Below are 115343 nucleotides of genomic sequence, written 5' to 3'. Positions count from 1 at the left end.
GATGTCCGTGCAGGCCGCCCCCGCACTGTTCATGAGCCTGCTGGGCGGTACGGCGGTGGACCGCTGGCCGCGCAAGCTGACCGCCGCGGTCAGCCAGGCGCTGCTCGGCGCGGTCGCCTTCACCACCGCCGTGCTGGTGGCGCTGGACCGGCTCGACATGACGTCCCTGCTGGTGCTGGCGGCCGTCACGGGCATGATCGCCACCGTCGACGGGCCCGCCTGCGCGCTGCTCGGCAATGACCTGGTCCCGGTGGAGGACGTCCCGTCCGCGATCGGGGTCGGCGCGCTCGTGCACAACGCGGGCCGGCTGGTCGGCGCGGCCCTCGCGGGTGTGACGGTCGGGTTCCTCGGCACGGCCTCCGCGTACGCGGCCAACGGGCTGTCGTTCGTGTTCGTGGCGTCGGTGATTCCGTTCCTGCGGCCGGCCCGGGGTGCCGTCCCGGCCCCGGCGCGGGGCGCGCGCGGTCGGCGCTCGTCGTCGGACCGGCGGCACGACATGACCATGCGCCAGGGGCTGGCCTTCTTCGCGCGCCGCCCCCGTCTGATCGCGCTCGCCGCCGTCACCGGGGTGAGCGCCGTCTTCGGACGCAACTACGGGCTGACCCTGGCCGTGCTCGTCACGGGTCCGCTGGCCGGCGGGGCCGGGGCCTTCGGCACGGTGTCCACGGTGCTCGCGGTCGGCGGCATCCTGGGCGCGGTGCTCGGCGCCAGGCTGCGCCGGCCGTCGGTGCGGCTGGTGGGCACCCTGGCGGCGGTGGGCGGGCTGCTCCAGGTGGCGGCCGGGCTGTCGCCGTCCCTCGCCGTGCTGCTGGTGCTGGTGCTGCCCATGGCCGTCGTGGAGTCCGTCTCGGACACCGCCGGGACCGCCGTACTGCAGACCGACCCGCCCGCTCATCTGCGGGGGCGCGTGCTGGGCGTGTGGAGCAGCATCGGCACGGTGTGGAGCCTGGGCGGCCCGCCGGCGCTGGGCCTGCTCATGGAGCTGGCCGGCGCGCGCGGAGCCCTGGTGGCCGGCGGCCTGATCGTCACCGTGACTATCGCAACCGGCCTGACCGCCCGTACCCGCCGGCTGCGCGCACCGGTCCCCCTGCCCAGGCTGGAGGGCGACGTCACCGAGCGCGAGGCACTGGGCGCGGCGGCCTGAGGCGGCGGCGACGAGAGTGCGCCGAGCGCCGTACGAGCACGGCGGGGTGGCGCGCCCAGCGGGCCGCAACCGGCCGCCGCACGGCACACGCGACAGTCGTACGGGACGCGAGGCACTGTCCCCGAACGGACCGCAGCCTGCCCCCGCACGGCACACGCGACGACCGCACGGACACGAGGCAACGCACCGGCAGGGCCCCACCTGCCGCCGACCGGCGCACGGCCGCACGAGCTCGGCACGGTTCACCCAGCGGACCACGCCACCGTCACACGGCACGGACACAAGGCGGCGCGCCCAGCAGGCGGGGTGTTGCAGCAGGCGGTGCGCGCAGCTGCCGTACCGGTGCTGGGCGGTCCCCGCAGCGGGCGGCACCGGCCACCCGACCGTGCGTGCGGCGGCCGCACGAGAGACGAGACGGCGCCGGAGCGGCCGTACGGAACCCCTCGGGCGTCAGGCGATGAGGGTCTGGCCCGGGGTGAGGCGGTCCTGCAGTTGGGCCTGGTGCAGTTGGGAGACGGGGGCGACCAGGTCGGGGTGGCGGAGCAGGGCCGCTGCCTGGCGGTCGCGGTCGTCGGGGTCCACCAGACGGCGGAACTCCACCGGCAGCCCCGGGGTGTGGCTGCTGTCACCGACCGCGAGGACGGCCCGCCGGGCGAGGCCGGAGTCGGCGAGCAGGCAGGCGGCCCAGCTGGCCACGACCTCGTCCACCCAGGTCCGCCAGGCGTGCTCGTCCTGGTCCTGGTCCGTGCCCTCGTCGCCGCCGGTGATCCAGTCCAGTCGCGCGGAGCCGCCGGGCCCGGCCATGCCGACGAGCGCGGCGTCCATCGGGGTCGGGTAGCGCAGCCAGGCCGCGACGGTCACGGCCTGCCGCGCCTGCACCTCGCACAGGGCTGACGCGAGGGCGCCGCCGCAGGGCGGGTAGGCGCGCATCAGCCACTGGGCGGTCGCCGCGATGAGCGGGGAGAGATCTGCGAGCACTGCCGGGCCGTCCGAGGTCTTGCGGGGAACAGGGACTCCCAGAAACGGTAGCCCGCCGACGGCCCGCCGGACATGGCCGTGACCACCGGACCTGGGTGGCCTCGGACACATCGAACGGCCGGTGTACGGCCGGCCAACTGATCCCGGCAAGTGATCGAAACCCCTCACGGACCGGGGTAACTGGCAGTAACTTCTGTCATGCTCGCACCACACCCCACCCCTCAGGAGACCCCCCATGCGCAGACTCATCGCCGGCTTGGCGGCGGCAGCCGCCACGCTCGGCGGGCTCACGGCCGCCGCGCCCTCGGCCGCAGCCGCCGACTCGGGCACCTTCAGCGTGCTCAGCTACAACGTGGCCGGCCTCCCCGAGGCCATCTCCAGCGCGCCCACCCCGCGCCAGTCCAGCACCACGGAGATCGGCAAGCGGATCGCGCCGTACGACGTCGTCCACGTCCAGGAGGACTTCAACTACCACGCCTACCTGTACGCCGCCGACACCGCGCACCCCCACCGCACCCCCACCAGCGGCGGGGCCGGCATCGGCAGCGGGCTCAACTCCCTGTCGAAGACGCCCTACGACGAGGACGACTTCGAGCGGGTGCGCTGGCGGACCTGCACCTTCGGCTCGGGCGACTGCCTCACCCCGAAGGGCTTCACCTTCATGCGGGAGCGCCTCGCCGAAGGCGTGTACGTGGACTTCTACAACCTGCACACCAACGCCGGGACCAACGACGACGACCTGAAGGCGCGCGCCGACAACCTCAGCCAGCTCACCGACTTCATCAGAACCCACTCCGCGGGCAACGCGGTCGTGGTCATGGGCGACACCAACACGCGCTACACCCGCTCCGGCGACACGATCGCCGAGTTCGCCGCCGCCAACGGCCTCACCGACCCGTGGGTGCAACTGGTCCGCGGCGGCACCGCGCCCGCCAAGGGCAGCCCCGCGCTGGTCTGCGACCAGACCGGGCCGACCGTGCCCAACACCTGTGAGGTCGTCGACAAGGTCCTCTACCGGGGCAGCAGGCTGGTCTCCCTCGACGCCACGTCGTACAGCAACGACCACGCCAAGTTCCTCACCGACGGCGGGCTGATGCTCTCCGACCACGACCCGATCGCCGTCGGCTTCACCTGGTCGCGCAACGCCGCGTACCAGCTCAGCGACCAGTTCGGCGGCCCGCACGGGGACTACTTCACCGACATCGACCGCGTGCCCGCCAAGGCCCGCGCCACCACCGTCGCGCTGCGCGCCGGCTCCCGCGTCGACCAGCTGGGCGTGACCCTGAGCAACGGCACCACGCTCACCCACGGCGGCACCGGCGGCACCGCCGCCTCCCTCACCCTCGGCGGCGACGAGTACCTGACGGCCGCCCAGCTGTGCCGGGGCCAGAAGGACAGCCACACGAGGATCTTCTACGCCAGGTTCACCACCAGCCTCGGCCGCACCCTGGCCGGCGGCACGACGACCACCGACTGCGTCACCCGCACCGCACCCTCCGGCTGGCAGATCGCCGGGTTCCACGGACGCGCCGGCAGCGAGGTCGACAAGATCGGCTTCATCTTCACCCAGCGCTGAGCCGGGTCGTGCTCGGGGCAGTGCCGACCGGCACTGCCCCCAGCCCCGTCGTTATCGACAGCGCGCTCAGCCTCTCAGGCCCGGGCCTGCGGACCCGCAGCCGGTCGGCCGAACCTCGTGCGCCGCATACCGCGTGGCCGATGGGGCCGCTCGGCGCGGTGGCGGCGGCGGTGGGTGGCGCTGGTCGTGATCATGGCCAGGCCCAGGCAGAAGATCAGGGCCAGGGCGAGGCCGGAGCTGAACAGCGCGAGTCCGTTCATGGTCGCGATCTCGTTGCCGAGCACGGACACGGTGTACTCCGGGCCGCCGCCGAGGTTGTCGGCGATCGCCAGGGCGACGAAGGCGCCCGAACCCAGCAGAAGGAGCAGTCCTAGGAACAGCATCCGAGTCATCTCCTCCGGAAACGTCTGCCGTCCGACCGGGTACCCGCCCCGGGGACCGGAACACGGCAGGAATGAACCACGCCGCGCTGCCTACTCGCGAGGTGTGGCTCGATCCAACGACGAGGTCTCCGCACTCTTCGCCGAGTACGCGGACCTGATCTCGATCACCGGAGGAGACGCGTACAAGGCGCGTGTCTACGAGAAGGCCGCACGCTCGATCGGCGGCTACCACGCCGATGTGTCCACCCTCGACGTCAAGGGCCTGCAGGAGATCCCCAACGTCGGCAGGTCGATCGCCGAGAAGATCACCGAGTACTTCCGCAGTGGCAGCGTCTCCGCCGTGGAGGAGCTGCGCTCGAAGATCCCCGCGGGCGTGCGGCGGCTGACCGCGATCCCCACGCTCGGCCCGAAGAAGGCGTTCGTGCTCCACGAGGAGCTCGGCATCTCCTCGATCGACGAGCTGGTCGACGCCGTCCACGCCGAGAAGCTGCGCGATCTGAAGGGCTTCGGGCCGAAGACCGAGGAGAACATCCTGCACGGCGTGGAACTCCTGCAGTCGTCCGGCGAACGCGTCCTGCTCGATGTCGCCCTCGACCTCGCCGAGGACATCGTCGACCGGCTCTCGGAGATCACCGGCTGCCGCCGCTGCACCTACGCCGGTTCGCTGCGCCGGGTCCGCGAGACCATCGGCGACATCGACGTCCTGGTGGCCGCAAAGAAGTCGGCACCGCTGATGCGGGCGTTCACCGAGCTGCCGTACGTCCAGGAGGTCATCGCCCAGGGCACGGCGAAGACGTCGATCCGCACCGGCAAGGGCCTCGCCGTCGACCTGCGCGTCGTACCGCCGGACTCCTGGGGCGCGGCCCTGCAGTACTTCACCGGCAGCAAGGCGCACAACATCCGCACCCGGGAGCGGGCCGTGCACCAGAAGCTGAAGCTTTCCGAGTACGGGCTGTTCGACGCCGAGAGCGGCGAGAAGATCGTCTCCCGCACCGAGGAGGAGGTCTACGCCCGGCTGGGCCTGCCGTGGATCCCGCCGACGCTGCGTGAGGACCGCGGGGAGATCGAGGCCGGGCTGCGCGACGAGCTGCCCGAGCTGATCGAGGAGTCCGACATCCGGGGCGATCTGCACACCCACACCGACCTCACCGACGGTCTGGCCCCGCTGGAGGAGATGGCCGCCGCGGCCGCCGAGCGCGGCTACGCCTACTACGCGGTCACCGACCACGGGCCCAACCTGTACATGCAGCGCATGACCGACGAGCGGATGCTGGCCCAGCGTGAGCGGGTACGCGAGCTCGACGGCACGTACGGCAGGAGCGGCCGGCGGTCCCGGGGCATGCGGCTGCTGCACGGCGCGGAGCTGAACATCGACCCGGACGGTGCCGTGGACTGGCCCGAGGAGTTCCTGGCCGGCTTCGACCTGTGCGTCGCCTCGGTGCACTCGCACTTCAACCAGGGGCGCGCGGCGCTCACCCGGCGGCTGGTGCGCGCCTGCGAGAACCCGTACGTCAACATCATCGGGCACCCCACCGCCCGGATCATCGGCAAGCGGCCGGGCATCGACGCCGACCTCGACGAGGTGTTCGCGGCGTGCGCGCGCACCGGCACCGCGCTGGAGATCAACGCCCACCCCGACCGGCTCGACCTGCGCGACGAGGACATCCTGCGGGCCAGGCGGCACGGGGTGAGGTTCGTGGTCGACAGTGACGCCCACTCCACCCTCCACCTGGCCAACATGCGGTACGGGGTGGGCACGGCCCAGCGTGGCTGGCTCACCAGGGACGATGTGATCAACACCTGGCCGGAGACCCGGCTGCGGCGGTTCCTGCGCAAGGGGCGGCCATGAGGGAACTGGTCGAGGAGCGGCCGTACCGCTTCCGGATCGAGCCGTACGGCGCGATGCGGGTGCCCGGGGTGGTGTTCGCCTCGTACGACCTGCTGCGCGACGCGGAGCAGTCCCTGACGCAGGTGGTGAACGTGGCCACCCTGCCGGGCATCGTCGGCGCCTCGTACGCGATGCCGGACATCCACTGGGGCTACGGCTTCCCCATCGGCGGCGTGGCGGCGACCGCCGTGGACGACGGCGGTGTGGTCTCCCCCGGCGGGGTCGGCTTCGACATCTCGTGCGGGGTGCGGCTGCTGGCCGCCGACTGTGACGGCCGGGCGTTCCGGCGCGCCGTGCCGGGGGTGATGGCCGGCCTGGACCGGGCCATTCCGCGCGGCGCGGGGCCCGGCGGGGTGTGGCGGCTGACCGGGCCCGGCCAACTGGAACAGCTACTGGCGGGCGGCTCCCGGTACGCGGTGGAGCAGGGGCGCGGCGAGGAACGCGACCTGGTGCGCTGCGAGGACGGCGGGGCGGTCGCCGACGCCGATGTGGACCAGGTGGACCAGCGGGCCCGTGAGCGCGGTCTGGGGCAGGTGGGCAGCCTCGGGTCGGGCAACCACTTCCTGGAGGTGCAGCGGGTCGCCGAGGTGTACGACAGGGCCGCCGCGGACGCCTTCGGCCTCACCGAGGACCAGGTGTGCGTGATGATCCACTGCGGCTCACGCGGGCTCGGCCACCAGGTGTGCACCGACCACGTCCGGGCCATGGACCGCGCCATGACCCGCTACGGCATCACGGTCCCCGACCGCCAGCTGGCCTGCGCCCCCGTCGACTCCCCCGAGGGCCGGCACTACCTCGGGGCGATGGCCGCGGCCGCCAACTACGGCCGCGCCAACCGGCAGTTGCTGTCCGACGCGGCCCGCGCCGTCTTCCGCCGCGTCGCGGGCATCCGGCTCTCCCTCGTGTACGACGTCTCCCACAACCTCGCCAAGCTGGAGACCCACTCCCTGGACGGTGTGCGGCGCAGCCTGTGCGTCCACCGCAAGGGCGCGACCCGCGCCTTCCCGCCCGGGCACCCGGAGCTCCCCGAGGACCTCCGCGAGGCGGGACAGCCGGTCCTGATCCCCGGCACCATGGGCACCGCCTCCTACGTCCTGGCCGGCGTGCCGGACGGCGACGCGTTCGCCTCCACCTGCCACGGCGCGGGCCGCACCATGAGCCGCCACGAGGCCGCCCGCACGGTCACCGGCAAGGAACTCCGCGCCCGCCTGGAAGGCTCCGGCATAGCGGTACGCCCCCGCTCCTGGCGCGGCCTCGCCGAGGAGACCCCGGAGGCGTACAAGGACGTGGACGCGGTGGTGGCAGCAAGCGAGGGCGCGGGCCTGTGCCGCAAGGTGGCCAAGCTGACACCGCTAGGAGTGGTCAAAGGCTGAACGAGCGCCCCGAAGGGGCAGCCTGTCCAGGGGCGCGGGGCTGTGTCGATATGCGGCTCCGCCGCGTGGGCGCGACCAGCCCCCACGCACCCGCACCCGAAAGACCGGCCGACCCAGCGGAGCGCTCACGCATCGATGGTGACCGCACACGACCACCCGTACGGATCCGGCCCAATCCGCAGCCCATGCCACGAAACCCCCTTCGGCGCCGCCCCGGTGATCTCCACATCGGCCAGTTCCGCGACAGCGAGCCGCACCTCCACATCGCCGTCCGCCGGCTCCACCTCCACATCCACGGGCACCCGGCCCCGCACCTCCAGCCCGACGATGACCTCGTCGAGCAGCGCGGCCAGCAGATCGTCGTCGTCGCTCTCCGGCAGCCGTACGCGCTCCACGGCGGACGGATGCGCCGCGGACACGTCGGCGAAGCACTCGACCATGCCCAGCACGGCCTCCCCCAGACACTGTTCGCGGCTGGCGCCCCATGCCTCGATCCGCAGGTCGGCGGTGTGCGGTACCGCCCGGTGCCCGTTCTCGCCCTGCCGCCGTGCCGCCCGCTCGTCACCCGTTTCTCCCACCATGTCCACCACCTTCCCGCGGGTCGGACGCCCACGCGAGCCGACCTGGTCGGGCGATGTGGTGCGGGGGCGTATGGCCGCGTCGGGGCGGGGTACTCCGGGCGCATGGCCGGTATCGAACTCACAAGCGCCGCATTCAGCGACCACAGCATGATCCCGCGCCGCTACGCCAAGGACGCGGAGAACGTCTCTCCCCCGCTGACCTGGTCCGGGGTGCCGGACGACGCGGTGGAGCTGGCCCTGCTGTGCGAGGACCCGGACGCCCCGTCGGGGACCTTCGTGCACTGGCTGGTCACCGGAATCGACCCGCATGCGGAGGGGCTGGACGCCGGTGCGACACCGCCGGGCGGTGAACCGCACCGCAACGGCTACGGGGAGCGTGGCTGGGGCGGCCCGCAGCCCCCGGTCGGCGATGACGCGCACCGCTACTTCTTCCGTCTCTACGCCCTCCCCGAGCACGTCGACCTCCCGGACCGGGTCAGCGCCGACGACGCCCACGCCGTGCTCGACCGGCAGCAGCTGGCCAGCGGCACCATCGTCGGCCTCTACCGGCGCTGACCGCGCCTTCTCTCATCAGGCCCAGGCAGTCACCGGGACGAACGAACTGTCCTGCCGGAACAGCGTCGTCCCGTCCGACGGGTCCACGCGGAGCTGGTAGTCGTAGTGGCGCAGGTAGTGGCCGGGGTAGTTGTACGACTCGAAGCGCACCGAGTCGCTCGTCGTGCCGGTGCGGGCGACGAAGGTGGCGTCCCTGACGAACGTGGAGGTGCCGTCGTTGGCGTCGAAGCGGGCGCGGAAGCCGTAATGGCGCAGGTAGTTGCCGGAGGCGTCGCGGAAGGAGTAGCCGTTGCCGTCGGCGAGGCCCGCGACCACCGTGAAGGTCGCCGCCTGCTTCTCGGCGCTCGTGCTGGAGGCGGTCACCACCGGCAGGTTGAGCAGGGAGGACTGCTTCTGCCAGTAGCGGGTGGTGTAGTTGGCCGACCGGAAGGAGCGGGTGGTGTTCCGGGGCAGGCTCGGGCCGCCGGAGACCGTCTCCTTGATGACCGTGAAGTGGCGGGCGGTGCCGGAGATGCCGGGCAGGGCCTTGGGCGTGCTCCAGGTGGCGAAGGTGTCGTAGCTGTCGCTGCAGTAGTAGCTGCCGTCGCCGTAGCCGTCGAAGAACATCCGCCAGCCGCCGTTGTCGAGCTGGACCAGGGCCGGTCCCTCACGGTAGCTGCCCCAGCCCGCCCAGTTGCCGGTCCGGGAGATCGTATAGGGGCCGGTGAGGCTGGAGGCGGTGGCGTACTCGATGTACTTCGTCGTCTCGTTCTTGGTGAAGGCGTGGTAGATCGAGCCCAGCTTCACGATGAACGTGTCGATGTGGTTGGGGCCGAGGCCCGACAGGGCGACCGGTGAACTCCAGGCGGTCAGGGAGGAGTTGGTGGCCCGCAGCAGATAGGGCGTGAAGATCCACTGGTCGCTGGTCCGTGAGCAGGACACGATGACGTTGACGCTGCCGTCGCTGTCCACGAACCACTCCGGCGCCCAGGCGCGGGAGAGGTCGGCGATGGGCACCGGATAGTCGTACAGGAAGGTCCAGTTGACCCGGTCGGCGCTGCGGGCGAAGCCGATGGTGGTGCTGACGTCCTGCCAGGTGTGGGTGGTGTAGGTGATGTAGTAGTAGCCGTCCGTGTGCTTGAGGATGCTGGCGTCGCGGATGCGGTTGCTGGGCGGGGTGTAGGCGGAGGAGCGCAGCAGCCGGAAGTCGGTGGCGTCGTCGGACTCGTAGACGTTGACCGTGCCGTCGGTGCTGTTGAGGAACGGCAGGATGGTGTAGCGGGTGGCCGCTCCGGGCCCCGGTGCGGCGGCGAGGGCGGTGCCGAGGAGCCCGGGTGTCTCGCCCAGCACGAGCGCCGTGGCGGGGATCGCGGCCAGGGCGCGCAGCAGGCTGCGGCGGGACGGGGCGGGGGGTCGGGTGGTCATGGGCGGCTCTCCCTACTCGCTGGTCGACATACCGAACAGGGTTCGGAAAGTCGATCAGAAGGTAGGGGGGAGGCCGGGGTGCGTCAATGCTTTGCGCAGGGGCGGAAGCGGCCTGTGGGGTCTCGGGGGTCTCCATGGGGCATAACTCCTCGTTGTGCAGGCGCCGTTCGGCCCGGGCAACTGCGGGAGGTCGACCCTGCGGGCATGCTCACGTGAGCAGCCCATAGGGTGCCCCCGTGAGCACGTTTACCGAAGAGAACGTCCCGGGCCGCCACGGCCCCACCGCCACCACCGAGGCCGCGCCCCACGAGATCGGCCGGGTGCGCACCGAGTACTCGCCGGCGCACGACGGAGACCCCGACCCCGGGGAGATCGTGTGGACCTGGGTGCCCTTCGAGGAGAACGACGGGCGCGGCAAGGACCGCCCGGTGCTCGTCGTCGCCCGCGAGGCGGCCGGCACCTTCCTGGCCGTACAGCTGTCCAGCAAGCAGCGCGACGGTCGCCGGGAGTGGGTGCCGATCGGCAGCGGGCCCTGGGACCGGTCGGGGCGGGACTCCTGGGTGGCCGTGGATCGCATCCTGCGGCTGCACGAGCAGGGGATGCGGCGGGAGGCGTGTGCGCTGGACCGGGGGCGGTTCAACCTCGTACGGCATCGGTTGCAGGAGCGGTACGGCTGGAGCTGAGGCGGGCGGGGGCGCGCAGCCCGGCGCCGCGACCGTCCGCAGCTAGGCCGGGAGAAGTGCACGCGCGAACGCCGCGCGCACTGCCGCACCCGGCGTGCGGTCCAGCACCCCGAAGACCACGTGCTCGAAGGTGCCCGCGAACCGTCCGCCCGGCGTCAGCAGGGCGCGGAACGCCTCCGCCACCTGTGCGGGGTCGTTGCGGAACACCCCGCAGCCCCAGGCGCCGAGCACCAGGCGCCGGTAGCCGTGGGCGGCGGCCGTCTCCAGGACCCGTTCGGCCCGGACGGCGAGTGCGCGGGCAGTTCTGACGTGCGCTCGGGCGCCGTCCGCAGAACCACGCCCGCGTTCTGCGCGGCGGCGGTCAGGAAGCCCGCCGTGCAGGGCTCGTCGAGGAGCCGTCCGCGGTCGTCGCGGAAGACGGGGACGGACGGCGAGTGGATCACCCGGTCCGTGTAGAACGGGTCGCGGTGGGCGCGGTGGTGGTCGTAGAACTCCCTGGCCTCCAGCAGGCAGGTGTACAGCGCGGAGGCGCGGCACAGGGCCTCTTCCTGGGCCTGGGCGCCGTTGAGATAGCCGCCCCCCGGGTTGCGGGCGGAGGCGAAGTTCAGGACCGCGACCGGCTCGTCCGCGAGTCGGCGGGCGGCCTCCGTGCTGCTTTCCCCGGTGACCTCGATGGCCGTGGTCACGGACGGCGCCCCGGGGACCCTCACCGGTCCCGGACCGACCATCCGCGTACCCTCCCGCGCGGCCCGGATCGCCGCCGCGAGGGAGACCTCGCTCCCGTCGGCGCGCCGATAACCCCCCGCCGCCACGATCCGCTCGGTCTCCTGCGCGATACCGCGCAGCCGCGCGCTCATGGCGCCACCCCCGTGGACGCCATGAGCACACGGACGGCGCTCTCCCCCGTCGTGCTCATGAACGCATCGTGAGCGATGCTGGACCTGCGGTGCAACAGAGTTTCCGGGGCCCGAGAACGCGCAGGAAACGGATGTGACGAGTCCAGAACATGCCGTTCTGCACCCTTGTGCGAATCGACACGAGGGTTTTGGGTGGGACGGGTGTGCCTTCCCGCACCGGGTGACGGCCCACCGTGACCACAGGAGGATCCCGACATGTCCGACTCAGTGCGTGACTGTACGGAACCCCGTACCGCTCTCACCGAAGCCGAGGTGGAGGCCCTGGTCCGGGGCATCTGCTTCAAGACCGGCCCGCCCCGCGTGCTCGGCGTCGAGGTGGAATGGCTGATCCACGAGCTGCGCCGGCCGCGGCTCCCCGTGACACCCGAACGACTCGAAGCGGCCTACGCCGCACTGCGGAGCGTGCCCCTGAGGTCGGCGCTCACCGTCGAACCCGGCGGCCAGCTGGAGCTGAGCTCGCCGCCCGCCGCCTCCCTGACCGACTGCGTCACCGCCGTCTCCGCCGATCTCACCGCCGTCCGCGCCCTTCTGCACGAGCACGGACTGGCCCTCGCCGGCATCGGCACGGATCCCTGGCATCCCCCCCGCCGGTTCCTGCACCAGCCCCGCTACGACGCCATGGAGGCGTGTCTCGACCGTACGGGCCCGGCCGGCCGCGCCATGATGTGCACCTCGGCGTCGGTGCAGGTGTGCCTGGACGCCGGGTACGAGGAGCCGGGCCCGCTGGGGCACGCGCGGCGCTGGTGGCTGGCGCACACCCTGGGCGCGGTCCTGGTGGCCGCCTTCGCCAACTCCCCGCTGCTGGGCGAACGGCCCACCGGGTGGCGCTCCACCCGGCAGCTGCTCTGGATGGAGATCGGCGCCGGACGCGCGGGCGCCCCCGCCCTGGACGGCGATCCGCGCGCGGCCTGGGCCCGGCATGTCCTGGACGCCCCGGTGATGTGCGTACGGCGGGAGTCCGGTCCGTGGGACGTGCCGGACGCGCTGACCTTCCGGGAGTGGGTGCGCACCGGCGCGCCGACCCGGGCCGACCTCGACTACCACATCACGACCCTGTTCCCGCCGGTCCGGCCGCGCGGCCATCTGGAGCTGCGCATGATCGACGCGCAGCCCGGTGAGGACGGCTGGATCGTGCCGCTCGCGGTGACGACGGCCCTGTTCGACGACGCGGAGGCCAGCGAGATCGCCTACCGCGCGGTGAAGCCGCTGGCCGAGCGCGCGCTGGGGCGGCCCGCCCCGCACAACCCGCTGTGGCGGGACGCCGCCCGGTACGGCCCGACCGATCCGGAACTGCGTGAGGTCGCCGTCATCTGTTTCACGGCGGCCCTCGACGCCCTGCCCCGGCTCGGCGCGGGGCGGGCGGTCACGGACGCCGTGGCGGCGTACCGCGACCGCTACGTCCTGCGCGGCCGCTGTCCCGCCGACGATCTGCTCGACCGCCAGCGCGGCACGTCCGGTCGCGCGCACGGGAAGGACATCCGCCCATGACGGAGCCGACCACCAAGCCCATGAACGAGAGCACCGAGCCCACCGAGACCGCGACCGAGCCCGTCCTCACCGCCGAGAGCCTGCGTGAGCAGGCACTCACCACCCTGACCGCCGCACGGGCGCGCACCACCCTGCTGACCACGTGCGTCGAGGACCCCGACCTGACCGCGCAGCACTCCCCGCTGATGTCGCCCCTGGTGTGGGACCTGGCGCACATCGGCAACCAGGAGGAGCTCTGGCTGCTGCGCGCGGTCGCCGGCCGGGATCCGATGCGGCCGGAGATCGACAGCCTCTACGACGCCTTCGAGCACCCGCGCGCCGAGCGGCCCTCGCTGCCGCTGCTGGCGCCGGACGAGGCCCGCGCGTACGCCGCCGAGGTGCGCGGCCGGGCCCTGGACGTGCTGGCGTCGGCCGACTTCCACGGCACCCGGCTGACCGAGGCGGGTTTCGCGTTCGGGATGATCGCCCAGCACGAACAGCAGCACGACGAGACGATGCTGATCACCCATCAGCTGCGCACGGGCCCGCAGGCCCTGACCGCGCCCGACCCCGACCCGTCCCCGCTGTTCACCGGCCCGCCCGAAGTCCTGGTGCCCGGCGGCCCGTTCACCATGGGCACGTCCGCCGAGCCGTGGGCGCTGGACAACGAGCGCCCCGCGCACCAGGTCGACGTACCGGCGTTCCACATCGACACCACACCGGTGACGAACGCCGCGTACCAGGCGTTCATCGAGGACGGCGGCTACGACGACGAGCGCTGGTGGACGCCGGAGGGCTGGGCGCACATCCGGCGCCACTCGATCACCGCCCCGCACTTCTGGCGCCGCGACGGCAAGCAGTGGCTGCGCCGCCGGTTCGGGGTCACCGAGGTGGTGCCGCCCGATGAGCCCGTGCTGCATGTGTGCTGGTACGAGGCCGACGCCTACGCCCGCTGGGCCGGGCGCCGGCTGCCCACCGAGGCCGAGTGGGAGAAGGCGGCCAGGTTCGACCCGGCGACCGGCGGCTCGATGCGCTACCCGTGGGGCGACGCCGACCCGGCGCCCGAGCACGCCAACCTCGGCCAGCGCCATCTGCGTCCGGCCCCGGCCGGCAGCTATCCGGCCGGTGAGTCGCCGCTCGGCGTACGGCAGTTGATCGGCGACGTGTGGGAGTGGACGGCGAGCGACTTCCTGCCGTACCCGGGGTTCCGGGCGTTCCCGTACAAGGAGTACTCGGAGGTGTTCTTCGGCTGCGAGTACAAGGTGCTGCGCGGTGGCTCGTTCGCGGTGGACCCGGTGGCCTGCCGGGGCACGTTCCGCAACTGGGACTATCCGATCCGGCGGCAGATCTTCTCCGGTTTCCGCACCGCCCGCTCGGGGGCCGTCTGATGTGCCGTCATATCGCTTACGTGGGCGGCCCGGAGCCGCTGGGGCGGCTGCTCGTCGATCCTCCGCACGCCCTGTACCGGCAGTCGTGGGCGCCCCGGCACCAGCGGTACGGCACGGTCAACGCCGATGGTTTCGGGGTGGGCTGGTACGCCGAGGGCGATCCGGTACCGGCGCGCTACCGCCGGGCCGGGCCGATCTGGGCCGACCTGTCCTTCGCCGACCTGGCCCGGGTCGTGCGGACCCGGGCGCTGCTGGCCGCCGTACGGGACGCCACCCTGTCCGGGGCCGACGCCGAGGCCGCGGCGGCGCCCTTCGCCGCCGGGCGGTGGCTGTTCAGCCACAACGGCGCGGTGCCCGGCTGGCCCGGCTCCCTGGCGCCGCTCGCGGCCGCGCTGACGGCCGCCGATGTGCTGTCCCTGGAGGCCAGAAACGATTCGGCATTCATCTGGGCGCTGGCCCTGGCCCGGCTGCGGGCCGGCGACGAGGCGGGCCGGGCGCTGACCGACACCGTGCGGGAGGTCGCCGCGGCGGCCCCCGCCGCCCGGCTCAACCTGCTGCTCACCGATGGCGACACGATCACCGCGACGGCCTGGGGCGACACCCTGTGGTGCCTCGCCGAGCCCGGCCGGCGCGCGGTCGTGGCCTCCGAGCCCTACGACGACGACCCCGCCTGGCAGGAGGTCCCCGACCGCACGCTGCTCACGGCGAGCCGCACGGAGGTGCTGCTCACCCCGCTCAAGGACCCCGAGGACCCGGCACCGGCACCACGCGAGGAGCCCCACACGTGAGTCCGTTCCATGTCACCCGTACCCTGCCCGAGGACGCCACGGACGCCGCCCTGCGCGCCGACGTGCTGCAGGGCCTGACCGCCACACCGAAGACGCTGCCGCCGAAGTGGTTCTACGACGCGCACGGCAGCGAACTGTTCGAGCGCATCACCGAGTTGCCCGAGTACTACCCCACCCGCGCCGAGCGGGAGATCCTGCTGGCCCGGGCGGAGGAGATAGCCGCCGCGTCCGGCGCCCGCACCCTGGTCGAGCTGGGCTCGGGCTCCTCGGAGAAGACCCGGCATGTCATCGACGCGCTGACCGGCCTGCACACCTATGTGCCGGTCGACGTCAGCGAGAGCGCCCTGGCCCAGGCCGGGCGGGCCCTGATCGCCGAGCGGCCCGGACTGGACGTGCACGCCCTGATCGCCGACTTCACCCGTCCGCTGCGGCTGCCGGGCACGCCGGGGCCGCGGCTGCTGGCGTTCCTCGGCGGCACGATCGGCAATCTGCTGCCCGCCGAGCGGGCGGAGTTCCTCGCCTCGGTGCGCGCCCTGCTGGCGCCGGGTGACGCGCTGCTGCTCGGCACCGACCTGGTCAAGGACGAGGGGGTGCTGGTCCGGGCGTACGACGACGCGGCCGGGGTGACGGCCGCGTTCAACAAGAACGTCCTGGCCGTCATCAACCGGGAGCTGGGCGCCGACTTCGATCCCGGCGCCTTCGAGCATGTCGCTCTCTGGGACGCCGGGCACGAGTGGATCGAGATGCGGCTGCGCTCCCGTACCGCGCAGACCGTGAAGGTGCCGGCGCTCGACCTCGCCGTCGACTTCGCGGCGGGCGAGGAGCTGCGCACGGAGGTGTCGGCCAAGTTCCGGAAAGCGGGGGTGCGCACCGAACTGGCCGCCGCGGGGCTTGAGTTGATCCACTGGTGGACGGACGAGGCGGGCCGCTTCGCTCTGTCGCTGAGCACCGTGCGCTGAGCACCGTGCGCTGAGCGAGTTCACCCGGCGGAGATCCGCAGCGCCTCCGTGATCTTCTGGGACGCGCGGCGGGCCTCCGTCGCCGGGTCGGCGCCGGTGAGCACCTTCGTCATGTACTCCTTGATGGGGTTGTCGGCCTCGACGGCGGCCCACTCGGGTGTGCTGGGGGTCGCCCGGCCGCGTGCGGCGCCCGCCGCCATGGCCTCGGCGCCCTCCTCGCCGGCGACGGCGTCCGCCAGCTTGGCCTTGTTCGGCACGTAGTTCATGGTGCGGGCCAGTTCGGTGTTCCACTCGGCGCCGGTCAGCGCGGCGACGACGGCGACGGCGCCCTCACGCTGGTCGGTGTCGCGCGGGACGACGAGGTCGGAGCCGCCGGTGAAGACGGCCCCCGGCTCGTCGGCCGTCGGGCCCGGGATCGGGAAGAAGCCCAGCTTGCCTGCCAGGTCCGGGTTCTGCTCCACCACGGCCTGGGCGACGCCGGGCACGGCGATGATCTGCGCGACCTCGCCGGACGCGAACACGCCTGCCTGCGGCGGGTGTTCCTCGTCGGCGTCGGCCGGGCCGTCGCCGAGCGCCTGGAGCCTCCGGTAGAAGTCCATGCCGCGCAGTGCGGCCGGGCTGTCCAGGGTGCCCTCCCAGCGGCCGGTCTCCTCCGTGGCGAGTTCACCGCCCTCGTCCCAGACGAAGCCGGCCAGCGTGTACCAGTCCTGGCCGGCCAGGTAGATGCCCTGGGTGTCGCCGGTGTCGAGCTTCTCGGTGAGGTCGAGCCACTCCGCGCGGGTGCGGGGCGGGCCGTCGACACCGGCCCGTGCGAAGAGGTCCTTGCGGTGGATGACCACCCGGTTGGCCGCGTACCAGGGGATGCCGTACTGGTGGTGGCGGCGCTGACCCGGTTCGGCGAGGCCCGGCAGCCACTCCTGGCCGTCCCAGTCGCGCGCCGACTCCAGGGTGAGGTCGAGCAGCCTGCCGCCGTCGACGTAGCGCGGGACCTGGGTGTTGCCGACCTCGATGACGTCGGGCGCCTCCGCCTCGTCACCGCCCTCCAGCACCTGCTCGACCTTCTCGCCGATGCCGGTCCATTCCTGGATGCGGATGTCGAGCGCGTAGTCGGGGTGGTCGCGTTCGAAGTCCTCGGTAAAGCGGTTCAGGAACTCCTGCGAGGCGCTGCCCTTCATCAGCCACACCGTGACGGTGTGCCGTTCGGAGCCCTGCGGCAGCAGACCGCAGGCGGCGAGGAGGGAGGCGGACACGCATACGAGGGCGAGGAGGCGACGTCTCACGGGGGTCCTTGTTCTGCCTGGCGGACAGGGGCGAGGGGCCCGACATGGGGGACGAGCGCGGCGCTCGAACGGGTGTCCAGCATCTTGGTATGGACCAATACGGAGGGTCAAGGGGGAGGCCGGGGTTACCGGGAGTCGCTCCCGACGCCTCGCGGGATGCGCCGACTTGGGGCACGGTGGAGTGACGCGTGACACAGGACAGGTGGCACGGGAAAGGAGCACGCCATGACGAACCACACCTACCGGGTCACGGAGATCGTCGGCACGTCACCCGAGGGCGTCGACAAGGCCATCCGCAACGGCATCGCCCGCGCCTCGCAGACCCTGCGCAATCTGGACTGGTTCGAAGTGACCCAGATGCGCGGCCAGCTGGACAACGGCGAGATCGCCCACTGGCAGGTGGGCCTGAAGGTCGGCTTCCGCCTGGAGGAGTCGGACTGAGGCACCCCGGCACTCGGGGATCCCGACACTCAGGTGCGCCCCTCGCCTTCCTGCGCCTGCCGCAGCGCGGCGGACGGCGTCGCCCAGTTCGCCCGTACGACGGTGAAACCGGCGCGCTCGGCGTCGTCACAGACCAGCGGGTCGTCGTCCACCAGGAAGCGCACCCTGCGGCGGTGGGCCAGGCGGCGCAGGATCTCCAGCTTGGTGTGGCGCGCGGGCCGGCGGTCGTCGTTGCGCCGCATGTAGACACGCCCCTCGGGCAGCCCGTGCGCGGCGAGCCAGTCCAGGGTGTCCCGCCGGCAGCGTTCGGGCCGACCGGTCAGATAGACCACGTCGCACTCCCCCGCGCTGTCCACCGCCAGGGAGACCCCCTCCGGGAGCGGCGGGTCGTGCGGCGCGGCCGCGAAGAAGGCGTTCCAGTCCCGTGGTCGGCGCTCCAGGAACCGCTGGCGGTGCGCGGTGTCGGCAAGGGTGTTGTCCAGATCGAACACGGCGATCGGCCGCTCGGCACTGTCGGTCACACCGCCCACCCTAAAGGTGCCCCGCACCACGGCAACCTCCTCGCCACCGGCGGCGACCGACAGTCGAGCACACGAACCGTCCGGGAGGGAAGTCGGATGAGCAACACGGCGATCTGGTCGAGCCGCAGGCACTGACGGGAAACGAGGAAATTGTTAATGGGATCCATTTTCAGGTAGCGTCCTCGGTGCTCACCCCACCGAGGAGGAACACCCATGGCCGTCCCCAAGCGCAAGATGTCCCGCAGCAACACCCGCCACCGGCGCGCCCAGTGGAAGGCCACGACCGCCCAGCTGGTGCCGGTCACGGTCGACGGCGTACAGCACCTCGTCCCGCAGCACCTGGTCCGCGCCTACGAACGCGGCCTGCTGCGGCCCGAGGGCTGACCCCGATGCCGTACGACCGACCGGACCGGCTTCCCGTCACCGTGCTGTCGGGTTTCCTCGGCGCGGGCAAGACCACGCTGCTCAACCACGTCCTCGCCAACCGCGAGGGGCTGCGGGCGGCGGTCATCGTCAACGACATGAGCGAGGTCAACATCGACGCCGCCCTGGTCCGGGGCGGCGAGGCCGCGCTGTCGCGGACGCAGGAGCGGCTGGTCGAGATGACCAACGGGTGCATCTGCTGCACCCTGCGCGACGACCTCCTGGACGAGGTCGACCGCCTGGCCCGCGAGGGCCGCTTCGACCACCTGATCATCGAGTCCTCCGGCATCAGCGAACCGATGCCCGTCGCGGCCACCTTCGCCTTCGCCCGCGACGACGGCGCCACCCTCGGCGACGTGGCCCGTCTCGACACCATGGTCACCGTCGTCGACGCGGCGAACTTCCTCACGGAGCTGGCGAGCGGCGACGAACTCGTCGAACGCGGACTGGACCAGTACGAGGACGACGAGCGCACGGTCTCCGATCTGCTCGTGGACCAGGTGGAGTTCGCGGACGTGATCGTGCTCAACAAACTGGACCTGGTCGACGCGGAGTCGGCGGACCGGCTGCGCGCGACCCTCACCCGCCTCAACCCGCTCGCCCGGGTGGTGCCCGCCGTGCACGGCCGGGTGGACCTCGGCGAGGTCCTGGGCACCGGCCGCTTCGACCTGGAACGCGCGCAGCAGGCCCCGGGCTGGGTGCGGGAGCTGAACGGCGACCATGTGCCCGAGACGGAGGAGTACGGCATCTCCTCCACCGTCTTCCGCGCCGAACTCCCCTTCCACCCCGACCGGTTGTGGACCTTCGTGACCGAGGAACTGGACAGCGGCGCCTACGGTCGCGTCCTGCGCTCCAAGGGCTTCTTCACACTGGCCAGCCGCCCGCACATCACCGGGCTGTGGTCGCAGGCCGGTTCCGTGGCCCGCTTCGAACCGTCCGCCGCGCGGGACGCCGAGGCGACCCACGCCCAGGAGCTGGTCTTCATCGGCACCCACCTCCACGCCGAGGCACTGCGGGCCGCCCTGACCGACTGCCTCGCCGCGGACGGCGAGGAGGTCCCGGCCACCGACCCGTTCCCCGCCTGGGACGCCTACGGCTTCGAGGACACCTGCGAGCACGAGCACGCGGCACCCGCCCCCACCTGACCGGCGGGAATCCCGGAGCCGCCCCGGTGTTGAACCTGTCATGAGCTCCCTGATCGCCGCGACCCGCTTCTCCGTCCTCGACCGCTCCCGCACCCGCGAGGGCCATCCGCCCGGCGAGGCGCTGCGGGACACGGTGCGGTTCGCCCAGCAGGCGGAGGCGCTCGGCCATCACCGCTTCTGGGTGTCGGAGCACCACGGCGTACCCGGGGTCGCCGGGTCCGCGCCGACCGTGCCGGCCGCCGCCGTGGCGGGGGCCACCCGCACCCTCCGGGTCGGCACCGGCGGGGTGATGCTGCCCAACCACCGGCCGCTGGTGGTGGCCGAGCAGTTCGGGGTGCTGGAATCCCTCTTCCCGCGCCGGATCGACATGGGGCTCGGCCGCTCGGTCGCCCGCCGCGGTAGCGGCTGGTGTCGCTCCACGGACCGGGTGCGCAGGGCACTCGGCCACGACAAGGGCGACGCGGAGGACTTCGCCGCGCAGATCGACGAGCTGCTCGGCTGGTTCCGGGGCACATCCCCCACGGGCGTCCGCGCGCGGCCCTCGGAGGGGCTGACCGTGCCGCCGTTCGTGCCGGCGATGGGCGAGGGCGCGGACATCGCCGCCCGCGTCGGGCTGCCCATGGTCATCGGCGACCTCCGCAACCGCGAGCGGATGCGGCGCGGCATCGACCGCTACCGGGCGGGGTTCCGGCCGTCCGTGTGGGCTGCGGAGCCGTACGTCGTCGTCTCCGGCACGATCGCGGTCGCCGAGAGCCCGCAGGCGGCCGGGCGGATCCTCGTCCCCGAGGCATGGTCGATGGCGTACTCGCGGACCCATGGCACCTTCCCACCGCTGCGGCCCGCCGAGGAGCAGGTCGCGGACGAGCTGGACACCCTGATGAAGGAGACGGGCGCCCAGGAAGTCCTGGTCACCACCAGCACATACGACCGGCGGTCACTACTGGACTCGTACCGGCGCCTGGCCGACATGCGAACGCCTGAGGGGCATGCGAGCGCCGGTGCGGTCAGGCCGGCGGCGTGCCTCTCGCGCCCCGGCGAGCCGGCGACGGGTCTGGGCCCGGTCGGTGTCGAGGTCCTGATGCGCCAGGTGCGGGGGCCCTCGTGGCCCGCTCTGCTGCCCGGGCAAGGCCCCGGCGGTCCGGGTGGGTGGCCGGGGGGATCGGAGGGCGCACGTCGACCTCGGCCACCAGGCGTGGGGCGGTGACGACCCGCCACACCGAGGTCAGCAGGCAGTCGTCGCCGATGAAGGCGGGCAGTGTGGTGAGCGAGCCGTCGGTGAGGCGGTAGCGGATGCGGACCGGCTGAACGGGTACGTCCGCGTCGAGGGCGGCCTGGAAGGCGGCCCGGCGGAAGCGGCCCTGCGCGCGGCCGCACCAGGTGCTGCCCTCGGGGAACACGGTCACGGCGCGTCCGGAGCGCAGGGCGTCGGCGAGCCGGGCGACCGTGCCGGGCAGGGCGCGCAGCCGGTCCCGGTCGATGAACAGCGCCCCGCCGCGCGCGGCGAGCGGTCCCGCCACCGGCCAGTCGCGGATCTCCTGCTTGGCGAGCATCCGGGCCGGCCGTACGGCGGCCAGCAGGGGGATGTCCAGCCAGGAGATGTGGTTGGCCACCAGCAGCAGTCCGCCGGTGGACGGGGCGGCGCCGGTGATCCGGACCCGTACGCCAGAGGCGCGGACGATGGTCCTGCTCCACCGGCGCACCCACCCGGCGGGCAGCCTCCCGCCGACCGGTGTCAGCGCGATCCCGGTGAGCAGCAGCAGGACCACGGCGGTGAGCCGGGCCACGGCCCGGGGCACGGCCGTCGCCCTCCGTGTCGCGTCCACGCAGCTCCGCGGGGTGCAGGGTGCGCCGGGCAGCCAGACGCTCATCAGGCCGCGGCGGGGACGAGGGAGAGGAAGTGGCGCAGGTAGCGCGGGTTGACCCGGCGCATCGACAGCAGCACATACAGGTCGGCGACGCCGAAGTCGGGGTCGTGGGCGGGCTCGCCGCAGACCCAGGCGCCGAGACGGAGGTAGCCGCGCAGCAGAGCGGGCAGTTCGGTGCGGGCGGCGGGGGCGGCGGCCTCCTTCGGCAGCCACGGCAGCAGCGGGCGGACCCGGAACTCCTCCGGCGCCAGGTGCTTGGCGCGGACCCGGTCCCAGGTGGCCGCCGCGAGGGCGCCGCCGTCGGCGAGCGGCAGGGAGCAGCAGCCGGCCAGCCACTCGTGGCCGCCGTCCACCATGTAGCGGGCGATGCCGGCCCAGATCAGGCCGATGACGGCGCCGTCGCGGTGGTCGGGGTGGACACAGGACCGGCCGACCTCGACCAGACCGGGGCGGATCGAGTCGAGCGGGGCGAGGTCGAACTCGCCCTCCGAGTACAGCCGTCCGGCGACCGCGGCGCGCTCCGGCGGAAGCAGCCGATAGGTGCCGACCACCTGCCCGGTCCCGGTGTCGCGGACCAGCAGGTGATCGCAGTACGCGTCGAAGGCGTCGACGTCGAGACCCGGCCGGGGGCTCGTGAGGAGGGCGCCCATCTCCCCGGCGAACACGTCGTGCCGCAGCCGCTGCGCGGCCCGCACGTCCTCCTCGTCACGGGCCAGGGTGACGGTGTAGCGGGTGGGGGCGACGCTCTGCTGGGGACGGTCTAGGGTCGAAACGCCGGTCATGGCTGTCTCCTGGTCACGGTCCGGAGGCGGCGAGCGGTGCCGCCGCTACCGTTGTGCCGACGCCGGTTGGCGGTCACATGGCCTGTGCCGGGAGCGGGGATGTGGGCTTGTTGAACGGCGCGGGCGCCGGGTCGTGCGCGGAGCCCGCGCAGGGGCCGCGGAACCAGACGGGGCCGGGGATGAGCACCACTCCCGGCCCCGCCCGCCCGCCGTTGGTGGCGAACGTCTTCTCGGTCGGCGCTAGTGTTTCGCCGCCTTGCGGGTGGCCCGCAGCCACTCCTTGTTCATGCTGGTGATGGACACGAGCGGAATGCCCTTGGGGCAGGCGGTCGCGCACTCGCCGGTGAGGGTGCAGCCGCCGAAGCCCTCCTCGTCCATCTGCGCGACCATGTCGAGGACCCGGGTCTCGCGCTCGGGCGCGCCCTGCGGCAGGACGTTGAGGTGGTTGATCTTGGCGGAGGTGAAGAGCATCGCCGCGCCGTTGGGGCAGGCGGCCACGCACGCGCCGCAGCCGATGCACTCCGCGTGCTCGAAGGCGAAGTCGGCGTCCGGCTTCGGTACGGGCGTGGCGTGGGCCTCGGGTGCGGAGCCGGTCGGGGCGGTGATGTAGCCGCCGGCCTGGATGATGCGGTCGAAGGCCGACCGGTCCACGACCAGGTCCTTGATCACCGGGAACGCGGAGGCGCGCCACGGCTCGACGTCGATGGTGTCGCCGTCCTGGAAGGACCGCATGTGCAGTTGGCAGGTGGTGGTGCGCTCGGGTCCGTGGGCGTCTCCGTTGATCACGAGGGAGCAGGCGCCGCAGATGCCCTCACGGCAGTCGTGGTCGAAGGCGACCGGGTCCTCGCCCTTGAGGATGAGTTCCTCGTTGAGCGTGTCGAGCATCTCCAGGAAGGACATGTCGGGCGAGACGCCGTCCACCTCGTACGTGGACATGGCGCCGTCGGCGTCGGCGTTCCGCTGCCGCCAGACGCGCAGGGTGAGCTTCATGCGTAGCTCCGCTGGGTGGGGTGGACGTACTCGAAGACCAGGTCTTCCTTGTGCAGGACCGGCGCCTCGCCGGTGCCGGTGAACTCCCAGGCGGCCGCGTAGGAGAACTCGTCGTCCTTGCGGGCGGCCTCGCCGTCCGGGGTCTGGGACTCCTCCCGGAAGTGGCCGCCGCAGGACTCGTCGCGGTGCAGCGCGTCGAGGCACATCAGCTCGGCGAGTTCGAGGTAGTCGACGACCCGGTTGGCCTTCTCCAGGGACTGGTTGAACTCCTCCCCCGTGCCCGGCACCTTGATCCGCCGCCAGAACTCCTCGCGGATCTGCGGGATGCGCTCCAGCGCCTTGCGCAGCCCGCTGTCGGTGCGGGCCATGCCGCAGAACTCCCACATCAGCTCGCCGACCTCGCGGTGGAAGGAGTCCGGCGTACGGTCACCGTCGACGGCCAGGAGCAGGTTGAGGCGGTCCTGTGTCTCGGCCAGCGCCTCCCGCACGACGGGGTGTTCGTCGGTCACCTCGCCCTGGTGCGGGTTGCGGGCGAGGTAGTCGTTGATGGTCGCCGGGAGGACGAAGTAGCCGTCGGCGAGGCCCTGCATCAGCGCGGACGCGCCGAGGCGGTTCGCGCCGTGGTCGGAGAAGTTCGCCTCGCCGATCGCGAACAGGCCGGGGATGGTGGTCTGCAGGTCGTAGTCGACCCAGAGGCCGCCCATCGTGTAGTGCACGGCGGGGTAGATCCGCATCGGCACCTGGTACGGATCCTCGTCGGTGATCCGCTGGTACATGTCGAAGAGGTTGCCGTACCTGGCCTCGACGGCCCCCCGTCCCATGCGCTTGATGGCGTCGGCGAAGTCCAGGTAGACGCCCTGACCGCCAGGGCCGACGCCCCGGCCTTCGTCGCAGACGTTCTTCGCGGCGCGGGAGGCGATGTCACGCGGGACCAGGTTGCCGAAGGACGGGTAGATGCGCTCCAGGTAGTAGTCGCGCTCGTCCTCGGGGATCTGGTGCGCCGGACGGGTGTCCCCCTTGGCCTTCGGCACCCAGATCCGGCCGTCGTTGCGCAGCGACTCGCTCATCAGCGTCAGCTTGGACTGGTGGTCGCCGGTGCGCGGGATGCAGGTCGGATGGATCTGGGTGAAGCAGGGGTTGGCGAACCAGGCGCCGCGCCGGTGCGCCCGCCAGACGGCGGTGGCGTTGGAGTTCATGGCGTTCGTCGACAGGTAGAAGACGTTGCCGTACCCGCCGGAGGCGAGGACGACGGCGTCGGCGAAGTAGGTGTCGACGCGACCGGTGATGAGGTCCCTGGCCACGATCCCGCGTGCCCGCCCGTCGACGACGATCAGGTCGAGCATCTCGGTGCGCGGGTGCATCTCGACGTTGCCGGCGGCGATCTGCCTGCTGAGGGCCTGGTACGCGCCGAGCAGCAGTTGCTGGCCCGTCTGGCCGCGGGCGTAGAACGTCCGGGACACCTGGACGCCGCCGAAGGACCGGGTGTCGAGCAGTCCGCCGTACTCCCGGGCGAAGGGGACGCCCTGCGCCACGCACTGGTCGATGATCTCGACGGAGATCTGTGCGAGCCGGTGCACGTTGGACTCGCGGGCCCGGAAGTCGCCGCCCTTGACGGTGTCGTAGAACAGCCGGTGGATCGAGTCGCCGTCGTTGCGGTAGTTCTTCGCCGCGTTGATGCCTCCTTGCGCGGCGATGGAGTGGGCGCGGCGCGGGGAGTCCTGGTAGCAGAACTGGACGACGTGGTAGCCCTGTTCGGCGAGGGTGGCGCCCGCGGAGCCGCCGGCGAGTCCGGTGCCGACGACGATGACGGTGTGCTTGCGCCGGTTGGCGGGGTTGACCAGCCTGGCCTCGAAGCGGCGCTTGTCCCAGCGCTCGCTGATCGGGCCGGAGGGGGCCTTGGCGTCGACGAGGGGTTCGCCGGTCGTGTATGCGGTGTACGTCATGGTCAGCTCACCACTCCGGTCATGACGCCCACGGGTACGGCGACGAAGCCGGCCGTGAGAAGGGTTGCGAGGACGTTGGCCGTGGCCTTCAGGGCGCGGTCGCGGGTGCGACTGCCGATGCCGAGGGTCTGTGCGGCGCTCCAGAAGCCGTGCCGGATGTGCAGGCCGACGGCGAGCATGGCGACGATGTAGATGGCGTTGCCGTACCAGGTGGAGAAGGTGTCCACGACGTTCTGGTAGGGCTTGCCCGACTCGAAGCCGCCGGAGTGCACCGTGCCGGTGGTCAGGTCCAGGATGTGCCAGACGATGAACAGGGCGAGGATGATCCCGCCCCAGCGCATGGTGCGCGTGGCGTAGGTCGCGCGGGGCTTCCTGTGCACGTACTTGCTGGGGCGTGCCCTGAGGTCACGGCGGCTGAGCTGGTAGGCGGCGACGGCGTGGGCGACGACCGCGACGACCAGCGCGACGCGGACGAGCCACAGCGTCCACTCGTGGTGCATGAAGGGTTCGCCGACCGTGCGCAGCCAGTGCGCGTAGTGGTCGAACTCCTCCTCGCCGAAGAAGATCTTCAGGTTTCCGATCATGTGGACGACCAGGTACAGCAGCATGATCAGACCGCTGACGGCCATCACGGACTTCTTGCCGACGGAGGAGTCCCACACGGTGCGCGCCATGGACGGCCGTCGGTCCGTCCGCGTTGCCAGAGCCATGCCACGAGACGGTAGGGCCGAACGTCCCCATCGGTCCAAGACATGGTCCGGCTTGTTTCCATAGGCAGGCCCTATGCCGCGTTACGCTGTCCGGATGCAGTTCCAGCAGCTCCAGTACTTCGTGGCCGTCGCCGAGACCCGGCACTTCACCCGGGCCGCGGAGCTCGTGCATGTGGCCCAGCCGTCGCTGTCGCAGCAGATCAGGGCGCTGGAGCGGGATCTCGGGGCCGATCTGTTCCTGCGGGCGCGGGGCAACATCACGCTGACCGACGCGGGCGAGGCGCTGCTGCCGCTGGCGCGGCGGATCCTGGCCGACGCGGAGACGGCGCGCTACGAGGTGCAGGAGCTGGTGCAGCTGCGCGGCGGGCGGGTGCGGCTGGGGGCGACACCGAGTCTGTGCACCGGTCTGCTGCCGGATGTGCTGCGGGCCTTTCACGACCGGTATCCCGGGGTGCGGCTGATGGTCGAGGAGGGCGGCTCGCACGACCTCGTGCGTGAGCTGGCCCGGGGCGCCCTGGATCTGGCGCTGGTGGTGCTGCCGCTGCCCACGCCGTCGCCGGCGCTGACCACCGTGGAGCTGCTGCGGGAGGATCTGGTCGTGGTGTCCTCACCCGAGGCGGCCAGGCCGGGGGGTGGGCGGCGAGCCGTGCAGATCGCCGATCTGGAGGGTGAGCGGCTGGTGATGTTCCGGCACGGCTACGACCTGCGGGAGCTGACCGTCGCGGCGTGTCGCTCCGCCGGGTTCGAGCCGGACTTCGCGGTGGAGGGTGGGGAGATGGACGCGGTGCTGGGCTTTGTGCGGTCGGGGCTCGGGGTGGCCGTCGTACCGCGCATGGTGGCCGCCAGGTCGGGGCGCGGGCTGCGGGTCACTCCGCTGGCCCGCCCCGGTCTGCACCGCACCATCGCGCTCGCCCATCGCACCGACGTGGCCCCGCCGCGGGCGGCGCGGGAGCTGCAGCGGATGCTGCTGGAGCGGTGACACCGTAGGGCTGAGCAACGATTCGGGCTTTCCGTGAAATGGCTAGCCCGTTGCGTCCGCCAGCGCCAGCTCGTGGAGTCTCTCCGGTGGGCCGGGGCGGGCGTAGTACCAGCCCTGGGCCGTGTCGCAGCCGAGTACGCGGAGTTGTTCGGCCTGGGCTCCCGTTTCCACGCCTTCGACGGTGACCGCGAGTTCGAGGCTGTGGGCCAGGGAGACGATCCCTTCCACGATCTTGAGGTCGACGGGGTCGGCCGGGAACTGCTGCATGCCCTGGGTGAAGGAGCGGTCCAGCTTGAGGACGCTGACCGGGAGGCGGCGGAGGTTGGCGAGGTTGGAGTAGCCGGTGCCGAAGTCGTCCAGGGCGATGTCCACGCCCATCTCCGCGAGGCGGCGCAGGGGTTTGAGGAGGTCGTCGTCGGCGCCGATCAGCGCCGACTCGGTCACTTCGAGGCACAGGGACCGCGGTTCCACGCCCGCGCGTTCGAGGATGTCGACCGTGTCCTGCACCAGACCGGAGTGGGTGAGCTGGCAGGGCGAGAGATTGACGTTGATGCGCAACGGGGCGTCCTGCGCGGTGCGTTCCTGCCACTCCTTCGCCTGGCGCACCGACTCCTCCAGGACCCAGCGGCCCAACGGGACGATCAGGCCGGTGCGTTCGGCGAGGGGGATGAAGCGGTCGGGGCCGAGGACGCCGTGCTGTGGGTGCAGCCAGCGCACCAGTGCCTCGGCGCCGCGTACGCTGCCGTCGCCGAGGTGGACGAGCGGCTGGTACTCGATGAAGAACTCGCCGCGTTCCAGGGCGGTCGGCAGGGCCGTGGTCAGGCCGTGGCGGGTGATCGCCCGGGCGTCGGCCTCCGGGTCGGCCAGCTCGAAGCGGTTGCCGCCCGCCGACTTGGCCCGGTACATGGTGATGTCGGCGCTGCGCAGCACCTCCGCCGCGCTGCGTTCGCCCGCCGCGCCCTCCACGATGCCGATGCTGCCGCGCACGGTCAGTTCACGGCCGTCGATACGGACCGGGGCGACCAGCGCGTTCATGATGCGCGCGGCCAGTTCGTCGACCTCGCGGCGGGCCTGCGGTCCGGTGGTCAGGGCCACGAACTCGTCGCCGCCGAGGCGGGCCACCATCTCGCCGGGCGCGGTCGCGCAGGACTGGAGCCGGTCGGCGACCTCGACGAGCAGCCGGTCGCCGGCCGCGTGGCCGAGGCTGTCGTTGATGGTCTTGAAGCCGTCGAGGTCGAGGTAGCACAGTCCGAAACGCTGGGCCTCCCCGGCCGCCAGGACCTTCTCCAGGCGTTCGAAGAACAGCGTGCGGTTGGGCAGTCCGGTGAGGGCGTCATGGGTGGCCTCGTAGCGCAGCCGGAGGTTGAGCAGCCGGCGCTCGGTGGTGTCCTCCATCAGCGCGAGCTGGTACTGCGGGTTGCCGTCGGCGTCCCGCAGCAGGGAGACCGTCAGATTGGTCCACAGGACCGTTCCGTCAGGGCGGTAGAACGCCTTCTCCACGTGGTAGTGCTCGCGTTCGCCGCGCACCAGCTCGTCGTAGAGCTTCCAGACCTGCGGGGCGTCCTCGGCGTGGGTCCAGTCGGTGACGTTGCGCCCGCGAAGGGTCTGCTCCGAGCCGCCGAACATGCGCAGCAGCGCGCCGTTGACCTCCAGGACATGGCCGGCGAGGTCGGCGATCGCGATGCCTATGGCCGCGCCCTCGAAGACCGCGCGGAAGCGGGCCTCGCTCGCGTGCAGCGCCTGCGCCACCACGCCCTGGGCCTGCAGCGCTGCCCGCGCGATGGCTTCCTGCTCGGCCAGGGTGCGCTCCCGCAGCGCCTGCGCGAAACCGGCGGCCATGGCGTGCTGCAACCGTGAGGAGCGGGTGCGCAGTTCCTCCTGCGCATGGCCCTGCTGGGCGTCGTCGTCGCCGCAGTACAGCACCAGATAGGCGTCGACGCAGTCGAGGGCGCGGCTGAGCGCCTCCGGGTCGGTGCAGTGCGCGGCCACGAGGGCGGCCCCCACCGCCCTGCCCGCCTCCGCGTCGAAGGCCCGCGCGCGCAGCGCCTCACGCAGCCGCCGGGCCAGCGGCAGCAGCAGCTCCTCGAACTCCGGCCGCGTCAGCGACGTCGAGGTGACCGGGAACACCGCCCGGCTCCAGATCGTCGCGAACCGGCGCAGTCTGTCCTCCGGCCCGTCCGGCTCCGCGATCACGCCGTCGTCCCTACGCCGGCGAAACCGGAGAAGGCATACGGATCCTCGTCCTCCGGTGCCGTCTCCGGCCGCCAGTGCGGCATCGGCACCAGTCCCGGTTCCACCATGTCGTACCCCTCGAAGAACCGCGCGATCTCGTCGCGCGAACGCATGACCAGCGGGTTGCGAATGTCCTTGTATACGTCCACCGCGCCCTCCGCCCGCCCGGGCGGCAGCGGGATTCCCTCGTACGAGGCATGGGTGAGGATCAGCAGGCTGCCGGGCGCGAGTGCGTCGCGCAGCTGTGCGACCGCCGTGTACGGGTCGTCCTCGTCCTCCACGAAGTGCAGTATGGCAACGAGAAGCAGGGCCACCGGACGGTTCGGGTCGATCAGCCGCTGCACCTGGGGGCTGGACAGGATGTCCTGCGGCTTGCGCAGATCGGCCGCCACGACGTCCGCGGTGTCGTTGCCGGCCAGCACGGCCTGGCTGTGCGCCACCGCCACCGGGTCGTGGTCGACGTAGACGACGTGCGCGCCGGGGTCGGCCCTCTGGGCGACCTCGTGGACGTTGCCGAAGGTGGGGATGCCCGAGCCGATGTCCAGGAACTGGGTGATGCCCTGACCGACCGCGTAGCGCACCGCCCGGCGCATGAACGCCCGGTTCGCCTGCATGATCTTGGGCAGTCCCGGCATGAACTCCATTGCCCTGCGCGCCGCTTCGCGGTCCACCTCGAAGTTGTGGGATCCGCCGAGGAAGTAGTCGTAGATGCGCGAGACGCTAGGCACCGAGATGTCGATGCTTCGTGGGGCCCAGGCGGGACGCTCCATCTATCTCTCCAGGCGTTGGCGATCCGGTGTTCGAGCTGAGGCTACTGATCGTCCGCCGAACGGGCGAGCAGAACCGGAAATTGACCGTCCGTTCCCGGTCATCGCATCCGCGAAGCGCGGCGTCTCAACCGGCGACAAAAAGGTCCGCCCCCCTCCGTGCGGCGCGGAGGGGGGCGGACCAGGGGCCGGCGTTGCCGGGCGGTGCGGGGATCAGCCCTGGGGAGGTGATCAGTTCTGCCCGGGGGCGCCGACCGGCTTGCCGTCGGGGGCGACGGCGAACCAGGTGCCGCCCACTCCCTGACCGTTGATGTCACCGGGCGCCTTGTCACTGGCGAAGGTGTACAGCGGCACGCAGTCGATGGTCTGCTGCTTGATGCCGTCGGGGCGGTTGAAGACGACGTAGCCGCGGTTGGGCGTGGAGCCCTGCAGATCGATGCCCTCGGTGTCCTTCTCGTCGACCGGCGCGACGACGGGCCACTTCTCGAGGCACGCGCCGGTGCACGCGGTCTTCATGGGCCACTGGGAGTCCTTCATGAAGCGGTAGACCGTCATGCCGTTCTTGTCGACGACGATCTCGCCCAGGTTCGGGTCGTTGCGGACCGAAAGCCCGGGCTGGTCGGCGGCCTTGGTCGCCTTCTTGCCGTCGGGGGCCAGCGCGAACCACTTGTTGTTCACGCCCTGGCCGCTGATGTCACCGGCGCTGGCGTCCTTGGCGAAGTAGTAGGCCGGCCAGCCGCCGATGGTGAGCTGCTTGCTGCCGTCGGTGCGGGTGACCTCACCGAGCAGCGACTTGTCGATCCCGTCCCCGGCCGTGACACCGTCGGCGGGCACGGGCGGCCAGGCGGTCGCGCAGTCGCCGTCGCAGTTGGACTTGGGCGGCTCCGCGGTGTCCTGGTCGAAGCGGTAGAGAGTCATGCCGTTGCTGTCGGTCAGGATCTTGCCCAGCTCGCCGTTCACGGAGACGGCCAGCTCGCCGGCCGCTCCCTGGGCGGCCGCACCGGCGCCGGCACCGGGGCTGGTGCTCGCCCCGGCTCCCGCGCCGGCGCCCACTCCGGTGATGCCACCGGTGATGCCGCCGGTCACGGCCGGGGCCGTGGCGCCCACGTTCTGGCTCACTGCCGAACTGCCGCCGCTTTCCTGACCGCACGCCGTCGTCAGCGCCAGCACGACCGCGGCACTCGCCACGAGTGAGGCGTTCCGCCAGGAGGTGTTCATCGTCAACTCCCCGATCATCGCAATGGTGTTGCAGCGCCCTTCTGCGCCGCCGCACGGCACTGGGTACGCACGGGGGCGGGCGTTGTGTTCAAACGCGGCGAGAAATTCTTTTTCGACAGCCGCCTCCCACACACCTGTACGTCGGTCCGGACGTGCGGGCGCTTCCTTGATCAAACCTTCGTGCGCGAACTTCCCCCCTTCGAGCCAATCCGGGCCAAGCGGGCACTCGGAGTGGCACGGAACGTCTCATGATCTTCGTCGTGCATGCTTGCGAACCGATCCGATTCGCCGTCGCCGCAAGGGCGTTGGTGGTGCTGAGCGCGACCTGGATCCTGGTGGGCGCGCCGGCCGGGGCGGCGGTCGCGGACGCCTGTGCGTACGCCTCGACCGGCCCGGGCGGCACCGAGGCGCGGGCGGTCGCGGGGGGCCGCACCTGGCCCTCCCCACCACCGTGCCCACCGCCCCCGCCCCCGCCGCCGTGTCCGGAGCCGAGCCCGGAGCCGAGCCCGCCGCCCCCACCGCCCCCGAAACCGACTCCGGAGCCACCGAAGCCGAGTCCCACACCGACACCCACGCCGACACCCACCCCGACTCCGTCGCCCACACCGAGGCCGCCCGAGCCGAAGCCGCCGAAACCGGCGCCCGCCCCGCCACCACCACCGGCGCCGGCACCGAAGCCCCTACCCCCTACCCCGCCTCCGCCGGCACCCGTGCCGCGCACGGCGCCCACCCCGACCCCGACGCCCACCCCCACCCCGCGCCCCAGCGCGTCACCGGTGAGCTACCCGGCGTACCACGCCCCGCCGCCCAAGCGGCGGTCGCGGAGCGCCCCGTCGCCGCTCACCTACGTCCTGCTCATCACCGTGCCCGCCATCGCGGCCGTCGCCGCACTGCGCCCGCGCTAGCGCCCGACCAGGAGGCATCCCCTTGCCTGAATGGCTTGTTCTCACCCTCGCGATGGCCGCCGCCTGCGCGGTGGTGATCGTCATCACCCTCGTACGGCACAAGAGGGCCGCCGACGACGAGGACACGTCCGAGACCCCGGACGTCATCGAGTACATGACGATGTGGATCGGTGTGGTGTACGCCATCGTCCTGGGTCTGGCCATCGCGGGAGTCTGGGAGGCCCGCAGCGCCGCCGAGGACCACGTCCACGCGGAGGCCCAGGCGTTGCACGAGATCTCGGAGCGGGTGCGGGTCTACCCGCCCGACGTACGTGACCGCATTCGGGACGATGTCAACGCCTATGTCGGACACATCGTCACCACCGAGTGGCGCGAGATGGCCGACAACGGGGAAGTGACCGAGCGCGGCAACGAGCTCTTCCGCCGGATCCGGGTGGACATCACCGACTACGAACCCGGGACGGACTTCGAGGCGCAGGCGTACCAGCCGCTGCTGGACCAGGTCGCCGCCGCCGACCAGGCGCGCACCGCGCGGGCCGACTCGGCCGATCCGACCATGCCGGGCGTGGTGTGGTTCGGGCTGATCGCCGGGGCCGTGATCACCATCGGCATGGTGTTCGCGCTGCAGATCCGGCGTACGCCGCGTGAGCTCGTCCTGGCGGGGCTGTTCTCCGCGCTCATCGCCTTCCTGCTGTTCCTGATCTGGGACTTCGACGCGCCGTACAGCCGGGGCATCACCGCGTCGCCGGAGCCGTTCGAGCTCCTGTTCCCGAACATCAAGGGCTGACGCCCCTCACCCCGCCGGTCCGCGCCGGGGGACGCGCCACGCCGCAGCAGTCCCCCGGCCGTGGGAACGGCTGGCCCGTGTGCGGCCCCCACGGGTGCCCCATTCGCGCGACTGCGATCGCGGGGGCGCACACGCGTTCCTAGCGTTTCGGTCATCGGGGTGCATGTCTGGCGCAAGCGGAAACGGTCCGCACCTGCCCTGACCCTCTGCGCACCGGCCGCCGGTGCCGTCGACGGCACCATCACGCCGTTCGGCCTCAGCGTCCTGTCGTCGACCGTCGCCGCCGGAGGGCAGGTCACCCTGAGCGTCGACCGGCACCACGGCGGCTGCAAGGGCGCGGTGACCGTGTCGTCGGGTGTCTTCGACACCGTACGGATCCCGGCGAAACGTACGTCGGCGACGGCGACCGTGGACTGGGACGCCCGTCCGGGCGCGGCGTACCAGGTGACGTTCACCTGTGACGGCGTGAGCGGATCGACCGGGCTGACCGTCGCCGGCGGTCGTCCGGTCCCGACGCCGTTGCAGCCGCCGAGCTGGGGGGGGTGAACGCCGGTGAGGGCGGCAGCGTCGCCGGGTTCGACCTGAAGGAGATCGGCCTGGGCCTGGCGCTCATCGCCGGTTCGGTGGGCGCGGCGTACCACTTCTCGCGGCGGCGTGAGGGCGAGGACGGCGTCTGACACCCCGTCTCGCCGTTTCCAGGTCTTCGGCCCGGACCCCCCTATGGGGCCGGGCCGAAGACCTTTCGACGTGCGCTCGCCGGACTCAAATGCGGCGCTCGGCGCGTCGGCGCATCCAGAACACCCCGCCGCCGATGAGCGCGGCCGCGACGAGCCCCCCGCCGATGGCGATGTCGGTCGGCGTCGCCCCGCTGGAGCTGCTGCCCCCGAGGCCGCCGCGGACACCGCCGATGACGGTGAAGGCGGCGGGGCGGGTCAGGGTCCTGCCGGAGCAGTTGACGGTGATGTCGTAGGACCCCGGGGCGGCGTTGGCATTGATCGTCGCGGTGCCCTTCGCTGTGTGGTTGCCCCCGTGGATCGGGATCAGTCTGGTCTCCGGGAAGGCGTTCGATGTCGCGGTGCCGCCCTGCGGGCAGTTGTCGACGGTGATCGTCAGCTGGCCGCCGCGGGCGATGACGCTGGGCAGCGCCACGATGTTGCTCGGTCCGGCGTGACTCGGCCCGCCGGGCACGCCGTCGCGGGCGACGGCGGCTGGGGCGGCGAGCCCGAGGGCGGCAACCACGGCGGCCGAGGCCGCCAGGGCACGAGTGGTACGCATGTGATCCTCCGCGGAAGGCGCCCCGGGACCCGTCCCCGGTCGATCGGCGAGAAAGCACCTCCAGGAACGACCCTCAGACGCCCTGCACGCGCCCGCATTTCGGGAATGGTCCGTCCTGGTGAGCCGACACGCCGTACGAAAAGCGCACTGCCGGATATCGCTGCAGGTCATGCACCGTCAGAAAATTCCTGTCCGCGGCAACTCGGATGGCGCACCGCGCCCCGCGAGGGCCACCCGTTCGCCGCCGTCCCCGTCGCCGCTCTCGCGCGCCGCGCTTAGCGTGCTCGTATGCGCGATAAGGATGCGGCGACGGCCGCGTCGAAAGGGGATGGCGAATGTCCGGATATGAGCTGTCCGAGCTGGCGGAAGAGGAGGAGCGGCCCAAGAAGCGCGCCCCCTGGGGGGTGATAGCGCTGGTGCTGCTGACCGGTCTCGCGCTCATCCGCAACGGTTCCGGCGAGTTCGACGCGGGCCCGCCGCAGCCCGCCTCGGCGGCGGCCGCGGACAGCCGTGCCGACGCGGCCACCCTCCTCGGCCGCGCCCCGGACCCGCTGCCGTACGCCCTCCCCGACCGGGTCCGTATCCCCGCGATCCGGGTCGACGCGCCGATGATGCCGGTCGGGCTGGACGCCGACGGCTGGGTCGGCGCACCGCCACCGGAGGACCCCAACCTGGCGGGCTGGTTCACCGGCGCGGTGTCGCCCGGCGAGAAGGGCACGGCGGTCGTCGTCGGCCATGTCGACAACCAGCAGGGGCCCGCCGTCTTCTACGGGCTCGGGGCGCTGAAGAAGGGAAATCGCGTCGAGGTGGCGCGCCAGGACGGAAAGACCGCGGTTTTCGAGATCTACGGCATCGAGGTCTTCGAGAAGAACAACTTCCCCGGCGACCGGGTCTACGCCTCCAAGGGAGCGCCGGAACTGCGGGTCATCACCTGCGGCGGCGGTTTCTCCCAGGCGAACGGATACGACGGGAACGTGGTCGCCTTCGCCCGCCTGACCGAGGTCCGCTGAGCGGTCCCGGCCGGGCGGGCGTCATTCCCTCAGGCGTTCCTGCCGCGCGGTACGCCGATGTGGTAGCCGGAATCCAGCAGCCGCGGCAGATAGCGGCGCAGCGCCTGCACGCTCTGGGAGCGGTCGCCCCCGGCGTCGTGCGAGAGCACCACGACGCCGGGGGCGGCGCCGTTCTGCACCCGGTCGACGATGGTGCGGGTGCCCGGGGTGGTCCAGTCGAGGGTGTCGACGGTCCAGGCCAGCGGCTCCATGCCGAGCTCGGCGCCGAGCTGGAAGGCGGCGCGGTTCCAGGCGCCGTAGGGGGCGCGGAACCACTCGGGGCGCCCGCCGTGGGTGGCCTCGATGATGTCGCAGGTGCGTTCCATCTGGGACCGGATCTGGCTCCGGGTCAGCTTGGTGAGCAGGGGGTGGGACCAGGTGTGGTTGCCGACGGCATGTCCCTCCTCGGCCATCCGGGCGAGCAGGTCCTCGTTGCCGCCGACCATCTCCCCGCACACGAAGAACATCGCGCGGACGTCGTACTCGGCGAGGGTGTCGAGGATCGCCGTGGTGTAGCGGCGGTCGGGGCCGTCGTCGAAGGTCAGCACCATGGTGCGGCCGCGGCCGGTCATCCGCAGGAGCGGTTCACGGCGGACCGGGAGGCGGCCGGGGGCGGTGCGCGGGGGGCCGTAGCCGGTGAGGGGCTCAAGGCGGTAGGCCGACGGCTTCTGGGGGGCCCTCGCGGCGGGCCTGGCCGGGCCGGGGTTGGCCGGGGGCGAGGGCTCGGCGGGGATGCGCCAGGAGAAGACGCCGACTGTGGTGGCCGTACCCAAAGCCGCGGCGCCGGCCAGCATCATCCGGCGCCTGGTGAGGAACTGATCCTTCTTCATGAGTCATGAGTCGCCCGGTGAGGGGTTGGCGCACCACTGTGACACCGGTGTGGGGGTGTGAATTAACCCGTCCGGCCGAGTGGGGGCGGGGATGGCCCGGCGGGTGGGGGGCGTGAATCGCTACTCGCCCATCGTCAGGCCGTCCTGAGCCGCGCCCCGGCTCAGGACCATGTCGCGGATGCGGTCGCGTACGCCCTGGACGTCGGCGCCCTGGGCGAGGGCGCGGTTGAGGTTGACGACACGGCCGGCGTCGACGTCGAACAGCTGGGGTACGAACTCGGCCTTGGCCACCTCCCAGCGGGCGCCGGGGCGGGCCGGTGGGGCGAAGGTGAAGCGGGCGAGGGTGGACTGGTTGCCGCGGTGGTCCCGGGTGCCCTGGTGGTTGAACATCTCGCCGGCGATCTGGTCGCCCATGCCGTAGACGACCCAGGTGCCGTTGACCTTCTCGTACGCCTGCGGGACGTGGGCGTGGGTGCCGAGGATCAGGTCGATGTCGGGGCGGCCGTCGGTACGGGAGGCGGTGAGGGTGCGGGCGAGGGTGAGCTGGAGGTCGTCGGGGGCGTCCTGCCATTCGGTGCCCCAGTGCATCGACACGACGACCACGTCGGCGCCGGCCCTTGGCGTCGGCGAGGACACGGTTCTCGTCGATGAGGTCGACCGTCCAGGGTGCCTCCGGGGGCTGGGGGTAGCCGTTGGTGTCGTAGGTGTAGGCGAGGTGGGCGACCGTCGCGGGGCCCGCGTGCAGCAGGGTGATCGCGTTGGCCTCGGCCTCGGTGCGGGCGGTGCCGGCGTGGCGGACGCCGGCGCGGTCGAGGGCGTCGAGGGTGCGGCGGACCCCGGCGGCGCCGTCGTCGAGGCTGTGGTTGGAGGCGGCGGAGCAGCCGTCGTAGCCGGTGGTGGCGAGGGCGTCGGCGATCTCGGGCGGGGACTTGAAGGCGGGGTAGCCGGTGTAGTCGCCGCCTGCGCCGTACACGGTCTCCATGTGGCACAGGGCGAGGTCGGCACGGGAGACGACCGGTTCGACGCCCTCGAACATGGGGCGGAAGTCGTGGCCGGTGCCGCCGGCGTCGAAGCGGGCGCGGTCGATGATCGAGGTGTGCGGCAGGATGTCGCCGGAGGCGACGAGGGTGAAGCCGCGGGTGGGGGCGGCGGAGGGTGCGGGCTGTCCGGTCGGCGCGGGCTCCTGGCGTTCCTGGGCCTGGCAGGCGGCGGCCGCCGCGAGCAGGGCGGTCAGGGCGAGGGCCACCTGTCGTCTGCGCGCGATCACCAAATCACCCCTTTGCGAGAGGATTGTCGTATTTACGCACGCCTCACTACTAGTCCATGCCCGGTCATGAACCGCCCCGCCGCTCCCTTCTGGTCCCGCCGATGCGCGCGATCGGCCTAAGGGCGGGTCCGGACCGGAGCGGACCGTTCGTCGAACCGTTCGTCGACGCGATCGACCGTCCGTCGCAGACCCGTGTGCGCGCACTGTCCGAAGCGGCCCGCCTGAGGTGCCATACGCGCATGCCTGCCGCTACCGCCTTTCCGCACCCCACGACGACCGCCGAGCACGAGCTCGCCGCGCTGCAGCGCGAGCACGGTCGGCCGCTGTTCGCGCTGCTGCTCAGGCTGTGCGACGGCGACCGGCAGCGCGCCGAGGACCTGGTACAGGAGACCCTGGTGCGCGCCTGGCAGCACCCCGAGGCGCTGCGCGCCGACGACTTCGACTCCGTACGGCCCTGGCTGATGACCGTCGCGCGGCGCCTCGCGATCGACGCGCGGCGCGCCCGACAGGCACGGCCCGCCGAGGTCGGTGACGCGGTGCTGGAGCACGCGCCGGTGTGCGCCGATCACGCCGAGCGCGCCGCCGCGGCCCTCGATGTGCGCCAGGCTGTGAAGACACTCACTCCGGAGCACCGTGAAGTACTGGTGCTGGTGTATTTCCAGGGGGCCAGTGTGGCGGAGGCCGCCGAGATCCTGGGGATTCCGCCCGGTACCGTGAAGTCGCGCGCGTACTACGCGCTGCGCGCCCTGCGCCGGGTGCTTCCCGGATACGCGGCCGACCTGCACTGAAACCAGCGGCCGAGTCAAACCTCCGTAAAGCGCCTTGCCGACCACCCCGGTTGAGTAATCGGCTGTCCTCATCCGTGTTCCGGACTGGGGTGCCGGCGACGGGCGACGCGCACGCACCGGAGGAAGGCAGGAAGGGATGCTGCACAGAGGTCATCAGAGCACGGACGGCGCCGACGGCGGCGAACTCACCGTCCCCATGGCCTGGTTGTACGCCGAGTACATCGCGGACGAGCTGCTGCGGACCGGCGATCTCATGCCGCCGACGTCCTTCGAGTTCCGCGCCGGACGCGACGCGCTGGCGCTGACCATCTTCCTGTCGGACACCGACGGCGAGCTGCCCGGGATCCGCGTCGTCACCCAGCTGGAGACCTGGCTGTCGCTGACCGCGTACGACCAGCCGTGGCAGGACTGGGTGGGCGAGCGGATGGCCCGACTCGCCGAGCAGGAGGCCGCCTCGGGGGACCCGTCACCGGACCTGGAGCTGGCGGCGGCGGCCTGGCGGTGGCTGGAGGAGACCGAGCTGCTCGCGCCCGATCTCAACGCGGTGCCGGGCGGCGCCCCGGTGATCGGGGAGGACGAGGGGCCGAAGGTCTGGACGCCCGCCTGGCAGCTCGGTCTGCCGCTGGGGCATCTCGCGATCCATCTTTTTTAGATTCCGACCAATCCGAGGGCCCGCCCGCTCCGAACATCTGGTCACGATTCGGTGTCCGGCCTGAGTGATTCGGCGTCCTGGTCCGTACCGGTGGGAGCAAGGAGTAACCCCACCCGCACCCTACGGCACGAGGATTCGGCATGAGGTCCCTGGAAAGGCATGCGGACGTCGGTGCGTACGCGCTCGGCGTGCTGGACGAAGCGGAGGCATTCCGCTTCGAGGACCACCTCATGGAGTGTCCTCGGTGCGCGGCCCAGGTCACCGAGTTCGGCCCCACCACGCGTCAGATGATGCTCTACCGGCGCGCCACCCCGCGCGCCGTGCACCCCTTCGCCGGGCCGGGTCCCCGGCTGCTGGACCGGCTGCTCGGCGAAGTTGCCGCCCGGCGGCGGTCCGCGCGCCGCCGGCTGCTGTACGCGGTGGCCGCGTCGGTGGTGGTCGCGCTGGCCGGGCCCGCGTTCGCCGTGCTGGCCGGCGGCGACGGCTCCGACGCCGTGCGGGTCACCGCCACGGACGAGCGTTCGGGCGTGTGGGCGGAGATCACGGCCGAGGACGCGGCCTGGGGCAGCAGGGTCGAGCTGAAGGTGAAGGACGCCGCGGGCCCCCGCGCCTGCCGGCTGGTCATCATCGGACTCGACGGGTCCGAGCAGACGGTCACCAGCTGGTCGGCCCCCGACCACGACGCCCGCGCCAACACGATGCACGGCGGCTCCGCCTGGCACACCGACCAGATCGCCCGCTACGAGGTGCGCACGTCCGAGGGCCATGTGCTGGTGCAGCTGCCCTCACGGCAGGACTAGAAGGTCACGTCCGCCGTGTCGACGGTCGCCGCCCGGCGGCCGGGGGCCCGCTGGCCGTTCCAGTAGAAGTTCGTGTGGGCGATCACCTGCTCCGGGGCCGGTGCCCCGTGGCCGCGCAGGTCCTCCGTGGTGTGGGCGTCGCCGACCAGGGTCACGTCGTAGCCGCGGGTGAAGGCTCCGTGCAGGGTGGAGCGGACGCAGAAGTCGGTCTGGGCGCCGGTGACGACGAGGCGGCCCACCTCCAGCCCGGCGAGCACCGACTCCAGTTCGGTGGCCTCGAAGGAGTCCCGGTAGGTCTTGTGGACGAGCGGCTCCGACGCCTGCCGGACCAGTTCCGGGACGTACTGCCATGCCTCGGTGTCGGGTTCGAGCGAGCGGCCGGAGTGCTGTATCCAGACCACCGGGACGTCCGCCGAACGGGCCCGGTCGATCAGGTCGCTGATGTTGCGCAGCACACCGTCGCGGTCGTGGGCCCGCGCCACGACGCCGTTCTGGACGTCGATGACCAGCAGCGCGGTGTGCGGCCGGTCGGGCAGAGTCGTCATGGGTGTCCCCCCTGTGGGTCCGGTCCGTCACCCCATGATCGCGCATCGCGCGGCTACTTCAGCAGCCGGGACAGCCTTCGGTCGGCCAGCGGCTTGCCGCCCGTCTGGCAGGTGGGGCAGTACTGCAGGGAGGAGTCGCTGAAGGAGACCTCGCGGACGGTGTCGCCGCAGACCGGGCAGGGCTCGCCGGTGCGGCCGTGGACGCGCAGGCCGGACTTCTTCTCCGCCTTCAGGCGTCCGGCGGCCAGGCCCCGGGAGCGGTCCACCGCCTCGGTGAGCGTGACACGCAGGGCCTCGTACAGCCGTTCCCTCTCCTCGGGGGTGAGCGACGAGGCCAGTTTGAACGGGGACATCTTCGCGGCGTGCAGGACCTCGTCGCTGTAGGCGTTGCCGACGCCGGCGATCAGGCTCTGGTCGCGCAGGGCGCCCTTGAGCTGCCGGCGCTCGCCGGAGAGCAGCGCCGTGAAGCGGTCGAGGTCGAAGTCGTCGGCCAGCGGGTCCGGGCCGAGGCGGGCCACGCCGGGGACCTCCTGGGGATCGTGGACGACGTACACCGCGAGGCGTTTCTGGGTGCCGGCCTCGGTCAGGTCGAAGCCCGCGCCCGTCTCCAGGGCGACACGCAGGGCCAGCGGGCCCTTGCCGGGGCGGGGGACGCCGTCCGGAAGGCGGTCCTTCCAGTGCAGCCAGCCCGCGCGGGCCAGATGGGTCACCAGGCGGGGGCCGCCGGCCGTCTGAAGGTCGAGGAACTTGCCGTGTCGGTGCACGGCGGCGACCACGTGGCCCTCCAGGGCCGTGACGGGCGGGTCGTACGTCTTGAGGACGCTGATCGCGACGTGCAGCACCCGGACGATCTCGTGGCCGACCAGGTTCTCGGTGAGGAAGTCCTTGAGCGCTTCCACCTCGGGCAGCTCCGGCATACGTCCAGGGTGCCATCCACGCTCAGCCGCGGCCCGGTACGACGAACTCGCACCACACGCACTTGCCGCCGCCCCGCGCCTCCACGCCCCACGCGTCGGTCAGCAGGTCGACCAGGAGCAGCCCGCGCCCGGACACCCCCGACTCCCCGGCCTCGCGACGGCGCGGCAGGGCGCTGGAGGAGTCCTCGACCTCCACACGCAGCCGGCGGTCCGCGGCGGTGAGGGCGCGCAGGGTGAGGATGGCCGCGCCCTCGGTGTGCATCAGGGCGTTGGTGATCAGCTCGTCGGCGACCAGTTCGATCTCGTCGGCGCGGTGGCGGGCCCCCCAGGCGCGCACGGCGGCGCGGATCATGTGGCGGGCGTGGGACAGCGCCTCCGGGTCGCCGGGGGCCACGTGCTGCTGGAGACGGCCGCCGACCCGTCGGGCCTGCTGGCCGCGCCGGCGCAGCAGGAGCAGCGCCACGTCGTCGTCGCCGCCGCGTTCCTCGGCCATGTCGATGAGCCGGTCGGCGAGGGAGCGGACGTCGTCGGGACCGGCGGCGATCATCGCGACCAGGGTGCGCATGCCGTCGTCGAGGTCGGCGCCGGGCTGCTCGACCAGGCCGTCGGTGCACAGCAGCAGCGTGTGGCCGGGGTCCAGCTCGATGGTGCCGACGGGGTACTGGAGGCTGCCGAACTCCGCCGACAGGCCCAGCGGCAGCCCGCCGGGGACGGCGATCCGGCGGCAGGTGCCGTCCGTGCCGCGCACCAGCGGGTCGATATGGCCCGCGCGGACCACCTGCACCACGCCCGTGGACAGGTCGGCCTCGGCGTACAGGCAGGTCGCGAAGCGGTCGGTGTCCAGTTCGTGCAGGAAGACGGAGGCGCGGGCCATCACGGTGGCCGGGGTGTGCCCCTCGGCGGCGTAGGCGCGCAGCACGATCCGCAGCTGGCCCATGACGGCGGCGGCGTGGGTGTCATGGCCCTGGACGTCTCCGATGACGGCTCCGACGCGGCCGCCGGGCAGCGGGATCAGGTCGTACCAGTCGCCGCCGATGTCCCGGCCGAGGGAGCCGCCGATGGTGGCCGCGCGGTAGCGGACGGCGACGTCGGCGCCGGGCACGCTGGGGATGGTGCGCGGCAGCATGGCCTGCTGCAGGCCCTGGGCGATGTCCTTCTCCTGCTCGTAGAACATCGCCCGCTGCAGGCTCTGCGCGATGCTGCTGCCGAGCGCGACGAGGATGTCGCGCTCCTCGGGCCGGAAGCCGGTGCGGTCGCTGTAGAGCAGGCCCATCGCGCCGATCGGGCGGGCCTGCACGATGAGCGGCAGATAGGCCGCCGCGGTGATCTCCAGGTCGGTGATGTGCGGCCAGAGGATCGGGTAGCCGGCCGCGAACTCCTCGGGCGACTCGATGAACCGGGGTGTGAGGGTGCGGACGACCTCGCTCATCGGGTAGGGCTCGTCGATCCCGGTGACCAGGGTGCCCGGCACGAAGCTGCCCTCGGGGCCCTCGGCGATCAGCCGGATCCGGCCGGCCTCGACCAGGCCCATGACCAGGCTGGTCGCGCCCAGATGGGTGAGTCCGTGGGTGTCCTTGAGGACGTCGATGACGTCCCGCACGGTCCGGGCGTGGGCCAGGGCCGCGGTGGTGAGCTGGACGACGTTGGGTTGGGTGCGGTCGGATTCGGCCGGGACGGCCTCGTCGCGGCGGACCGCGAGGTCGGCCAGTTCCTGGGTGGCGTCGCGGACGATACCGATGATCCGGCGGGGGCGGCCGGTGTCGTCGCGCCGGATGTAGCCCTGGGTGTGGGTCCAGCGCAGGGCGCCGTCGCGCAGCCGTATCCGGAAGTAGGCGCCGTAGTTCTCGCTGCCGTCCTTGATGGCCTGGGCGACCAGCGCGTCGAGGCGCTGGTTCTCCGCCCGGGGGACTCGGACCGCCAGGGACTCGGGGCGGCCGTCGAATTCGTCGGGGCGCAGGTCGAAGATCTCGTGGGCCCGGGCGTCCATGTGGAAGAGGCCGGTGTCCAGGTCCCAGTCGAAGCTGCCCATGCGGTTGAGCGCCAGGATCGGATCCGGGTGGGCGGGCCAGTCGTCCGGGAGAGACAGGGCGCTCGCTCCCCGATCAGCCATGGGCCCACCTTGCCAGGATTTGTCCGATTCTTCGACCGGGGCCACGGTACTGGCAGAGTGACGGGGGACAGTGGGGCGGAGAGGAGCGCAGGGGCGTGGACTGGTTCAGCGCATCCGACTACTGGCTGAGCCGGCTGGTCTTCCAGCGGGCCCTGGCCGCCGTGTACCTGGTCGCGTTCCTGACGGCCGCGCTGCAGTTCCGGGCGCTGCTCGGGGAGCGGGGCATGCTGCCCGTGCCGCGCTTCGTCGCCCGGGTGCCGTTCAGGAGGGCGCCCAGTCTGTTCCAGTGGCACTACTCCGACCGGTTCTTCGCGGGGGTCGCCTGGGCGGGTTGCGCGGTGTCGGCGGCGCTGCTCGCGGGGGTGGACTCCCACGTCCCGCTGGGGGCCGCGATGGCGCTGTGGCTGGTGCCGTGGGTGCTGTATCTGTCGATCGTCAACGTCGGTCAGACCTGGTACGGCTTCGGCTGGGAGTCGCTGCTGCTGGAGACCGGGTTCCTCGCGGTGTTCCTGGGCAACGACGAGGTGGCGCCGCCGATCGTGGTGCTGTTCCTGCTGCGCTGGATCCTGTTCCGGGTGGAGTTCGGCGCCGGGCTGATCAAGCTGCGCGGGGACCCCTGCTGGCGCAAGCTGACCTGCCTCGATCACCACCACGAGACCCAGCCGATGCCCGGCCCGCTGAGCTGGTTCTTCCACCATCTGCCCAAACCCCTGCACCGGGTCGAGGTGGCCGCCAACCATGTCACCCAACTCGCCGTGCCGTTCCTGCTGTTCACCCCGCAGCCGATCGCGTCGGCGGCCGCCGCGCTGATGATCGTGACCCAGCTGTGGCTGGTGCTCAGCGGCAACTTCTCCTGGCTGAACTGGATCACCATCGTGCTCGCCCTGTCCGCGCTGCGGCTGCCGTACGACGCTCCGTCCGTGCCCGGCACGCCGCTCTGGTACGAGGTGGTGGTCCTCGGTGTGGCCGCGCTGATCCTGTTCCTCAGCCACCGCCCGGTCGTCAACCTGATCTCCCGCAGCCAGGTCATGAACCGCACGTTCGACCCGCTGCACCTGGTCAACACCTACGGCGCGTTCGGCAGCGTCAGCCGGGTGCGCTACGAGGTGATCGTCGAGGGCACGCTCGACGACGTGCCCCGGGCGGATGCGGAGTGGCGGGAGTACGAGTTCAAGGGCAAGCCGGGCGACCCTCGGCGCTGGCCGCGCCAGTTCGCGCCCTACCATCTGCGGCTGGACTGGATGATGTGGTTCGTCGCGCTGTCCCCGGCGTACGCCGGGTCGTGGTTCGGCGCGCTGGTGGAGCGGCTGCTGGAGAACGACCGCGACACGCTGAGGCTGCTGCGCCGCTCCCCCTTCCCGCCCGACCGCCCGCCGCGCCACATCCGCGCCCGTCTCTTCCGCTACCGGTACACCACCTGGCGGGAGCTGCGGGAGACGGGCGCGTGCTGGGAGCGGACGTATGTGCGGGAGTTCCTGCCGCCGACCCGGCTGGAGGCCGCGGCTCAGAGGCCGTAGACGCGGGTGGCGGTGGTGTCGAGGAGCTGGTGCCGCTCGTCGGGGGTCAGATCCGCCGCCAAGGTCCCCGCGAGGTCCGTCACCTGCGCGTACGTCGCCGCGAGGGTGCACACCGGCCAGTCCGAGCCGTGCATCAGGCGGCCCGGGCCGAAGGCGTCCAGCACGGTGTCCCAGTAGGGGCGCAGGTCCGCCGTGCGCCATGCCGCCCAGTCGGCCTCGGTGACCATGCCGGACACCTTGCAGACGGTGTTGGGGAGCGCGGCCAGGGCCCTGACGTGTGCGGCCCAGGGTTCGAGCGTGCCGGAGGCGATGGGCGGCTTGCCGAGGTGGTCGAGGACGAAGGTCAGCCCGGGCAGGACCTCGGCCGCTCTGACGCAGGCCGGCAGCTGGTGCGGCAGGACGACCAGGTCGTAGACCAGCCCGGCGTCCGCGACGGCCCGCAGTCCACGCCGTACGTCCGCCCGCAGCAGCCACTGCGGGTCCGGCTCGCCCTGGACCTGGTGCCGGATGCCCTTGAGGTACCGCCCGCCGGGGAGTTCCCGGAGTCCGGCCAGTTCGTCGGCGACGTCAGGGCGGGTGAGGTCCGTCCAGCCCACCACGCCGGCCACCAGGTCGTGCGCGGCGGCCAGGGCGAGGAACTCGGGGGTCTCCTCGGCGACGGTGACGGTCTGGACGAGGACGGTGCGGTCGACGCCGGCCGCGCGGGCCTGTGGGGCGAGGTCGTCCAGGGTGAAGTTCCGGCGCAGCGGCCGTAGTTCCGGGCCCCGGATCCAGTCCTGGTCCCGCACCGAGAGGTCCCAGACGTGGTGGTGGGCGTCGACGGTCACGGCCACTCTCCTTCAGGCAGCAGGCCCGACGTCCGCAGCTCGGCCCAGAGGGCGGCGGGGACGGGCGTACGGAACTGGCGTACGCAGTCGTCCACTTCGGCGGCGGAGCGGGCGCCGACCAGGACGCTCACCACTGCCGGATGGGCGGCGCAGTAGGCGAGGGCGGCGGCGCGCAGGGTGGTGCCGTGGCGTTCGGCGGCCTCCTTCAGGAGCAGGGCGCGCTCCACCGACTCGGTCGGCGCCTGGGCGTAGTTGTACGTCGCGTCCGGCCTGGGGTCGGCCAGCAGGCCGGAGTTGAAGGCGCCGCCGATCACCACCTTCACCCCGTGTTCCAGCGCGGCGGGGAGCAGGTCGGTGAGGGCGCTGTGGTCGAGGAGGGTGTGGCGGCCGGCGCAGAGCACCATGTCGACGTCCGTGTCGCGGACGAAGCGGGTGAGCATCGCCGACTGGTTCATGCCGGCGCCGATCGCGCCGACGACGCCCTCCGAGCGGAGCTTCTCCAGCGCCGGGTAGCCCTCGCGGAACGCCTGCTCGGCGTGGTCGTCGGGGTCGTGGAGGTAGACGGTGTCGACCCGGTCGAGGCCGAGGCGCTGAAGGGACGCCTCCAGGGTGCGGCGGATGCCGTCGGCTGTGAAGTCCCAGACGCGGCGGTGCGTGGCGGGGACGGCGAAGCCGTGGGCGAGGTCCTCACCGGTGCCGTCGGACGGTTCGAGGCGGCGGCCGACCTTCGTGGAGATCCGGTACTCGGCGCGGGGGTGGTCGCGCAGGGCCTCGCCCAGGCGGCGCTCGGAGAGGCCGAGGCCGTAGTGGGGTGCGGTGTCGAAGGAGCGGATGCCGTGGCGCCAGGCGGCCTGCACGGCGTCGTACGCCTGCTGCTCGGTGACCTCGGTGTAGAGGCCGGCGATCCCTGCCGCGCCGAAGCCCAACTCGGCGGTGGTGGTGTTCATGACGCCGCCGGGCGCAGTCGCAGGCCCTGCATGCCGCCGTCGACGGCGAGCGCGGTGCCGGTGGTGGCGCCGGACAGCGGGCTGGCCAGGTGGGCGATGGCGCCCGCGACCTCGGCGGCGCTGACCAGGCGGCCGGTGGGCTGGCGGGCCTCCAGGGCGGCGCGTTCGGCCGCCGGGTCGTCGGCGGCGTCGAGGAGGCGGCCGATCCACGGGGTGTCGGCGGTGCCGGGGTTGACGCAGTTGACGCGGATGCCCTCGCGGATGTGGTCGGCGGCCATGGCGAGGGTGAGGGCGTGCACAGCGCCCTTGGTGGCGCTGTAGAGGGCGCGCTGCGGGAGGCCGGCGGTGGCGGCGATGGAGCAGGTGTTGACGATCGCGGCGTGCGCCGACCGGCGCAGATACGGCAGGGCGGCGCGGGCCACGCGCACCATGCCGACGACATTGACGTCGTAGACGCGGTGCCACTCGGCGTCGTCGTTGTCCTCGACGGTGCCCTGGGCGCCGATGCCCGCGTTGTTGACCAGGACGTCGATTCCGCCGAGCCCGGCGGCGGCCGCCGCGACGGCCGTACGGACCGAGGCGTCGTCGGTGACGTCGGCGCGGTGGGCGAGCAGCGGCTTGTCGACGCCGGACGGGTCCAGGTCGAGGACGGCGACCTGGGCGCCGCGCTCGGCGAGCAGTTCGGCGGTGGCCCGGCCGATGCCGGAGGCGCCGCCGGTCACCAGGGCCTTCAGTCCCTCGAAGTCGTTCATGCCGCCTGCTCCTTGTTCGGGCCGTCGGTGAGGTCGGCTGCCCAGAAGGCGCCGTCGGGGTAGGTGTAGCGGGCGATGGACTCGGGGCGCATGGCGGCCGAGAAGCCCGGCGCGGTGGGTGCGGTGTAGTGGCCCTCGCGGATCACCACCGGGTCGAGGAAGTGGTCGTGCAGATGGTCGACGTACTCGATGACGCGGTCCTCGGTGGTGCCGGAGAGGGCGACGTAGTCGAACATCGACAGATGCTGGACGAGTTCGCACAGCCCGACGCCGCCGGCGTGCGGGCAGACCGGGACGCCGTACTTGGCGGCGAGCAGCAGGATCGCGAGGTTCTCGTTGACGCCGCCGACGCGGGCGGCGTCGAGCTGGAGGACGTCGAGGGCGCCGGCCTGGAGGAGCTGTTTGAAGACGATCCTGTTCTGCACGTGCTCGCCGGTGGCCACCTTCACCGGGGCGACGGCCGCGCGGACGGCGGCGTGACCGAGGATGTCGTCGGGGCTGGTGGGCTCCTCGATCCAGTACGGGTCGAACTCGGCCAGCGCCTCGGTCCAGCGGATCGCCTCGTCGACGTCCCAGCGCTGGTTGGCGTCGACGGCCACGCGGATGTCCGGGCCGACGACCTCGCGGGCGACCCGGCAGCGCCGGATGTCGTCGTCGAGGTCGGCGCCGACCTTCAGCTTGATCTGCCGGAAGCCGTCGGCGACGGCCTGGGCGGCGAGCCGGGTGAGCTTGGCGTCGTCATAGCCGAGCCAGCCGGCGGAGGTGGTGTAGGCGGGGTAGCCGTGCTCCAGGATGCGGGCTGTCCGCTGCTCGGCGCCCTCCTTGCCGCGCCGGAGGAGGTGGAGGGCCTCGTCGGGGGTGAGGGCGTCGGTGAGGTAGCGGAAGTCGATCTGCCGGACCAGCCACTCGGGCTCGGCGTCGGCGAGCAGCCGCCACAGCGGCCTGCCCGCGCGTTTGGCGGCGAGGTCCCAGGCTGCGTTGACGACGGCGCCGATCGCCATGTGCATCACGCCCTTCTCGGGGCCGAGCCAGCGCAGCTGGCTGTCGCCGATCAGGTCGCGGCTCAACGCGCCCGGGTCGGCGCAGAGTTCGTCGACCGCGCGGCCGACGACGTGCCCGCGCAGCGCCTGGATCGCGGCGACCTGGACGTCGTTCCCCCGGCCGATGGTGAAGGTGAACCCGTGTCCCTCGTGGCCGTCGGCGGCGTCGGTGCGCAGGACGACGTACGCGGCCGAGTAGTCGGGGTCGGGGTTCATCGCGTCGGAGCCGTCGAGCTCGCGTGAGGTGGGGAAGCGGATGTCGTGGGTGTCGACGGCGACGACGCGTGCGGGGGTGGGGCTCACGGGACCTCTTCCGATCAAGGAGCAGCAGTCATCCGATATTTAACAGGCGACATCGCTGTCAGAACAGCCTCCTACACTCACTTGGTCGATTATTGCATGCATTGATCCGATGACCAGCGACCGGAGGCGGCGGCCCCTGGCGCTGAACAGCAGCGGAGGGCACCCCTCGGTCGAGGGGTGCCCTCCTGCAGTGGCCGCGCAGCGCTCCGGTTCAGTCCACGCTGGGCAGGATGTGGGGCTCGGCGAGGTCCTCCTCGTAGCCCGCGAGGCGGATGGGGGCGGACCGGGCCCACACTTCAAGGCTGCCGAGCTCGCCGGACCGCCGGCCGGCGGGCTCGGGGCGTTCCTTGGGGCGTTGCTCGCGATTCGTCTTCTCCGGTGTCACCGCGCACTCCTTATGTGTCGGGTCACCCTCGGGGCGGGCCGGCCACTTGGCGGACCGGCGTCTGACGCGCCCTCGGGTCGTACGGGTAGGCAGTTCGGACGCGGTGGCGCCGGTAACTCCAAGGAGAGCAAACCGCTGTGGACCGGCTTGTCCCATGACGGACCGTGGGTGTGGGTGTGGTGGTACCCCGTACTGCTGTCCGTCCGCCTCAGGTTAACCAGATGAGCGGTCACCTGCTCGATAGCGCCGAAAAATTGGCGTAACTACGGCAAGTCACCCGGATGTCGGCCCATGTGAATTGACCTTTCCGCCCCGGAAGTCACCCTTTGTGTCTCACCCGTTCGGCGGATCAGTTCAGGTGCCGTCGGCTCGGACGCAAGCTCGCCATGACCGGGTGGCGCACCGCAACGGCTGTCTCGCGGCCGCCCCGCCGGCAAGGAGCTCCAGCCGGCCGGCCTGGTCCACCCCATCGGCCATCTCCTGGGCCCCACCGACGCCACCGGCCGCGCCGAACGCACCGCCGACGCCGCACGCCCGCTGCCGGGCGGCCACCCATGGCGGGGCACCCCGACCGACGACGACCTGCACCGCCTGCACCAGGCCGACGAGGAGGGCCGCTTCGCGGCCCTCGGAGCCGGGGTGCTGGAGGACTGGCGGATGATGCTGGAACTGGTGGCGGAGCGGAACGCCCGCATGGGGGGCCCCGGAGTAGGCACGGCCTCGCCACCCGCCGGCTCGTGCCGAAGCGGCGCCGCCCGGCCGTGCACTACGCGGCGCCGCTCCACGCACCGGCATGCAGCCCAGCGGAACCCCGGCCGAGGGCCTTGGAGTCGGCGGCGCGGCTCGCCACCCGCCGGCTCGTGGTGAAGCGGCGCCGCCCGGCCAAGCCACGTGGCGCGGCTCACCACGTACCGGTAGGTGGCCGAGCGGAACCGCCGCATGGGGCCGTGGACCAGGCGGCGCGGCTCACCACTTGCCGGGGGCGTAGTCCTTGAGGAAGACGCCGTGGACGTCGTCGCCGGACTCGCCGCGCACGATCGGGTCGTAGACGCGGGCGGCGCCGTCGACCAGGTCGAGGGGGGCGTGGAAGCCCTCCTCGGCCAGGCGGAGCTTGTCGAAGTGCGGGCGCTCGTCCGTGATCCAGCCGGTGTCGACGGAGGTCATCAGGATGCCGTCGGTCTGGAACATCTCCTGGGCGCTGGTCCGCGTCACCATGTTGATGGCGGCCTTCGCCGCGTTGGTGTTGGGGTGGCCCGCGCCCTTGTAGCCGCGGTTGAACACACCCTCCATCGCCGAGACGTTGACGATGTACGCGCGCTTGCCGGGCGCTTTGCGCGCGGCCTCGGCCATGATCGGCCGCAACTTGCTGATCAGGATGAACGGCGCCGTGTAGTTGCACAGCTGGGTCTCCAGCAGCTCCACCGGGGAGATCTGCTCGATGGTCTGCACCCAGGTGTTGCTCTCGACGACGTCGGGGACCAGCCCGCCCGCGTCGATGGCGGTCCCGGCGCGGTGCCGCTCCACGCTGGCGTTGCCGGCCACCAGGGCGAGGTCGGCCACCTTCTGCGCGTCGAGTCCGCTGACGCCGACGGGCAGTGCGGTCAGACCGTCGACCGCGCCGGAATTGAAGGCGCCGATGACCTGATGGGCGGGGAGTTCACCGGCGGGCAGCGGCGCGCTCTCGCCCTCGACGAGCGCGGCGTACGCGGACGGCAGCCGGCGCACGGTCTGGGTCGCGTTGTTGATCAGGATGTCGAGCGGGCCCTGCTCGACCATCCGGTCGGCCAGGGCCACGGCCTGGGCCGGATCGCGCAGGTCGATGCCGACGACCTCCAGGCGGTGGATCCAGTCCGCCGAGTCGTCCATGGCCTTGAAGCGGCGGATGGCGTCCTTCGGGAAGCGCGTGGTGATCGTGGTGTGGGCGCCGTCGCGCAGCAGCCGCAGCGCGATGTACATGCCGATCTTGGCGCGGCCGCCGGTGAGCAGGGCGCGCTTGCCGGTGAGGTCGGCGCGGGCGTCGCGCTTGGCGCGGTTCGTCCGGGCGCAGTCCGGACAGAGCTGGTGGTAGAAGTAGTCGACCTCCACGTACCGCGTCTTGCAGGTGTAGCAGGAGCGCGGGCGCTGGAGTATCCCCGCGATCCTGCCCTCCTCGGTGCTCGACGACGGCAGGATGCCCTCGGTCTCGTCGTCGATGCGCTGCGCGGAGCCGGTGGCGGTGGCCTCGGTGACCTTCCGGTCGTGCTCGGTCTTGGCGGCCCGGCGCTCCTGGCGGCGGCGCTGCTTGACCGTACGGTAGATCTGCGAGGTGGCCCGGCGCACGGTGATCGCGTCGGGGTGGTCGACGTCGATCTCCTCGAGCTCCTTGAGCACGCTGAGGCAGATCGCCAGGCGCTCCGGGTCGATGCCCGGTCCGTACGACTCCGCGGACACCTCGTCCGTCGTCGCCAGGCCGTCTTCTGTCACCGTCATCGCGCTGTCGTTTCCCCTGGTCACCTCGCGGCGCTCCGGCCGCGCCCGCTGTTCGAACGCGGAATTTTACTTCAGCGCCGGGGGACACCTCCAAACCCGGGAGGTCAGACCTCGCAGGCCGTGACCAGTGTCTCCACCTCCCCGGTCAGGGCGTCGGCGAACCGCTGGAGGTCCGGTACGGCCTGGGCGTCGGCGACCAGCCCGAAGTGGACCTGGCCGCGGTAGGTGGAGATGGCGACCGCCAGGGACTGGCCGCGGGCCAGCGGGGCGTACGGGAAGACGGCGGTGACCGGGTTCCCGCCGAGTTTCAGGCCGAGGCTGGGCAGCGGCACGCTGGTGACGAGGATGTCGAACCAGAGCCGCGCGGCCTGACTCACCAGCGGTCCGCCGATGCGGTGGCCGAGGGCGGGCACATGGTCGGCGAGCAGCGCGACGGCACCCGCGCCCCGGCCCGGACCGGCGTCCTTGTTGCGGTCCATCGCCGTACGGACGGCCGCGAGCCGGCCGAGCGGGTCCGGGTCGTCCACGGGGAGCCGTATCAAGTACCCGGAGAGCCGGTTGCCCTGGGGGTGCGCGGTGCGCGGGCGGCGCTTGGAGACGGGGATGAGCGCGCGCGGGGCCACCCCCTCGCTGCCGTCGCCGCGCTCGTCGAGCCAGCGGCGCAGGGCCCCGGCGACGACCGCGATCAGTACGTCGTTGACGGTCCCGCCGACGCTCTTGCGCACCCGGTGCACGTCGTCGAGGTCGACGACCACCCCGGCGGTGCGGCGGGTGCCGGTGGGTTCGGCGGTGAGCGCGGCGATGGGGCGGGTGGCGAGGGTCGACACGGCGACGGAGGCGCCGATGTCCAGGGCGCGCCCCACGTCGGACAGCGCGTCGCGCACCAGCGAGGGCAGTCGGCGCACGTCCGGCAGACGCCCGCGGGCCGCCTCGGCGGGGCGGGGCCGGGGCTCGGGCAGGTCCATGGGGTCGAGGACGGCGGCGGCCAGGCCGAGCGCGCGCAGGCCGTCCGCGAGGGCGTGGTGGAACTTGAACAGCACCGCGAAGGACACGCCGTCCCGGCCGGGCAGCACATGCGCCTCCCAGGGCGGTCGGCCGCGCTGCAGCGGGCGCTCCATGAGCCGGCCGGCCGCCTCCTGGAAGTCGGCGGTGGGGGCGTGCAGCCGGACGTGGCGCAGCGGGTCGAAGTGGGGGTCGGGCTCGCGGACCGCGCCCCCGAAGGCGAGCGGGCGGCGCAGGTCGAGCGGCCGGTCCCGGTCGAACGGGCGCCACACGTCCCGGATGCGCATGCGCAGCCCCGGCACGGCGGCCGCCCGGGCGGCGAGCAGGTCGGCGGCGTGCGCGCCCGAGGTGGGCGAGTGCGCCGAGAACACGCCCAGGGCACCGAGGTGCATGGGGTGCGCGGCGGACTCGATGTTCCAGAACGCCAGGTCGAGGGGTGCGAGCAGATCAGCAGTCAAGGGCTTGCCTCGCGTCGACGACGGGGTGAGGCAGGCAGTCAATCGCCTCTGCCCGATTACGGTCAAGTACGATCAGGCTACACACAGTTAACAGCGTATTAAGTGTGTGCCGGTTTGACCGGTTGGGCCAGGGGTCGGCGTGCCCGGTTCAGGCGGTTCAGGACACCCGCTGCCCCTTCCCGAGGGCGATCACCCCGCCCTTCGACACGGTGTACAACTCGGCGTCCCGCTCCGGGTTCACCCCGATCGTGGCGCCCGGCGGCACCTCGACGTTCTTGTCCAGCACCGCGCCCCGCACCACCGCTCCCCGGCCGATGTGGACGTTGTCGTGCAGCACCGAACCCTGCACCACCGCGCCCGGATCGACGACCACCCCCGGCGACAGCACCGAACGGGTGACCTGCCCCCGGATGAGGCAGCCGGCGCTGATGATCGACTCACTGGCCATGCCGCCCGCGTTGAAGCGGGCCGGGGAGAGTTGGTAGGAGTGCGTGTAGATCGGCCAGCTGCGGTTGTACAGGTTGAACTTGGGCCGCTCGGCGATGAGGTCCATATGGGCCTCGTAGTACGCGTCCAGCGTGCCGACGTCCCGCCAGTAGCCCTGGTCGCGGCTGGTCTCGCCGGGCACGTGGTTCTCGCTGAAGTCGTACAGGTACGCCTCGCCGCGCTCGGTCAGCTGGGGCAGGATCGAGCCGCCCATGTCGTGCACGGAGTCCTCGTCCTCGGCGTCGCGCTGGAGCGCCTCGATGAGGGCCTTGGTGGTGAAGAGGTAGTTCCCCATGGAGGCGAACACGGAGTCCGGGTCGTCGGCGAGGCCGGGCGGGTCGGCCGGCTTCTCCAGGAAACGCTCCACCGTCCGCCCGTCGGAGCCCGGTGTGATCACGCCGAAGGACGACGACTCGGTGCGCGGCACCCGGATGCCGGCGACCGTGACGCCCGCGCCGCTGTCGATGTGCTGGGCGAGCATCTGGCGCGGGTCCATGCGGTAGACGTGGTCGGCGCCGAACACGGCCACGTACTCGGGCCGTTCGTCGTAGATCAGGTTCAGCGACTGCAGGATGGCGTCGGCGCTGCCCAGGTACCAGCGCGGGCCGAGCCGCTGCTGGGCGGGGACGGGCGTGACGTAGTTGCCGAGCAGGCTGGACATCCGCCAGGTGGTGGTGATGTGCCGGTCCAGCGAGTGCGACTTGTACTGCGTCAGCACGCAGATGCGCAGGATGTCGGCGTTGACGAGGTTGGACAGCACGAAGTCGACGAGGCGGTACGTCCCGCCGAAGGTGACCGCGGGTTTCGCACGGTCCGCCGTCAGGGGCATCAGGCGCTTGCCCTCGCCGCCCGCCAGCACGATCCCGAGCACAGAAGGTCCGCCACGACGCATGGGCCGCTCCCCTCACCCTGGTGTAGAACCATGGTTTGCCCCTGAGCAGGCCCGAGTAAGCCTGTTCGAAGGCGTAGGCCGTGATCTAGGCCGTCTGTTTGACGATCTCCTCGTAGAGCCGGACCGTGCGCCGGGCGACCGCGTCCCAGCCGAACTCGCCCACCGCGCGCTCCCGCCCGGCCTCGCCCATTCGCCGGGCGGCCGCCGGGTCGCCGATGACCGCGTCCAGCGCCCGGGCGAGACCTGTCTCGAAATCATCGTCCACCGGTACGAGTACCCCGGTCCGCCCGTCCTCGACGACCTCGGGGATACCGCCGACCCGGGAGGCCACGACGGGGGTGCCGCAGGCCATCGCCTCCAGGTTGACGATGCCGAGGGGCTCGTACACCGAGGGGCAGACGAACACGGCCGCGTGGGTCAGGAGCTGGATCACCTCCGGCCGCGGCAGCATGCGCGGGATCCAGTGCACCCCGTCGCGCACTCGGCCCAGCTCCTCGAACAGTTCCCGGAACTCCCGGTCGATCTCCGGGGTGTCGGGAGCGCCCGCGCACAGCACGACCTGCGTCGCGGGGTCGATGTCGCGCACCGCCCGCAGCAGGTGCGGCACGCCCTTCTGGCGGGTGATGCGGCCGACGAACAGCACGTACGGGCGGTCCGGGTCCAGACCGATCCGGGTCAGGGCGTCGGTGCCGTGGTCCGGGCGGTACAGGGTGGTGTCGATGCCGTTGTGCACGACGTGGACCTTCGACGGGTCCAGCGCGGGATAGCAGGCGAGGATGTCGGCGCGCATGGCGCCGGAGACGGCGATCACCGCGTCGGCGGCCTCGATCGCGGTCCGCTCCGCCCAGCTCGACAGGGCGTAGCCGCCGCCGAGCTGCTCCGCCTTCCAGGGGCGCAGGGGCTCCAGCGAGTGCGCGGTCATCACATGCGGCACGCCGTACAGGAGCTTGGCGAGATGGCCGGCCAGATTCGCGTACCAGGTGTGGGAGTGGACGAGGTCGCGGCCCGCCAGCGCATGGGCCATCGACAGGTCCGCGGAGAAGGTGCGCAGCGCGTCGTTGCCGCCGTCCAGGGCGGTCCAGGGGCGGTGGCGTACGACACCCTCGGCCCGGCCCTCGCCCCAGCAGTGCACGTCGAGGTCGACCAGCGGTCTGAGCTCCCGGGCGAGGAACTCGACATGGACACCCGCCCCGCCGTACACGTCCGGGGGGTACTCCCGGGTCAGCAGTCCCACTCGCACCCGGAACCCCCTGTTCCTCGTGGCTCGTTCCCTCATGGTCGCCCAGACGGGCCGTGCGGGGAAGAGCGTGGGGGCCGGGTGAAGCAGCAGTCTCCGCAGACACCCCCGCCCGGCACCCGGTAGTACAGGCAGCAGCTGCGGCGGCGGAAGGCATGTCCGGTGGCCGTGAAGGTGCCGGTGCCGGCGAGCGGCGGACGGGTGAACAGCCGCTCGGTGAGGGAGCGGGCGGCCGCCGCCGCGTCGGGCCGGCCGTGCGCCCGCGCCCACCGCTCCAGCTGCGCGGCGGCACCCGCCAGCGCGGAGGCGGCATTGCCCCGCAGAAGACCGGGCGCGAGCCGGTGACGGGCGCGCAGGGCGGCGTCGAGCGGCTCCAGATGACCCTCCAGGACGACCTCGGCGAGCCGGTCCACGGGCAGCGGACGTACGGTTGTCAGCCACAGGTCGTCCGGGGCGGCGGCGTCCGGATCCCAGCGCAGCAGCCGGGGATCGAGGTCGGGGACGCGGCCGTACAGCGCGGCGCAGCCCAGGGCGATCGACCACAGCCGGGCCGCCAGCCCCTGGTGCGCCACCGAGGCTCCGACGCGTTCCTCCGGCGCACGGATGATCTCCGCCACCTTGCGGACGCGGAAAATCAGGGCATTTCCGTAAGCATCCGACGGACTGTTCGCGTAGGCGTCCGCGAGGGTCGGCAGCGGTCGCGGCGGCTCTCCGGCGGCGCGTAGGAGGAAGAACCCGCCGAGCGGGCGCAGGGCGGCGAGATCGGGGTCGAGGTCCACGAGGTGCAGTAGTACCAAGGACGGCCGGGAACAGGTTCAGGGGCGTGGCCGAGACGTCGCCCGCCTTGGGGCGTAGGCTCGATCCGGGCGTACTCCACCCGTAGTAGGACGCATTGAGTGCTCAGGGACGACGACGGGAAGACTTCCGCGCGGCATCGTGTTGTCCATGGAAGCCGACCGTTCGCCGCACCGGGGCCAGCGCCCCCGCCCCACGCAGAGGAACAGCTCATGAGCGCCCTCGCGTTGTCCGTGGTTCTGTCGTTCGTGTCCGCCGTCGCCTACGCCGGTGGCGCGATCGTGCAGGAACAGGTCGCGCTCTCCTCCCCGGACGGCAGCTATGCCCCGCTGCGGCGCCTGAGCTGGTGGGCGGCGGTCGCGCTGAACGGCATCGGCGGCCTGCTGCACGTGGTGGCGCTGGCCTACGGCCCGCTCAGCCTGGTGCAGCCGCTGGGTGCCCTGACGATCGTGTTCGCGCTGCCGATGGCGGCGCTCTTCGTGGGCCGCCGGGCCGGGCGGACCGCCTGGCGGGGCGCGATCATGGCGACGGTGGGTCTGGCCGGACTGCTCTCCCTGGTCGGCACCTCCGACGCGCAGTCGCTGAGCACCGCGCAGCGCGTGTCCGTCGCCCTGGTCACCGGTGGTGCGGTGGTCGCGCTGATGATCGCGGGCCGGGCGGCCCACCGGCACCCGGTGGTGCGCAGCGTGCTGCTGGCGACCGGCTCCGGTATCGCCTTCGGTATGTCGTCGGTGTTCACCAAGGTCGTCACCGTCGACTGGACCGGCTCGGTCCGTATGGCCGACCTGCCGACCTTCGCCGCGATCGGTGTGTTCGCCGTCGCCGGTGTGCTGCTGTCCCAGGCGTCCTACCGGGGCGCGGGCCTCGCGGCCCCGCTGGCCACGCTGACCGTGGTCAACCCGGTGGTGGCGGCCGCCGTCGGCATCACGATGTTCGGCGAGACCTTCCGCTACGGCGCCACCGGCACGGCGCTCGCGCTGAGCTGCGGTGTGGTGGCGGCGGGCGGTCTGATCCTGCTGACCACCGAGCGCCTCGCCAGGACCCAGGGGGCTTCGAAGACCGGGGGTGCGCAGGGCACGGTGTCCGACGGCGAGGGCGCGCCGGAACCGGTGGTCCCGGCGGCCGAGTTGCTCGACGCGGTGCCGGAGCAGCTCTCGCCCGTGGCCTTCTCGAGCGGCCCGCATGTGCTGTCGCTCCCGGTCCTCGACCGGCCGGTGCCGGTCCTCGACCGGCACCGGGAGCGCGTCAAATCCTGACGCCGCCGGCCCGTAGATAGGCCACCGGGTCGACGTCCGTTCCGAAACCGGGCCCCGTCCGCACCTCGAAGTGCAGATGCGGGCCCGTGCTGTTGCCCGTGGAGCCGGAACGGCCGATGCGCTGACCGGCGCTGACCGACTGGCCGGTGCGGACGGAGATCGCCGACAGGTGCGCGTACTGCGAGTAGTGCCCGTCGGTGTGCCGGATCACCACCTGGTAGCCGAAGGAACCGCCCCAGCCCGCGCTGACCACCTCGCCCGGCCCGATCGCCCTGACGGACGTGCCCGTGGGCACGGGGAAGTCGACGCCGGTGTGATAGCCCTTCGACCAGGAGGAGCCGGTGGCGTGGTAGGGGGTGCCGGTGCCGGCGGCGACCGGGGAGACGAGGGTGGCGGTGTTCTTCTTCTGGGGTGCCGCCTGCGTCCTGGGCGGGGTCGGGGTCTTCGGCGCAGTCTTCTGCTCCGGCGCGGTCCGGGTCTTCGGGGTGGTCTGCTTCGGCGTCGTCTTCGGCGTCGGTGCCGTCTTCGGCTTGGGCTTCGGCGTGGTGGACGGCTGGGTCCCGGCGCCCAGGTTCAGCCGCTGGCCGGGCATGATCAGGTCGGGGTCGGCGCCGATCGTCGACCGGTTGGCCGCGTAGAGCCGCTGCCAGCCGCCCTCGACGTCGCGCCGGTCGGCGATGCCGGACAGGGTGTCGCCGCGCACCACGGTGTACATCTCGGTCCTGCCGACCCGGGACTGCGGTGTGGTCTGCGGCTGGATGTCCTTGGGCTGGATCTCGGGGGCGGCGCCGCCCCGGGTGAGCCCGGCCCGCTGGGAGCAGCTCGGCCAGGCGCCCGGCCCCTGCCCGTCCAGGACCTTCTCCGCCACGGCGATCTGCTGGTCCTTGGTGGCGAGGTCCGCGCGCCGCGCGTACCGGAGGCCGCCGAACGCCTCCCAGGTGGACTGGGTGAACTGCAGCCCGCCGTAGTAGCCGTTGCCGGTGTTGATGTTCCAGTCGTTGCTCGACTCGCACGCGGCGACCTTGTTCCAGGTGTCCACGTCGGCCGCCTGGGCGGCACCGGTACCGATGAGCGGAATGGCCATACCGGCGCCGCCCGCGGTGACGGTGAGCGAGGCGCGGTTGATCCTGTTCGGCTGATACCGGCGGTGCCGGCCGCGTACGGCCATGTCTCAAGCCCCCTCGACAGGCGTCAGGAGCGGCAAAAGTAAGCGCTGCCCACCGGCGGGGACAAGGCGGCAATCAGCCGCGTGTGCCCCCAAGTGGCGGGAAATCGGCGCCGGTTGGCCGGATCGCCCGTATCCGCCGGGCCGGGACTGAGGCGAAGGGGGGCCCGCGTGCGTACTCACCCCCGCGGGGCCGGATGTGCGGTCGACACAGGGGCACGTCAGCATGGTCTTCAGGAACCCGGACCATACTGGCGGGCGAGCACGACCGGCACGGCCTCTATGTTGTCAACACATGTTCGAGGAGCAGGCGGTATGAGCACTTCAGCCCAGATCGGCGTCACCGGACTCGCGGTCATGGGCCGCAACCTCGCCCGGAACTTCGCCCGCAACGGCTACACCGTGGCCGTGCACAACCGGACGCCGGCGCGCACGCGCGCCCTGGTGGAGGAGTTCGGGCACGAGGGCGAGTTCGTCGCGGCCGAGACCGCCAAGGAGTTCGTGGCGGCGCTGGAGCGACCCCGCCGCCTGGTGATCATGGTGAAGGCCGGGGAGCCGACCGACGCGGTGATCCAGGAGTTCGCTCCGCTCCTCGAACCGGGCGACATGATCATCGACGGCGGCAACGCGCACTTCGCCGACACCCGGCGCCGGGAGCGTGAGCTGCGGGAGCGGGGCATCCACTTCGTCGGCACGGGCATCTCCGGCGGCGAGGAGGGCGCGCTGCTCGGCCCGAGCATCATGCCGGGCGGGTCGAAGGAGTCGTACGACTCGCTGGGTCCGATGCTGGAGAAGATCTCCGCGAAGGCGGCCGACGGGGCGCCCTGTGTGACGCATGTCGGCGCGGACGGCGCCGGTCACTTCGTGAAGATGGTGCACAACGGCATCGAGTACGCCGACATGCAGCTGATCGGCGAGGCGTACCAGTTGCTGCGCGATGTCGCCGGGTACTCCCCCGCGCGGATCGCCGAGATCTTCCGTACCTGGAACACCGGGCGGCTGGACTCGTACCTGATCGAGATCACGGCCGAGGTGCTGTCCCACGTGGACGCGGCGACGGGCAGCCCCTTCGTGGACGTGGTGGTGGACCAGGCGGAGCAGAAGGGCACCGGGCGGTGGACCGTGCAGATCGCCCTGGACCTCGGGGTGCCGGTGTCCGGGATCGCCGAGGCGGTGTTCGCGCGTTCGCTGTCCGGGCACGCGGCGCTCCGCGATGCCTCGCGGGGGTTGGCCGGCCCGAAGGTCTCGCCGCTGAGCGAGTCCGAGGCGGCCGCCTTCGCCGACCGGGTCGAGCAGGCGCTGTACGCGTCGAAGATCGTGTCGTACACGCAGGGCTTCCACGAGATCGACGCGGCGCGTACGGAGTACGGCTGGGACATCGACCTGGGTGCCGTCGCGTCCATCTGGCGCGGCGGGTGCATCATCCGGGCGGCCTTCCTTGACCGGATCCGCGCGGCGTACGACGCGCGGGCCGATCTGCCCAGCCTGCTGTCGGACGAGACGTTCGCGGCGGAGATCGCCGCCGCGCAGGACGACTGGCGTGAGGTGCTCGTCGCGGCGACCCGGCAGGGGGTGCCGACGCCCGGGTTCGCGGCGGCGCTGGCGTACTACGACGCGTTGCGTGCCGAGCGGTTGCCTGCGGCGCTGACCCAGGGGCAGCGGGACTTCTTCGGGGCGCACACGTATCGGAGGGTGGACCGGGAAGGCTCGTTCCACACGCTGTGGGGCGGGGACCGGTCCGAGGTGTCCGCCTGACAGCTCGGGGAGTTCGGCCGTATCGCGGGTAAGGGCGCCGGCCTGCCGCCCCACGGACGAAGACGACGGCGGCCCGGTCAGGCGCTGCTGGTGGATCTGCCCGCTCGGGCCGCCGCAGGGCGAGGAGGCCGCGATGTCCCTGCCCCGCTCGCCCAGCGCCCGGCCCGTGGCGCTCAGGTGAGCGGCGGCCCCGGCTCCGGATTCGGGACCGGTTCCGGGCCCGGCGGGATCGGCGACGGGGTGGGCTCCGGTACGGGGCCGGGGGCCGGGGGCGGCTGGGGTACCGGTGGTGGTGGCGGGGTGGGGGTGGGCGGCGGCTCCGGGGTGGGTACCGGGCTCGGGGGCGGCTCGTGGGGCTGTGGGTCGGGGCCGGGCGTGGGGCCCGGCGGCACCGGGTCGGGGTAGGGGTCGGTCATGGCGTCCTCCAGCCAGTCGGTCGACCGTGGCCCTGGACTACTCCCCCGCCTACCCCCGAGCCGTGCGCGCAGTCACCCGGGGGCGTCGGGACGCACCGTCCGCCTGGCGCAACGGCGTCGGGCTCAGAAGCGCCCGGGGTGGGCCACCAGCCAGTCCTTCGCCGCCTCCAGCAGACCGGGCCGGGCGGCCGGGGCCTCCTCCGGGTGACGGGCGGCCCATCGCGCGACGTACGGGCACAGGGAGGCGACGGCACTGTCCTCGTCGGCCGCGATGCGGTAGAGCTCACGGGCGAGGGAGCCCGCGATGCCCTTCCCCTCGTGAGCGGGTTCCACGACGGTGTGCACCGGGACCAGCGCCCGCGCCGGGGACTCCAGCACGAAGTACTCGATGCGGCCGACGACCTCAGCGCCGTCACCGAGGGCCTCGAGACGGCCGTTCGCCCGGTCGTCGCGGATCTCGACACCACTCATGGACACGCTCCTCGTGCGGGGTCAGACCGACACGGCCTGCGGGCTGCGCTCCTGGTCGGAGCCCGGCACCGGCTCCGAGGGGTCGGCGCCGAGGGCCACGATCCGGTTGTCCCCGTCGACGTGCACGACACGCGGCTTCAGCGCCCGCGCCTCGGCGTCGGTGACCTGAGCGTAACTGATGATGATCACCAGATCGCCGGGGTGCACGAGGTGGGCGGCGGCGCCGTTGATGCCGACGACCCCGGAGCCTCGCTCCCCCTCGATGACGTACGTCTCCAGCCGGGCGCCGTTGGTGATGTCGACGATGTGAACCAACTCGCCGGGCAGCAGATCGGCCGCGTCGAGCAGGTCGGCGTCGATGGTCACCGATCCCACGTAGTGCAGATCGGCTTGGGTGACGGTGGCGCGATGGATCTTGGACTTGAACAGAGTACGCAGCACTTTGGACTCCTGGAAGACGGCTCCCTGCCAGCTTTGTGCAGGTCAAGGGCGGTATCACTCTACAACTGGCACGCGCCTGACTCGAAGATTGTGAGGAACATCGCTTCACTCCGGTGAGCCGGCTCCCTGCCTGGGCTTCCGTACGAATCAGGCTGTTGTGACGCCGCCGATCAGGCGCCTGTTCGGACAACCGTCTCGGAATGTGCGGGGACTGATGCCGACCAGATGCTGACTTACCTGACGACACATCAGGTACGTGAGGGGCACCGGACGAGTTGTCGTCCGGGAAGCAGACGGGATCTGCGCCAATTCCTTACATGGAATTGAGCCTCCACCTGCCCCGGGGCGGTTCACCAGCCACACAACGGAGATGCCGATCCACGGTCTCGTGCGACACGCTTTGAGCCCGGAGACTGGCCAGCGGCCTCGGAGCCCCTGCCTTGGTCTTCCGGCCCGTCAAACCCGAAGACCGACCGCCAGCGTCAGTTCAAGGACCCGGTGTGGCGATGCAAGATCCGGAAACAGCTCCCGCAGCTGCGACATCCGGTACCGGACTGTCTGGGGATGAACGAACAACGCCGCCGCCACCGCGTCCCGCCTGCCCTGGTGCAGCAGCCACTCCCGCAGCGTCTCCTCCAGCCGCCGTGCGGTCGCGACAGGCAAGGTCCGCAACGGTGCGAGGGCTCGGGCACGCAGGTCTGCGAACGCGTCCGCGTCGGCGCTCAGCACCAGCTCGGGCAGGTGGTCCTCGGTGTCGCGAATATCAGAGGAGAGGGAGCGCGCGCGTACGGCTCGTGCGTACGAGGCGGACGCACGAGTCCATGGCCGGGCCGGGCCGACCACGGCGGTGCGGTCGGTCAGCCGCCGCAAGAGATGTGATCGGTCGGCGTCGGGGACGAGCAGCACACCGGTGGCGTCCGGCAGATCGTCGAGGACGAGGGTGCTCGGGTCGAGCGCGCGGTAGGCGGGCCGGGCCTGGGCGGCGGGCAGCAGGACCGCGGTCAGCGAAACCGGAGGCTGCCACCCGGCCCGTTGAGCAGAGACAAGCAGCACGTCCGGGCTCGCGCCGGCGAGGAGGTCGCGGGCCAGGTGTTCCAGGTGGCGTTCGTGGGCCCTGCCCCGGGCGGCCAGTTCGTCGGCGTGGCCCGCGGCGCTGGCTGCGGACAGCTCGTCGATGTAGGCGAAGGTCAGCTCGGCGAACTTGGCGACCTCGGCGGCGGGCAGACCTGCGGGTACGGCACCCGCTGCCAGGCATCGCCAGGCCACGCGGGCGCCGACGCGGTAGGCGCTGAGCAGGGCGTCCATCGAACGGCCGTCGCGGACCTCGCCGCGGCCCAGCTCGTAGGCCGCGTCACCGCCGTCGCCGCCTGTGGCGTTCCCGCTCGCGAGGTCCAGGTAGTGCCCCAGGGCGGTGCGGACGGCTCGGCGGATGGTGGCGCCCATGTGGCCCGACAGGGCGCCTGCGTAGGGAGGGACCTCGTCGATGATCGCCTGGACGACCTCGTCGGCGGTGGTCTTCAGCGCGGCCCGAAGTGCGGTGACCGTCGTCTCATCCAGGGCCAGTTCGCTGGCCCTCCGGATTACATGGCTCACGTTTCTATTCCCTGCGAACAATTCCACCGACCAGATTCACGTCCTGCGGTCAGGACTTTACGCCCTGAGACGCAGCAAGCTGGAGCCATGACGAGTACAGCCCTCCGCAGCAGGGCGTGGAAACTGCTGGAGATGGTCACGACGCCGCTGCTGCCGTCGGACTACCTCGACCTGGTCAGCCCGCTGCGTGCGGGCGCCGACCTGCGGGGGCGCATCGAGGCCGTGCACCCCGAGACGGGTGACGCCGCGACCGTCGTGATCAGGCCGGGACGGGGCTGGCGCGGCCACACGGCCGGTCAGTACGTGCGGATCGGGGTCGACGTCGACGGGGTGCGCCTGTGGCGCGCCTACTCCATCACCTCCCCTACGAACCGCCCGGACGGCCGCGTCACGATCACCGTGAAGGCGATCCCGGACGGCAAGGTCAGCAACCACCTGGTCCGCGGGGCGAAGCCGGGCACGCTGATCCAGCTCGACCAGGCGACCGGTGACTTCGTGCTGCCGCAGGCCAAGCCCGTCAAGGTGCTCTACCTGACGGCCGGCAGCGGCATCACGCCCGTGATGGGCATGCTGCGCGACACCGAGTTCGACGACGTCGTCATGGTCCACTGCGCGCCACGGCCGCAAGACGTGATCTTCCGCAACGAACTGCACGATCTGGTCGCGGACAAGAAGCTGCAGCTCACCGAGGTGCACACCGACACGGACGGCAAGCTCGACATCGCCCGTCTCGACGAACTCGTGCCCGACTGGGCCGAGCGCGAGACCTGGGCCTGTGGGCCCACGGGCCTGCTCGACGCCGCCGAAGAGCACTGGAGAGAGTACGGCGTCCAGGAGCGCCTGCACACCGAACGCTTCCGCCCCAGCATCGTCGTCGCCGGCGACGGCGGCGAGGTCACGTTCAGCACGACCGGCAAGACCGTCGACGCGGACGGCGGCACGCCGTTGCTGGACATCGGCGAGGAGGCCGGCGTGCTCATGCCCTCCGGGTGCCGCATGGGCATCTGCTTCGGCTGCGTCACGCCGCTCAAGGCGGGCGCCGTCCGCGATCTGCGTACCGGCGAGATCACCGAGGCCGAGCCGGGCGTCCTCATCCAGACCTGCGTGTCCGCCGCGGCGGGCCCCTGCGACATCGAACGGTAGGAGCACCTTGACCGCCATCGACCCCACCGCCCACCTGACCGCGGAGCAGATCGAGGAGCTCGGCCGCGAACTGGACGCGATCCGCGACGAGGTGATCGCCAGCCGCGGCGAGAAGGACGCCGCCTACATCCGTAAGGTCATCTCGGCGCAGCGCAAGCTCGAGCTGGTCAGCAGGGGCGTGCTGCTGTTCTCGATCTTCCCGCCCGCGTGGCTGCTCGGCACCGCCGGGCTGTCCGTGGCGAAGATCATGGACAACATGGAGATCGGTCACAACGTCCTGCACGGCCAGTGGGACTGGATGCGGGACCCGAAGATCCACTCCACCACCTGGGAGTGGGATCACGTCTCGCCGTCCGACCAGTGGAAGCACTCGCACAACGAGCTGCACCACACGTACACCAACGTGATCGGCAAGGACAACGACCTCGGCTACGGCATCATGCGCGTCGACGAGGACCAGAAGTGGCACCCCTTCCACCTCGGCCAGCCCCTGTGGAACTTCATCAACGCCTGCTTCTTCGAGTACGGCATCGCAGCCTACGACCTGGAGCTCGGCAAGAACCTGCACAAGCGCCGCCGCAAGGACCCGGAGTTCCGCGCGCGGGCCAAGGCCGTGGGCCGCAAGATCCGCAAGCAGGTGCTCAAGGACTACGTGATCCATCCGCTGCTGTCGGGCCCGTCGTTCCTCCCCACCCTCGCCGCCACCTTCACCGCGAATCTGGTCCGCAACCTCTGGTCCCACTCGGTGATCATGTGCGGGCACTTCCCCGAGGGCGTGCAGGTCTTCGAGCGCCGGTCGATCAAGGGCGAGACGCGCGGCCAGTGGTACCTGCGCCAGATGATGGGCTCGGCGAACATCAGCGGCAGCAGGGCCATGCACTTCATGACCGGCAACCTGTCGCACCAGATCGAGCACCACCTGTTCCCGGACCTGCCGAGCAACCGGTACGCCGAGGTCGCGGTGAAGGTGCGCGCGCTGTTCGAAAAGTACGAGCTGGAGTACGTCACCGGGCCGCTGCCCAAGCAGGTGTTCTCCGCGTGGCGCAAGGTCTTCCGGCTCTCGCTGCCGAACAAGAAGCCCAAGGTCAAGACCCCGGACCGCGAGCAGGAGCTCGTGGCCGCCTGACTCCCGGTATTGGTTCAGATCTCTCGGCCGTACTGGCGGCACCGCCGGGTTCGGTGAGATCCGTTGCGGACGGTGGGCAGCCGCGACATCGGACCGTACGACACGGGATCCGGGCAGGCCGGTGTCCGGCTGCGCTGCCTGGACGTGCGCCAGGAGCTCGCGCATGTGGCGGAGCCGGGGCTGCCCGTGGTGGAGATCGCGGCCACCGATGACGAGACCGCCTTCGCGATCCAGGAGTTGATCGCCGCACGGTGCGCGGCCGCGCCGGCAGACCGTACGACCCGGGAGCCCGGTGAGCCGGGCGTGCGGCTGCGCTGCTTCCTGGACCTACGCCAAGCGCCCGACGTAGCACGGCGGCGGCCCGGCGTGCGCCGAGTGGTGCGGTGTCGGCGTGATCAGCAGAGGCAGTCGCTTCGGGTGCCCCGCTGTAGATCTCGCGGCCGGTGTCGGAGACCGACCTCGTGACCTGCAGTTTCTTCCGCAGTCTCACGGTGTGTCGGACAGCGGAGTCTCAGCTGTGTGTCGTTTCCTCCGCGGTCTGTCTTGATCGGAGCAGACCGCCGGGCTGATGCCTGAGCTGTCGCGCGCCTGCCGAGTCGGCAGTGCGGGCACGCGTCGACGCCGTCGGCGACGGCCTGCCGACCTGGTCGCGGGCTGCCGGAGCGGAACCGCGTGGATAAGTCTCCGGGTGTGTGCCGCGCTCGATCGCGCCGTGCGGCCGATGAGCCTCCCGAGCTCCGCTCCGGATGGGTGGATCAGCGCAGTCCGGCGAAGAGATCGTTCTCGGGGACGGCCGCGCCGGTGGCGTCCTGGACACGTACGAAGGTCTCCATGCCCATCAACTCGCCGAACCTCTCCTTGCCCATCTTGAGGAAGAAGATGTTCTCGCCCTGACTGGCGTGCGCGGCCAGCGCGTCGAACTTCTGACCGCTGAACGCGGTGGTGTCCACCCACGTGGTGATCTCATCGTCAGGGAGGCCGATCTCGGCCATCGCGGCAGCCTCGGCAGGATCCGGCTCCGGCATGTCCGGATGAAACTCGCGCATGATCTCCCCGAACCGCTGCATCCCCGAGCGGGGCATCGTGGTCCAGTACACCTTCGGTGTCAGCGCGGTCATCTCCAGCGCCGCCATCGTGATGCGGTGGGCCTGGATGTGATCGGGATGGCCGTAGAAGCCGTTCTCGTCGTAGGTGACGACCACATCAGGCTGGTAGTGCCGCATGAGTTCCGCGAGTCGGGCCGCGCCTTCCTCCACGGGGGTCCGCCAGAAGGACCCGGGGGCGTCGTTGCCCGGCCAGCCCATCATCCCGGAGTCGGCATAGTCCAGCATCTCCAGATCGCTCACCTTCAGGACGCCGCAGCTCGCCTCAAGTTCTTGACGGCGCATCAGGGCAACCGCCGCCGGATCGTGCCCGGGATCGCCCGGCTTGACACCCCCCGGTCCGTCACCGCAACCGCCGTCGGTACACGTCACGAGAACCGTGCGGATGCCTTCCGCCGCGTACCGCGCGAGGACCCCTCCGGTTCCGGTGGCCTCGTCGTCGGGGTGCGCGTGTACTGCCATGAGCGTCAAGGGCCGGTCAGTCATGAAACAGTCCTCCTGCAGAAATACATCTTGGTCCGACTACGCGGCGGGCGTACCGCTCCTGGGCCCGGATCCTGGTGGGGCGGACGACCCTTGTGGTCTCCGTGTTCCCCGCCCGTGCGGCGCCGGTCCCTCAGACGATGCAACCGTGCCGGCCGGACCGGCTGTTCCCGGCGCGGCCACTTGGCCCTCCAGGCGTCGGCGTTTCAACGCGAACGAGGTACAGGCGCGACCCGCATTGTCCTGTCGCACCACGTCTGGCGTGTGGTGGGCTGCCGACCTGGATTTCGCGAAAACCTCGTTCGCGATAGATGGAGGAGCGCCGCCAAAATCGCCAACAGTATCCGCCGGAGCTCGCCGACTCCATGGTGCTGCGATGTGAAAAACCCGAACCCGCCCTCGCCGCCTCGGATGCACATCGACCTCCCAGTTCGTACGCTGGATCCGCACATCGACCTCGCGGATCTCCCGGGCGAGAGCATCCGCCCGACCGCGCAGTTCCGCGACCGGAAGCGCGGAAAGCATCATCAGCTCGGACCGGAGCTGCCGGCCGTATCCCCGCTCGCCCTTACTCGCCGCCGCGTCCGCCGCCGCAGTGACCACAGTCGGCCGACGCCAGGAGAGTGCCCGGGTGACCATCCCCGCGGACCGGCGGCGCGGCGCCAGGTCCGTAGGGCAGCCTCCCCGGCGGGAGTGTCAGGTTGGGCGACGGCCCGACTGTCCGCCCACCCACCTGTCTCCGCCCACTACGCCTCAGGTTCGACCCAGGCCAGCCCGTCCGCCGACGCCACCAGACCGCCGGGCCGCAGCGGTGCCTCCTCCTCCAACGGCCCGCCGAACAGCCCGCGTTCCTGGAGGGCGGTCCCCTCCTGGAACACCTGTCGGAAGCTCTCGGACTCGTAGAGCGGATTGCGCAGGTCGCCGGCGTCGGGAAGGCGGCGCACGGCCCGCTCGAAGTCGTCGGCGACGGTCGTCAGCCGTGCGCCCACCGGCCCGGCCCCGGTGAGCGACGCGTCGCCGGACGCCAGACCGCCCACCAGCTCGACGAACGCCTCGAGTTCCGTAGTGCCGACGTTGGTGACCTTGCGCGCCTTCCAGAAGTACGACCGTTCGTCCTGGTGCATGTCGTAGAAGGAGACCAGGAACTCGTGGAACAGGCCGTACTCGTGCCGGTAGCGGGCCTCGAACTCAGCGAAGAGACGATCCTCGTCCAGGGTTCCGGCGAGGCAGCCGTTGATGGACCGGGCGGCAAGCAGCGCGCCGTACGTCGCGAGATGGACTCCGCTCGACAGCACCGGATCGACGAAGCACGCCGCGTCTCCGACGAGCACCATGCCAGGCCGCCACAGCCGTGACTTCCAGTACGACCAGTCCTTGCGGACGCGGACCTGGTCGTAAGGCGGCTCACCGGCCTGTGGGACGCCGTCGAGGAAGCCGCGTACCTCCGGGCAGGCGTCGATCAGGCGGCGCCAGGCGGTCGCCGGGTCCCGCTGGATCGCCTCGGCGTTCTCACGGGCGACCACGGCTCCGACGCTGGTCAGGTCGTCCCGGAGCGGGATGTACCAGATCCAGCCCTCGTCGAAGGCGGCGCAGAAGATGTTGCCGTCGTTCGGTGCCGGGAGCCGCGTGCCGCCGGCGAAGTAGCCGAACACCGCGATGTTGCGGAAGAAGTCGGAGTAGGTTCGTTTCCCGCCGACGTGCGGGTGGATCCTGCTGCCGTTGCCGGAGGCGTCCACGACGTACCGGGCGCCGGCCTCGCGGATCTCGCCGTCGGGGCCGGTCCAGCGCACTCCGCGGACCCGCCCCTGCTCGCCTGCGTCGGCGAGCACGCCGGTCACGCGACAGCCCTCCCGGACGTCGACGCCGACCCGGCGGGCGTTGTCGAGGAGGATCGCGTCGAACCGGGACCGCTCGACCTGGTAGGCGAACGAGGTCGGGTCGGCCAGCCGGGGTGACAGCGCGAAGGAGAACTGCCAGGGGTCCCGGTTCCGGCCCCAGCGGAATGTGCCACCGCGCTTCGGCTTGAAGCCCGCGTCGGCCATCTCGCCCTCGACGCCGAGGATCCGGCACACGCCGTGCACGGTGGACGGGAGCAGAGACTCGCCGATCTGGTACCGGGGGAAGGTCTCCTTCTCGACGAGGAGGACACGATGGCCGTGCAGGGCGACGGCCGCCGAGACGGTGGCCCCGGCCGGGCCACCGCCCACCACGATGACGTCGAAGTCCTGCGTGGGCTTGGCAGAACTCACAGAACTCACGGAACTCACGGAACTCACTGGTCCCCCTTCGCCGTTCGTGCGTCGATCCAGGTGCGGATCGCCGACACAGTTGTCTTCGCGTGTTCCTGCATCATCGTCAGGTGGTCGCCGGGGACGTCCACGACGTCGTGCGCCGTGGGCCAGGAGGTCCGCCAGTCGTCCGCGTCGGCGGAGGCCGCCATGGCGGGCGTGGGCCACAGTGCGCGCACAAGGAGCGTGGACGTGGCGACCGGCTCGGGATCCCAGCCGAGGAAGATCCTGTTGTAGGCCCCCATTGCGGCCAGGGCGGTGTCGTCGTCCCCCGTGAGGACGGGCCCTGACGTGTCCTGCGGCGGTGGGGCAGCCAGGGACAGCAGCCAGTCCTTGCCGCTGTTGTCCGGCGTGATGTGATAGGTGTCCAGCAGCACCAGGCCGGTCGGTGCCCGGCCCGTGTTTTCCAGCTGACCGGCCACCAGATGCGCTACGTTGCCGCCCGCCGACCGTCCTACGACCACGAAGGGTCCGTCCCCGACGTGCCGCAGCACGCTCTCGGCCTGCGTACGCGCCAGCGCGTCGCGGTCCTCGGGCACGGCGGCACCGGTGCCGATACCGGGGTGCGGAAACTCCAGGACGTCCAGGTCGTCCTGGAATGCACGGTGGAAGTGAGGGAAGTCTCCTCCGCCTGATACGAGCGAGGGATGGTAGGCCGGGAAGTAGACGACCGTCGGCCTTCCGGAGCCGGGGCGGCCGTGGGAGCGGCGGATCGGGGGCGGCGCGTGCTCGCGGCCTCGGGCGGCCGTGAAGGTGGGCAGCGCCCAGGACGCGGTGACGAGCAGGTGCATCGCCGCCACCGGTTGTCCGCAGGCGCTGACCGTGCGGAACAGCGAGGAGAGGGTGTACGCGGGCCGCTCGGCCTCAGGGGCCTCGGGGGCTGCTGCGGCGGCCGGCTCGCCGTCCAGCAGGCCGAGCAGATGGCGTGCCAGCTCCTCGGCCGTGCGGTGCTCGAACACAACGGCCGCCGACAGCCGGAGCCCCAGCGCCATGCTCAGCCGGTTGCGGATCTGCACGGCAGTGAGGGAGTCGAACCCCAGGTCGGCGAGGGTCTTGCCGGCCGGTAGCGCGTCGGCGTTCGAGTATCCGAGCACCGCGGCCACGTCGGCCCGCAGCAGCTCCACGAGCGCCGCTTCCCGCTCGCCCGGGTATATGCGGGCCAGCCGCTTCCGCCAGGCTCCCGGCTCCAGCATCTGCCCAGGCGAGCCGGCGGAGCCGGAGGCCGGCGCCGCGGCGGTCGGCCGGCGCCGCTGACGGACGAGTCCGTGCAACGGCGGTGGCAGGTGCCCCGCCCAGGACCGCAGCGCCGCCCGGTCCAGCAGGATCGGCACCAGGACCGGCTCCGTCGAGCGCAGCGCGGCGTCGAACAGGGCCAGGCCCTGCTGTGTGGACAGCGGCACGAGCACGTCACCTGGATGTGGGCGCTGTTGGGGCTGCTCCGCCGCCATGCCGTCGGCGTGCTCCCACGGGCCCCACGCCAGCGAGAGCGTCGCCAGTCCTTCGGCGGCGCGGCGGTGGGCAAGGGCGTCGAGGAAGGAGTTCGCGGCCGCGTAGTTGCCCTGGCCCGCCCGGCCCAACAGACCGGAGACGGAGGAGAACACGACGAACGCCGAAAGACCCGTGTCCCGGGTCAGTTCGTGCAGATTCCAGGCCGCGTCGGCCTTCGGCCGCAGTACGGCCGCCATCCGCTCGGGGGTCAGGGAGTCCAGCACGCCGTCGTCGAGGACCCCGGCGGCGTGCACCACGGCGGTCAGCGGCGGCTCGCAGCGCTTGACCACCTCGGCCAGCTCGGCACGGTCGGCCGCATCACAGGCGACGATACCGACCTTCTCCGCCCCCAACTTCGCCAGTTCACGGCGCAGTTCCTCGGCTCCGGGTGCCTGCGGCCCGCGGCGTCCGGTCAGCAGCAGATGCCGTACGCCGTGCTCGGCGACCAGGTGACGTGCCAGTTCCGCGCCCAGGGCACCGGTGCCTCCGGTGATCAGCACCGTGCCGTCCACACCGAATACAGCCCCCGCGCCCGAGACGTCACCGACCGCCGCCGCCAGTCGTGGAACCGTCACCCGCCCGTCCCGCACACGGAGTTGCGATTCGCCCGTGGCGACGGCCCGCGGGAGCATCCGCAGCGACTCGGGCCGCCCGTCCACATCCACCAGGACGACACGACCGGGCAGCTCCGACTGCGCCGTACGCACCAGGCCCCAGACCGCCGCACCCGCCAGGTCCGGCACCGGCCCGGTGGCATCCCGCGTCACCACGACCAGCCGTGAGCCAGCCGCGCCCGGATCGTCCTGCCAGTCCTGGAGCGCCTTGAGCACCCTGCCGGTCAACTCGTGCACGGCGGAGAGCGGACCGGAACCGGACGCACCGGCGACAGCCGTGACGGCGACGAACTCGGGGTCCACGGCGCCGGGGAGGAACGCGGCGAGGTTCAGCTCGTCCGGTCCGCGCACCGCCCAGCCGCGCGCATCGGCGTCGCCGGGGAGTTCGAGGGCGGCCCATTCAGGGCGCAGCAGAGCCCTTCGTACGATGTCGTCCGTCATGTCGGCCCGGTCGGCCCCGTCGGCCCGGAGTTCCCTGGTGGCCAGCGAGTCCACGCGCGCCACGAGCCGGCCGGACGGGTCGGCCAGGGTCAGCGAGACCGTGTCCGGGCCTGTCGACGTCACCTTGACCCGCAACTGTGTGGCTCCCGAGGCGTGCAGGCTCACTCCGCTCCACGCGAACGGGACCCGCACTGTGCCCGCGTCGGCGGGTGCGGCCAGCAGCGGCGCGTGCAACGCGGCGTCGAACAGCGCCGGGTGGAGCCCGAAGCGGCCCGCTTCCGAGGTGTGTGACGCGGGCAGCCGGACCTCCGCGAAGACGTCGTCGCCGCGCCGCCAGACCGCGCCGACGCCCTGGAAGGCAGGACCGTACGCGAGCCCGGCGTCGGCGAGGGCAGCGTACGCGTCGGTGAGATCCACCGCCTCGGCGTCTTGGGGCGGCCACGGAGTCGGCTCGTCCTTCGCCACACGTCCGGGGCCCAGCTGACCGGAGACGTTCCGGGTCCACGGGGCGTCCTCAGCGGAGTCCTCCGGCCGGGAGTAGATCTCGACCGGCCGCCGGCCCGAGTCGTCCTGCGCACCCACCACGACCTGCACGCGCACCCCCGCGGAACCGGGCAGAGCGAGCGGCGACAGCATCACGAGCTCGTCGACCGCACCGCAGCCCGTCTCGTCGCCCGCGCGCACGGCCATCTCCACGAACACCGACGCCGGCACGATCACCCTCCCGGCGACGACATGGTCCGCGAGCCACGGGTGGACCGCCAGGGACAACAGCCCGATCAGCACCGTCCGCTCGGTGTCCGGCACCGGGAACGCCGGGCTCAGCAGCGCCCCTGCATCGGCCGCCTCCGGGCGCGGTGCGTCCAGCCAGTACCGCTGCCGCTGGAAGGCGTACGTCGGCAGATCCACGCGCCTCGCGCCGGAACCCGCGTACACCGCCGTCCAGTCGACAGCGGCCCCGGCCACATGCAGCCGGGCCACGGCCGACAGGAGCGACTCCGGTTCGTGCACCCCGCCTCGCGTGGCCACGGCGAGAACGGCGCCGCTCGTGGATGCGTCGGTCAGACAGTCGGTGGCCGCCGCGGTGAGTACGGGCCCGGGACCGAGTTCCAGGTAGGCCGAGACCCCGTCGTCCGCGAGCTGGCGCACGGCGTCGGCGAAGCGCACGGGCTGCCGGGCGTGCCGCGCCCAGTACTCGGGCGAGCACAGTTCCGCAGACTCGGCGAGCCGGCCCGTCACGGTGGAGACGATCGGGATGCGCGGTGATCGGAAGGTCAGCTCCCGGGCGACACCCAGGAATTCGTCGAGCATCGGCTCCACCAGGGGCGAGTGGAAGGCGTGACTCACCCGCAGCCGTACGGCCCTGCGGCCGCGTGCCTCGAAGCCGGCCGCGACCGCGAGCACGGCGTCCTCCGAGCCCGAGATCACCACGGAACGGGGCCCGTTGACGGATGTGATCGCCACCCGTGACCCCAACTCGGCCAGTGCTGGAAGCGTTTCCTCCTCGGTCGCGTCCAGCGCCACCATCGCTCCGCCGTCGGGCAACGCCTGCATCAGCCGGCCACGCGCGGCGACAAGCCTTGCCGCGTCGGGCAGATCGAGTACACCGGCGACATGCGCAGCCACCAGCTCGCCGACGGAGTGGCCCACAAGGCGGTCGGCTCGAACGCCCCAGGACTCCAGCAGCCGGAACAGCGCCACCTCGAAGGCGAACAGTCCGGCCTGTGTGAAGTCCGTACGGTCCACAAGTGCGGCTTCGGGTGTGCCCGGCTCGGCGGACAGCACCGCGCTCAGTGGCTGTGGGAGACGGTCGTCCAGACACCGGCACACCTCGTCGAAGGCTTCGGCGAAGACGGGGAAGGCGGCGCGCAGTTCGGCGCCCATCCGGGGACGCTGGGCACCTTGTCCGGTGAAAAGGAAGGCCGTACGGATCTCCGGGTCCGCCAGTCCTCGTACGACTCCGGGTGCGTCCCGGCCCTGCGCGAACGCGTTCAGCGCGTCCAGCATCCGTGTCCGGTCACCGGTCGGAACGAGCGCACGATGGGTGAGGGCGGAGCGCGACACCGCGAGGGAGTGGGCGATGTCGGCGGGCGACAGGCTCGGCCGATGCGCCGCTTCGGCCGCGAGCCGTCGGGCCTGGGCGCGCAGAGCTGTTTCATCGGCGGCGGAGAGCAACCACGGAACCGGTGGCGTCGCGGCTGTCTCCTGGGAGACAGCCTCCGGTGCCTCTGCCTCCGGTGCCTCTTGCAGAATCACATGCGCGTTGGTCCCGCCGATCCCGAAGGCCGAGACCCCCGCACGCCGCGGGCGGTCCGAGGACGGCCAGGGCCGTGACGTGGTCAGCAGTTCCACCCGGCCCGAGGACCAGTCGACGTGCGGTGTGGGCGAGTCGGCGTACAGGGTCCGGGGCAGTTCACCGTGCCGCATGGCCTGCACCATCTTGATGACTCCGGCGACTCCGGCCGCCGCCTGCGTGTGTCCCAGGTTGGACTTGACCGACCCGAGCCGGAGCGGCTGCTCGCGGCCCTGTCCGTACGTGGCCAGGAGGGCCTGCGCCTCGATGGGGTCGCCCAGCCGGGTGCCCGTACCGTGGGCCTCCACCACGTCCACGTCACCGCCGCGCAGCCCCGCGTCCGCCAGCGCCTGCCTGATCAGCCGCTGCTGAGCCGGCCCGTGGGGCGCGGCGAGTCCGTTGGACGCGCCGTCGGAGTTGACGGCGGAGCCGCAGAGTACGGCCAGGACCGGATGACCGCCCCGCCGCGCGTCGGACAGCCGCTCCAGCAGGACGAGTCCCACGCCCTCGCCCCAGGCCGTACCGTCGGCCGCCGCCGAGAACGACTTGCAGCGCCCGTCCGGCGACAGCCCGCGCTGCCGGCTGAAGGCGAGGAACGGTTTGGGCGTCGCCATCACCGTGACACCTCCGGCCAGCGCCAGCGAGCACTCGCCCGCGCGCAGCGCCCGCGCCGCCCAGTGCAGTGCCACGAGCGAAGACGAGCACGCGGTGTCGACCGTGATCGCGGGACCGCGCAGGCCGTATGTGTAGGAGATCCGTCCGGAGGCCACGCTGCCCGCCGAGCCCAGGCCCAGGTGCGCCTCCAACTCGTGGTGGCGGGTGAAGCGGGCGGAGTAGTCGCCGTGCATCACGCCGACGAACACCCCGGTGTCGCTCTCGCGCAGCGACGCCGGGTCGATCCCGGCCCGCTCCCACACCTCCCAGGACGTCTCCAGGAGCAGCCGCTGCTGCGGATCCATCGCGAGCGCCTCGCGCGGCGAGATCCCGAACAGCCCGGCGTCGAACTCCGCGGCCCGGTGCAGGAATCCGCCGTGCCGCGTGTACGACGTGCCGATCCGGTCGGGATCGGGGTCGTACAGGGCGTCCAGGTCCCAGCCGCGGTCGGTCGGGAACTCCGAGATGGCGTCTCGGCCCTGCGACACCAGCTCCCACAGGTCCTCGGGGGAGTTGACGTCACCGGGATACCGGCAGCCCATGGCCACGATCGCGATGGGGTCGTCCTGAAGGGACCGGTCCTGTCCGCCGTACGACTGCGGGTGCCCCACGGGCTCGGCCTCGAAGAGCGCGGCGCGCAGGTACCGAGCCACCTCGGCCGGCGTCGGATGGTCGAAGACCAGCGTCGCCGGCAGGCTCAGGCCGGTCAGGGCACCGAGCCGGTCCACCAGCTCGACCGCACCGACGGACGTCATGCCGAGATCGGCGAACGGACTGTCCGCGTCCGGCAGATCGCCCGGCGCACGCCGGCATGCCTCGGCCGTCTCGATGAGGACCGTCTCGCGCAGCGCGCGTTCCCGCTCGGCGCGCGAGAGCGCGCGAAGCCGCTCGCTCAGGGTGGCCTCGACCGCGACCGGGGCGGCCGGAGCGGGGACGAGCAGCTCGTGCCGGGCGATCTTGCCGGACGCGGTGCGCGGGACGGCGGCGATCTCGCGGATCTCGGTCGGCACCTTGTAGTCGGCCAGTCGGGCCCGGACCTCGGCGAGCACCCGCCGCGCGTCGATCCCGTCCGGACCCGGTACGACGAAGGCGACCGGCACCTCGCCCAGCACGTCGTGCGGCACACCCACGACCACGGCGTCGGACACGCCGGGACACTGCGACAGGACCTCTTCGATCTCCGCCGGGTGGATGTTCTCGCCGCCGCGGATGATCAGCTCGCTGACCCGGCCGGTGAGCCGGAGATGGCCGTGCTCGACGCGGCGGCCGAGATCGCCGGTGCGGTACCAGCCGTCCCGCAGCGTGGCGGCCGTCACCTCGGGCTGCTCGTGGTACCCGGTCATCAGGCCCGGCCCACGCACCCAGACCTCGCCCTCGGCCCCGTCCCGGACGTCCTCGCCGCTGCCCGGGTCGACGACACGTACGTCGACGCCCGGCACGGGAGGCCCGCAGGAACCGTCGACCCGGGGCCCTTCCGGACGGTTCACCGCGATCATGCCGCAGGTCTCGGTGCTGCCGTACGCGTCGAGCAGGGGCGCCCCGAGAGTGTCCTCCACGGCCGCACGCAGAGCGGGACCACTCGGTGCACCGGCCACGACGCACATCCGCAGCGCCCGCGGGGGCTCGCCGGCCGAGTCGACCAGCCGGTGATACGTCGCGGGCACGCCGGCCAGCATGGTGAAGGGTCCGCCGAGCCCCTCGTAGGCGGTGAGCAGTTCCTGCCGCAGACCGCCCGGCGGCAGCAGCTCACCGGCAATCCGGGCGCTCGCGCCCACGGCCGTCACACCCAGGATCGCCAGCGAGTGGCTGAAGCTGTGGAACAGCGGAAGCGGCCAGAGCAGCCGGTCGTCGGGCGAGAGGCCGAAGATCGGGGCGTAGCAGGCGGCCACGGACCACAGCGCGGCCCGCTGCGTGGACAGCACGCCTTTGGGCCGGTGGGTGGTGCCGGAGGTGTACAGCATCCAGGCCGGATCGTCGAGCCCCAGCATGTCGATCTCCGCGGACCCGTCGCTCCCGGCCGCGCTCTGGAACAGCTGGGCGCCGTCCGGTATCGGACCGGTGCCGGTGACCAGGACACCCAAGCCGTCGTACGGCTGTCCCAAGCGCCGCAGTTGTGCGAGGTGCGCGACGTCGGTGATGACGAAGCCGGCGCCGCTGTCCTGGAGGAAGTGGGCCAGCTCGGCGTCGGAGGACCGCGGATTGAGCGGGACGCCGACCATCCCTGCCCGCAGGACGGCGAGGCAGCTCTCCACCATCTCCACGCAGTTGCCGAGGCAGATCGCGATGCGGTCGCCGCGGCGCAGTCCCGTCCGGGTGAGATACCCGGCCAGCGCGCGGGTACGAAGCTCCAGCTCGGCGTAGGTGACGCTGCGCGAGGAGTCGGAGTAGGCGACCCGCTGCGCCGCCGACTCGGCGTGCTCCTTCAACAGCTCCGGCAGCGGCCGGATCAGCTCCTCACGCCACATGGTCCCGCCTTCCAAGTCCCTGGCACTGCAATGATGTTGAGCTTACGTGGACAGGCACGATGCTCCGGACGACGCCGGGCCCCAGAAGGGCGTGAGTGCCCGCAAGCGGCCGACACGGCGGGCAGGCCGTTCGCGAACGGGGCGATGAACCGTGACCGCGACCGCCGCGATGGTGGGATGGCCACAACGCCTCGGCTGCCTCGGCGTGCCCCTGCACCACCGGTGTGCGCCGTCCGGCACCGCGACACCGAGACCCGGTCCCCCGGCCAACCAGCGGGCCCGGGTTTGAGTGCCGGAGATCGTCTTGGTCCCCTGGTCGCTGTCGTTCCGGTCGGAGGTGATGTCCGAGCCCGGCGCGTACACATACCGCCCCCGCGGCGTCCACCGCCTCGAGCCCGCCAGGTCCTGGACCCGGAGCGCCACTGCGGCGTCGATCGCACCGTGAGACGTAGCTGACGTCGGCCTCTTCCGACGCCACGGCGTGCCTCGGCTTTCACGCTCCACAGCTGCGGGAGCACCTCACCGGCGATGAGTTCCAGGTGGTCGAGGTCATTGAAGTCGATCAGTCGCAGCTGGATACGGCTTGCGCCGATCGCGGAGAACTCGCCGAGCCGCTCCACGAGCGGGGCCGGGGACCCGACCACCGGATCCTCCGGCGGCAGCGCGCTCTTGACGTGCAGCGGGGCGGCCCGCCGTTGTGCCTCCGCGTCGGTACGGCCGATGGCGACCACGACCCCGGCCGAGAGCACCAGCCGCCCGCCCGGCGGTTCCGTCACGCCGTTCCGTCTCGTCTGTCTCGACGCCCCTCCGCCGACGCAGTCGGCGGTCGGAAAGGACAACACTGTGCGCATGATCAGGTTCGCCCGTACGGTCGCCGCGGTGGCCCTGACCACAGCGCCGGCGCTGGTGGCGGGATGTGGCAGCTCGGATTCCGACGCAGGTGCCGGTGAAGACGGCGAGGCACTGACGAAGGTGACCTACCTGACCTCGTTCGGCAATTTCGGCCGGGACGCGTACGCCTGGGTCGCGAAGGACAAGGGGTTCTTCGAAGAGGCCGGCTTGGATGTGGAGATCAAGCCGGGCCAGGGCACCGGCGGCGTGATTCCGGCCGTCGTGAGTGGCCAGGCGCAGTTCGGCCCGATCGACCTGACGGGAGGTTTGCTGCATATGGGCAGCGGTCAGACGAAGGACTTCGTCGCGGTGGCCGCCATGATCCAGTGGCCCGACAACGGCAGACCGAGCCAGCAGCGGGCCTTCCAGTCCACGGGGACGGCTACCACACCATCACCTGCGTCGGCGGCGGCAAGGTGCTCGATGTGGCGGGGTTCTCGACGGCGGACGGGGCGGCGGTCGTGCAGGCGACCGCCGACGGCCGGACGAGCCAGCAGTGGCAGCTGCGCCCGCAGACCGGGGGCGAGTCCGTCCTGGTCAACCGCAGCAGCGGCAAAGTACTCGACATCTCGACAGGCGTCTCGGAATGCGCAGGCACTGGTGCTGACCAGATGCTGACTCAGCTCCGGTCAGTCGGGGGGCCGCCATCGCGGTGAGCAGTCCGACGGCCGCTCCCGACGGACGGCCGGGGCGCGGGCCGCGCCACCACATCCATCGCGGCGTGCCTGTGCCGGGATTGAGTTCGCCGGCCTTCAGCCAGGTGTCGGTGGCGTCGCCCTTGTGGCCGTCCGGGCCGATCGCCCGGATGTGAGCCGGTTCCCCCGGACGTTCTCAGGGTTCGCGCAGTCGGTGGGTGCGGAAGGTGCGGCGGTAGGTGTCCGGGGGGACGCCGACGGTGCGGTTGAAGTGGCGGCGCAGGGTGGTGGCGGTGCCCATGCCGGTGGCGGTCGCGATGGCGTCGACGCTGTCGTCGGTCCGCTCCAGCAGTTCCTGGGCGCGGCGGATGCGTTGGGTCAGCAGCCACTGCAGAGGTGTGGTGCCGGTCGCGGCCCTGAAGTGGCGGCCCAGGTTGCGGGGGCTCATACGGGCCCGGCGGGCCAGGTCCGTGACGGTCAGGGGCTGGTCGAGGCGGGCGAGCGCCCAGGGGAGCAGGTCGGCGAGCGGGTGGTCGTCCCGGGCGGGGACCGGCGCGGTGACGAACTGGGCCTGGCCGCCCGCCCGGTGGGGCGGTACGACGAGCCGGCGGGCGACCGCGTTGGCGGTCGCCGAGCCCCGGTCGAGGCGGACGAGGTGCAGGCAGAGGTCGAGCGCGGCGGCCTTGCCGGCGGCGGTGAGCACATCGCCGTCGTCGACGTAGAGCACGTCCGGGTCGACCTCGACCCGAGGGTGGCGGGCGGCCAGCTCGGCGGTGTGCGCCCAGTGCGTGGTCGCGCGTCTGCCGTCCAGCAGGCCGGCCGCGGCCAGCACGAAGGCGCCCGTGCACAGGGAGGCCACGCGCGCCCCCGCCTCGTGGGCCGCGCGCACCGCGTCGACCAGGTCGGCGGGCGGGGCGACGTCGACGTCGGCCCACCCGGGGACGATCACCGTGCCGGCGTGCGCGAGCCGGTCCAGGCCGTGGTCGGGTTCGACCCGGAACCCGCCCAGCTTCACGGCGCTCGGGCCGCAGACGGAGAGGTCGTACCAGGGGCCGACCACCGTGGCCGGTGCGGAGCCGAACACCTCGTAGGCCACGGAGAGTTCGAAGTGCAGCATGCCGTCGGTGACCGCCAGCGCGACCGTTCCCCCATCATCTCTCGCCATGTCCGTAATTGTACGGGCGCTGTCGTTCCGGACACTCGCGCGCCTGCGTGATCCGCGACAGGATCCTCGTAGTTGACCGCTGAAGCGCGAGGAGAATGTCATGGCGACGGGGCAGACCGTGACGGTGTACGGCGCCTACGGGCACACCGGCCGGTTCGTGGTCGCGCAGTTGCGGGAGCGCGGGTTCGTCCCGGTCCTCTCCGGCCGCGACCCGGGGAAGCTGCGGGCGCTGGCGGTGTCCCACCCAGGGGTCGACGTCCGGCCCGCCGCGGTCGACGACGCGGCCGCCCTCGACCGCGCCCTGGCCGGCGCGGCGGCAGTGATCAACTGCGCCGGGCCCTTCGCCTCGACCGCCGCCCCCGTGATCGAGGCGGCCCTGCGCGCCGGGATCCCGTACGTGGACGTGGCGGCCGAGATCGAGGCCAACGCCGACACGTTCGCGCGGTTCGCGGACCGCGCCGGTGCGGCGGGCACGCCGGTCCTCCCGGCGATGGCCTTCTACGGCGGCCTCGGCGACCTGCTGGCCACCGCGGCGATGGGCGAGGACTGGACGAAGGCCGACGAGGTGCACGTCGCGTACGGCCTGAACAGCTGGCACCCCACCGCGGGCACCCGCGCCTCGGGCCGGGTCTCCCACGAGCGGCGCGACGGCCGGCGGCTGCGCTACACGAACGGACGGCTGGAGCACCACGACGACGCCCTGCCCACCCTCACCTGGTCCTTCCCGGGCGCGATGGGTGACCGGTCCGTCATCGGGGACTTCACGATGGCCGACGTCGTCACCATCCCCAGCCATCTGGCCGTCCCCGAGGTGCGCACCTATATGACGGTCGAGGCCGCCCGCGATCTGGCGGCCCCGGACACCCCGGGGCCGGCCCCGGTCGACGAGGACGGCCGGTCGGACCAGACCTTCCTCGTCGACGTCGTCGTCCGCGCGGGTGGCGTGGAGCGCCGTGCGGCGGCGACCGGCCGCGACATCTACGCCGTCACCGCCCCGCTCGCCGTGGAGGCGGTGGACCGGGTCCTCACCGGCCGCACGACGGCGCGCGGTGTGGCCTCCGCCGGCGCCGCCTTCGACGCGCGCGACTTCCTGCGCGCTCTGTCCGCCCACCTGACCCTGACACTGCCTCAGGACTGAACCGGGTCCGGCTGCAGCAGCACGGGACGGGGGCGGCGAGGGCCGCGCCGAGGGCGCCGACGAGCGGTACGACGACGAGATCGTAGGGCGCAGCGTCTCCAGGTGCCCGGACAGGCGCGGGTCTCGCATGCCCGAGGGGTCACCGAAGTCGAACAGGTTCGCCGACAGGGTGAGGTTGAGGCACCGGGCGAGGAACTCCACGGGGCTGACGTCGGTCAGGCCGCCGTCTCCGCCGGCACCGGCTGGTCGAACTGCGTCCGGTGCAGCTCGGCGTAGCGGCCCCCGGCGGTGAGGAGTTCGTCGTGGGTGCCCTGTTCGACGACGCGGCCGGACTCGATGACCAGGATGCGGTCGGCGGCGCGGACGGTGGAGAGGCGGTGGGCGATGACCACGGCGGTGCGGCCCGAGAGGGCCTCGGCGAGGGCCTCCTGGACGGCCGCCTCGGAGGTGTTGTCGAGGTGGGCGGTGGCCTCGTCGAGGATGACGACGCGCTGGCGGGCCAGCAGCAGCCGGGCGATGGTCATGCGCTGGCGTTCGCCGCCGGAGAGGCGGTAGCCGCGTTCGCCGACCACCGTGTCGAGGCCGTCGGGCAGGCCGCGCACCAGGTCGTCGAGGCGGGCCCGGCGCAGGGCGTCCCAGAGCTCGTCGTCGGTGGCGTCGGGCCCGGCGAGCAGCAGGTTGGCGCGGACGGTGTCGTGGAAGAGGTGGCCGTCCTGGGTGACCATGCCGAGGGTCGCGCGCAGGGAGCGGGCGCCGAGGTCGCGGACGTCGACGCCGCCGATGCGGACGGCCCCGGAGTCGACGTCGTACAGGCGCGGCAGCAGCTGCGCGATGGTCGACTTGCCGGCGCCGGAGGAGCCGACGAGGGCGATGGTCTGGCCGGGCTCGGCACGGAAGGAGACGCCGTGCAGGACCTGCTCGCCGCCCCGGGTGTCGAGGGCGGCGACCTCCTCGAGGGAGGCCAGGGAGACCTTGTCGGCGGACGGGTAGGCGAAGCGGACGTTCTCGAACTCGACCGACACCGGCCCCTCGGGCACCTCGCGGGCGTCCGGCCGGTCCTCGATCAGCGGCTTGAGGTCCAGCACCTCGAAGACCCGCTCGAAGCTGACGAGGGCGCTCATCACCTCCACGCGCGCCCCGGCGAGCGCGGTCAGCGGCGCGTACAGGCGGGTCAGCAGCAGGGCCAGAGCGACGACGGCGCCCGGGTCGAGGGTGCCGTTGAGTGCGAGGTGGCCGCCGAGGCCGTAGACGAGGGCGAGGGCCAGGGCGGAGACCAGGGTGAGGGAGGTGATGAAGACGGACTGGGCGGTCGCCGTGCGGATGCCGATGTCACGGACGCGGGCGGCGCGGGCGGCGAACTCGGCGGACTCCTCCTCGGGGCGGCCGAAGAGCTTGACGAGGGTGGCGCCCGGGGCGGAGAAGCGCTCGGTCATGCGGGTGCCCATCGCGGCGTTGAGCGTGGCCGCCTCACGCTGCATGCCGGCCATCCGGCGGCCCATGCGGCGCGCGGGCACCACGAACACCGGCAGCAGGACCAGGGCGAGCAGGGTGACCTGCCAGGACAGGGTGAGCATGACGACCAGGGTGAGCAGCAGGGTGACGATGTTGCTGACCACTCCGGACAGGGTGTTGCTGAAGGCGCGCTGCGCGCCGATGACGTCGTTGTTGAGTCGGGAGACGAGCGCTCCCGTACGAGTACGTGTGAAGAACGCGACCGGCATGCGCTGCACATGATCGAACACGGCCGTCCGCAGATCGAGGATGAGTTCCTCGCCGAGCGTCGCCGACAGCCTCCTGGCGAGGATGCCGAGCGCCGCCTCCAGGACCGCGATGACCGCGATGAGCACGGCGAGCCCGACGACCGTGCCGTCGTCGCCGTGCGTCACGATCGTGTCGACGACCCTCCCGGCGAGGACGGGGGTGGCGACGGCGAACAGCGCGGTCACCACCCCGAGCACGACGAAGAGCGCGATCCGGCGGCGGTGCGGGCGCGCGAACGCGCCGATGCGGCGCAGCGTCGCGCGGTGGAAGGGACGGCGGTTGTGCTGGGCGTTCATGACGCTCTGCAGCTGTATCCAGGCGGTGGTCTCCATGCTCATGCCCGGAAAGGTAGAACCTCGACCATTGTTGAGGTCAAGGGCGGACCGGTGTCTTCGCGTAAGGCGCAGGTCGCGGCGCGGCCATCCGGTGTTGGCGCGGTGCCGCGAACCTCTGCGGATGTGAGTGCGGCAGAGCTTCGCAGTGGTGTTCCGCGCCCGGGGTGGCGCGTTCCGGTCCGGCAGGTGCTGTGCCTGGTGCCGCTCGTCCTCGTCGGCGTGGTCGCGGTGCGGCACCGGGACGTACTGGTCGAGGGGTTCGGGCAACTGCGGGCGGCCGAGTGGCCGTGGCTGCTGGCTGCGGTCGGGGCGACCTGTCTGACCTGGGTCGCGGCCGCCGTCACCCGGCAGGGCGCGGTGGTGCAGCGGCTGCCCCGGCGACGGCTGCTCGCCGCCCAGTTCGCGGCGGGTGCGGCCAACCACCTGCTGCCCACCGGCCTCGGCGCGAGCGCGGTCAATCTGCGTTTCATGACGGTGCACGGCGTGCCTCTGGCCCGCTCGTCGGCGGCGCTCGCGCTGTATCTGCTGGCGGAGAGCGTGGCCCGGGTGGGTCTGCTGGGGGTGCTGCTGGTGGCGTTCCCGCAGGCGCTGCGGATCGGCGCGCTGCTGCCGGAGGGGGCGCTCGCTCCCCTGCTGGCCGCGCTCGGTGGGGCGGCGCTGGTGACGGTGGCCGTGCTGGCCGTCGTACGGCGGCTGCGGGCGACCGTGTTCTCCTTCCTGCGGACGGCGCTCGGTGAGGCGCGCTCGGTGCATTCCCGCCCGGCCCGGGCACTGGCACTGTGGGGCGGTTCGCTCGCCTTCCCGATGCTGCAGGCGGCCGGACTGGTCCTGGTGGGGCGGGCTCTGGGGCTGGCGGTGCCGCCAGCGCACATGGTCGTCGCGTATCTGGCTGCGACGGTCACGGTGGCGCTGGTGCCCACACCGGGCGGAATCGGCTCGGTGGAGGCGGCACTGATCCTGGCCCTGGTGGCGGCGGGCGGCCCGGCATCCGTGGCCACGGCGGTGGTCCTGGCCTACCGCATCATCACGGTCTGGCTGCCCCTGGTACCGGGAGCACTGACGCTCGGGGCACTGGTACGCCTGAAGGTCATCTGAGCAGCCACCCCCAGGCAGGCCCCCGGCAGCGAGGACTCCGGGGCGAGAGGGCCAGGAGGGTGGTGAGAACGCCACAACGGGCAAGCTCCCTGCTGGGGATGAGGCCGCCGCCCGGCGCGGTGACCGCCATCGACGTCACCGGCGTCACGCCCGCGTACGCGACCCCGGCGCTCCCGGCCGAGCGGCCCGGCTGCACCGCCCCAGGTGCCACGGCCCGGGCCGGAACCGGCCTCGGCGCGCGCCCGCAGCCGGTGGGCACGATGAACTACGCCACGCTCGCCCACGCCGTCGTACCGCCGCTCGCCACGGTGTGGTGGTCCGCCGCCCGCCGTTCGTACGGAACGCCCGTCGCGGCGGCGTACGGCTCGGACCGGCGAGCAGGCCGAACTGGCCGAGGGCATGGCCCGATCCACCCCGCCGCGTGCGAACTGGCGTTCCCGGTACGGCAGGATGAGCGCTCACGCGGGTCGGTGAGGTCACCCGGCACGCGCGATCACACATCCCGCAACCGAGCAGGTGGACAAGTGACGACATTTCACATCCGGCCGTCGGCGGCCTCGTGGGCCGCGGAACGTCCTTCGGGGGATGCCCGGTGATGACGCGCTCCTGGACCGTGCACGACCTGGTGCTCGCCGGTGTCGCCCTGGCGGCCGGCTTTCTGGTGGCGTTCGTGTCGCGCACCCTGCTGCGCTGGCTGGCCAAGCACGCCAAGCGCACCAGGTGGAACGGCGACGACGTGATCGTGGACGCGCTGCGCACGGTGGTGCCGTGGGCGGCGATCGCCGGCGGTGCGGCGGCCGCGGGCGCGGTGCTGCCGCTGACCCGGGGCGTGCAGCACACCGTCAACCAGTCCCTGACGGTCCTGCTCATCGTCGTCGTGACCGTGTCGGCGGCGCGGGTCGTCGCCGGGCTGGTGCAGACCGTGACCCAGTCCCGCTCCGGTGTCGCCGGTTCGGCCACGATCTTCGTCAACATCACCCGGATCCTGGTCCTGGCGATCGGCTTCCTTGTGGTGCTGCAGACGCTGGGCGTGTCCATAGCGCCGCTGCTCACCGCGCTGGGCGTGGGCGGTCTGGCGGTGGCGCTCGCGTTGCAGGACACGCTGGCCAACCTCTTCGCGGGCATCCACATCCTCGCCTCCAAGACCGTGCAGCCCGGCGACTACATCAGGCTGAGCAGCGGCGAGGAGGGCTATGTGGAGGACATCAACTGGCGGCAGACCACGGTCCGGGCGCTGTCGAACAACCTGATCGTGATCCCGAACGGTCAGCTCGCCAAGGCGAACATGACCAACTTCATGCGGCCCGAGCACCAGATGACGATCCTGGTGCAGGCCGGGGTCGCCTACGACAGCGACCTCGACCGGGTGGAGAAGGTGACCATGGAGGTCGTCTCCGAGGTGATGACCGAGATCACCGGGGCGGTGCCCGACCACGAGCCGGCGGTGCGCTTCCACACCTTCGGCGACTCGCGGATCGGATTCACCGTGATCCTCGGCGTCGGCGAGTTCAGCGACCAGTACCGGATCAAGCACGAGTTCATCAAGCGGCTGCACCGGCGCTTCCGCGCGGAAGGCATCCGTATCCCGGCCCCCGCCCGCAATGTGACCCTCCAGGGCACCGGGGCGATCCCGCAGCAGCGCAGCGGCGAGGCTGAGATATCTTGATGTCGAGCAATGTTGCAGACGTGGAGCGGAGCACCCGGTGACTGACTCGACCATCATCTATACGCACACTGACGAGGCCCCGGCCCTGGCGACGTATTCCTTCCTGCCGGTGGTCCAGGCGTACGCCTCGCAGGCGGGTGTCACTGTGGAGACCCGTGACATCTCGCTGGCCGGGCGCATCATCGCGGTGTTCCCGGAGTACCTCTCCGAGGACCAGCGGATCCCGGACGCGCTGACCGAGCTGGGCGAGCTGGCCAAGACGCCCGCGGCCAACATCATCAAGCTGCCGAACATCTCGGCGTCGATCCCGCAGCTCAAGGCCGCCGTCGCCGAGCTGCAGGCGCAGGGCTACGCGCTGCCGAACTACCCGGACGAGCCGAAGACCGACGAGGAGCGCGAGATCCGCGCCCGCTACGACAAGGTCAAGGGCTCCGCCGTGAACCCGGTCCTGCGTGAGGGCAACTCCGACCGCCGCGCCCCCGCCTCGGTCAAGAACTACGCCAAGACCCACCCGCACCGCATGGGCGCCTGGACCGCCGAGTCCAGGACGAACGTGGCGACGATGGGCGAGAACGACTTCGCCTCCACCGAGAAGTCCGCGGTCATCGCCGAGGACGGCGCGCTGCGCATCGAGCTGGTCGCCGAGGACGGCACCACCCGCGTGCTGCGCGAGTCCGTACCGGTCCTCGCCGGTGAGGTCGTCGACGCCTCCGTGATGCGCGTCGCCGCGCTGCGTGAGTTCCTCACCGCCCAGATCGCCCGGGCCAAGGCCGAGGGCGTGCTGTTCTCGGTGCACCTGAAGGCCACGATGATGAAGGTCTCCGACCCGATCATCTTCGGCCACGTGGTGCGTGCCTTCTTCCCCAAGACCTTCGCCCAGTACGGCGCCACGCTGACCGCCGCCGGCCTGTCCCCGAACGACGGCCTCGGCGCCATCCTCAAGGGCCTGGAGTCCCTGCCCGAGGGTGACGCGATCAAGGCGTCCTTCGAGGCCGAGATCGCCGAGGGCCCGACCCTGGCGATGGTCGACTCCGACAAGGGCATCACCAACCTGCACGTCCCCTCGGACGTCATCGTCGACGCCTCCATGCCGGCCATGATCCGCACCTCCGGCCACATGTGGGGCCCGGACGGCCAGGAGGCCGACACCCTCGCGGTCCTGCCGGACTCCAGCTACTCCGGCGTCTACCAGGCCGTGATCGAGGACTGCCGCGCCCACGGCGCCTACGACCCGTCGACCATGGGCTCCGTCCCGAACGTCGGCCTCATGGCGCAGAAGGCCGAGGAGTACGGCTCCCACGACAAGACCTTCGAGATCCCGGCGCCCGGCACGGTCCGCCTGGTCGACCAGTCCGGCAACGTCGTCCTGGAGCAGCCGGTCGCCACCGGCGACATCTTCCGCGCCTGCCAGACCAAGGACGCGCCGATCAGGGACTGGGTGAAGCTGGCCGTCACCCGTGCCCGCGCCACCGGCGACCCGGCCGTGTTCTGGCTCGACGAGAACCGCGCCCACGACGCCCAGCTGATCGAGAAGGTCAAGGCGTACCTGCCGGAGCACGACACCGAGGGCCTGGACATCCGGATCCTCGCCCCGGTCGAGGCCACCAAGCTGTCGATCGAGCGCATCCGCCGCGGTGAGAACACCATCTCCGTCACCGGCAACGTGCTGCGCGACTACCTGACCGACCTGTTCCCGATCCTGGAGCTGGGCACCAGCGCCAAGATGCTGTCGGTCGTCCCGCTGATGGCGGGCGGCGGCCTGTTCGAGACGGGCGCCGGCGGCTCCGCGCCGAAGCACGTCCAGCAGCTGGTCAAGGAGAACTACCTGCGCTGGGACTCCCTCGGTGAGTTCTTCGCGCTGGTCCCGTCCCTGGAGCAGTACGCGACGGCCACCGGCAACACGCGTGCCAAGGTCCTCGCCGACACTCTCGACCGCGCCACGGCGACCTTCCTCAACGAGGACAAGTCCCCGACCCGTCGCGTCGGCGGCATCGACAACCGCGGCAGCCACTTCTACCTGTCCCTGTACTGGGCGCAGGAGCTGGCCCGGCAGACCGACGACGCCGAGCTGGCCAAGGCGTTCGCACCGCTCGCCGAGACGCTCGCCGCCAACGAGCAGAAGATCGTCGACGAGCTGAACGCCGTCCAGGGCAAGCCGGCCGACATCGGCGGCTACTACCAGCCCGACCCGGCCAAGGCCGCCGCGGTCATGCGCCCGTCGGCGACCTGGAACGAGGCGCTGGCGTCCCTGAGCTGATCTGTCCGACACGGCTCCCTGCCTCCGCCCCGGCCGGCGCACCGCCCGGCCGGGGCGGAGGCATGTCCGGGAACGATGTGACACCTTGATCGTGCGACAGGCCACTGACCACACCGACGACACCGACGACGCCCCGGGAGCCGCCCCATGACCGCAGCCGCACCGCCCTCCCACGCGCTCCTGCCCGGCGCCGACGACTCACCGGTGATCCTGCACGTGCCGCACTCGGCGCGGGCGATACCGGCCGAGGTCCGGGCGGGGATCGTGCTGGACGACGCGGCGCTGGAGCGGGAGCTGGACCACATCACCGACGCGCACACCGCGGAGATCGCGGCACGGGCGGCGGACCTCGCGGGCCATGCCCCCTGGCGGTTCGTGAACCTGCTGTCGCGGCTGGTCGTGGACCCGGAGCGGTTCCCGGACGAGCGGGAGGAGATGCTCGCCGCAGGGATGGGCGCGGTGTACACGCGGACCACGCACCAGGAGGTGCTGCGGGCCGAGGACGGCGATCCCGAGCCGCTGCTCGCCCGCTACTTCAGGCCGTACGCGCGCTCCATGGCGGACGCGGTGGCCGACCGGCTGGCGGCGACCGGACGGGCGGTGATCATCGACGTGCACTCCTATCCCAGCGAGGCGCTGCCCTACGAGCTGCACGGCACGGGCCCGCGCCCGCCCGTCTGCCTGGGCACCGACCCCTTCCACACCCCGCCGGAGCTGCTCGCGGCGGCCCGGGAGGCGTTCGCGGAGTGCGGCGGCGCGGGGCTGGACAGCCCGTTCGCCGGTACGTACGTCCCGCTGGACTTCTACGGGCGTGACCCTCGGGTCGCCGCCCTGATGGTGGAGATCCGCCGGGACACCTACATGACCGAGCCGGGCGGCCCGGCCGGGCCTGGGCTGCCCCGTCTGGCGACAGCACTGGCACGCCTGGTGGACGCCGTACCCAGCTGAGGTCCGGTGCGGGAACTGGCACGGTACTACAGGCCCGTAGGGGTGGATCACCGAGACGATCCGGGAGCGCTCCGACGTCATTGCCCGCCGGGTCCGCGGCAGGCATGGGCGGACTCAGGCCCGCAGCCACTCCGTGACCACCACCTCCCCGTCGGTGCGCAGCCGCAGGGCGAACGGGCCGGGCGGGGGTGCGTCTCCCATGAAGCGGCCCATGTCGTCGGCGGTCAGCCGGGCGCCGGGCCGCGGGCCGCTGAGGACCTCGATCGACGCCTGCTGCGGCGGCAGCAGCTGGCCCATCAGCCCGTGCGCGGAGACCTCCACGTCGACGGTCAGCTCACCGGTGTGGAAGGTGAGCATCCGCGGCGGATCGCTCACGCCTCTCACCGGGATGGCGTCCACCAGCGAGTCGAAGGTCAGCTCGGCGAGCCGTGCGTCCAGGTCGTGCAGCGCGTACGCCTCGACGGCGGCCCGGCGCAGCTGCGGCGGCACCGGGTCCAGGATGGCGGCGGCCTGCCGCAGCTCGTCCTCGGTACGAGCGTCCTCGAAGTCGTCCATATCGTCCATGTAGTTGTCGTTGCCGTTCACGACGCTCCCCGTGCGATGAGTCGGGCCCGCAGCCGGCGCAGGCAGCGCTGGCGCATCGGGCCGATGCTGCCGACGGCGATACCGAGGGCGGCGGACACCTCCTGGTAGCTGGGCGGCGGCGAGGCGATCAGCACGCGCAGCAGCTGCCGGCAGCGGTCGCCGAGCGCCTCGAACTCCTGCCAGAGGAACCGGACACGCTCGCTCTGCGCGGCGGCCTCCTCGGAGTCGAGCACCGACTGCTCCGGCGTACGGTCCTCGCTGACCCGGTCGAGCAGCTGGGGATCGTCGGTCGGGGTCAGCCGCCGCAGGCTCTTGAGCACCTTCAGGCACTCGTGGCGCGCGGTGCTCGCCAGCCATGCGCCCGCCTTGTCCGGTTCACGGATCCGCCCCAGGTGCTGGGCGAAGCGGAACCACGCGGTCTGGTAGACCTCGTGTCCGTCGGCCTCGGACAGCCGGTGCGCGCGCACCACCGACCACACCAGCGGGCTCAGTCCTTCCACCAGCGCCTTCCAGGCCGCCGCGTCACCGTCGGCGGCGGACCGGACGAGCGCGCCGACATCAGTACGGTCCACGTCCCCACCCCTCGTGTACGGCCTGTCATCGTACGCCGTGGTGGGGACGGCTCCGCTCCTCATGTGGCGGGCGTGAGCAGCGCGACCGGCACCGGGCGCCAGGTGGGCGGGCGCAGCGCCGGTACGTGTGCCCCGCGCACCTCGGCGAACTCGACCTGCTCATCGAGGAGTTGACGGGCAGCCAGGCGCGGGTCGCGCTCCTTGTGGGCGGTCATGTGGGCGGCGACCAGGCCGGCGGCCACCGGGGTCGCGAAGGAGGTGCCGCTCCAGGAGGCGAGGCCCTCGAACATCACCTGGTCGGGCTTGCCGGACGCCTCGCTCAGCACACCGGTGTGGCGCGGCGACCGGCAGGTGCAGTCGTATCCGAAGCCGTAGCGGCAGGCGTCGAAGGTGGAGTGCTGGTAGACGTACGGGACGGGCGCGTCGTAGCCGGTGAAGGCGCTGGTGAGACGCTCGCCGGGGGCGTAGACGCGCACCCAGGCGCCATGGTTGGAGAAGCAGGCGCCGAACTCGCCGTCGCCGCGCAGCGCGCCGACCGAGAGCACGCAGTCGGCGTACTCGGGCAGGGAGGCGTAGGCGGCGGGCCAGAACGGTGTGGCGCTGGCGTTGTTGCCGGCGGCGGCCACCAACAGCGTGTCCTGTTCACGCAGTTCGCGCATGAACGCGTCGAGGCCGAGCAGGCCGTCGACGCGGCCGTTGGAGGTGCCGGCGGAGAGGCTGAGGATGTCCGGCCAGCCGCCCTGCTCGACGGCGTCGAAGAGCTTCTCGCCGAACTCCGACTCCAGCACGGCACCGGCGTCGTGCAGCGTGTTCCGTACGGTGATGTCGGTGTTGGGCGCGACGGCGGCGACGAGCCCGGCGATGAAGGTACCGTGGCCGACGTACTGCTGGAGGACGCCGTCCTCGTCGGTCTCCGTCAGCTGCGCGTCGCCGTCGGTGTGGGCCAGCAGCGAGCAGTGGCGGTAGTCGTGCGTCAGGCCGGTGTCGACGACCAGCACCTTGACGGCGGTGTCCGCGTCGTGGACCGCCTCGGCCGCGGCGGGGTTGGGCGGCTCGGTGACCGGGGCGGGCACGGGCTCGTCGCCGGGGCAGGCGTTGACGGCGATCGACACCACGTGGTTACGGCTGACCAGGCGCCGTCCGGCGCGTCCCTCGGCCTCCCGCAGCGCGCGCAGGGCGCCCGCGACGGCCCGGTCGCCATGCCGGCCGCCCTGCCCGGGGTCGCCGACCTGGATGCGGGTGACACCGGAGCGGTTGGTCGCGGCACCGCCGCGCCGCACCTGGTCGGCGACCAGTCCGGCGGCCGCGGCGAAGTGGCCGCGCACGGTGTTCTCGACGAGGGCGGCCTCCTCGCCGTCGCGGGCCAGCACCACGCCCTTCTCGTAGATGAACTCGGCGGAGTCGTCCGGCCCCATCGCCAGGGGGACGTCCGGCAGCGAGCGTTGGATCTGTTCGAACTGCTCGTGGAATCGCTGAGGTGCCATGGCGTGTCCTCCCACTGATGCGGTGGTCGTCAGTCAGAGCCGCGGGACCGTCCCTTGATACAGCCGGGTACCGGCTGACACAGGTGGTGCGACGGCGTCGGCGGGTGGCGCGGTTCCCGGTGTGCGCCCCAACTCCCTTGACGCCTTGTCTGATACGGCGGGTCGGATACGGTTCCCACCGGTGTGGTGCGCTCCGCGGAGCACTACCATCCGTCGGGTGACAGCGGGAAACGACTCGGTTCTCGAACTGCTGCCGATGGTGTTCGCCGCCCCCAACGAGGCGCTGGCGAGGGCGGAGGAACTGCTCGACACCGATCCGTCGCCGTCGCACGCCTCGGTCGCCCACCAGGTGATCGGCATCTGGCAGCGGGACTGGGGCGACCTGCGCCTCGCCCTGCAGCATCTGCGGCGGGCCCGGGATCTGGCCGCGCGCGCGGAGTCCGCGGAGCGGGAGGCGGACGTGCTGGCCACGCTCGGGGTGGCGCTGGTGCACGCGGGCCGTACCCGGCAGGGTCTGGCCGCGTTCGAGCAGGGCGTGCGGCGCGGCACCGGGCACACCCGCGCGCGGGTGCTGTACCGGCGGGCCTACGCGTGGTGGGTGCTGGGGCATCACCGGGAGGCGCTGGACGACGTACGGCGGGCGATTCCCGTACTTCGGCAGGCGGGTGACACCATCTGGACGGCGCGTGCCCTGACCCTGCGGGCCACCGTGCACCTGGCGCTCGGGGCGGCCGACCGGGCGGACTCCGACTTCACGGCGGCCGAGGCACTGTGGGACACCACCGGCCAGGAGCACGACAAGGCGGACGCTGTGGAGAGCCGGGGCCTGGCCGCGTTCCGCTCCGGGGACATCCCGGCGGCGCTGCGGCTGCTGGACGAGGCCGAGGAGCGGTACGCCAAGCTGGGCACGCCGACGTTCATGCTGAACATCCGGCGCTGCGAGGTGCTGATGGCGGCGGGGCTGGCCCCGGAGGCGCTGGCGGAGGCGGACGCGGCGATCGGCGTGCTGGAAGGGATCGGCGGGCAGTCCACCCGCAAGGCGGAGCTGCTGCTGGCCGCGGCGAAGGCGGCCCGGCTGGCGGGTGATCCGGGGACGGCGATCGCGCGTGCGGCGGTGGCGGTGCGGCTGTTCTCCGGGCAGCGGCGCATCTGGTGGGAGACGCACGCCCGGCTGGTGCTGATCGAGGCGCGGGTCACGGCCGGGCGCGGCTCGGGGCGGCTGGTCGCGGACGCGGCGCGGCTCGCCGAGCGGCTGGACTCCTTCGGCGCGCCGGCCGCGCCGGAGGCGTGGCTGCTCGCCGGCCGGATCGCGCTGGACCTGGACTGGGCGGCGGACGCGGACCGTTATCTGGCGGTCGCCGCGCGCGGCCGGCGCAGCGGGCCGCCGCTCGCCCGGATCACCGGCTGGGCGGCGCAGGCGCTGCGGGCGCGGGCGGCGGGGTCCGCGCGGGGTGTGCTGGAGGCGTGCCGGCGCGGCCTGGCCGTGCTGGACGACCACGCGATGACACTCGGCGCGTCGGAACTGCGCGCCCGGGCCACCGCGCAGGGCGCGGAGCTGGCGGCGCTGGCGCAGCGGGCGAGCCTGGACGGGGGCGGGCCGCGGCGGCTGCTGGAGTGGAGCGAGCGCTGGCGGGCGACCGTGCTGTCGGCGCCGCCCACCCGGCCGCCGGCCGATCCGGCGCTGACGAGCGGGCTGACCGCGTTCCGGGTGATCGCCGCGCGCGCGGAGGCCGCCCGGATGGACGCCCGGCCGGTGCCCGCGCTGGAGCGGGAACAGCGGCGCCTGGAGCGGGAGATCCGCTCCCGCACCCTGCACATGCGCGGACACGCGCCCGGGGACGGTGACCGGTTCGACGCGGGCCGGCTGCTGGCCCGGCTCGATGGGGCGCGGCTGGTGGAACTCGCCGTGATCGAGGGCCGGGTGCAGGTGCTGCTGTGCGGGGGCGGGCGGGTGCGGCGGTTCGCGGGCGGGCTGCTGGTGGAGGCGGAGCGGGAGGCCGAGCACGTCCAGGCCGGGCTGCGGCGGCTGGCGCACCCGGGCGCGGAGGGGCGGCTGCCGATGGTGGAGGCGGCCGGCCGCCGTCTGGAGGAGCTGCTGCTGGGCCCGGCCGCCGCGCGCCTGGGCGACGGCCCGGTGGTGGTCGTGCCGCCCGCCCGGCTGCACCGGGTGCCGTGGGCGGTGCTGCCGTCGCTGCGGGAGCGCGTGGTCAGCGTGTCGCCGTCGGCGACCAGCTGGCTGCGGGCCCGGAAGACCGTGCCGCCCCCGGACGGTCCGCAGGTGCTGGTGCGCGGGCCGGGCCTGGCGACCGGCGGGGCGGAGGTGCCGGAGGTCGCGGGCCGCTACGGCCGGGCGACGGTGCTGGAGCACGCCGAGGCGCGGGTGCCGCGCGTCCTGGAGGAGCTGGACGGGGCGGCGCTCGCGCACATCGCCGCGCACGGCACGTTCCGCGCGGACAGTCCGCTGTTCTCGTCGCTGCGCATGGTGGACGGCCCACTCATCGTGCACGACTTCGAACGCCTGGCCCGCAGCCCGCACCGCATCATCCTGTCCAGCTGCGACACCGCCCGCCTCGCCTCCGTCGGCGCCGACGAACTCCTCGGCCTGGTCACGGCGTTGCTGCCGCTGGGCACGGCCGGGGTGGTGGCCAGCAGCGCGCCCGTGAACGACGAGGCGGTGGTCCCGCTGATGCTCGCCCTGCACAAGGGCCTGGCCGACGGCCTCTCCCTGGCGGAGGCGCTGCGCGACGCGCGGGCCGCACTGCCCGGGGACGCGCTGCACCAGGCGACGGGCTGGGCGTTCACGGCGTTCGGCGCCGCGTGAACTCCGCTGCGGAAGGCTGTCACGCGGACTGGGCTTCGGGCAGCTCCACCAACCAGGGCAGGTCCCCTCGGTCGTTCGCTCCGAGGCGGGCGTACGCGCCGTAGAGGTGATTGCCGACGGTGCGCACGGAGAGGGTGAGGCGTTCGGCGATCTCGCGGTTGCTCAGGCCGGCCGCCGCGAGGCCGACGATCTGCCGCTGGCGGGTGGTGAGTTCACCGAGGACCAGCCCGGACAGGGCCGGGGTGCGGGCGCCCTCGCAGCGGCGGGCCAGGGCGACGGCCCGCGTCCGGGCGGTGCGGGCCGCGCGGGGGTCGCGGTGGGCCCGTACGGCCTGGGCGTGCGCCTCGGCCGCGAACAGCAGGAAGCCGCGCCGCTCCAGCTCTTCGGCCACCGCGTCGAGGGCGGCGCCGTCGGCGTGGGTGAGGGCCTGGGCGTGGCGGGCGAAGAGGCGGTCCAGGGGCGGAAGCCGGTGGGGATCGGCCGAGAGCAGGGCCGGCGCCTTCTCGGGAGTTCCGAGGCGTACGGCGTCGTACTCGCGGTCGCTGTCGAGCGCGGCCGGGGCGTCCGGCACCTCCCGGGTCGTGAGTGCCTCGCCCGACTGGGCGGTGGCCAGGGCGAGTTCGCCGCGGCACGCGGGATCCTGGGGAGAGCCGCGCAGCCCCTCCCGTGCCCAGGCCGCCGCCTCCCGTAGGGCTCCCTGGAACCGGGCGAACCGGGCACGTACGGCCGCGTAAGCGGCCGGGACCGGCAGGCCCTCCCCGGCCAGCCACTCCCCCACGGGTGCGGGCAGGGGGCGTACGTCCGCCTGCTCGATGCGGCGGGAGAGGGCAGCCTGTTCCGCGGCGAGGGCCGGGGCGTGGGGCGGGCGGGACGCGCTCAGGCGCAGGGTGCGCAGGCGGCCGGCGGCGGCGCGCAGGACGGGGCCGTGCAGGGGGTCGGCGAGGCGGACGGCGGTGTCGTCGTCGACGTGCACGAGGCCGTCCGCCTCCAGCCGTTCGAGGACGCGCAGGTCCAGGGTGGTCGCGGGCAGCGGCAGGGGTTCGGCGAAGGCCAGGCGGTCGACGGTCTCGCGTTCGTCCGGGCAGCCGCGGCCGAGGACGGCGGCGGCGTGCTCGCGGACGGCGGCGGTGACCGGGACCGGGCCGCGCCATGCCCACGCGTCGGTGCCGGGGACGCGGGTGAGGAGGCCGTGGTCGCGCACGGCGGCCAGCAGGTCGCGCAGCAGGCGCAGGTCGCCGCCGCCGAGCCGGTGCAGACGGTGGGCGGTGAGCGGCTCCAGCAGGCCGCCCGTGCCGGCGGCGAGCAGCTGGGCGGTGTCCTCGCGGGGCAGCGGGCCGAGGGTGAGGCGGGGCAGCAGTTCGTCGGACCACAGCCGCGAGATCGCGCGGGGCACGGGTGCGTCGGCGGCGGTGACGAGCAGGCGGGTGCGGCCCTGTACGGCGAGTTGGTGGACGGCGGCGGCGGAGGCGTCGTCGAGCAGGTGGGCGTCGTCCACCCACAGCAGCCGCAGACCGGACAGGAGCCGGACCGCGCGGTGCAGGGTGACGTGCTCGGGCAGGAGGTGGGCGAAGGCGGCGAAGGAGACGCCCGCGGTCTCGGGCGTGCCGGCCGCACGGGCGCAGTCCGTGCCACGGACGGCCTCGGCGGCCAGTCGGGTACGGCCGTGACCCGCGGGGCCGGTGACCACGACACCGGGGCGGCCGACGGCCAACGAGCGGCGCATCAGCTCCAGTTCGTCCTCGCGGCCGGTGAACGGCCAGGGCGGCTCGGGGGACTTCGCGTCGCGTCCGAAAGTCGTCACGTCAACAGGAGCCGGGGTACTCAGGTTTGATACACGGCGGCTTGAGTAGCCCCCGACTCAGGCGCCGGGCGGCACCCGACGGCAGTCTGGGCGCATGACCGCCCGCTACTGCTCCCTGGCGCAGCAGCCGGTGCCCGCCTTCGCCGCGGGGCTGGCCGCCGAGCGGCTGGGCGCGCTCAGGAGCGGGCGGCGGATGTGGGTCAACGGCACGGTCCTGCACTACTGGTTCTTCGACGACGAGAGCGACGGGTCGGTCATCGCGGTGCCGGGGGGCGCCGGGACCCGGTGGGTCTCGTGGGTGGGCGGCGAGGAACAGCGAGACGTGGTGCGGGACTGTTTCCGCCAGTGGCAGGACCTCGGGATCGGCGTGACCTTCACCGAGGTCGGCGAGCGCTCGGAGGCGGAGCTGCGCATCGGCTTCCAGCAGGGCGACGGCTCCTGGTCGTCGGTCGGCCGGGACGCGCTGCTGGCCGGGCTGAACGAGCGTACGACGAACTTCGGCTGGGACCTGACCGCGCCCGGGGAGCGCGCGACGGCACTGCACCAGATCGGGCATGTGCTCGGCATGCGGCACGAGCACCAGAGCCCGTACGCGGGGATCCACTGGGACGACGAGGCCGTGTACGCGGAGCTGGCGGGTCCGCCCAACCACTGGAGCCGGGAGCGGACTTACCACAACGTGCTGCGCAAGCTGGATCCCGCCGAGGTCAACGGGTCCGTGTGGGATCCGCAGTCGGTCATGGAGTATCCGTTCGGCGCGGGGCTGATCCTGGAGCCCGAGCAGTTCCGCGGGGGGATTCATCCGACGGGCGAACTCTCCGTCCAGGACAAGGAGTTCGTGCTGCGCTGGTATCCCCCGGCGGCCGCGCCGCGATTGCCCGTGCTGCTGCCGTTCCGTTCGGTGCCGCTGTCCCTGGGCCCCGGCGAGCAGGCGGACTTCGCCGTGGAGCCGCCGGAGACCCGCGAGTACACGATCGGCACGTTCGGGGCGAGCGACTGCGTGGTCGTCGCCTTCGAGGAGCGGGACGGCGAACCCCGCTTCCTCGTCGGCCAGGACGACGCAGGCACCCCGCACAACGCCGCGCTCAGGGCCCGTCTGGTCAAGGGCCGCCGCTATGTCCTCCGCGTACGGCTGTACTCCGGGTGGGGGTCCGGAGAGACGGCCGTCATGTGCTGGTGAAACCGACGACCACAGTCCTGCGCCGGGGGACAGACCGGGCGGCGTCACCTTCGGGGGAGGGTGACGCCGCTCGGTCGCTATACTCGCACCCACACCTATTCAAATAATTGAGTAGGTCTGAGGATGCGAGAGAGGGGCCCCATGCACCCGTTCCGCAAGGTCGTCGAAGCCGGGGACCACGCCGCGCTGGAGGAGCTGCTGGCCGACGACGTGGTCTTCACCAGCCCGGTCGCCTTCAGGCCGTACCCCGGCAAGGCGATCACCGCCGCGATCCTGCGTGCCGTGTCGCGTGTCTTCGAGGACTTCACGTACGTGCGTGAGTTCGCCGGGCCGGACGGCCGCGACCATGCCTTCGTGTTCACCGCCACCGTGGGCGGCAAGCAGATCCAGGGCTGCGACTTCCTGCACTTCGACGAGAAGGGGAAGATCGACGACTTCCAGGTCATGGTCCGCCCCCTCTCGGCGGCACAGGCGCTGTCCGAGGCGATGGGCGCCCAGTTCGAGCGGATCAGCAGGGAGGCGGCTGGGGGCTGACCCGGCCGAGCGCCAGCAGATAGGGGACGTCCAGGGCGAGCGTGCCGTCGGTCGCGCGGTTGTGCGTGTCGAACAGCGCGGCCAGGTCGGCCCGGGCGCGTTCCCAGCGGCCGAGGGCCCGGAGGGCTGACCGGTGGGCGCGCAGTGGGCCGGGCTTGTTCTCGAAGACGGTGACGGCGTGCTCGACGGAGGGGTAGGTGACCCGGACGTACGCGGTCCGGGTGCGTACGGTCACCGGGAGCGGCGCGAACAAGCCCTGGACATACGGGGAGTCGCCCCAGCGGGTCGGGGGCGGCGCTCCCGTCGGTGGCCGGTCCAGGTGCCGCGTCACGGTGGGTGCGATACGGCCCATCACCCCGTCGGGCGTCCAGGAGGCGACGGCCACGATCCCTCCGGGGCGGCAGACCCGGACCAGTTCGGCGGCGGCCGTGTGCGGGTCGGGGGCGAACATCACGCCGAAGGTGGACAGAACGGCGTCGAAGAAGTCCGCGGCGAACGGCAGGGCCAGCGCGTCGCCGACGACGAAGCGTGCCGTAGCGGCAACTCCCGCCTCCCGGGCACGCCCCCGCGCCTCCCGCAACAGCACCGGCTCACGGTCCAGCCCCGTGACCAAGGCCCCGGCCCGAGCGGCGGCAAGCGCCGCGGGTCCGGTACCGGTGGCCACGTCGAGAACGCGCGGGGCGGGCGTGCCGCGCACTTCGGCGACGGCCACGCGCGGAACCGGCCCGGCGGCGGGCGACGGCCGGGATTCGGCCTGGGCCGCGCCGACGGCCGGGTCAAGCGCCCCAGCCGAGGGGTCTGTGGCCGCATCGCACAACCCCGATCCCGGTCCGGCCGCAGCCACAGGGCGGGATTCGGCGAGGGCCGAGCGACGGGGCACCCTGGCGGCAGGCACGCCGCGAAGCTCAGGCCCGACCACCCGCGGCGCCGACCCGACAGCAGGCACGCCGCGAAGCTCGGGCCGGACCATCCGCGGTTCCGAGCCGGTGGCAGGTGTGCCGCGCAGCTCGGCCAGGGTCAGCTCGGTCACCTCGTGTGCGGCGTGGGCCCAGGCGTCTCCGGCGGCCGCGTAGTCGCCGCCGGTCCAGCGGCCGCTCACCGGGCCGGGCTCCGATCGGGGCGATGCAGTGCGACGCCGTGGTCGGCCGCCAGGGTCTCCGGCAGGCCGGCGAGGGTCGGCAGCTGTTCGATGTGGTGGACGCCGGCGGGCGGTGTGCCGGTGAGCAGGTCGCGGGTGACGTACGCGGCGACCAGGCCGGTGACCCGGCTCTGCCCCTGTCCGGTGAGCGCGTAGGCCGCGTGGCGGTCGCCGCGCCGGGCGTCGGCACGCACCGCGAAGCCGTCGGCGCCCAGGTGGACCCGGCGGAAGACGCCGGTGAGCGTCCGCTGTACGCCCGGTCGGCGGGCGGCGCGCAGCAGCCCGGTGCGGCGCAGGGCGAAGAGCGTGGCGGTCAGCGGCCGGGAGTCCAGGCACAGCCGGGTGGTCACCTCCGGGACGCCGAGCGTGCCCGGCAGGGTGTGCTGGTCGGAGAAGGGGAAGGGGTGGGCGGCCCGGGTGCCGTACCCGGGCAGTTCGGTCCGCAGCGGGCGCGCCGTGACCGGCTCGGCCAGGTGCTCGACCGTCCAGCGCACCGCGTCCCCGCCGTGCCGCTCCCCGGAGCCGAGCAGCACCGTGAGGTCGAGGCGGTCCGCGCCGCCGACGGCCTCGTGGGCGCGGTGGGCGAGCAGGTTGGTCAGCCCGGGCGCGACACCGACGCTGAGCACGCCCGTGGCACCCGCGGAGCAAGCCGTGTCGTGCAGGGCGGCCACGGCGGCCAGCTGCCGCGGAGTGGCGCCGATGTCGACGAGATGGATGCCGCGCTCCAGGCAGATCCGTGCGATGCCGGCGTCCGGGGGCTCGACGCACAGCACCACCACGGCCACGTCCGCGAGTCCGTCCAGCACCCGCCGGAACCCGTCGGGGTCGGTCACGTCGACCCGTACGCCGCCCTGCCGACGCGCCCGCGCCTCGTCCCGCCCGCCGGGTACGACCCGGCCGCCCGGGAACCACTCGGCCAGACGGGCCGTCACCACCGCGCCGACCGCCCCGTATCCACCGACGACCAGGATCCGGCCCCCGGCCGCTCCACCCGATTTCACTGTAGTCATGCTCCAATGATTAACACTGTAGTCTCACTACAGTCAAAGCCCGCCGGACCGAGGAGACACCGTGGCAGCCCCCCTGACCCGGGCCGAGAAGGCCCGCCGCACCCGACGGCGGATGCTGGACGCGGCCGCCGGGCTGTTCGCCGAGCGCGGCTGGGCGGGTACGACCGTCGAGGACATCGCCCGCACCGCCGAAGTCGGCGTGCAGACCGTGTACTTCACCTTCGGGAACAAGCGCGCCCTGTTGAAGGAGCTGCTCGACACGGCGATCGCCGGGGACCTGGACCCGGTCGCGACCCTGGACCGCCCCTGGGCCCGCGAGGTCCTCGACGAGCCCCACCCCGCCGCACAGCTCGCCCGCCAGGCCGCCGGCGCCCGCCGCATCCTGGAGCGGGCCGCGCCGGTCCTGGAGGTGGTGCGCGGCGCGGCGACGGCCGACCCGGAGCTGGCCGAGCTCTGGCGGAACAACCAGGAGCAGCGCCACACCGTCCAGCTCCGCTTCGCCGAGGCGCTGACCGCCAAGGCCGGCGGCGCGCTGCGGGACGGCCACGACTCCGCGTCCGCCGCGGACATCGCGCTGACGGTCCTCGGCCCGGAGACCTACGGCCTGCTGGTCACCGCCCGGGGCTGGTCCCCGGCCCGCTGGGAGCGCTGGGCGGCGGACGCACTCGTACGCCAGTTGCTGCCGTGAACCGCGCGGGCGCTCAGCTCACTCGGAGTCGGCGATGGGCTGCGCCCGACCGGTGACCCGCACCCGCGGGTCCGCCGGGTCGATGTCGACGAGGAGGTCGCTCGGGCGGCCCATGTCCTCACCCTGCCGGACGACGACCGTCATCGGCTCCGCCACCAGGCCGAGCGTGCGCAGGTAGCCGCCGAGGGCGGCCGCGGCCGCGCCCGTCGCCGGGTCCTCCACCACGCCGCCGACCGGGAACGGGTCACGGGCATGGAACCGCTCGGCGGACTCGCGCCACACCAGCTGGACGGTGGTCCAGCCGTGGCGTCGCATCACCTCGGCGAGGGCGTCGAAGTCGTAGGCGAGTTCCGCCAGCCGGGCGCGGGTGGCGGCCGCCAGGACCAGGTGGTCGTTCCCGCCGAAGGCGACGTGCGGCGGCAGCGCGGGATCCAGGTCCCCGCTCCCCCAGCCCAGCGCGGCGAGCGCGGCGTCCAGTTCCTCCGGCGTGGCCGGCCGGGAGCGGGTGGGCACGCTGGTGAGCGTGGCCCGCACCGCGCCGTCGGTGTCGGCGACCGTCGACACCGGGACCTCTCCCACCGGGGTGTCGAAGACGAACTCGCCCGGCCCGATCCGCTCCGCGAGCGCCACCGCCGTCGCCACCGTGGCGTGACCGCAGAACGGCACCTCGGCGAGCGGGCTGAAGTAGCGCACCCGGAAGCGGCCCCGGGCGTCGTCCCGGGCCACCACGAACGCCGACTCGGAGTAGCCCACCTCGGCGGCGACGCCCAGCATCACCGTGTCGTCGAGGGCGGCGGCGTCCAGGACGACACCGGCCGGGTTGCCCCCCTCGGAACCGGAGGCGGCGGGGGTGAAGGCGGAGTAGCGCAGGACGTCGAGGCTGGTTTCGAGGTTCATGCCCCTTACGCTGCCACCCCACAGCCATTCAGGGAAATGATAATTCATGAAGATCACGATCGAGGAATCCGATCGCTCCGGCTAGAGTCGGACCGTGGACACCCGACTCCTGCGCACCTTCGCCACGCTCGCCCGCACCGGGAACTTCACCACCACCGCCGCCGAACTGCATCTCGCCCAGTCCACCGTCACCGTCCAGGTCCGGACGCTGGAGAAGGAGCTGGGAGCGCGACTCTTCGACCGGCTGCCGCGCGGCGCGGTGCTCACCGACACCGGCCGGCGGCTGCTCACGGACGCCGAGGCGGTCCTGGAGGCGGAGGCACGGCTGCGGGCCACCGCCACGGCGAGCGGCGGCGGACCGGTCACCGGCCGGGTGGTGCTCGGCGCCGGCGAGACGCTGTGCTCGGCACGGCTGCCCGGCGTGGTCGCCGCGCTGCGCCGCACCCACCCCGAGGTGGAGATCCACCTCCACCCCGCCGGCACCGCCGACGCCGTCGAGGGGCTGCGCTCCGGCCGGCTGGACCTCGCCCTGCTGCTGGAGGAGCGCGCCGAGTACGCCGACCTCGGCGCGGAACTCCTGGCCGCCGAGCCCCTGGCCCTGGTCGCCGCCCCCGGCCATCCGCTGACGGCGGGGGACGGCTCCCCCGTCGGCTGGGAGGAGCTCGCCCGGGAACACTTCTTCCTGCACGAACAGGGCTGCTCCTACAGCGACCGCCTCGCCCGGGACCTGCTCGCGGTGGCCGGCGTACGGCCGCGGCTGACCCGGTTCGGCAGCATCGAGGCCGCCCGCTCCTGTGTGGCGGCCGGGCTGGGCCTGACCCTGCTGCCGCGCGTCACCGTGCAGGACGCCCTGCGCGACGGCCGCCTGGCGGAGGTCCCGGGTCCCCGCTTCCCGGACGTCCCGGTCCAGCTCGTACGCCTGCGCCGGCGCTGGCAGTCACCGGCCGCGCACGCCGTCGCCGCCGAGCTGACCCGCCGGTTCGCCGCCGTCTGACGGCACACCGGGTGCCGTCCAGGGGCGGAGCTTGTCGGGGTTGCGTACGGCACAGATGCGCCGGATGCGGTCGCCGTCGACGTCGAACGCCATCACCGCCGTGGTGGCGCCGTCCTGCTGCGCCACCAGTCCGGGCTGGGCGTTGACCGTGCGCTCCACGATCACCAGGTCGGGTGCCACGGCGGCGATGTCGATCAGGTGGCGTGCGATCCGCTCCGCGCCCTCGATCGGGTGGTGCACGGCTGCGACCAGGCCACCGCCGCCCCCGACCGCGGTGGCGTCGGGGTCGAGGAGGCCGATGAGAGCGCCGATGTCCCGGGCCTCCCAGGCCCGTTCGAACTCCCTGACGAGGCCCGCCCGATGGGCCGCCGGCGGGGAGGGGGCCCGTGAGGCACGGATTCGGCGGCGGGCCGAGCAGGCCAGCCGGCGGCAGGCCGCCGGGCTGCGGCCGACGATCTCGGCGACCTCGGCGAAGGGATGGCGGAAGACGTCGTGCAGGACGAACGCGACACGTTCGGCCGGGGTCATGGCTTCGAGTACGACGAGGAAGGCCATGCTGATCGACTTGTCGAGGGTGACGCGGTCGGCCGGATCGACGGAGGCGTCAACCGGCCGCCCGGTGATCTCCTCGCCCGCTTCCGGCACCGGCTCGGGGACCCATTCGCCGACGTACCGCTCACGCCGGGCCCGCGCCGAGCCCAGCTGGGTCAGGCAGATCCGGCTGGCGACGGTGGTCAGCCAGCCGCCGACCGACTCGACGGCCTCCTGCCGCTCGCGGGACCGGCCGCTCGGCATGTGAGGCGGCCGCCCGCTCTGCGTGTTCCGTGGCAGTGCCGCATCGCGGTGCGCGACCATACGGACAGAACCACCTGAACAGGAAGAAGGACGGTTATGTCCGGCAGTGAGAGCGAGAACCCTGTAATCCCCTCCCCGACCCCCACGCCGACCCGGCCCAGGACGAACCGGGACTGGTGGCCGAATCAGCTGGACCTTCAGGTTCTCCACCAGCATTCGTCCCGGTCGAATCCGATGGACGAGGACTTCGACTACGCGAAGGAGTTCGCGACGCTCGATGTCGACGCACTGAAGCGGGACGTCTTCGAGGTGATGACGACGTCCCAGGACTGGTGGCCCGCCGACTACGGTCACTACGGTCCGCTCTTCATCCGGATGAGCTGGCACGCGGCGGGAACGTACCGGATCGCGGACGGCCGAGGCGGTGGCGGCTCCGGCGCGCAGCGCTTCGCCCCGCTCAACAGCTGGCCGGACAACGCGAGCCTCGACAAGGCCCGCCGTCTGCTGTGGCCGGTCAAGCAGAAGTACGGCCGGAAGATCTCCTGGGCCGACCTGCTGGTCTTCGCCGGCAATTGCGCCCTGGAATCCATGGGGTTCAAGACGTTCGGGTTCGGCTTCGGGCGGGAGGACATCTGGGAACCGGAGGAGATCTTCTGGGGTCCGGAGGACACCTGGCTCGGGGACGAGCGCTACAGCGGCGACCGGGAACTCGCCGTTCCTTTCGGCGCTGTGCAGATGGGACTGATCTACGTCAATCCCGAGGGCCCCAACGGCAATCCGGACCCGATGGCGGCCGCCCGGGACATTCGCGAGACATTCGGACGCATGGCGATGAATGACGAGGAGACCGTCGCGCTCATCGTCGGCGGCCACACCTTCGGCAAATGCCATGGCGCGGTCGACGCCAGCTATATCGGCCCGGAACCCGAGGGTGCCCCCATCGAGCAGCAGGCCCTCGGCTGGCGGAACACATACGGCAGCGGCAAGGGCGCCGACACCCTCACCAGTGGACTGGAGGGCGCCTGGACCACCGAGCCGATCAGGTGGGACAACGGCTACCTGGACAACCTGTTCCGGTACGACTGGGAGCTGACGACGAGCCCCGCCGGCGCCAAGCAGTGGACCCCCACGGATCCCTCGGCCAGGGACACCGTGCCCGACGCCCACGATCCGTCGAAGCGGCACGCCCCGATGATGCTGACGACGGATCTCGCACTGAAGCTGGATCCGGTCTACGGGCCGATCGCGAGGACCTTCCACGAGAACCCGGACCAGCTCGCCCTGGCGTTCGCCAAGGCGTGGTTCAAGCTGCTGCACCGCGACATGGGGCCCGTCTCGCGTTACCTCGGCCCGTGGATTCCCGAGCCGCAGCTGTGGCAGGACCCGGTGCCCGAGGTCGACCACCCCCTCGTCAAGGACGCGCACATCGCCGCCCTCAAGGACCGGATCCTCGCCTCCGGCCCGTCCATCTCCCAGCTGGTCACCACCGCCTGGGCGTCCGCGGCGAGCTTCCGCGGCACCGACAAGCGGGGCGGAGCGAACGGGGCGCGGATCCGGCTCGCACCGCAGAAGGACTGGGAGGTCAACGACGTCCCCGAGGTGGCTGAGGTGCTGGAGACGCTGGAGCGGATCCGGCAGGACTTCGACCGTTCACAGACCGACGGGACGAAGATCTCGCTCGCCGACCTGATCGTCCTCGGCGGGTGCGCGGCCGTCGAGCGGGCCGCGCGGAACGCCGGGCACGACATCAGGGTGCCGTTCGCGCCGGGGCGCACGGACGCCTCGCAGGAGCAGACCGATGTGCAGTCGTTCGCCGTGCTCGAACCCAGGGCGGACGGTTTCCGCAACTACCTCCGGGCGGGCGAGAAACTGTCGCCGGAGACCCTGCTGCTGGACCGCGCCAACCTGCTGACCCTGACCGCTCCCGAGATGACGGCCCTGATCGGCGGCATGCGGGCCCTGAACACCGGCTTCAGGGGTTCCCGGCACGGCGTCCTCACGGACCGGCCGGAGACCCTGACCAACGACTTCTTCGTCAACCTGCTCGACATGAGCACGGAGTGGAGGGCGTCGGCCTCGGACGAGAACGTCTTCGAAGGCCGGGACCGCACCACGGGCCGGACCAAGTGGACCGCCACCGCCGTCGACCTCGTCTTCGGCTCGCACTCCCAACTCCGCGCCGTCTCGGAGGTCTACGCCTCCCAGGACGCGCCGGAAAAGTTCGTGCGTGACTTCGTGACCGCCTGGGACAAGGTCATGAACCTCGACCGGTTCGACCTCTCCTGAAACGCCGCCCGACGGTCGGCCGCACACCGGCCGACCGTCGGGCGGCTGCTACCGCGGCATGTGGCGTGGAACGAACGGAAGGTTCACAGCCAGCCGTTGCGCTTGAAGCCGCGGTGGAGGACGAAGCAGGCGACGGCGATGACACCGAGGACGAGTGGGTAGCCGAACCTCCAGCCCAGTTCCGGCATGTGCTGGAAGTTCATGCCGTAGACGCCGCACACCATGGTGGGTACGGCGATGATGGCGGCCCAGGAGGTGATCTTGCGGGCGTCCTCGTTCTGGGCGACGGTCACCTGCGCCAGGTGCGCCTGCAGGATGGAGTCGACCAGCGTGTCGCAGGCGGTGATCTGCTCGGTGACGCGGGCGAGATGGTCGGCGACGTCCCGGAAGTACGCCTGTATCTCCGGTTCGACGGCCCGCAGGGGCCGTATGGAGAGCATCTCCAGGGGCCGGCCGAGCGGAAGCGCCGCCCGTTTCAGTTCCAGCAGTTCACGCTTGAGCTGGTAGATGCGGCCGGTGTCCGTGCTCGGGGAGCGGGAGGCGAACACCTCGCTCTCGACCTCGTCAAGGTCGGCCTGGACGGCGTCGGTGACGGTCAGATAGTCGTCGACGACCTGGTCGGCGATGGCGTGCAGCACCGCGGAGGGCCCCTTGGCCAACTGCTCGGGCCGGGTCTCCACGTCCTCGCGCAGCGGACCGAGCGAGCCATGGCGACCGTGCCGGACGGTGACGACGAAATCGGGCCCGGTGAAGACCATGATCTCGCCGGTGTCGAGCACCTCGCTGGTCACGGCCGGCTGCTCGCGGTCGACGTACGCGACGGTCTTGAACACGGCGAACAGGACATCGCCGTAACTCTCCAGCTTGGGCCGCTGATGCGCGTGCACGGCGTCCTCGACGGCCAGCGGATGCAGCCCGAACAACTCGGCGACCTCGGCGAACTCCCGCTCGCCGGGCTCGTGCAGGCCCAGCCAGACAAAGCCGTCGCCCTGCCGGCGGACCCGGCGGACCGCCTCCTCGACGGTGTCGCTGACGGACTGTCGGACGCCATCCCGGTAGACCACACAGTTCACCACCGCGGACCCGAGCGGCGAGCGGGCCGGGTGACTGAGGTCGACCCGCTGCCGGCTCCGCCGCTTCAAACGGGCCACTTTGCGCAGGTTGCCGACCATCGACATACGGGACTCTCCTTCACCGGGTCCGGACAGTCTGCCAGGAACACCTGGCCGCGAGCGGACACGGCTTCCCTCCACGAAGTCGCCGGCCACAGCTCGGTCTCCGGGCGGATCCTTCCGCCGAGGTCAGCCGGCAGTCATGGGGTCGAACCATGTGGGTGCGTCGGACATGGCCTGCTTGATGCGGAACCGTCCGTACTCGTTGAGCTCCGGCAGGGCGTCCACCTCGAACCAGCCCACCGCCAGCGACTCGTCGTCGTTGACCTTGGCCTCGCCGCCGACGGCCCGGCAGCGGAAGGTGATGTCCATGAACTGGCAGACGTCGCCGTTGTCGTAGGTGAGCGGGTTCAGCGCCTGGACGAGGACCACCCGCTCGGCGACGCACCGCACCGCCGTCTCCTCGTAGACCTCCCGCACCGCGCAGGCCGCGGGCTGTTCGCCGGGCTCCGGGATGCCACCGATCACCGCCCACTCGCGGGTGTCGGAGCGGCGGCCCAGCAGCACTCTGCCCTCGTCGTCGAAGACGACGGCGGTGACGCCGGGGAGCCAGAGGAGCTGGTTGCCGACGGAAACCCTGAGGGTGCTGATGAATTCGGGAGTTGCCATGGCACCGACCCTAACGGGCCGGTACCGCCCTCTCCGGCCTGCTCCCCCGGCGTACAGCGGGCGTACGGCTACAGGTCACCGGCGCGCCGCCCGCGCACACCCGCCCCGATCGCCCAGCCCAGACCGCCCGCGGCGACCAGCACCAGGGCGATCTCGGGCAGGATGCCCAGCCGGGTGGCGGGCGTCTCGGAGGAGCGCAGCGGCACCTTCTCGACCAGGTGACCGGCGACGAACATGCCGGTCTTCTGGCTGATCGTCCCGTCGGGCCGGATGATCGCGCTGACACCACTGGTCACCGGCACGGTGACGGTCCGGCTGTGCTCCACGGCGCGCACCCGCGACATGGCGAGCTGCTGGTAGGTCATCTCGCTGCGGCCGAAGGTGGCGTTGTTGCTCGGCACCGAGATCAGCTGGGCGCCGTGGGTGACGGTGTCGCGCACGGCCCAGTCGAATGCGGCCTCGTAGCAGGTGGCGAGGCCGACCTTGGTGCCGTCGATGGCGAACACGCCGGGCTCGCCGCCCCGGCTGAAGTCCTGGCGGACCATCGAGGTCCAGTCGTCGTTGATCGCGCCGACGAGGGAGCGCATCGGGAGGTACTCGCCGAAGGGCTGGACCTGACGCTTGTCGTAGGTCTGGGTGGGGCCCTTCACCGGGTCCCACAGGATCTGCTCGTTGTACAGCTTGCCGTCCCGCTCGACGACGCCGCCGACCGAGATGGGCGCGCCGATCGCCTTCGCGGCGTGGTCGATGACGGCGTAGGCGTCGGCGTTGGCGAAGGGGTCGATGTCGGAGGAGTTCTCCGGCCACAGCACGAAGTCGGGCCGGTCGGCCTTGCCGGCCTCGACCTCGGCGGCCAGCCGCTCCGTCTCACGCGCGTGGTGGTCGAGCACGGCCCGGCGCTGGGCGTTGAAGTCCAGGCCGAGGCGGGGGACGTTGCCCTGGATGACGGCGACGGTGGCGGTGCCTGCCTGGGCCCTGTCGCTGACCAGGGGGCGGGCGGCCACGGCGGCGCCGACGGGCACGGCCACGCTCAGCAGGGCGACCGCGGCGGCCGTCCGGCGCACCTCGCGCGCGCGGCGCCTCTCCAGCGCCAGCCGGACGACGTCGTAGAGGCCGAAGCCGCACAGCACGACCGCGAAACCGAGTACCGGGGTGCCGCCGAGCGCCGCGAGCGGCAGGAAGACGCCGTCCGCCTGGCCGAAGGCGATCTTGCCCCAGGGAAAGCCGCCCACGGGTACGCGCGCGCGTGCCGCCTCGCCTGCGATCCACAGGGCGGCCGCCCACACCGGCCAGGCCGGCAGCTTCGACACCGCGGCGACGCCCGCGCCGACCAGCCCGACGAAGAGCGCCTCGACGACCACCAGTGCGAGCCAGGGTCCGGGTCCGACCTCGACGCCGGTCCACACCAGCAGCGGCAGCAGGAAGCCGAGGCCGAAGAGGTAGCCGAGACCGAGGGCCGCCTTCCAGGTCCGGTCGCGCAGGACCCAGCCCAGGACGGCGAAGGCCGGCAGGGCGAGCCACCACAGGGTGCGCGGCGGGAAGCTGACGTAGAGGAGCACTCCGGAGAGCGCTGCGGCGGCGGCCGGGACCAGGCGCCGGAGCCGCGCGATGCGCGACACGCGCGCGTTTCGGGGCTCCAACTGGTCCGACTGGCCGACGGGCGTTGCGGTGACGGTCACTCCGGGAGTGTACGGCGGGTGACCGCACGGCCGACAGGACGGTCCGATCATCGAGGCGTCGGCGACCGCCCCGCCCGGCCCTCCGCGAGACGCATCGTTCCTGCACAACCCGCCCCGAAGCATCCACAAACCGCCCATGAGCCGTTACGGTGTGCCCGAGTCCTGTCGGCACGGCCGTACCCCGGTCGGGCGTCGGGACCGCGACAGGTCGGGGGCGACCGGGTGTGAGGGGACGGGGTGGGGTCCACGGGTTCCACGGGGATGACGTCCGCGGTCGACGCGAACGCGGACGGTGAGAGACGAAACGTTTCCGACGCGGTCGGTACGGCGATCCTGGGTGCCTGTGCCGGCTGGGCGCTGATCGCCGCCGCCGCGCGCGGCGGCCGCCCCGAGGGGGTGCTGCTGGCGGTGCTGGCCGTCGCCGCCGGCTATGCCGCGGGGCGGATCTTCGGCGCGTTGCTGCCGGTGGCGGCGCCCTGCGCGGCGGCGCTGGCCGGGCTCGCGCTGACGGTGGCGGGGCCGCGGCCCGGCCCGGGTCCGGAGATCGTCGCGCCGCTTGGTCACGCCGGTGCCACGGCCGCCGTACTGACGCTGGCGGCAGGCGCCGCGTGCTGCGCCGCGTGGGCCACCGACGCGCCGTTCCTGCGGCTCGCGCTGCGCTTCCTGGCGGCCGGGGCGGCCGTGACAGGGGCACTGCTGGGCTCGACCGTCGCGGTCGCCGGGTGCGCCGCCGTCCTGCTGGCCTCGCTCGCCGCGGGCCGCATACGCCGACGCGGGCTCGGGGTCGCCGGGCTTGCCGTGGCCGCCGGTACGGCGACGGGGCTGACCTGGGCGGTCGGCCGCGGTGTCCTGCCCGGCGGGCTCGGCACGTGGCTCACCGACCAGCTGACGCCCCACCGTGTCGCCCTGTGGCGGGACGCCGTGGACCTTGCACGGGGGGACCCCGCGCTGGGCGTGGGCCCCGGGCGCTTCGGGGAGCTGAGCGCCACCGCGGCCGGCTCGACGCTGTCGGACGGCAAGCCGCACTCGGCGCCGCTGCAGCTGGCCGCCGAGCAGGGCGTCGTCGGGGTGTCGCTGCTGGCGGCGGCCTTCTGCTGGGTGCTGTTCGCGCTGTGGCGCTCGCCGCGCCCCACGCCGGTCGCACTCACGGCGGGCGCGGCGCTGACCGGGCTCGCGGCCGTCGCGGCGGTCGGCAACGCGCTGAGCTTCACCACCGTCTCGGTCGGCGCGGGCCTCCTGGCGGGCCTGGCCACGGCCCGCCCGCTGACACAGACGCAACCGCTGCCGACGGAGACGGCGGGGGTGGTGCCATACGGGAAGGACCATGACGTACGTCAGCGGCCCGCGGCCTGACGTGTCGCCGCGCGGGGGCTCGGGGGGGGCGGATCGCGCTCCCGCGGGCTCGGGCCCTGGTGAGGCTGTCAGTGGGCCGTGCCGCGTGTGGTCGGGGTGGTGGGGGTCAGGCGGTTGCGGATGGCTCGTACGGCTGCTTCCGCGTCGTCCACGGTGATCGTGAACGAGTGCCCGTCCCACAGCCGCAGCACCACGCCCTCGCCGCGCCGTACGACCACGGCGGTGCCCTGGTGGGGTCGCCAGCGGTAGCCCCAGCCGCCCCAGTGGCGGGGGGTGACGTGCGGGTCGAAGTCGGCGTCGGCGACGAGGGCCAGCGGGATGCGGCGGCGCGGCACGCCCATGTGGCCGCAGCGCACCTCCACGGAGTCCTTGTCCAGCCTCAGGTCGACGTGGACGAAGGCGAGGGTGCCGAAGATCACGAGCAGTCCGGCGGCGATGCAGCCGACGACGGCCATGACGAGGGGGGCGACGCCGTTGCTCCACGGGGAATCCACGGCCAACTCGATGCCGAGCGCCATGAAGGCCGCCCCGGCGAGCGCCAGCACCCACTGGAACCGGTTGGTGGCGCGTCCGGTCCAGATGTCAGGATGCGGGGACTGCTTGCCGTCGGGGAGCTCCCTCATGCCTATGAGGTTACTCAGATTTCGCTGCGCGGGGACCGCGTCGCACACAGTCACTGGGCCGGCCGAGCGGCCGGGCGGTTACGAGGCGGGGCTCACCGTCTGGAGCAGCCGACCCTCGGCGTACGAGAGGGCGGGCGCGGGAAGGGCCCCCTCGCGACCGCTGAGCAGGACCGTCACGCCGCCGGAGGCAGGAGCGTCCGGCGCGGGCCGGGCTCCGATGCGGCGCAGGGCCTGGGCGGCCACGGCGCCGGCCGAGCCGAGCAGGGCGGGCGCCGGGGTGCCGGGCCGGTGCACGGCGGCGCGGATGCGCTCGGCGACCAGCTCGTAATGGGTGCAGCCCAGGACGACGGTCCTTACATCCTCCGGCGTGAGCGCGGCGGCCGCGGCGACCGCGGTGTCGATGGCCGTCTCGTCCGCGCGCTCCACGGCCTCCGCGAGGCCCCAGCAGGGCACCTCGGTGACCTTCACGCCGTCGGCGAAGTCCTCGATCAGTCCGCGCTGGTAGGGGCTGCCGGTGGTGGCGGGCGTGGCCCAGATCGCGACGGGGCCGCCGCCGGCCGCCGCCGGCTTGATCGCCGGGACGGTGCCGATGACGGGCAGGCCCGGTTCGAGGCGGGCGCGCAGGGCGGGCAGGGCGTGCACGGTGGCGGTGTTGCAGCCGACGATCAGGGCGTCGGGCCGCAGCGCGGCGGCCGCCTCGGCGACGGCCACGGCGCGCCCGGTCAGGTCCTGCGGGGTGCGCGGCCCCCAGGGCATGCCGTCGGGGTCGAGGGAGAGCACCAGATCGGCGTCGGGCCGCAGACGCCGTACCGCGGCGGTGGCCGCCAGCAGCCCGATTCCTGAGTCCATGAGCGCGATCTTCACCCGGCCACGATAGACGATGGGCGCCGGCGGGCCGGTCGGGTGGGGCAGACTGCGCGGGTGAGCGCCAACGTGTGGATCGCCGCCGTGTCTGCCGTATCTCTCGCCGCCTGGCTGTGGCTGCTGCTCGGTCAGGGCTTCTTCTGGCGCACGGACGTCCGGCTGCCGCCCGGCCGGGATCCGGACCGCTGGCCGTCCGTGGCGGTCGTCGTGCCCGCGCGCGACGAGGCCGCGGTACTCCCGGCGAGTCTGCCGTCGCTGCTCACTCAGGACTATCCGGGGCGGGCGGAGGTCTTCCTGGTCGACGACGGCAGCTCCGACGGCACCGGGGAGCTGGCGCGCACGCTGTCAGCGGCTTGTCGGCGTTACGGCGGGCTGCCGCTGACCGTGGACTCGCCGGGCGAGCCGCCGGCCGGGTGGACCGGCAAGCTGTGGGCGGTGCGGCACGGCATCGCGCTGGCACGCGCGCGTGAGCCCGAGTACCTCCTCCTCACGGACGCCGACATCGCGCACGCGCCGGACAGCCTGCGCGCCCTGGTCGCGGCCGCGCGCACCGGCGGCTTCGACGTCGTGTCGCAGATGGCGCGGCTGCGGGTGGAGAGCCTGTGGGAGCGGCTGGTCGTACCGGCCTTCGTCTACTTCTTCGCGCAGCTGTACCCGTTCCGGTGGATCGGGCGGAAGGGGGGCCGGACGGCGGCCGCGGCGGGCGGCTGTGTGCTGATCCGCGCCGAGGCCGCCGGGCGGGCCCGGATCCCGGACGCCATCCGGCACGCCGTCATCGACGACGTGGCGCTCGCCCGGGCCGTGAAGGGCGATGGCGGACACATCTGGCTCGGTCTGGCCGAGCGCGTGGACAGCGTGCGCCCGTACCCGCGGCTGCGCGACCTGTGGCGGATGGTCTCCCGCAGCGCCTACGCCCAGTTGCGGCACAACCCGCTGGTGCTGGCCGGCACGGTGCTGGGTCTCGCTCTGGTGTACCTGGTGCCGCCGCTCGCCCTCGTCGTCGGCCTCACCCTCGGCCCTACGGCGACGGCGGTGCTCGGCGCTCTGGCGTGGCTGGTGATGACGGGGACGTACGTGCCGATGCTCCGCCACTACCGTCAGCCGCTGTGGCTCGCCCCGCTGCTGCCGTTCACCGCCTTCCTCTATCTCCTGATGACGGTGGACTCGGCGGTGCAGCACTACCGGGGGCGCGGCGCGGCCTGGAAGGGCCGCACCTACGCCCGTCCGGACGCGGTGGCCGACGAGGGCTGAGCGGGGACGGCGTTACTTACGGCCGGGCGTCCAGTTCATGCCCCAGCCGTAGACCTGGTCGACCGTGCGCTGCGGGCTCACCCCGCGCTCGGGGACCAGATAGCGGGCCTCGCGCTGGACGACGAGGTCGCCGCCCTGGTTGGTGATCAGGGCGAGCGCGCACACGGTCGACGGGACGGTGCACTCGTCCAGGGAGAAGTCGATCGGGGCGCCGTGCTGCGGGCTCAGGGTGACGGTGGCGTGCAGGTCGGCGAAGGAGCGCGCGCCCTCGTAGATGGTGACGAAGACGAGGATGCGCCGGAAGGCGTCCCGGTGGTCGAGGTTGACGGTGAGGTTCTCGCCGCTGGCGACCGCGCCGGTGCGGTCGTCGCCGTCGAGGTGGATGTACGGCGGCTGGTGCAGGGCACCGAACGCGTTGCCGAGGGCCTGGACGACGCCCTTGCGGCCGTCCGCGAGTTCGAAGAGGGCGCACAGGTCGAGGTCGAGGTCGTTGTGGTGGGCGACCGCCCGGCCGAGTTTGCTGCCCCAGCCGGAGAACTGTTTGCGCACCTGCCAGTTGAGGTTGACGCGCAGGGCGCCGGAGGTGCCGCCCTGTTTGGTCAGGGACACCGACGGGGCGGCCTTGGTGAGCGTCACCTTCGTCAGCCGTACGGGCGCGGCGGGCGGCGGGGTCGGCGGCGCCGGCGGGGTGATGGTGGCGTGCGTGGGCGGGGGCACGGTGACCGGCGGGGACGGAGGCGCGGCGGGCGCCGGCGGCGCCGTGTGCTGCGGCTCGTCCACCGTGATGCCGAAGTCGGTGGCCAGCCCCTCCAGCCCGCTGTCGTACCCCTGCCCGACGGCGCGGAACTTCCAGGCGCCCTGGCGCCGGTAGAACTCCCCGAGCACGAACGCCGTCTCGGTGCCCGCGCCGGTGCTGTCGAACCGGGCGACCACGCCGCCCTGTGCCGCGTCCCGCACCTCGATGTAGAGGCCGGGCACCTGGCCGAAGGTCCCGCCGTCGGTGGAGGCCGCCAGGACGACCGTCTCGATCGGGCCCTCCACACGCGCGAGGTCGACGACGAGGCTGTCGGTCACCTGGCCGGCGCTGTCGCGCTTGCCCTCGTGGCGGACGGCGCCCGAGGAGTGCGTGGGCTGGTTGTAGAAGACGAAGTCCGCGTCGGAGCGCACCTTGCGGCCCGCCAGCAGCAGCGCCGAGGCGTCCGCGTCGGGCACGCCCGGTCCGGACCGCCAGCCCACTTCGACCCGCAGGGCCGTGGTCGGCACCGGCGTGTTCGCGCCCTTCGACATTGACATGTCCGCCCCCATCATGTGTCGGCGTGCCCGGCCGTGGGCCCCGGCGGCCCGTCCGGCCTCTCGGTTCATTCCACGGTCAACCTATTCCGCAACCGGGCCCACGCCCATCGGCGGGGCGCCCCGTTATGTTTTTCGCGGTCCTGCAAGAGGGCCGCTGGCCTCCGGGCCCGGCATGACTTTTGCCCCCTGTCGAACGGATGACCTGGGGGGTGG

The 115343-nt window shown here is 72.5% G+C and carries 93 protein-coding genes and 6 pseudogenes (1 of these 99 running past the window's edge); 43 read left to right on the top strand and 56 right to left on the bottom strand.

The window, feature by feature from the left end; all coding sequences use genetic code 11:
• Positions 1-1144, top strand: the 3' portion of a protein-coding gene (locus ACH5AC_RS15550; protein WP_398862688.1) for an MFS transporter. Its footprint begins 116 nt before the window's first position; the window shows 1144 of its 1260 coding nt (coding positions 117-1260); the start codon falls outside the window, past its left edge; its stop codon occupies positions 1142-1144.
• A 450-nt stretch (positions 1145-1594) separates the two neighbouring features.
• On the opposite strand, the gene ACH5AC_RS15545 is transcribed toward ACH5AC_RS15550, so the two are convergent.
• Positions 1595-2122 (bottom strand): hypothetical protein, encoded by a 528-nt coding sequence (locus tag ACH5AC_RS15545; protein ID WP_398862321.1) that lies wholly within the window; start codon positions 2120-2122, stop codon positions 1595-1597.
• A gap of 235 nt (positions 2123-2357) precedes the next feature.
• Here ACH5AC_RS15545 and ACH5AC_RS15540 point away from each other — a divergent pair, with 235 nt between their 5' ends.
• Positions 2358-3698, top strand: coding sequence for a jacalin-like lectin (locus tag ACH5AC_RS15540; protein ID WP_398862320.1), 1341 nt, complete (start codon positions 2358-2360; stop codon positions 3696-3698).
• A gap of 74 nt (positions 3699-3772) precedes the next feature.
• Here ACH5AC_RS15540 and ACH5AC_RS15535 read toward each other — a convergent pair whose 3' ends face one another.
• Positions 3773-4090: a hypothetical protein gene (locus ACH5AC_RS15535; protein ID WP_398862319.1), complete on the bottom strand. Its 318-nt coding sequence runs from the start codon at positions 4088-4090 to the stop codon at positions 3773-3775.
• A gap of 94 nt (positions 4091-4184) precedes the next feature.
• Here ACH5AC_RS15535 and polX point away from each other — a divergent pair, with 94 nt between their 5' ends.
• The gene (gene polX / locus ACH5AC_RS15530; RefSeq protein ID WP_398862318.1) at positions 4185-5930 is read left to right on the top strand and encodes a DNA polymerase/3'-5' exonuclease PolX; all 1746 of its coding nucleotides are present in this window, start codon (positions 4185-4187) and stop codon (positions 5928-5930) included.
• Positions 5927-7342 (top strand): RtcB family protein, encoded by a 1416-nt coding sequence (locus ACH5AC_RS15525; RefSeq protein ID WP_398862317.1) that lies wholly within the window; start codon positions 5927-5929, stop codon positions 7340-7342. Before polX ends, ACH5AC_RS15525 begins: the two co-directional genes overlap by 4 nt.
• A gap of 125 nt (positions 7343-7467) precedes the next feature.
• Here the strand turns inward: ACH5AC_RS15525 and ACH5AC_RS15520 are convergent, their stop codons facing one another.
• A complete protein-coding gene (locus ACH5AC_RS15520) occupies positions 7468-7923 on the bottom strand; it encodes an archease (protein WP_398862316.1) in 456 nt (151 codons plus the stop codon).
• A 102-nt stretch (positions 7924-8025) separates the two neighbouring features.
• Between ACH5AC_RS15520 and ACH5AC_RS15515 the strand changes: the two genes are divergently transcribed.
• The gene (locus ACH5AC_RS15515) at positions 8026-8478 is read left to right on the top strand and encodes a YbhB/YbcL family Raf kinase inhibitor-like protein (RefSeq protein WP_398862315.1); all 453 of its coding nucleotides are present in this window, start codon (positions 8026-8028) and stop codon (positions 8476-8478) included.
• Positions 8479-8493: 15 nt separating this feature from the next.
• Here the strand turns inward: ACH5AC_RS15515 and ACH5AC_RS15510 are convergent, their stop codons facing one another.
• Positions 8494-9882 carry a glycoside hydrolase family 43 protein gene (locus tag ACH5AC_RS15510; RefSeq protein WP_398862314.1) on the bottom strand — a complete coding sequence of 463 codons (1389 nt, stop codon included), beginning with the start codon at positions 9880-9882 and terminating at the stop codon, positions 8494-8496.
• A gap of 236 nt (positions 9883-10118) precedes the next feature.
• Between ACH5AC_RS15510 and ACH5AC_RS15505 the strand changes: the two genes are divergently transcribed.
• Positions 10119-10565 (top strand): type II toxin-antitoxin system PemK/MazF family toxin, encoded by a 447-nt coding sequence (locus ACH5AC_RS15505; RefSeq protein WP_398862313.1) that lies wholly within the window; start codon positions 10119-10121, stop codon positions 10563-10565.
• A 42-nt stretch (positions 10566-10607) separates the two neighbouring features.
• Here ACH5AC_RS15505 and ACH5AC_RS15500 read toward each other — a convergent pair.
• A pseudogene (locus ACH5AC_RS15500) lies at positions 10608-11422 on the bottom strand (TIGR02452 family protein).
• 255 nt (positions 11423-11677) lie between these two features.
• Between ACH5AC_RS15500 and egtA the strand changes: the two are divergent.
• The 4 genes from egtA to egtD are packed head-to-tail and all read left to right on the top strand — an operon-like array spanning position 11678 to position 16084.
• Positions 11678-12970: an ergothioneine biosynthesis glutamate--cysteine ligase EgtA gene (gene egtA, locus ACH5AC_RS15495; protein WP_398862312.1), complete on the top strand. Its 1293-nt coding sequence runs from the start codon at positions 11678-11680 to the stop codon at positions 12968-12970.
• A gap of 20 nt (positions 12971-12990) precedes the next feature.
• Positions 12991-14337, top strand: a complete 1347-nt coding sequence (gene egtB, locus ACH5AC_RS15490) for an ergothioneine biosynthesis protein EgtB (protein WP_398862687.1) — start codon at positions 12991-12993, stop codon at positions 14335-14337.
• Positions 14337-15125: an ergothioneine biosynthesis protein EgtC gene (egtC, locus tag ACH5AC_RS15485; protein WP_398862311.1), complete on the top strand. Its 789-nt coding sequence runs from the start codon at positions 14337-14339 to the stop codon at positions 15123-15125. Before egtB ends, egtC begins: the two co-directional genes overlap by 1 nt.
• On the top strand, positions 15122-16084 hold the full coding sequence (gene egtD / locus ACH5AC_RS15480) for an L-histidine N(alpha)-methyltransferase (protein WP_398862310.1): 963 nt from the start codon (positions 15122-15124) through the stop codon (positions 16082-16084). The genes egtC and egtD overlap by 4 nt, the downstream gene beginning before the upstream one ends.
• 20 nt (positions 16085-16104) lie before the next feature.
• On the opposite strand, the gene ACH5AC_RS15475 is transcribed toward egtD, so the two are convergent.
• Positions 16105-17364: an extracellular solute-binding protein gene (locus tag ACH5AC_RS15475; RefSeq protein WP_398862309.1), complete on the bottom strand. Its 1260-nt coding sequence runs from the start codon at positions 17362-17364 to the stop codon at positions 16105-16107.
• Positions 17365-17589: 225 nt separating this feature from the next.
• Here ACH5AC_RS15475 and ACH5AC_RS15470 point away from each other — a divergent pair, with 225 nt between their 5' ends.
• The gene (locus ACH5AC_RS15470) at positions 17590-17805 is read left to right on the top strand and encodes a dodecin (RefSeq protein ID WP_398862307.1); all 216 of its coding nucleotides are present in this window, start codon (positions 17590-17592) and stop codon (positions 17803-17805) included.
• Positions 17806-17834: 29 nt separating this feature from the next.
• On the opposite strand, the gene ACH5AC_RS15465 is transcribed toward ACH5AC_RS15470, so the two are convergent.
• The gene (locus tag ACH5AC_RS15465) at positions 17835-18326 is read right to left on the bottom strand and encodes a hypothetical protein (protein WP_398862305.1); all 492 of its coding nucleotides are present in this window, start codon (positions 18324-18326) and stop codon (positions 17835-17837) included.
• Between the two features lie 213 nt (positions 18327-18539).
• Between ACH5AC_RS15465 and rpmF the strand changes: the two genes are divergently transcribed.
• The 3 genes and pseudogenes from rpmF to ACH5AC_RS15450 form a co-directional block, all read left to right on the top strand.
• Entirely contained in the window at positions 18540-18710 is a 171-nt protein-coding gene (rpmF, locus tag ACH5AC_RS15460) for a 50S ribosomal protein L32 (protein ID WP_398862304.1), read from the top strand.
• Positions 18711-18715: 5 nt separating this feature from the next.
• Complete coding sequence (locus ACH5AC_RS15455) at positions 18716-19894, top strand: GTP-binding protein (protein WP_398862303.1); 1179 nt, start codon at positions 18716-18718, stop codon at positions 19892-19894.
• 40 nt (positions 19895-19934) lie between these two features.
• A pseudogene (locus ACH5AC_RS15450) lies at positions 19935-20864 on the top strand (MsnO8 family LLM class oxidoreductase); the annotation flags it as partial.
• 34 nt (positions 20865-20898) lie between these two features.
• On the opposite strand, the gene ACH5AC_RS15445 reads toward ACH5AC_RS15450, so the two are convergent.
• From ACH5AC_RS15445 to ACH5AC_RS15425, 5 genes are all read right to left on the bottom strand, one after another.
• Positions 20899-21762: a lysophospholipid acyltransferase family protein gene (locus ACH5AC_RS15445; RefSeq protein WP_398862302.1), complete on the bottom strand. Its 864-nt coding sequence runs from the start codon at positions 21760-21762 to the stop codon at positions 20899-20901.
• Positions 21762-22541 carry a GNAT family N-acetyltransferase gene (locus tag ACH5AC_RS15440; protein WP_398862301.1) on the bottom strand — a complete coding sequence of 260 codons (780 nt, stop codon included), beginning with the start codon at positions 22539-22541 and terminating at the stop codon, positions 21762-21764. Before ACH5AC_RS15440 ends, ACH5AC_RS15445 begins: the two co-directional genes overlap by 1 nt.
• A 240-nt stretch (positions 22542-22781) precedes the next feature.
• Entirely contained in the window at positions 22782-23531 is a 750-nt protein-coding gene (locus tag ACH5AC_RS15435; protein ID WP_398862300.1) for a succinate dehydrogenase/fumarate reductase iron-sulfur subunit, read from the bottom strand.
• Complete coding sequence (locus ACH5AC_RS15430; protein ID WP_398862299.1) at positions 23528-25474, bottom strand: fumarate reductase/succinate dehydrogenase flavoprotein subunit; 1947 nt, start codon at positions 25472-25474, stop codon at positions 23528-23530. The genes ACH5AC_RS15435 and ACH5AC_RS15430 overlap by 4 nt, the downstream gene beginning before the upstream one ends.
• Before the next feature lie 2 nt (positions 25475-25476).
• Positions 25477-26148, bottom strand: a complete 672-nt coding sequence (locus ACH5AC_RS15425) for a succinate dehydrogenase (RefSeq protein ID WP_398862686.1) — start codon at positions 26146-26148, stop codon at positions 25477-25479.
• Between the two features lie 130 nt (positions 26149-26278).
• On the opposite strand from ACH5AC_RS15425, the gene ACH5AC_RS15420 reads away from it, so the two are divergent.
• On the top strand, positions 26279-27163 hold the full coding sequence (locus ACH5AC_RS15420) for a LysR family transcriptional regulator (RefSeq protein WP_398862298.1): 885 nt from the start codon (positions 26279-26281) through the stop codon (positions 27161-27163).
• A gap of 42 nt (positions 27164-27205) precedes the next feature.
• Here the strand turns inward: ACH5AC_RS15420 and ACH5AC_RS15415 are convergent, their stop codons facing one another.
• The 3 genes from ACH5AC_RS15415 to ACH5AC_RS15405 all read right to left on the bottom strand — a co-directional run bounded on the left by ACH5AC_RS15415 (position 27206) and on the right by ACH5AC_RS15405 (position 31380).
• Entirely contained in the window at positions 27206-29356 is a 2151-nt protein-coding gene (locus ACH5AC_RS15415) for a putative bifunctional diguanylate cyclase/phosphodiesterase (protein WP_398862297.1), read from the bottom strand.
• The gene (locus ACH5AC_RS15410) at positions 29353-30165 is read right to left on the bottom strand and encodes an SAM-dependent methyltransferase (RefSeq protein WP_398862296.1); all 813 of its coding nucleotides are present in this window, start codon (positions 30163-30165) and stop codon (positions 29353-29355) included. Before ACH5AC_RS15410 ends, ACH5AC_RS15415 begins: the two co-directional genes overlap by 4 nt.
• 228 nt (positions 30166-30393) lie before the next feature.
• Positions 30394-31380, bottom strand: coding sequence for an SCO0930 family lipoprotein (locus ACH5AC_RS15405; protein WP_398862295.1), 987 nt, complete (start codon positions 31378-31380; stop codon positions 30394-30396).
• A 710-nt stretch (positions 31381-32090) separates the two neighbouring features.
• Here ACH5AC_RS15405 and ACH5AC_RS15400 point away from each other — a divergent pair.
• From ACH5AC_RS15400 to ACH5AC_RS15390, 3 genes and pseudogenes are all read left to right on the top strand, one after another.
• Positions 32091-32285, top strand: coding sequence for a hypothetical protein (locus ACH5AC_RS15400; RefSeq protein WP_398862294.1), 195 nt, complete (start codon positions 32091-32093; stop codon positions 32283-32285).
• Positions 32286-32307: 22 nt separating this feature from the next.
• Complete coding sequence (locus ACH5AC_RS15395; RefSeq protein ID WP_398862293.1) at positions 32308-33072, top strand: hypothetical protein; 765 nt, start codon at positions 32308-32310, stop codon at positions 33070-33072.
• Between the two features lie 153 nt (positions 33073-33225).
• A pseudogene (locus ACH5AC_RS15390) lies at positions 33226-33749 on the top strand (hypothetical protein).
• An 85-nt stretch (positions 33750-33834) separates the two neighbouring features.
• On the opposite strand, the gene ACH5AC_RS15385 reads toward ACH5AC_RS15390, so the two are convergent.
• Positions 33835-34347, bottom strand: coding sequence for a hypothetical protein (locus tag ACH5AC_RS15385; RefSeq protein ID WP_398862292.1), 513 nt, complete (start codon positions 34345-34347; stop codon positions 33835-33837).
• A 335-nt stretch (positions 34348-34682) separates the two neighbouring features.
• Between ACH5AC_RS15385 and ACH5AC_RS15380 the strand changes: the two genes are divergently transcribed.
• Positions 34683-35357, top strand: coding sequence for a class F sortase (locus tag ACH5AC_RS15380; RefSeq protein ID WP_398862291.1), 675 nt, complete (start codon positions 34683-34685; stop codon positions 35355-35357).
• A 29-nt stretch (positions 35358-35386) separates the two neighbouring features.
• Here ACH5AC_RS15380 and ACH5AC_RS15375 read toward each other — a convergent pair whose 3' ends face one another.
• Positions 35387-36226: a polysaccharide deacetylase family protein gene (locus ACH5AC_RS15375; RefSeq protein WP_398862290.1), complete on the bottom strand. Its 840-nt coding sequence runs from the start codon at positions 36224-36226 to the stop codon at positions 35387-35389.
• A gap of 120 nt (positions 36227-36346) precedes the next feature.
• Positions 36347-37493, bottom strand: a pseudogene (locus ACH5AC_RS15370) (CapA family protein).
• A gap of 239 nt (positions 37494-37732) precedes the next feature.
• Between ACH5AC_RS15370 and ACH5AC_RS15365 the strand changes: the two are divergent.
• The 3 genes from ACH5AC_RS15365 (at position 37733) to ACH5AC_RS15355 (ending at position 39733) form a co-directional block, all read left to right on the top strand.
• A complete protein-coding gene (locus ACH5AC_RS15365) occupies positions 37733-38281 on the top strand; it encodes a sigma-70 family RNA polymerase sigma factor (RefSeq protein ID WP_398862289.1) in 549 nt (182 codons plus the stop codon).
• Positions 38282-38417: 136 nt separating this feature from the next.
• On the top strand, positions 38418-38933 hold the full coding sequence (locus ACH5AC_RS15360; RefSeq protein WP_398862288.1) for a hypothetical protein: 516 nt from the start codon (positions 38418-38420) through the stop codon (positions 38931-38933).
• 140 nt (positions 38934-39073) lie between these two features.
• Positions 39074-39733 (top strand): zf-HC2 domain-containing protein, encoded by a 660-nt coding sequence (locus ACH5AC_RS15355; protein ID WP_398862287.1) that lies wholly within the window; start codon positions 39074-39076, stop codon positions 39731-39733.
• On the opposite strand, the gene ACH5AC_RS15350 is transcribed toward ACH5AC_RS15355, so the two are convergent.
• From ACH5AC_RS15350 to ACH5AC_RS15340, 3 genes are read right to left on the bottom strand one after another with little or no spacing between them, the layout of a single operon-like run.
• Positions 39730-40278, bottom strand: coding sequence for a cysteine hydrolase family protein (locus ACH5AC_RS15350; RefSeq protein WP_398862286.1), 549 nt, complete (start codon positions 40276-40278; stop codon positions 39730-39732). The two genes, ACH5AC_RS15355 and ACH5AC_RS15350, sit on opposite strands and share 4 nt — an antisense overlap.
• Before the next feature lie 53 nt (positions 40279-40331).
• Positions 40332-41195, bottom strand: coding sequence for an Fpg/Nei family DNA glycosylase (locus ACH5AC_RS15345; protein WP_398862285.1), 864 nt, complete (start codon positions 41193-41195; stop codon positions 40332-40334).
• A 22-nt stretch (positions 41196-41217) separates the two neighbouring features.
• The gene (locus tag ACH5AC_RS15340; RefSeq protein WP_398862284.1) at positions 41218-43305 is read right to left on the bottom strand and encodes a SpoIIE family protein phosphatase; all 2088 of its coding nucleotides are present in this window, start codon (positions 43303-43305) and stop codon (positions 41218-41220) included.
• Positions 43306-43400: 95 nt separating this feature from the next.
• Between ACH5AC_RS15340 and ACH5AC_RS15335 the strand changes: the two genes are divergently transcribed.
• Positions 43401-44822 carry a lipase maturation factor family protein gene (locus ACH5AC_RS15335; protein ID WP_398862283.1) on the top strand — a complete coding sequence of 474 codons (1422 nt, stop codon included), beginning with the start codon at positions 43401-43403 and terminating at the stop codon, positions 44820-44822.
• Here the strand turns inward: ACH5AC_RS15335 and ACH5AC_RS15330 are convergent.
• From ACH5AC_RS15330 to ACH5AC_RS15285, 10 genes are all read right to left on the bottom strand, one after another.
• The gene (locus ACH5AC_RS15330; protein WP_398862282.1) at positions 44810-45649 is read right to left on the bottom strand and encodes an amidohydrolase family protein; all 840 of its coding nucleotides are present in this window, start codon (positions 45647-45649) and stop codon (positions 44810-44812) included. The two genes, ACH5AC_RS15335 and ACH5AC_RS15330, sit on opposite strands and share 13 nt — an antisense overlap.
• Entirely contained in the window at positions 45646-46596 is a 951-nt protein-coding gene (locus ACH5AC_RS15325) for an aldo/keto reductase (RefSeq protein WP_398862281.1), read from the bottom strand. Before ACH5AC_RS15325 ends, ACH5AC_RS15330 begins: the two co-directional genes overlap by 4 nt.
• Positions 46593-47348 (bottom strand): SDR family NAD(P)-dependent oxidoreductase, encoded by a 756-nt coding sequence (locus ACH5AC_RS15320; RefSeq protein WP_398862280.1) that lies wholly within the window; start codon positions 47346-47348, stop codon positions 46593-46595. The genes ACH5AC_RS15325 and ACH5AC_RS15320 overlap by 4 nt, the downstream gene beginning before the upstream one ends.
• A complete protein-coding gene (locus ACH5AC_RS15315) occupies positions 47345-48691 on the bottom strand; it encodes an enolase C-terminal domain-like protein (RefSeq protein WP_398862279.1) in 1347 nt (448 codons plus the stop codon). Before ACH5AC_RS15315 ends, ACH5AC_RS15320 begins: the two co-directional genes overlap by 4 nt.
• 211 nt (positions 48692-48902) lie before the next feature.
• Positions 48903-49076 (bottom strand): hypothetical protein, encoded by a 174-nt coding sequence (locus tag ACH5AC_RS15310; protein WP_398862278.1) that lies wholly within the window; start codon positions 49074-49076, stop codon positions 48903-48905.
• Between the two features lie 966 nt (positions 49077-50042).
• On the bottom strand, positions 50043-51545 hold the full coding sequence (locus ACH5AC_RS15305; RefSeq protein ID WP_398862277.1) for an SDR family NAD(P)-dependent oxidoreductase: 1503 nt from the start codon (positions 51543-51545) through the stop codon (positions 50043-50045).
• 104 nt (positions 51546-51649) lie between these two features.
• Complete coding sequence (locus ACH5AC_RS15300; RefSeq protein ID WP_398862276.1) at positions 51650-53005, bottom strand: wax ester/triacylglycerol synthase family O-acyltransferase; 1356 nt, start codon at positions 53003-53005, stop codon at positions 51650-51652.
• A 157-nt stretch (positions 53006-53162) separates the two neighbouring features.
• Positions 53163-54383: a glucose-1-phosphate adenylyltransferase gene (gene glgC, locus ACH5AC_RS15295; RefSeq protein WP_398862275.1), complete on the bottom strand. Its 1221-nt coding sequence runs from the start codon at positions 54381-54383 to the stop codon at positions 53163-53165.
• 85 nt (positions 54384-54468) lie between these two features.
• Positions 54469-55623: a glycogen synthase gene (gene glgA / locus ACH5AC_RS15290; RefSeq protein ID WP_398862274.1), complete on the bottom strand. Its 1155-nt coding sequence runs from the start codon at positions 55621-55623 to the stop codon at positions 54469-54471.
• Between the two features lie 32 nt (positions 55624-55655).
• Positions 55656-56417, bottom strand: coding sequence for a (2Fe-2S)-binding protein (locus ACH5AC_RS15285; protein ID WP_398862273.1), 762 nt, complete (start codon positions 56415-56417; stop codon positions 55656-55658).
• 210 nt (positions 56418-56627) lie between these two features.
• On the opposite strand from ACH5AC_RS15285, the gene ACH5AC_RS15280 reads away from it, so the two are divergent.
• A complete protein-coding gene (locus tag ACH5AC_RS15280; protein WP_398862271.1) occupies positions 56628-57671 on the top strand; it encodes a DMT family transporter in 1044 nt (347 codons plus the stop codon).
• Here the strand turns inward: ACH5AC_RS15280 and ACH5AC_RS15275 are convergent.
• Entirely contained in the window at positions 57661-58839 is a 1179-nt protein-coding gene (locus tag ACH5AC_RS15275; protein WP_398862270.1) for a transglycosylase family protein, read from the bottom strand. The two genes, ACH5AC_RS15280 and ACH5AC_RS15275, sit on opposite strands and share 11 nt — an antisense overlap.
• 312 nt (positions 58840-59151) lie before the next feature.
• Between ACH5AC_RS15275 and gndA the strand changes: the two genes are divergently transcribed.
• Positions 59152-60591: an NADP-dependent phosphogluconate dehydrogenase gene (gndA, locus tag ACH5AC_RS15270; RefSeq protein WP_398862269.1), complete on the top strand. Its 1440-nt coding sequence runs from the start codon at positions 59152-59154 to the stop codon at positions 60589-60591.
• A gap of 173 nt (positions 60592-60764) precedes the next feature.
• Here gndA and ACH5AC_RS15265 read toward each other — a convergent pair whose 3' ends face one another.
• From ACH5AC_RS15265 to ACH5AC_RS15250, 4 genes are all read right to left on the bottom strand, one after another.
• The gene (locus ACH5AC_RS15265) at positions 60765-61007 is read right to left on the bottom strand and encodes a hypothetical protein (protein ID WP_398862268.1); all 243 of its coding nucleotides are present in this window, start codon (positions 61005-61007) and stop codon (positions 60765-60767) included.
• 123 nt (positions 61008-61130) lie between these two features.
• Positions 61131-61478, bottom strand: coding sequence for a GNAT family N-acetyltransferase (locus tag ACH5AC_RS15260; RefSeq protein ID WP_398862267.1), 348 nt, complete (start codon positions 61476-61478; stop codon positions 61131-61133).
• 21 nt (positions 61479-61499) lie between these two features.
• A complete protein-coding gene (panD, locus tag ACH5AC_RS15255) occupies positions 61500-61919 on the bottom strand; it encodes an aspartate 1-decarboxylase (protein ID WP_398862266.1) in 420 nt (139 codons plus the stop codon).
• Between the two features lie 456 nt (positions 61920-62375).
• A complete protein-coding gene (locus ACH5AC_RS15250; protein WP_398862265.1) occupies positions 62376-63512 on the bottom strand; it encodes a PucR family transcriptional regulator in 1137 nt (378 codons plus the stop codon).
• 87 nt (positions 63513-63599) lie between these two features.
• Between ACH5AC_RS15250 and ACH5AC_RS15245 the strand changes: the two genes are divergently transcribed.
• The 3 genes from ACH5AC_RS15245 to ACH5AC_RS15235 all read left to right on the top strand — a co-directional run bounded on the left by ACH5AC_RS15245 (position 63600) and on the right by ACH5AC_RS15235 (position 66246).
• The gene (locus ACH5AC_RS15245; protein ID WP_398862264.1) at positions 63600-64655 is read left to right on the top strand and encodes a ferredoxin reductase; all 1056 of its coding nucleotides are present in this window, start codon (positions 63600-63602) and stop codon (positions 64653-64655) included.
• A 7-nt stretch (positions 64656-64662) separates the two neighbouring features.
• Positions 64663-65781 carry a fatty acid desaturase family protein gene (locus tag ACH5AC_RS15240; RefSeq protein WP_398862263.1) on the top strand — a complete coding sequence of 373 codons (1119 nt, stop codon included), beginning with the start codon at positions 64663-64665 and terminating at the stop codon, positions 65779-65781.
• Between the two features lie 72 nt (positions 65782-65853).
• On the top strand, positions 65854-66246 hold the full coding sequence (locus ACH5AC_RS15235) for a DUF6207 family protein (RefSeq protein WP_398862262.1): 393 nt from the start codon (positions 65854-65856) through the stop codon (positions 66244-66246).
• A gap of 290 nt (positions 66247-66536) precedes the next feature.
• On the opposite strand, the gene ACH5AC_RS15230 is transcribed toward ACH5AC_RS15235, so the two are convergent.
• From ACH5AC_RS15230 to ACH5AC_RS15215, 4 genes and pseudogenes are all read right to left on the bottom strand, one after another.
• Positions 66537-67370: a PIG-L family deacetylase gene (locus ACH5AC_RS15230; protein ID WP_398862261.1), complete on the bottom strand. Its 834-nt coding sequence runs from the start codon at positions 67368-67370 to the stop codon at positions 66537-66539.
• A 411-nt stretch (positions 67371-67781) separates the two neighbouring features.
• Positions 67782-68009, bottom strand: a pseudogene (locus ACH5AC_RS15225) (hypothetical protein); the annotation flags it as partial.
• 104 nt (positions 68010-68113) lie between these two features.
• Positions 68114-69616 (bottom strand): tryptophan 7-halogenase, encoded by a 1503-nt coding sequence (locus ACH5AC_RS15220; RefSeq protein WP_398862260.1) that lies wholly within the window; start codon positions 69614-69616, stop codon positions 68114-68116.
• A 23-nt stretch (positions 69617-69639) separates the two neighbouring features.
• Positions 69640-77610, bottom strand: coding sequence for an SDR family NAD(P)-dependent oxidoreductase (locus ACH5AC_RS15215; protein ID WP_398862259.1), 7971 nt, complete (start codon positions 77608-77610; stop codon positions 69640-69642).
• Between the two features lie 528 nt (positions 77611-78138).
• Between ACH5AC_RS15215 and ACH5AC_RS15210 the strand changes: the two are divergent.
• Positions 78139-78774: pseudogene (locus ACH5AC_RS15210) on the top strand (ABC transporter substrate-binding protein); the annotation flags it as partial.
• Positions 78775-78827: 53 nt separating this feature from the next.
• Positions 78828-79157, top strand: a complete 330-nt coding sequence (locus ACH5AC_RS15205; protein WP_398862684.1) for an RICIN domain-containing protein — start codon at positions 78828-78830, stop codon at positions 79155-79157.
• Positions 79158-79332: 175 nt separating this feature from the next.
• On the opposite strand, the gene ACH5AC_RS15200 is transcribed toward ACH5AC_RS15205, so the two are convergent.
• A complete protein-coding gene (locus tag ACH5AC_RS15200) occupies positions 79333-80301 on the bottom strand; it encodes a helix-turn-helix domain-containing protein (RefSeq protein WP_398862258.1) in 969 nt (322 codons plus the stop codon).
• A gap of 100 nt (positions 80302-80401) precedes the next feature.
• Between ACH5AC_RS15200 and ACH5AC_RS15195 the strand changes: the two genes are divergently transcribed.
• Entirely contained in the window at positions 80402-81439 is a 1038-nt protein-coding gene (locus ACH5AC_RS15195) for a saccharopine dehydrogenase NADP-binding domain-containing protein (RefSeq protein WP_398862257.1), read from the top strand.
• Between the two features lie 215 nt (positions 81440-81654).
• Here the strand turns inward: ACH5AC_RS15195 and ACH5AC_RS15190 are convergent, their stop codons facing one another.
• A complete protein-coding gene (locus tag ACH5AC_RS15190; RefSeq protein ID WP_398862683.1) occupies positions 81655-83532 on the bottom strand; it encodes an ABC transporter ATP-binding protein in 1878 nt (625 codons plus the stop codon).
• A gap of 126 nt (positions 83533-83658) precedes the next feature.
• Here ACH5AC_RS15190 and ACH5AC_RS15185 point away from each other — a divergent pair, with 126 nt between their 5' ends.
• The 4 genes from ACH5AC_RS15185 (at position 83659) to ACH5AC_RS15170 (ending at position 89501) form a co-directional block, all read left to right on the top strand.
• Positions 83659-84630 carry a YbhN family protein gene (locus ACH5AC_RS15185; RefSeq protein ID WP_398862256.1) on the top strand — a complete coding sequence of 324 codons (972 nt, stop codon included), beginning with the start codon at positions 83659-83661 and terminating at the stop codon, positions 84628-84630.
• Positions 84631-85225: 595 nt separating this feature from the next.
• Positions 85226-86296, top strand: coding sequence for a mechanosensitive ion channel family protein (locus ACH5AC_RS15180; RefSeq protein WP_398862255.1), 1071 nt, complete (start codon positions 85226-85228; stop codon positions 86294-86296).
• Between the two features lie 37 nt (positions 86297-86333).
• On the top strand, positions 86334-88553 hold the full coding sequence (locus ACH5AC_RS15175; RefSeq protein WP_398862254.1) for an NADP-dependent isocitrate dehydrogenase: 2220 nt from the start codon (positions 86334-86336) through the stop codon (positions 88551-88553).
• A 147-nt stretch (positions 88554-88700) separates the two neighbouring features.
• On the top strand, positions 88701-89501 hold the full coding sequence (locus ACH5AC_RS15170) for an N-formylglutamate amidohydrolase (RefSeq protein WP_398862253.1): 801 nt from the start codon (positions 88701-88703) through the stop codon (positions 89499-89501).
• 114 nt (positions 89502-89615) lie between these two features.
• On the opposite strand, the gene ACH5AC_RS15165 is transcribed toward ACH5AC_RS15170, so the two are convergent.
• From ACH5AC_RS15165 to ACH5AC_RS15155, 3 genes are read right to left on the bottom strand one after another with little or no spacing between them, the layout of a single operon-like run.
• A complete protein-coding gene (locus ACH5AC_RS15165; protein WP_398862682.1) occupies positions 89616-90065 on the bottom strand; it encodes a hypothetical protein in 450 nt (149 codons plus the stop codon).
• A 17-nt stretch (positions 90066-90082) separates the two neighbouring features.
• On the bottom strand, positions 90083-90721 hold the full coding sequence (locus ACH5AC_RS15160) for an RNA polymerase sigma factor (protein ID WP_398862252.1): 639 nt from the start codon (positions 90719-90721) through the stop codon (positions 90083-90085).
• Positions 90718-92142, bottom strand: coding sequence for a S8/S53 family peptidase (locus tag ACH5AC_RS15155; protein ID WP_398862251.1), 1425 nt, complete (start codon positions 92140-92142; stop codon positions 90718-90720). The genes ACH5AC_RS15160 and ACH5AC_RS15155 overlap by 4 nt, the downstream gene beginning before the upstream one ends.
• Before the next feature lie 256 nt (positions 92143-92398).
• Between ACH5AC_RS15155 and ACH5AC_RS15150 the strand changes: the two genes are divergently transcribed.
• Positions 92399-94963, top strand: a complete 2565-nt coding sequence (locus tag ACH5AC_RS15150; protein ID WP_398862681.1) for a CHAT domain-containing protein — start codon at positions 92399-92401, stop codon at positions 94961-94963.
• Between the two features lie 19 nt (positions 94964-94982).
• Here ACH5AC_RS15150 and ACH5AC_RS15145 read toward each other — a convergent pair whose 3' ends face one another.
• The gene (locus ACH5AC_RS15145) at positions 94983-96764 is read right to left on the bottom strand and encodes a LuxR C-terminal-related transcriptional regulator (protein WP_398862250.1); all 1782 of its coding nucleotides are present in this window, start codon (positions 96762-96764) and stop codon (positions 94983-94985) included.
• A 94-nt stretch (positions 96765-96858) separates the two neighbouring features.
• On the opposite strand from ACH5AC_RS15145, the gene ACH5AC_RS15140 reads away from it, so the two are divergent.
• Together ACH5AC_RS15140 and ACH5AC_RS15135 are read left to right on the top strand one after the other, a co-directional pair.
• Positions 96859-97944 carry a M12 family metallopeptidase gene (locus tag ACH5AC_RS15140; protein ID WP_398862249.1) on the top strand — a complete coding sequence of 362 codons (1086 nt, stop codon included), beginning with the start codon at positions 96859-96861 and terminating at the stop codon, positions 97942-97944.
• A 141-nt stretch (positions 97945-98085) separates the two neighbouring features.
• Complete coding sequence (locus ACH5AC_RS15135; protein ID WP_398862248.1) at positions 98086-98478, top strand: nuclear transport factor 2 family protein; 393 nt, start codon at positions 98086-98088, stop codon at positions 98476-98478.
• Here the strand turns inward: ACH5AC_RS15135 and ACH5AC_RS15130 are convergent.
• Both ACH5AC_RS15130 and ACH5AC_RS15125 read right to left on the bottom strand, forming a co-directional pair.
• Positions 98453-99577 carry a methyltransferase domain-containing protein gene (locus tag ACH5AC_RS15130; protein ID WP_398862247.1) on the bottom strand — a complete coding sequence of 375 codons (1125 nt, stop codon included), beginning with the start codon at positions 99575-99577 and terminating at the stop codon, positions 98453-98455. The genes ACH5AC_RS15135 and ACH5AC_RS15130 overlap by 26 nt on opposite strands.
• Positions 99574-100626 (bottom strand): saccharopine dehydrogenase family protein, encoded by a 1053-nt coding sequence (locus ACH5AC_RS15125; protein WP_398862246.1) that lies wholly within the window; start codon positions 100624-100626, stop codon positions 99574-99576. Before ACH5AC_RS15125 ends, ACH5AC_RS15130 begins: the two co-directional genes overlap by 4 nt.
• Before the next feature lie 61 nt (positions 100627-100687).
• Between ACH5AC_RS15125 and ACH5AC_RS15120 the strand changes: the two genes are divergently transcribed.
• On the top strand, positions 100688-101314 hold the full coding sequence (locus ACH5AC_RS15120) for a TetR/AcrR family transcriptional regulator (protein WP_398862245.1): 627 nt from the start codon (positions 100688-100690) through the stop codon (positions 101312-101314).
• Between the two features lie 18 nt (positions 101315-101332).
• On the opposite strand, the gene ACH5AC_RS15115 is transcribed toward ACH5AC_RS15120, so the two are convergent.
• Positions 101333-102211, bottom strand: a complete 879-nt coding sequence (locus ACH5AC_RS15115) for a PhzF family phenazine biosynthesis isomerase (RefSeq protein WP_398862244.1) — start codon at positions 102209-102211, stop codon at positions 101333-101335.
• Positions 102212-102305: 94 nt separating this feature from the next.
• Here ACH5AC_RS15115 and ACH5AC_RS15110 point away from each other — a divergent pair, with 94 nt between their 5' ends.
• Positions 102306-103205 (top strand): LysR family transcriptional regulator, encoded by a 900-nt coding sequence (locus ACH5AC_RS15110; RefSeq protein ID WP_398862243.1) that lies wholly within the window; start codon positions 102306-102308, stop codon positions 103203-103205.
• On the opposite strand, the gene ACH5AC_RS15105 is transcribed toward ACH5AC_RS15110, so the two are convergent.
• Positions 103149-104000, bottom strand: a complete 852-nt coding sequence (locus ACH5AC_RS15105) for a sigma factor-like helix-turn-helix DNA-binding protein (protein ID WP_398862242.1) — start codon at positions 103998-104000, stop codon at positions 103149-103151. The genes ACH5AC_RS15110 and ACH5AC_RS15105 overlap by 57 nt on opposite strands.
• Positions 104001-104096: 96 nt before the next feature.
• On the opposite strand from ACH5AC_RS15105, the gene katG reads away from it, so the two are divergent.
• Positions 104097-106286: a catalase/peroxidase HPI gene (gene katG / locus ACH5AC_RS15100; RefSeq protein WP_398862241.1), complete on the top strand. Its 2190-nt coding sequence runs from the start codon at positions 104097-104099 to the stop codon at positions 106284-106286.
• 83 nt (positions 106287-106369) lie between these two features.
• Here the strand turns inward: katG and ACH5AC_RS15095 are convergent, their stop codons facing one another.
• The 3 genes from ACH5AC_RS15095 to lnt all read right to left on the bottom strand — a co-directional run bounded on the left by ACH5AC_RS15095 (position 106370) and on the right by lnt (position 109746).
• Entirely contained in the window at positions 106370-107464 is a 1095-nt protein-coding gene (locus tag ACH5AC_RS15095) for a magnesium and cobalt transport protein CorA (RefSeq protein ID WP_398862240.1), read from the bottom strand.
• A gap of 123 nt (positions 107465-107587) precedes the next feature.
• On the bottom strand, positions 107588-108067 hold the full coding sequence (locus ACH5AC_RS15090) for an NUDIX hydrolase (protein WP_398862239.1): 480 nt from the start codon (positions 108065-108067) through the stop codon (positions 107588-107590).
• 68 nt (positions 108068-108135) lie between these two features.
• Positions 108136-109746, bottom strand: coding sequence for an apolipoprotein N-acyltransferase (lnt, locus tag ACH5AC_RS15085; protein WP_398862238.1), 1611 nt, complete (start codon positions 109744-109746; stop codon positions 108136-108138).
• A 261-nt stretch (positions 109747-110007) separates the two neighbouring features.
• On the opposite strand from lnt, the gene ACH5AC_RS15080 reads away from it, so the two are divergent.
• Positions 110008-111099, top strand: coding sequence for an O-antigen ligase family protein (locus ACH5AC_RS15080; RefSeq protein ID WP_398862237.1), 1092 nt, complete (start codon positions 110008-110010; stop codon positions 111097-111099).
• A 68-nt stretch (positions 111100-111167) separates the two neighbouring features.
• Here ACH5AC_RS15080 and ACH5AC_RS15075 read toward each other — a convergent pair whose 3' ends face one another.
• Entirely contained in the window at positions 111168-111722 is a 555-nt protein-coding gene (locus ACH5AC_RS15075; protein ID WP_398862236.1) for a hypothetical protein, read from the bottom strand.
• A 78-nt stretch (positions 111723-111800) separates the two neighbouring features.
• Positions 111801-112586, bottom strand: a complete 786-nt coding sequence (locus ACH5AC_RS15070) for a glutamate racemase (protein WP_398862235.1) — start codon at positions 112584-112586, stop codon at positions 111801-111803.
• 39 nt (positions 112587-112625) lie between these two features.
• Between ACH5AC_RS15070 and ACH5AC_RS15065 the strand changes: the two genes are divergently transcribed.
• The gene (locus tag ACH5AC_RS15065) at positions 112626-113837 is read left to right on the top strand and encodes a glycosyltransferase (protein ID WP_398862234.1); all 1212 of its coding nucleotides are present in this window, start codon (positions 112626-112628) and stop codon (positions 113835-113837) included.
• A 12-nt stretch (positions 113838-113849) separates the two neighbouring features.
• Here the strand turns inward: ACH5AC_RS15065 and ACH5AC_RS15060 are convergent, their stop codons facing one another.
• Positions 113850-115130, bottom strand: coding sequence for a TerD family protein (locus tag ACH5AC_RS15060; protein ID WP_398862233.1), 1281 nt, complete (start codon positions 115128-115130; stop codon positions 113850-113852).
• Between the last annotated feature and the right edge of the window lie 213 nt (positions 115131-115343).

This window comes from Streptomyces sp. NPDC018693 (assembly GCF_044391385.1).
GTDB lineage: Bacteria > Actinomycetota > Actinomycetes > Streptomycetales > Streptomycetaceae > Streptomyces.
This window is presented reverse-complemented; position numbering and strand designations above follow the sequence as displayed.

Excerpts from the sequence above, each read along its gene's own strand:
- ACH5AC_RS15190 (WP_398862683.1), bottom strand. The coding sequence starts at position 83,532 with ATGGAGACCACCGCCTGGATACAGCTGCAGAGCGTCATGAACGCCCAG.
- ACH5AC_RS15150 (WP_398862681.1), top strand. The coding sequence starts at position 92,399 with ATGGTGTTCGCCGCCCCCAACGAGGCGCTGGCGAGGGCGGAGGAACTG.
- ACH5AC_RS15305 (WP_398862277.1), bottom strand. The coding sequence starts at position 51,545 with ATGACGGTGACAGAAGACGGCCTGGCGACGACGGACGAGGTGTCCGCG.
- egtC (WP_398862311.1), top strand. The coding sequence starts at position 14,337 with ATGTGCCGTCATATCGCTTACGTGGGCGGCCCGGAGCCGCTGGGGCGG.
- ACH5AC_RS15140 (WP_398862249.1), top strand. The coding sequence starts at position 96,859 with ATGACCGCCCGCTACTGCTCCCTGGCGCAGCAGCCGGTGCCCGCCTTC.
- ACH5AC_RS15525 (WP_398862317.1), top strand. The coding sequence starts at position 5,927 with ATGAGGGAACTGGTCGAGGAGCGGCCGTACCGCTTCCGGATCGAGCCG.
- egtA (WP_398862312.1), top strand. The coding sequence starts at position 11,678 with ATGTCCGACTCAGTGCGTGACTGTACGGAACCCCGTACCGCTCTCACC.
- ACH5AC_RS15355 (WP_398862287.1), top strand. The coding sequence starts at position 39,074 with ATGAGGTCCCTGGAAAGGCATGCGGACGTCGGTGCGTACGCGCTCGGC.
- ACH5AC_RS15195 (WP_398862257.1), top strand. The coding sequence starts at position 80,402 with ATGGCGACGGGGCAGACCGTGACGGTGTACGGCGCCTACGGGCACACC.
- ACH5AC_RS15160 (WP_398862252.1), bottom strand. The coding sequence starts at position 90,721 with ATGAGGAGCGGAGCCGTCCCCACCACGGCGTACGATGACAGGCCGTAC.
- ACH5AC_RS15135 (WP_398862248.1), top strand. The coding sequence starts at position 98,086 with ATGCACCCGTTCCGCAAGGTCGTCGAAGCCGGGGACCACGCCGCGCTG.
- ACH5AC_RS15215 (WP_398862259.1), bottom strand. The coding sequence starts at position 77,610 with ATGTGGCGTGAGGAGCTGATCCGGCCGCTGCCGGAGCTGTTGAAGGAG.
- ACH5AC_RS15380 (WP_398862291.1), top strand. The coding sequence starts at position 34,683 with ATGTCCGGATATGAGCTGTCCGAGCTGGCGGAAGAGGAGGAGCGGCCC.
- ACH5AC_RS15265 (WP_398862268.1), bottom strand. The coding sequence starts at position 61,007 with ATGACCGACCCCTACCCCGACCCGGTGCCGCCGGGCCCCACGCCCGGC.
- ACH5AC_RS15405 (WP_398862295.1), bottom strand. The coding sequence starts at position 31,380 with ATGAACACCTCCTGGCGGAACGCCTCACTCGTGGCGAGTGCCGCGGTC.
- ACH5AC_RS15170 (WP_398862253.1), top strand. The coding sequence starts at position 88,701 with ATGACCGCAGCCGCACCGCCCTCCCACGCGCTCCTGCCCGGCGCCGAC.
- ACH5AC_RS15200 (WP_398862258.1), bottom strand. The coding sequence starts at position 80,301 with ATGGCGAGAGATGATGGGGGAACGGTCGCGCTGGCGGTCACCGACGGC.
- ACH5AC_RS15345 (WP_398862285.1), bottom strand. The coding sequence starts at position 41,195 with ATGCCGGAGCTGCCCGAGGTGGAAGCGCTCAAGGACTTCCTCACCGAG.
- ACH5AC_RS15090 (WP_398862239.1), bottom strand. The coding sequence starts at position 108,067 with ATGGCAACTCCCGAATTCATCAGCACCCTCAGGGTTTCCGTCGGCAAC.
- ACH5AC_RS15095 (WP_398862240.1), bottom strand. The coding sequence starts at position 107,464 with ATGTCGATGGTCGGCAACCTGCGCAAAGTGGCCCGTTTGAAGCGGCGG.
- ACH5AC_RS15320 (WP_398862280.1), bottom strand. The coding sequence starts at position 47,348 with ATGAACGACTTCGAGGGACTGAAGGCCCTGGTGACCGGCGGCGCCTCC.
- ACH5AC_RS15275 (WP_398862270.1), bottom strand. The coding sequence starts at position 58,839 with ATGGCCGTACGCGGCCGGCACCGCCGGTATCAGCCGAACAGGATCAAC.
- glgC (WP_398862275.1), bottom strand. The coding sequence starts at position 54,383 with ATGCGTCGTGGCGGACCTTCTGTGCTCGGGATCGTGCTGGCGGGCGGC.
- ACH5AC_RS15155 (WP_398862251.1), bottom strand. The coding sequence starts at position 92,142 with ATGGCACCTCAGCGATTCCACGAGCAGTTCGAACAGATCCAACGCTCG.
- ACH5AC_RS15080 (WP_398862237.1), top strand. The coding sequence starts at position 110,008 with ATGACGTCCGCGGTCGACGCGAACGCGGACGGTGAGAGACGAAACGTT.
- katG (WP_398862241.1), top strand. The coding sequence starts at position 104,097 with ATGTCCGGCAGTGAGAGCGAGAACCCTGTAATCCCCTCCCCGACCCCC.
- ACH5AC_RS15470 (WP_398862307.1), top strand. The coding sequence starts at position 17,590 with ATGACGAACCACACCTACCGGGTCACGGAGATCGTCGGCACGTCACCC.
- ACH5AC_RS15435 (WP_398862300.1), bottom strand. The coding sequence starts at position 23,531 with ATGAAGCTCACCCTGCGCGTCTGGCGGCAGCGGAACGCCGACGCCGAC.
- ACH5AC_RS15430 (WP_398862299.1), bottom strand. The coding sequence starts at position 25,474 with ATGACGTACACCGCATACACGACCGGCGAACCCCTCGTCGACGCCAAG.
- egtB (WP_398862687.1), top strand. The coding sequence starts at position 12,991 with ATGAACGAGAGCACCGAGCCCACCGAGACCGCGACCGAGCCCGTCCTC.
- ACH5AC_RS15540 (WP_398862320.1), top strand. The coding sequence starts at position 2,358 with ATGCGCAGACTCATCGCCGGCTTGGCGGCGGCAGCCGCCACGCTCGGC.
- gndA (WP_398862269.1), top strand. The coding sequence starts at position 59,152 with ATGAGCACTTCAGCCCAGATCGGCGTCACCGGACTCGCGGTCATGGGC.
- ACH5AC_RS15360 (WP_398862288.1), top strand. The coding sequence starts at position 38,418 with ATGCTGCACAGAGGTCATCAGAGCACGGACGGCGCCGACGGCGGCGAA.
- ACH5AC_RS15350 (WP_398862286.1), bottom strand. The coding sequence starts at position 40,278 with ATGACGACTCTGCCCGACCGGCCGCACACCGCGCTGCTGGTCATCGAC.
- ACH5AC_RS15115 (WP_398862244.1), bottom strand. The coding sequence starts at position 102,211 with ATGAACCTCGAAACCAGCCTCGACGTCCTGCGCTACTCCGCCTTCACC.
- ACH5AC_RS15425 (WP_398862686.1), bottom strand. The coding sequence starts at position 26,148 with ATGGCGCGCACCGTGTGGGACTCCTCCGTCGGCAAGAAGTCCGTGATG.
- rpmF (WP_398862304.1), top strand. The coding sequence starts at position 18,540 with ATGGCCGTCCCCAAGCGCAAGATGTCCCGCAGCAACACCCGCCACCGG.
- ACH5AC_RS15445 (WP_398862302.1), bottom strand. The coding sequence starts at position 21,762 with ATGAGCGTCTGGCTGCCCGGCGCACCCTGCACCCCGCGGAGCTGCGTG.
- ACH5AC_RS15440 (WP_398862301.1), bottom strand. The coding sequence starts at position 22,541 with ATGACCGGCGTTTCGACCCTAGACCGTCCCCAGCAGAGCGTCGCCCCC.
- ACH5AC_RS15375 (WP_398862290.1), bottom strand. The coding sequence starts at position 36,226 with ATGAAGAAGGATCAGTTCCTCACCAGGCGCCGGATGATGCTGGCCGGC.
- ACH5AC_RS15125 (WP_398862246.1), bottom strand. The coding sequence starts at position 100,626 with ATGACTACAGTGAAATCGGGTGGAGCGGCCGGGGGCCGGATCCTGGTC.
- ACH5AC_RS15245 (WP_398862264.1), top strand. The coding sequence starts at position 63,600 with ATGACGAGTACAGCCCTCCGCAGCAGGGCGTGGAAACTGCTGGAGATG.
- ACH5AC_RS15535 (WP_398862319.1), bottom strand. The coding sequence starts at position 4,090 with ATGACTCGGATGCTGTTCCTAGGACTGCTCCTTCTGCTGGGTTCGGGC.
- ACH5AC_RS15105 (WP_398862242.1), bottom strand. The coding sequence starts at position 104,000 with ATGCCGAGCGGCCGGTCCCGCGAGCGGCAGGAGGCCGTCGAGTCGGTC.
- ACH5AC_RS15340 (WP_398862284.1), bottom strand. The coding sequence starts at position 43,305 with ATGGCTGATCGGGGAGCGAGCGCCCTGTCTCTCCCGGACGACTGGCCC.
- ACH5AC_RS15385 (WP_398862292.1), bottom strand. The coding sequence starts at position 34,347 with ATGCGTACCACTCGTGCCCTGGCGGCCTCGGCCGCCGTGGTTGCCGCC.
- ACH5AC_RS15260 (WP_398862267.1), bottom strand. The coding sequence starts at position 61,478 with ATGAGTGGTGTCGAGATCCGCGACGACCGGGCGAACGGCCGTCTCGAG.
- ACH5AC_RS15325 (WP_398862281.1), bottom strand. The coding sequence starts at position 46,596 with ATGAACACCACCACCGCCGAGTTGGGCTTCGGCGCGGCAGGGATCGCC.
- ACH5AC_RS15515 (WP_398862315.1), top strand. The coding sequence starts at position 8,026 with ATGGCCGGTATCGAACTCACAAGCGCCGCATTCAGCGACCACAGCATG.
- ACH5AC_RS15510 (WP_398862314.1), bottom strand. The coding sequence starts at position 9,882 with ATGACCACCCGACCCCCCGCCCCGTCCCGCCGCAGCCTGCTGCGCGCC.
- ACH5AC_RS15520 (WP_398862316.1), bottom strand. The coding sequence starts at position 7,923 with ATGGTGGGAGAAACGGGTGACGAGCGGGCGGCACGGCGGCAGGGCGAG.
- ACH5AC_RS15410 (WP_398862296.1), bottom strand. The coding sequence starts at position 30,165 with ATGGAGCGTCCCGCCTGGGCCCCACGAAGCATCGACATCTCGGTGCCT.
- ACH5AC_RS15230 (WP_398862261.1), bottom strand. The coding sequence starts at position 67,370 with ATGACTGACCGGCCCTTGACGCTCATGGCAGTACACGCGCACCCCGAC.
- ACH5AC_RS15180 (WP_398862255.1), top strand. The coding sequence starts at position 85,226 with ATGACGCGCTCCTGGACCGTGCACGACCTGGTGCTCGCCGGTGTCGCC.
- ACH5AC_RS15455 (WP_398862303.1), top strand. The coding sequence starts at position 18,716 with ATGCCGTACGACCGACCGGACCGGCTTCCCGTCACCGTGCTGTCGGGT.
- ACH5AC_RS15075 (WP_398862236.1), bottom strand. The coding sequence starts at position 111,722 with ATGAGGGAGCTCCCCGACGGCAAGCAGTCCCCGCATCCTGACATCTGG.
- ACH5AC_RS15280 (WP_398862271.1), top strand. The coding sequence starts at position 56,628 with ATGAGCGCCCTCGCGTTGTCCGTGGTTCTGTCGTTCGTGTCCGCCGTC.
- ACH5AC_RS15165 (WP_398862682.1), bottom strand. The coding sequence starts at position 90,065 with ATGGACGATATGGACGACTTCGAGGACGCTCGTACCGAGGACGAGCTG.
- ACH5AC_RS15420 (WP_398862298.1), top strand. The coding sequence starts at position 26,279 with ATGCAGTTCCAGCAGCTCCAGTACTTCGTGGCCGTCGCCGAGACCCGG.
- ACH5AC_RS15060 (WP_398862233.1), bottom strand. The coding sequence starts at position 115,130 with ATGTCAATGTCGAAGGGCGCGAACACGCCGGTGCCGACCACGGCCCTG.
- ACH5AC_RS15365 (WP_398862289.1), top strand. The coding sequence starts at position 37,733 with ATGCCTGCCGCTACCGCCTTTCCGCACCCCACGACGACCGCCGAGCAC.